Source organism: Pseudarthrobacter chlorophenolicus (genome assembly GCF_000962805.1).
GTDB lineage: Bacteria > Actinomycetota > Actinomycetes > Actinomycetales > Micrococcaceae > Arthrobacter > Arthrobacter chlorophenolicus_A.
In genome coordinates this window covers 56,528-155,907 of record NZ_JZTW01000010.1, presented here as the reverse complement: position 1 = coordinate 155,907, position 99,380 = coordinate 56,528, and the positions used below count along the sequence as shown (strand labels likewise).

Here is a 99,380-nt window from a genome sequence, read left to right as displayed (position 1 = left end):
ACAACAACCACCGGCCCCACAGCAGCCTCGGAGGCAAACCACCCACCAGCAGGTGCAAACAACCTACTGACTGAGTACACCTAGGTGGCGGCGTGGTCCGCTCCAAGGACCGCGTACACGCCGCGTTTCAATGTGACGATCAACGCGTTGATCGGGCGCCGCCGGGCGGCGGCCCTATGGTAATTTTGAAACGCACATGATCCTTTTTTAATTCCGTCCTGTGAGGCGGGGAAAGGGGAGACGAGCGTTGACATCTGTCACCAGCGCACCGGTTCCAGCCAGGGTAGTACTCAACCAGGCTGACATAGACCGTGCCCTCACTCGTATCGCCCACGAGATCCTCGAAGCCAACAAGGGATCCCGGGACCTGGTCCTGTTGGGCATTCCCCGCCGCGGTTATCCGCTGGCAGTCCGGCTGGCGGAGAAGATCGCCGCCGCAGACAACACCGTTGACGCCACCGCCATAGTGGGCCAACTGGACGTCACCATGTTCCGGGATGACCTCTCGCACCAGGGAACACGGCCGCCGCACCCCACCAAACTGCCCCGTACCGGCATCGACAACAAAGTCGTGGTCCTGATAGACGACGTCCTGTACTCCGGACGGACCATCCGCGCAGCACTGGACGCCCTCGTGGACCTCGGCCGCCCGCGCATTGTCCGCCTCGCCGTCCTGATCGACCGCGGCCACCGCGAGTTGCCCATCCGCGCCGACCACGTAGGCAAGAACCTGCCTACGTCCTCGGTCGAAAAGGTCCGGGTCCGGCTCGAAGAAACGGACACCCCCGCCGGCGGAGCCCCCGTCAATGAAGTCGTGATTGAAGGCGGACTGTGAAGCACCTGCTCTCCACCAAGGACCTCAGCCTGCACAACGCCATCCGCATCCTCGACACCGCCGAGGAGATGTCGGCAGTCGGCGACCGCGAAGTGAAGAAGCTTCCCGCCCTCCGCGGCCGCACAGTGGTGAACCTCTTCTTCGAAGACTCCACCCGCACCAGGATCTCCTTTGAAGCGGCGGCCAAGCGGTTGTCCGCGGACGTCATCAACTTCGCGGCCAAGGGATCATCGGTCTCCAAGGGTGAATCCCTCAAGGACACCGCCCAGACGCTGTCCGCGATGGGGGCGGACGCCGTCGTCATCCGCCACTGGGCCTCCGGTGCACCGCACCGGCTCGCCGCGACCGACTGGATCGACGCCGGCGTGATCAACGCCGGTGACGGCACCCATGAACACCCCACGCAGGCGCTGCTGGACGCCTTCACCATGCGGCGGCACTGGGCGAAACTGTCGGGTACCCCTTCCGAAGGCGCCGACCTGAAGGGAATGCGCGTGGCGATCGCCGGCGACGTCCTGCACTCCCGGGTGGCCCGCTCCAATGTCTGGCTCCTGCGCACGCTGGGTGCGGAGGTCACGCTGGTGGCGCCCCCCACGCTGCTGCCCATCGGCGTCGAAAAGTGGCCCTGCGCCGTCAGCTACGACCTCGACGAAACTCTCGCCCGGGGCGTGGACGCCGTCATGATGCTCCGCGTCCAGGGCGAACGCATGAACGCGTCGTTCTTCCCCAGCACCCGTGAGTACTCACGCCGCTGGGGCTTCGATGACAACCGCCTGCGGGCCCTCGACAGCCTGGGCATGAAGGACACCATCATCATGCACCCGGGCCCCATGAACCGGGGGCTTGAGATCAGCGCAGCTGCAGCAGATTCACCCCGATCCACCGTCCTCGCGCAGGTCCGCAACGGTGTTTCCGTGCGCATGGCTGCGCTCTATTTGCTGCTCTCCGGGGACACCCGGGAAACAGCCGCAACCCCGGTCCTGGCTACCGCCGGAACCGCCCATTCCACCAAGGAGAGCATCTGATGGCCGGCAACACCGGAACGTACTTGATCCAAGGCGCCTCCATCCTGGGCGGCGAGCCGGCCGACCTGCTGATCCGCGACGGCATCATCGCCGAAATCGGCACCGGCCTCTCGCCGGAGGGACAGGACGGTGACGTCACAGTCATCGACGCCGCTGGCCTGGTGGCGTTGCCCGGCATGGTGGATGTCCACACCCACCTCCGTGAGCCCGGCCGGGAGGACGCAGAAACCGTTGAGACCGGAACCCGTGCAGCTGCCCTCGGCGGTTATACGGCCGTCCACGCCATGGCCAACAGCACTCCGGTTGCCGATACCGCCGGTGTGGTTGAGCAGGTATACACCCTGGGACGCGCCGCAGGCTGGGTTGACGTCCGCCCGGTAGGCGCCGTCACGGTGGGCCTTGCGGGGGAGCAGCTTGCAGAACTGGGTGCCATGGCCGATTCCCGGGCACGGGTCAGGATGTTCTCCGACGACGGCATCTGCGTCCACGACCCCGTACTGATGCGCCGGGCGCTGGAGTACGTCAAAGCGTTCGACGGCGTGGTGGCCCAGCACGCGCAGGAACCGCGCCTCACCGCCGGGGCACAGATGAACGAGGGCGAGGTGTCCGCCGTCCTGGGCCTGACCGGGTGGCCTGCCGTTGCCGAGGAAAGCATCATCGCCCGGGACGTCCTGCTCGCCCAGCATGTTGGCTCCCGGCTGCACGTCTGCCATGTGTCCACCGCCGGTTCAGTGGAAATCATCCGCTGGGCCAAGGAACGCGGTATCAACGTCACGGCCGAGGTCACCCCACACCACCTGCTGCTGACCGACGACCTGGTCCGCAGCTACGACCCCGTCTTCAAGGTCAACCCGCCACTGCGCACCGATGCCGACGTCCAGGCATTGCGCGCAGGGCTGGCAGACGGCACCATCGACGTTGTGGGAACCGACCATGCGCCGCACCCCAGCGAGCACAAAGAATGCGAATGGGCGCAGGCGGCCATGGGCATGACCGGCCTGGAAACCGCGCTCTCAGTGGTCCAGCACACCATGATCGAAACCGGCCTGATGACCTGGGCCGACTTTGCCCGCGTAACCTCCGCGGCCGCCGCGCAGATCGGCCGGCTTGAAGACCAGGGCCGTCCACTCGAAGCCGGCGAACCGGCAAACATCCTCCTGGTGGACCCTGCCGCCCGCTGGACCGTGGACCCGTTCCGGATGGCCACCATGGGCCGGAACTCACCGTTCAAGGGCCGCGAACTGCCGGGCAAGGTGGTGGCCACGTTCTTCAAGGGCCACCCCACGGTCCTGGACGGCGAACTCAACACCCCCTACCCGCACGCCGCAGTCGAGGCAGGCGCCGCCTGATGGAAAAAATCCTTCCGGGACTGGCGATGCTGGCGATCATCGCCGTCGTCTTTGTCCTCCTCGGCATTGGCTGGCGCAACCGCCTGAAGCGCCAGTCCGACGTCGGGCCCCTGCCCCAGGCGCCCGCGGAACCGGGCGAGCCGTCCGCCGAAGCCGAGGGACAGTACGTCGCCACCACCACCGGCGGCGACTGGCTTGACCGGGTGGCCGTCCACAGCCTCGGCATCCGCACCAACGCAACCCTGGCCGTGTACCCGGGCGGCGTGCTGTTCGACCGAGCCGGTGCCCCCGCCCTCTACATCCCCGCCGCGTCGCTCACGGGCGTGCGGCAGGAAAGCGGGATGGCCGGCAAGTTCGTGGAGAAGGACGGCCTGCTCGTCCTGACCTGGCTGCACGGCCACCACGAACTGGACACCGGCTTCCGGACCCGCCGCGCGGCGGACAAGGACACCCTGTACACGGCACTCCAGGAATTGATCTCTTCAGCCCCGGCGGCTGACGCCACCAGTGGAAAGTAAGACAGTGAAAGCGAATACAGTGACTTCAACCACCGCCACCCCGGCAGCCCCCGCTGCGCTCGTCCTCGAAGACGGACGCATCTTCCGCGGCACCAGCTACGGCGCCACCGGAACCGCCCTGGGCGAAGCCGTCTTCGCCACGGGCATGACCGGTTACCAGGAGACCATCACGGATCCCTCCTACGCCCGGCAGCTGGTGGTCCAGACCGCACCGCACATCGGCAACACCGGCGTCAACAGCGAAGACGCAGAATCGCGCCGCATCTGGGTGGCCGGCTACATCGTCCGCGACGCCGCCCGCCGTCCCTCCAACTGGCGCTCCGAGCGCTCCCTGGACGAAGAGCTCGTCGATCAGGGCATCGTCGGGATCCAAGGCGTGGACACCCGTGCCATCACCCGCCATCTCCGCGAACACAAGACCATGCGCGCCGGCATCTTCTCCGGCGACGCCGCACGGGCATCGGACAAGGAACTGGTGGAGGCTGTCCTCGCCAGCGCCCCCATGGAAGGCGCCCGCCTCGCCGAGGAAGTCAGCGTTGACGAAGCCTACGTGGTGGAACCCAAGGACCACGGCTGGGACGCCGAACCCCGGTTCAGCATCGCCGCCATCGACCTCGGCATCAAGGCCATGACCCCCGTCCGGTTCGCCGAGCGTGGAGTGCGAGTCCATGTCCTGCCCGCCACCGCCACACTGGCGGACGTCAAGGCGGTCAACCCGGACGGCTTCTTCATGTCCAACGGACCCGGCGACCCCGCCACCGCCGACGCCCAGGTCAAGCTGCTCCGCTCCGTCCTGGACGAGAAGCTGCCGTACTTCGGCATCTGCTTCGGCAACCAGATCCTGGGCCGCGCCCTCGGGTTCGGCACCTACAAGCTCCGCTACGGCCACCGCGGCATCAACCAGCCCGTCATGGACCGCCGCACCGGCAAGGTGGAAATCACCTCCCAGAACCACGGATTTGCCGTGGACGCACCGCTCGACGGCGCCACCCAGGCTCCGGAGGAGCGCTACGGCCGGGTGGAGGTCAGCCACGTCAGCCTGAACGACGACGTGGTGGAAGGCCTCGCCTGCCTCGACATTCCGGCTTTCTCGGTCCAGTACCACCCTGAGGCCGCGGCCGGTCCGCACGACGCCGCGTACCTGTTCGACCGCTTCATCGACCTGATGGAAGGCACGCGGGACGGAAAGACCGCCAACGAGTCCAAGGATCCCGTGGACTCCGCCCATAACCCTGTTGAAGGCTCCGCCGCGCCGAAAAACTCCGACACCAAGACTGAGGACAAGAAGTAATGCCGAAACGTACAGATCTCAAGAGCGTCCTCGTCATTGGTTCCGGCCCGATCGTCATCGGCCAGGCCGCCGAATTCGACTACTCCGGAACCCAGGCACTGCGTGTCCTGAAGGAGGAGGGCCTCCGAGTCATCCTTGTGAATTCCAACCCGGCCACCATCATGACCGACCCCGAGTTCGCGGACGCCACCTACATCGAGCCCATTACCCCAGAGGTGGTGGAGAAGATCATCGCCAAGGAACGCCCGGACGCTGTGCTGCCCACCCTGGGCGGGCAGACGGCGCTCAACACGGCCATCGCGCTGGACAAGAACGGTGTGCTCGAGAAGTACAACGTGGAACTGATCGGTGCCAACATCGCCGCCATTGAGCTCGGCGAGGACCGCGAAAAGTTCAAGGGCGTGGTGGAACGCTGCGGTGCCGAATCCGCCCGCAGCCACATCATCCACACCATGGACGAAGCCCTGGAAGCCGCCAAGGACCTTGGCTACCCGATGGTGGTCCGCCCCTCCTTCACCATGGGCGGCCTGGGCTCAGGCCTGGCGTACAACGAGGACGACCTGCGCCGCATCGTTGGCCAGGGCCTCCAGTACAGCCCCACCAGCGAGGTCCTGCTCGAGGAGAGCATCCTTGGCTGGAAGGAATACGAGCTCGAGATGATGCGGGACAAGAACGACAACGTGGTTGTCGTCTGCTCCATCGAGAACTTCGACCCCGTGGGCGTGCACACCGGCGACTCCATCACCGTGGCTCCTGCACTGACCCTGACCGACCGCGAGTACCAGAAGCTCCGTGACGTTTCCATCGCCGTGATCCGTGAAGTCGGCGTGGACACGGGCGGCTGCAACATCCAGTTCGCCATCGACCCGGCCACCGGGCGCGTGGTGGTCATCGAAATGAACCCCCGGGTGTCCCGTTCCTCGGCCCTGGCGTCGAAGGCCACCGGGTTCGCGATCGCCAAGATTGCCACCAAGCTCTCCCTGGGCTACACGCTGGACGAAATCCCCAACGACATCACCCAGAAGACCCCGGCGTCCTTCGAACCGACGCTCGACTACGTTGTGGTCAAGGTTCCCCGCTTCGCGTTCGAGAAGTTCCCGGCCGCGGACAACACCCTCACCACCACCATGAAGTCGGTGGGCGAAGCCATGGCCATGGGCCGTAACTTCACCGAAGCCCTGCAGAAGGCCCTCCGCTCCCTGGAGCAGAAGGGCTCGCAGCTGGACTTCAGCTCCGTCCCGGAGTACGAGGTTGCCGAGCTGATCGAGAAGGCCAAGCGTCCCACCACGGACCGGCTGTACCAGGTGCAGCGCGCCCTGCTGGGCGGCGCCACCGTTGAGCAGCTTTTCGAGGCCACCAAGATCGATCCCTGGTTCCTGGACCAGCTCGAACTCCTCAACGAGGTTTCCCGGGAGATCCGCCAGGCCGGTGCCCTCACCACGGAGATGCTGCAGCGCGCCAAGCGCCACGGCTTCTCAGACGAGCAGATCGGTGCCCTCACGCACAACTCCGAGGCCGTGGTCCGCGGTGTCCGCCAGGCACTGGGCATCCGCCCCGTCTACAAGACCGTTGACACCTGCGCCGCCGAGTTCGCCGCGTACACGCCGTACCACTACTCGGCCTACGACGAGGAGGACGAGGTTGCGCTGCACTCCAAGCCGTCCATCCTGATCCTCGGCTCGGGCCCCAACCGCATCGGCCAGGGCATCGAGTTCGACTACTCCTGCGTCCACGCGTCCATGGCACTGCGCAAGGCCGGCTACGAGACCGTGATGGTCAACTGCAACCCGGAAACCGTCTCCACGGACTACGACGTGTCCACCCGCCTGTACTTCGAGCCGCTGACGCTTGAAGACGTGCTGGAGGTCATCGCGGCCGAGGAGCGCACCGGCGGCGTCATGGGCGTTTTCGTGCAGCTCGGCGGACAGACCCCGCTGAAGCTGGCCCAGCAGCTGGCCGACGCCGGCGTGCCCATCCTCGGCACCTCCCCGGAGGCCATCGACCTCGCCGAACACCGCGGCGCCTTCTCCCGCGTCCTGGACAAGGCCGGCCTGGTATCCCCGAAGAACGGCACCGCCGTATCCTTCGAGGACGCCAAAAAGATCGCCGACGAAATTGGCTACCCCGTGCTGGTCCGTCCGTCCTACGTCCTCGGTGGCCGGGGCATGGAGATCGTCTACGACGAGCCCAACCTGTCCCGCTACATCGCCAACGCCACCGAGATCACCCCGGACCACCCGGTCCTGATCGACCGGTTCCTCGAAGACGCCGTCGAAATTGACGTCGACGCCCTCTTCGACGGCACCGACATGTACCTGGGCGGCATCATGGAGCACATCGAGGAAGCCGGCATCCACTCCGGCGACTCCGCCTGCGTCCTGCCGCCGATCACCCTGGGGAGCAACGTCGTCGAACGCGTCCGTACCGCCACCCGCGCCATCGCCGAGGGCGTAGGCGTCCGCGGCCTGATCAACATCCAGTTCGCGCTGGCCTCCGACGTCCTGTACGTCCTCGAAGCCAACCCGCGGGCCTCCCGCACCGTGCCGTTCGTGTCCAAGGCAACGGGCGTGCAGATGGCGAAGGCGGCCGCCCTGATCGGGACCGGCGTCACCATCAACCAGCTCCGCACCGCCTACAAGATGCTGCCCGAAACCGGTGACGGCTCCACCCTGCCCCTGGACGCGCCCGTGGCCGTCAAGGAAGCGGTGCTGCCGTTCAGCCGGTTCCGCACCCTCGAGGGCAAGGTAGTGGACTCGCTGCTTGGCCCGGAAATGCGCTCCACCGGTGAGGTCATGGGCATCGACAAGCACTTCGACACCGCCTTCGCCAAGAGCCAGGCTGGGGCCAACAACGCCCTGCCCACCGAGGGCAAGGTCTTTGTTTCCGTTGCCAACCGGGACAAGCGCTCCGTGATCATGGGCGTCAAGCGGCTCTCCGACCTCGGCTTCGAGATCGTCTCCACCGGCGGCACCGCCGATGTGCTGCGCCGCAACGGCATCGCCGCCACTCCCGTACGCAAGGTCGCCGAGGGCAGCAGCGCCGAGGGCGAAGGCACCATCGCCGACCTCGTGGTCGCCGGCGAGATCGACATGGTCTTCAACACGCCCTCAGGCGGAGAAGCCCGCAGCGACGGCTATGAGCTCCGCGCGGCCGCAACGTCGATCGGCATTCCCTGCATCACCACCGTGGCTGAGTTCAACGCAGCCGTACAGGCGATCGAGGCCATGCGGACGTACGAATGGTCCGTCACCAGCCTCCAGGAGCACGCCGCAGCCCTGGGCGAATCCCAGAAGGCCGCAGCCGCGAAGGCAGACCTGCAGCATGCCTGAGCAGGTACCAGCGCAAGCTGAAGCGCAGGGCCGGGAGTCGTTCGGCTCCCGGCTCGGCGCCGCCATGGCCTCCCGAGGCCCGCTGTGCGTGGGCATTGACCCGCACCCGGCACTGCTGAAGAGTTGGGGATTGGCCGACGACGTCGCGGGCCTGCGCCGCTTCTCGCTCACCGTAGTGGAGGCGGTGGCGTCGCTCGCTGCCGCGGTCAAGCCGCAGGTGGCACTCTTCGAACGCCACGGCTCGGCAGGCATGGCGGTGCTGGAGGAAGTCCTGGCTGAGTCGCGGGACCAGTCCGTCCTGACCATCGCCGACGCCAAGCGCGGCGACATCGGATCCACCATGGCCGCCTACGCGGACGCCTGGCTCCGCGACGAATCCCCGCTGGCAGCAGACTCTGTCACCCTCAGCCCCTACCTCGGCTTCGAGTCCCTGCGCCCTGCGCTGGACCTCGCAGCCGAGACCGGCCGCGGCGTGTTTGTCCTGGCCCTGACCTCCAACCCTGAGGGCGCATCCGTGCAGCACGTCGGGGGAGCGGACTCGGTGGCACGCCGGATCACGTCCGCCGCGGCCCGCGAGAACGCACGCTACCAGGGCAGCCTGGGCTCTGTGGGCCTGGTAGTGGGGGCCACCGTGGGCAGTGCCCTGGCGGACCTTGACCTGGACCTCGCCGCCGTCCGGGGCCCCATCCTGGCCCCCGGGCTGGGTGCGCAGGGTGCAACGCCGGCGGACCTGCGGGCCACCTTCGGGGATGCCTACCCGATGGTCCTGGGTACCTCAAGCCGGGACATCCTGGCTGCGGGACCGGAACCCCGGGGATTGCGGGACGCGGCGCAGCGGACCTTGGCCGGCCTGCGCCTGGGCTGAACCGGGAATAGTTCCCGGTTTGCGCCCATCCATTGCTTCATCCAGCACCAGAGGGTATTTTCAGGACAGGTCCAAGGGCGGCCGCCCTTGGATAAATTCCGCCGATTCCGGGGGTATGCGTCATGGTACTGCGACCGTTATCCGCGTCGGAACGGGCCGAGGCCCTGGGCAAGGCGGCGGCCGCACGTGCTGCCAGGGCTGCCGCCAAGGAAAGCCTCAAGAACGGCAAGCGGTCCGCAGCCGACATCATCGACTCGGCCGCCGCCGACGACGCCCTGGCGAGGATGCGGGTTTCCGAACTCCTTGAGGCGCTGCCGGGCATTGGCAAGGTGCGGGCAGCCGCCATTATGGAACAACTGGGCATTGCCGCGTCACGCCGCGTCCGGGGCCTCGGCGTCCACCAGCGGCGGGCGCTGGTAGATTTTATAGACGAACATTAGGGGTGGCCGGCGCCGGCCCACCCCATAACCCCAAACCTCGGCAAAGGAATACGTGAGCAAGAAACCCGGACTGACAGTCCTCGCAGGTCCGACAGCTGTTGGCAAAGGCACCGTATCCACCTATATCCGCGACAACTACCCCGAGGTCTGGCTCTCCGTCTCAGCCACCACCCGCGCCCCCCGGCCGGGTGAAGTGGACGGCGTCCACTACTTCTTCAAGTCGACGGAAGAGTTTGAACGGCTCATCGCGGAGGGCGAACTGCTCGAGTGGGCAGTAGTGCACGGCCAAAACACTTACGGCACATTGAAGAGCACCGTCAACGAGGCCATTGAGGAAGGACGTTCCGTCCTCCTGGAAATCGACCTCCAGGGTGCGCGCCAGGTTAAGGAAGCCGTCCCGGACGCCAAATTCGTGTTCCTGGCCCCGCCCACCTGGGACGAAATGGTCCGCCGGCTCGTGGGCCGCGGAACAGAAACCCCCGAAGAACAGCAGCGCCGGCTGGAAACCGCTAAACTGGAACTTGCTGCTGAACCGGAGTTCGACCACACCGTCATCAATGACGACGTCCGCCGGGCAGCGGACGAGCTTGTTTCACTCATGGGGCTGACCCCTCATGCACACCTGCAGGAACCGTCAGCCCGCTAGAATTTTGGAGAATTCGTGTCCACGAACCTTGAAGGCATCATCAACCCGCCGATCGACTCGCTGCTCGAAGCGGCCGACTCCAAGTACGGCCTGGTGATCTTCGGTGCCAAGCGCGCTCGTCAGATCAACGCCTACTATGCCCAGCTTCACGAGGGACTCTTCGAGTACGTCGGCCCCCTGGTAGACACCAAGCTGAACGAGAAGTCCCTCTCGATCGCCCTGCGCGAGATCAACGAGGGCAAGCTGGTATCCACACCGATCGAAGCCGCAGAGTAACAACCTGCCGCATGACGTGCTGCTGACGGAGGTCACGTGCGCATAGTCCTCGGAGTCGGGGGAGGGATAGCCGCCTACAAGGTGGCATCGCTCCTCCGGCTTTTTACTGAAGCCGGCCACCATGTCACGGTCATACCCACGGAGGCGGCAACCCGCTTCGTCGGGACCGCCACCTGGGAGGCGCTCTCCGGCAACCCCGTGAGCAACAGCGTCTTCGACGACGTCCACCAGGTCAACCACGTCCGGCTGGGCCACGAGGCTGACCTCGTGGTCATCGCCCCGGCCACGGCCGATCTCCTGGCCAAAGCGGCCACGGGCCAGGCGGGGGACCTCCTCACCAACACGCTGCTGATGGCGCACGGCCCCGTCCTCTTCGCTCCCGCCATGCATACCGAGATGTGGCAGCATCCGGCAACCCGCGCCAACGTGGAAACACTCCGCGGCCGCGGTGCGGCGGTACTGGAACCGGCTTCCGGCAGGCTCACGGGCTCGGATTCCGGGCCGGGACGGCTGCCCGAACCTGACGCCATCTTCGACGCCGCCATGGCCCTGGTTCACGGACAAACCGATTTCCAGCTTCCGCTGGCAGGCAAGACCGTCACCATCAGTGCCGGCGGAACCCGCGAACCACTGGACCCCGTCCGTTTCCTGGGCAACCGGTCCTCCGGCAAACAGGGCGTAGCCCTGGCCGTCGCCGCGCGGAACGCCGGCGCGACCGTCCGGCTGCTCGCAGCGCACATGGAAGTTCCGCCGCCCCCGGGCGTCGAGGTGGTTAACGTCGAAACTGCCTTGCAGTTGCGAGAGGCCGCGCTGGCTGCCGCCGCAGATTCCGACGTCGTCATCATGTCCGCCGCCGTGGCAGACTTCCGCCCCGCGGAAATCTCGGACACAAAAATCAAGAAACGCGACGACACCGCAGATCCCGTCATCACCCTGGTCCGCAACCCGGACATCCTGCAGGAGCTCGTGGAGCGCCGCAACCAGGGCGCCACCGGTCCTGCAGCGGACAGCCAGCTCATTGTGGGCTTTGCTGCCGAAACGGGTGACAAGCACGGGGATGTCCGCGCTTACGCTGAGGCCAAACTCCAGCGCAAAGGCTGCGACCTGCTGGTAGTCAACCATGTCGGCTCGGACAAGGTTTTCGGCAAGGACACCAATTCGGTGGTCATCCTGGCCCGTTCCGGCTCCGAACCTCAAGAGGCGTCCGGCACCAAGGCAGACGTTTCTGCGGCCATCATCAGCCGCATCGGCTTCGAACTGAACCAGGTGTCGCCCCGGGCCTGACGTGTTTAGTACCACGTTTGCTTAGTACCGTGACATCCCGCGACGTTTCCCGACGGGCGCGCGTGATCCAACCAGTAAGGTAGTTGAGTGACTTTACCGCTGCACCTTCACCAGACCTCCGGGGCTACGCCCTCGTCCCTTCGGCTCTTCACCTCGGAGTCCGTTACCGAAGGCCACCCGGACAAGATCTGCGACCAGATCAGTGACGCCATCCTGGACGCCCTCCTTGCGGCCGATCCGGAGTCCCGCGTAGCTGTGGAAACCATGGCCACCACCGGGCTGGTGCACGTCGCCGGCGAAGTCACCACCGACGCCTACGTGGAAATCCCGCAGATTGTCCGGGAGACCATCCTCGGCATCGGCTACGATTCGTCCGCCAACGGCTTCGACGGCGCACGCTGCGGTGTGTCGGTATCCATCGGGCAGCAGTCCAATGACATCGCCGGGGGAGTGTTCAATTCCCTCGAGGCCCGTGAAGGACGCCAGGAGGACGACTACGACCTCCAGGGTGCCGGCGACCAGGGCATCATGTTCGGCTACGCCAGCGACGAAACCCCGTCCTACATGCCCACACCCATCTGGCTGGCGCACCGCCTGTCCGAACGCCTCACCGAAGTCCGCAAATCCGGTGAGCTTGCCTACCTCCGCCCCGACGGCAAGACCCAGGTCACCGTGGGCTACGACCGGGACCGCCCCGTCTCCGTTGAAACCGTCGTGATCTCCAGCCAGCACGCCGAGGGCGCCAGCCTCGAACAGCTTCGCACCGACCTTGCCTCGGTGGTCATCAAGCCCGTCCTCGCGGCGGCCAACCTTGATGTGTCGCGTGCGGCCAACATCCTTAACCCCGCCGGCGAATTCGTCATCGGCGGCCCCGTGGGTGATGCCGGGCTGACCGGCCGCAAGATCATCGTCGACACCTACGGCGGCATGGCACGCCACGGCGGCGGCGCCTTCTCCGGCAAGGACCCGTCAAAGGTTGACCGTTCCGCTGCGTACGCCATGCGGTGGGTAGCCAAGAACGTCGTTGCCGCCGGACTGGCCAAGCGTGCCGAGATCCAGATCGCGTACGCGATCGGCCAGGCCCGTCCCGTAGGCACCTACGTTGAAACATTCGGCACCGAGACTGTCGACCCTGCGCAGATCAGTGCCGCCATCGCCGAGATCTTCGATCTCCGCCCGCGGGCCATCATCGACGCCCTGGACCTGAAGCGCCCCATCTACGCCAAAACGGCAGCTCACGGACACTTCGGCCGGGACGATCCCGACTTCACCTGGGAACGCCTTGACCGCGTTGACGACCTGAAGGCGTACTTCAACGCCTAGCGTCCAGGCTGCGGGGGACCGCGCCGCCGTGCACGGGCAGCGCGGATGTCGGTGCCCCGTGCTTGGCTGGCCTTTTCCGCCCGGGAGCTGAACGGAGGTAGCCGCCATGGCCAAGGACTCCGCACAGCCGGCCCTGGATCTTTCCGTCCAGGGCGGCGGGCCGGTCCAGCCCACCCTCCTGCGAGGCTTCCCTGCCAGTACCCAGCCCGTCGGCGTACCCCTGGCAGAACACCTGCCGGTGGCCCGGGTCCTGGTGGAATCCTCCCTGCCGCACCTTGACCGTCCCTTCGATTACGCCGTCCCCGCGGCCCTGGACGCCGAAGCCCAGCCCGGTGTCCGGGTCAAAGTGCCCTTCAACGGTCAACAGCTCAATGGTTTCCTGATGGACAGGATTTCCGTTTCCGACGCCGGCCACACGCTTGTGCCGCTGGCGAAGGTGGTCTCCCCGGTGCCTGTCCTCACTCCGGCCGTGGCAAAGCTCGCCAACGCCGTTGCCGCCCGGTATGCCGGAACGGTCAGCGACGTTCTTCGGCTCGCAGTCCCGCCACGCATGGCCAGGCTGGAAAAGGAGTACCTTTCCGGTTTCGAAGAAGAGGCATCCGTTCCGGCCGGCCGTGACGACGGGAACACCGCGTCGGGCGGAGCGTGGGCCGGCTACCGCAATGGTATGGCCTACCTCCGTCATCTCTCTGCCGGCGGATCCCCCCGCGCCGTCATCAACCCGCTTCAAGGCTATGGCCCGTCCGGCTGGCCTCAACTGCTGGCCGGGGCAGTCGCCGCCACGTACGCCGCCGGACGCGGTGCCGTAGTGGTGGTACCGGACTACCGCGACCTTGACCGGCTGGAGCAGGCGCTCTCGGCACTGGTTCCCGCGGAGGCGGTGGCCAGGCTTACCGCCGACGACGGGCCCACACCGCGGTACCGCAACTTCCTGCGGCTCCTGGCCGGCACGGCCCGGGTGGCTATCGGCACCAGGTCGGCCGCGTTCGCGCCAGTGGCCAACCTGGGCCTCGTGGCCTGCTGGGATGACGGTGACGATCTCCACATCGACCAGCGAGCGCCGTACGCCCATACCCGCGAGGTTCTGCTCCTGCGCGCCGAACAGGAGGGCTCGGCCTGCCTCCTTGCCGGCCACGCCCGGAGTACCGAGGTGCAGCGGCTGGTTGACGCCGGATGGGCCCTGCCCGTCGAACCGGACCGGCAGGCCATCAGGCGCACGGTGCCGCGGGTCCTCAATACCGCAGACAGCTTCGAACAGGAACGCGACCCCCTCGCCCGCATCGCACGCCTGCCCGGTGCCGCGTGGCGGGCCGCCAAGGAAGGGCTCGAACGGGGGCCCGTCCTGATCCAGGTGGCACGGGCAGGCTATGCGCCGTCACTGGTCTGCGACTCGTGCCGGGAACCTGCCCGGTGCGGCAACTGCCAGGGGCCGCTGGCCCTGGGCGGAAGCTCAGCCATACCCCAGTGCCGCTGGTGTTCGACGCCGGCGCCGGACTGGCGGTGCGTGCACTGCACGGGACGGCGGCTTCGCAAGGGCGCCACGGGCGTGCTGAGGACGGCGGAGGAACTGGGCCGCGCTTTTCCCGGCACAACGGTGGTGACATCCTCGGGCGATCACGTGAAGGCCGCAGTAGGCCCAGGCAAGGCCCTGGTGGTGGCCACGGTTGGGGCTGAGCCGGTGGCCGAAGGAGGTTTCGCAGCAGCACTGCTGCTGGACGGCGATTCGTTGCTGCGCCGCGAAACCCTGCGGGCCGGCGAAGACACCGTCCGGCGCTGGTTCAACGCTGCAGCCCTGGTGCGCCCCGCTTCCGAGGGCGGACTCGCCGTCATCACGGCCACCGACACGGCTGCGGTGGGTGCGCTGCTGCGCTGGGATCCGGCTGGCTACGCCCAGCGGGAATTGTCGCTGCGGGCAGAACTCCAGCTTCCACCCTCCGTCCGGATTGCGTCCGTTACAGGCCCGCGTGCCGCCGTCGAACACTTCACCGGGGCAGTCTCGGCAGACCTGGCCGGCTCCGGCATCCAGCTGCGCCTGGCAGGTCCTGCGCCGGTGCTGCCGGCCGGACCTCTGGCGCCCGGCCGCTCCGGCGAGGATGTCCGGACCCTGCTGTTCTTCGCCTACGGCCAGGCCGCCGTCGTGGTCCGCGTCCTGCGTACTACCCGTTCCGCGGTAGCTGCCAAGCGGGCCTTCGATCCCTTTCAGCTCCGCCTGGACGGCGTCGACGTCCTCTAGGGGAGCCGGCTCCGGGGCGGGAGGTTGTTACCGGCGCCGTTTCGCCACGATTTCCCCGGCCGTGTCCATCAGCTGGCGCGCTGATTCATCCCACGTGAATTCGTTGGCGCGGGCAACGGACAGCCGGGAGATCTCCTGCCAGTGCTCGTCATCCTGCAACCGGGCCACTGCCGCCGAGAACTGGGATGGCGAAGCGGGATCGACATAGGTGGCAGCGTCCCCGCCCACTTCCCGGAAAATCGGAATGTCGCTGGCAATCACCGGTGTCCCCAGGGCCATGGCTTCCACGAGCGGAAGGCCGTAGCCTTCGGCGCGGGACAGGCTGACCAAGGCCGTGGCCGTACGCAGGTATGAGTCGTACTCCGCGTCCGTTACCCCGTTGTGGAAGACCACGGAGGCTCCGGCCGGGACCAGCAGTTCCAGCTCTGCGCGCCTCTCGGGCGTGATCCGGCTCAGCAGGTGCAGGGTGTAGCCGGGCAGGCCGGCCATACCGGCCAGCATCGTTTCCACGTTCTTGTAGGGCATGAATGAGCCCATGTAGACGATGGTCTTTTCGGCTCCGTCGCCGGGGCTGCGCGGTTCCTGCGCAGGCTGGGGCGCGTTGCTGATGATCCGCACCGGACGCCGGGTCAGGCGGTACTTGGCGATCAGGGCTTCGGTGGTCCGGCTGATGGTGGCCACGGTGTCGGCCCGGTTGAGGAGCACCCGCTGGGGCCAGTAGGCCTTGTGGTAGAGCCGCCACAGCAGCCGCACCGGCGCGGGGAGGAAACCGGGCGGGGCGGGGTGTTCGTAGTAGATCAGGTCGTGCAGCGTCAGCACCAGCCCGTACTTGCGTCCCCAGGTTCCCATGGTCTGCATGGGACAGACCACCACATCGGCGTTGAGCGGATTCACCTTGCGCGCGACGAACAGTTCCAGCGGTGAGACGGGACTGTTGATGAGGGTGTAGGGAACGTCCGGAAGCAGGGCCAGTTGCCGCGTGTCCGATATCAGCATGCTGACGTCCGCGATCTTGGCCGTGGCCGCTATCAGGCTGGCGCCGTAGCGGCTGATGCCGTCGTGGTGGTCGGTGCGGGTAAATCGGGCGTCGATGACGATCTTCACGCGGGGTGGTCCTTTAGGAAGGTGCGGATATGGCGGGCGGCCGGTTCCGGTGTCTCGTAGTGGATGAGGTGTCCGACGCCGGGGATCACCTTGAGTTCCCCGTCAGGCAGGAGCGCCAGGAGTTTGTGCTGGTCCGGCAGGGTGGCAATCTCGTCTTTCTCCCCGGCGATCAGCAGCACGGGAAGGCTGAGGCCGGCGGCCACTTCACTGACGTGGTGGCTGACCGAGGCCGTGAAGGATTCCAGCAGGCTGTCCCTGTCCGCGAAGGAACTGAAGTAGGCGTGGTGCTGGCCGTGGATGAAGGCGCGGAGCTCCCTGTCCCCGGTCTTGGCCATGGTTTCACTCATGATCCGGACAATCAGCCGGTTGCGGAGCAGCGCTTGGCCGGCCCTGTTCGGGAGGCGGGCGGCGAGGCGGTAGTACAGGACGGCCAGCCTGGTCATGATTCCCTTGGGACCCTCCAGGGCCGGGGCGGCGATGGGGTTGACCAGGATGAGCGGGTTCACGGCCCCCGGGTGGCGGGCGGCGAAGTGCGAGGCGACGATGGATCCGAACGAATGCCCCAGCAGAACTGTGTCCGGCCCGAGGGACAGGGCCTTCATGAAGGCTGTAATGAACCGGGCGTACTGTTCCACCGAGTGGGCCCCGGACGGGAAGGCCGCGGAACTGCCGAAGCCGGGCAGGTCCGGCATGATGATCCTCATGTCGGGGAGCTGGTCTGCTACCCGCAGGAGTCCGTGGTGGTCACCGCGGAATCCGTGGATGACCAGGATGGTCCGTGTTCCGGGCTGCACCTGCACCGGCTCGTAGGTCCAATAGGCAACTGACGTGCCGTCGAGGTCAATCGTCGAAGAAGTGGTGCGGGCCGCCAGGTCCGCGCTGAAGACGCCGGGCGTGCCGGTGCCGGGGTGTGTTGTGTTCATGCGCGGTCCTAGTTGACGTTGTCCGGGTGGGAGCCTGTGCGGTGCCCGCGGTCCAGGCCTGCGAGCGCCGTCATGTCCCGCGGCGACAGCTCGAACCCGAAGACGTCAAGGTTCTCCCGGATGCGTGCCTCTGAGCTGGCTTTCGGGATAGCGGCGTGGCCCAGCTGCATGTGCCATCGGAGGATGACCTGCGCAGGGGTCCGCCGGTGCTCGGCAGCGCACGCCTGGATGACGGGGTCGGCCAGGACCTGGCCGCGCCCCAGGGGGCTCCATGCCTCGGTCAGGATGCCGAGTTCCGTGTGCTTGTGGCGGAGATCCTCCTGCTGGAGCCAGGGGTGGAGTTCGACCTGGTTGACGGCTGGCACCACTTCGGCGGTCTGCAGCAGCCGGTCCAGGTGGGCCGGCTGGAAGTTGCTGACGCCAATGGCCCGCACCCTGCCCTCCCGATAGAGCGTTTCGAGGGCGCGGTAGGTTTCCGGGAACAGGCCTTTGCGCGGGCACGGCCAGTGGATGAGGTACAGGTCCACGTAGTCCAGCCCCAGGTTGACCATGGAGTCGTCGAAGGCGCGCAGCGCGGCGTCGTAGCCATGGTGGTCGTTCCAGAGTTTCGTGGTGACGAAAATGTCTTCCCTGGAGATGCCCGGATAAAGTTCCCCGGATCCTCCGCTAATTCCCGTAGCGGGGGAGCCGAGCTGGGCGCTGAGGCCCCGTGCCACGCCGGTTTCGTTGCCGTACATGGCAGCTGTGTCAAAGTGGCGGTAGCCGGCGGCGAGCGCGGTCTGCACCAGCCCTGCGGCGTCGGCGGGTGGCACCTTGTAGAGCCCGAACCCGAGCTGGTTGATCAGCACGCCGTTGTTAAGGCTCAGCCGCGGTGAGGTTTTCATGGTTCCGACTCTACCCATTGCGTGGGGCCAGGCTTTCGAAATCCACCAGGCGGCGCGCGGTGGCCTCGTCCAGGATCAGGTCGGTGGCCAGGTTGGCTGCCAGGGCGCCGCGCAGTCCGTTGATCTTGGACACTCCGGAGACCACACAGATCCTTCGGCGGACCTGCCTGAGCTGGGCAAGGCCCGGCCCCGTGGAGCGTTCGTTCAGGATGATGCCGTCCGAGGAGCCGTCACTGCGGAAGAACACCGTAGCCACATCGCCCACAACGTCGGATGTCGCCAGGATGTTGAGGTCCGTTTCATCGAGGTAGCCGCCGGCGTATACATGGCTCGGGTAATCGGCATTCACGGAGCCGACGCCGAAGATGGCGATGCTCATCTTGGCCTGCAGTTCGAGGATGCGCTGCACGCTGCGCTCATTCCACATCGCTGTCTTGGTGGCGGCGTGGTCGAAGAAGGCGGGCACCGGAAACTGCTCCACCCGGGCACCGTAGGCGCTGCCGAACCTGCGCATGATGTCACTCGCATAGGTAATGCCGGTGGTGTGCATGTTGCCCGCGCCGTTCAGCTGCACGATGACGCTGTCGTGGGTGATCTTCCTGGTCAGGTGCCGGCTCACCGCGCTCAGGGTGGAGCCCCAGGCCACCCCGATAATGGCGTTGGAATCCACCAGCGGTCCGATGGTGCGCGCAGCCTGGATCGCCACGCGGTCAAGGGTTTCCGCCTCGTTCAGGGTCTCCAGCACGGGGACCACATGAACATCGACGTTGAAACGCCTGCGGATCATGCCCTCGAGCTCGGGGCCGGTATCGAGCGGGTTGCGGATCTGCACCTGCACCAGGCCGGAGTCTCGGGCAGCTGAGAGCAGCCGCGACACCGTGGAGCGGGACGTTCGGAGTTCGCGGGCTATCGCATCCATGGTGAGGTCCTGCAGGTAATACATTTGTGCAGCGCGGAGCGCGTCTGCATGCCGGGAGGGGGCCATTTCCGGTCCGATCTGCACATTTGTGCATAGTGCTTGACTCCATTTTCCATTACTCCAAAGAATGGTGCATACAGCGCCGCATCCACGGCGCGGACGCACCATGCACGCAAAGCCCAAGGGAGTCGTTTTGGGACCCAAGGATCCAACTGTCCAACCATCCGCAGCACCCGCGCCAAAGCCGGCAGCGGAACGTAATTCCGTCCACAACCTCAGGCTCCGGCCGCACGCGAAAGTGCTGGTGGTCGGCGGTGGCATCAACGGCGTCGGAACCTTCCGGGACCTCGCACTGCAGGGCGTTGACGTCGCCCTTGTGGAGCGCGGCGACTACTGCCAGGGCGCCAGCGGAGCGTCGTCGCACATGATCCACGGTGGCATCCGCTACCTGGAAAACGGCGAGTTCCGGCTGGTCCGCGAATCAGTGGTTGAACGCAACAGGCTGCTGCGGATCGCACCCCACTACGTCAAGCCGCTGCAGACCACCATTCCCATCTTCAGCACGTTCTCCGGCATCCTTTCGGCGCCGTTGCGGTTCGTGACGCACAAACAGCAGGGCAAGCCGAAGGAGCGCGGGGCCTTCCTCATCAAGCTGGGGCTGAGCCTCTACGATTCCTTCTCCAGGGACGGCGGCAGTGTTCCGCGGCACCAGTTCCGTGGACACAAGCGGGCCCTCGCAGAACTGCCGGACCTTCGTCCCGACGTCAAATACGCGGCCACCTACTTCGACGCCTCGGTGCACAACCCCGAGCGCCTCACCCTGGATGTGCTGCAGGACGGCGAGAAGGCAGGCCAGTCGACTCCGGGGGCAGCTGCCGGCCAGGGAAGCACGGCACGAGCCAGCAACTACCTTTCCCTGCAGTCCATGTCCTCCCGCCCCAATCCCGGCACCGGCAAGGGCGGCACCGTCCGGTTGCGCGACGAGCTGACGGGGGAGGAGTTCGACTTCACCGCCGACGTCATCGTGAACACCACCGGCGCCTGGGTGGACCTGACCAACGAAGCGATGGGCACCGCGTCGCGGTTCATGGGCGGTACGAAGGGCTCCCACATTGTGCTCGACTCTCCGGAACTGCTCGCTGCCTGCCGGGGCCGGGAAATATTCTTCGAACACACTGACGGCCGGATCGTCCTCATCTACCCGATGGGGGACCGGGTACTCGTTGGCACCACCGATGTCGATGCCGACATGTCACAGGACTCCGTCTGCACGGACGAGGAAATCGACTACTTCTTCGACCTGGTGGGGCATGTGTTCCCCAACATCCCGGTCACGCGCAACCAGATTGTCTACACCTTCTCAGGGGTGCGGCCGCTGCCCAGGCATGATGCCACCCAGCCGGGCTTCGTCTCCCGTGACTACCGCATCGAATCCCGCCGCCCGGCACCCACGGGGACCGGCGCCGTCGTACTCAGCCTGGTGGGCGGCAAATGGACCACCTTCCGTGCCCTTGCCGAACACCTCACCAACGAGGTCCTGGCAGAGCTCGGCATGCACCGCAAAATCTCCACGGCGCAGCTGCCCATCGGCGGCGGTGCAGGGTTCCCGGCGGACGACGCCGGAGTGCAGCGGTGGATCAAGGCCCACATGGGCCACGGCCGGGACGCGGACCGCACTGCCGGGCTCCTGACCCGGTACGGCACCCGCGCCGAAGCGGTGATCGAATACCTCGACGCCGGTCCGGACCGGCTCCTGCACTCAACCCGCGGACTGAGCGTCCGCGAACTTGAGTTCATGGCAGCCCACGAACAGGTGGGCCACCTCGTGGATGTGCTGATCCGGCGCACCTCCCTGGCTTTCCGGGGACTCGTGACGGGCGAACTCCTGAACGAGGTGGCCGGCATCCTGTCCGTTCCGCTGCAGTGGGACGCTGCTGCCCGGAGCGCTGAGGTCAGCCACGCCCAGGAAGTCCTGCAACGGCTGCACCGGGTGGAAACGCACAGCCTGGTCGCTTAAGGCCGGGCTGCCAGCCGGGGCGGGAAAACCCTCCCCGGCCCATGGCCCTTCAACCCGCGAAGGGCCGACAACCAAATAAAAAGAGGAGTCAAAGATGTCTCTTGGAATTGTTTTCTTATCCGAGGTGTTCGGGACGGCGATGCTGACCCTGCTGGGCTGCGGCGTCGTCGCGAACGTTGCCCTGCGGGGAACGAAAGGCAACAGCGGCGGATTCCTGATGGTCACCTGGGGATGGGGTATCGCCGTTTTCGCCGGCGTTTTCGTCGCTGCCAAGTCGGGCGCGCACCTGAATCCCGCCGTGACCCTCGGACTGCTGATCAACGGTAAGGCGGAGTACGCGCCCGATGTCCCCGTGGATGTGGCCTCAACGCTGACCTACTTCGCCGGTGAGATGGTGGGCGCCTTCCTTGGCGCTGTGGTCTGCTGGCTCGCCTACAAGCAGCACTTCGATACGGAAGAAGCCGCCGCCAGCAAGCTCGGCGTCTTCTCCACCGGCCCCGCCATCCGCTCCACCCCGTGGAACCTGGTGACAGAAATCATCGGCACCTTTGTGCTGGTCTTCGTCATCCTCACCTTCGGCGGCACCCCCTCCGGCCTCGGCCCGCTCGCTGTTGCACTGCTTGTCGTCGGTATCGGCGTATCCCTGGGTGGCCCCACCGGGTACGCCATCAACCCGGCCCGTGACCTTGGCCCCCGCATCGCCCATGCCCTGCTCCCGATCAAGGGCAAAGGCTCCAGTGACTGGGGCTACTCCTGGATTCCCGTCGTGGGCCCCCTGGTGGGCGGTGCCCTCGGCGGCATCGTAGCCAAGATCGCCCCCATCATCATCACCGCAGCAGCCTGAACAGCTGATCCAACCCATCCACCAACCAGACAAGGACGTCACCATGAACCAGTACGTAATCGCCATCGACCAGGGCACCACCAGTACGCGCGCCATCATTTTCGACCACAGCGGCGCCATTGTCTCCTCAGGCCAGATGGAACACGAGCAGATTTTCCCCAAAGCAGGGTGGGTGGAACACGATGCTGCGGAAATCTGGAACAACACCCGCGAAGTCATCGCCTCCGCCCTGTCCAAGGCGAACCTCACCCGGCACGATATCGCCGCCGTCGGCATCACCAACCAGCGCGAAACCGCTGTGGTGTGGGACAAGACCACCGGCGAGCCCGTGTACAACGCCATCGTGTGGCAGGACACCCGGACGCAGGACATCGTTGACGAGCTGTCCAAGGACGGCGGCGGTGACCGGTTCAAGCAGAAGGTGGGCCTGCCGCTGGCCACCTACTTTTCCGGCACGAAGATCAAATGGATCCTGGACAACGTTGACGGCGCACGGGAGAAGGCGGAGGCCGGCAACCTGGTCTTTGGCAACACCGACTGCTGGGTGCTGTGGAACCTGACCGGCGGCGTTGACGGCGGGGTGCACGTCACCGATGTCACCAACGCCTCCAGGACACTGTTCATGGACCTGGAAACCCTGCAGTGGGATGAGGAGATTCTCGGCATCTTCGGCGTTCCGCGCAGCATGATGCCGGAGATCAAGTCGTCCTCGGAGGTATACGGAACTGTCCACACTTCCCAGCTGCTGCGTGAAACCCCGGTGGCGGGCATCCTCGGCGACCAGCAGGCGGCGACCTTCGGCCAGGCGGCCTTCGAAACCGGCGAAGCCAAGAACACCTACGGCACCGGCTGCTTCCTGATCTTCAATACAGGCGAGGAAATCGTCCACTCGAAGAACGGGCTGCTCACCACTGTGGGTTACAAGCTGGGCGACGCCAAGCCCCACTACGCCCTGGAAGGCTCCATCGCTGTCACCGGTTCGCTCATCCAGTGGCTGCGGGACAACCTGGGCATGATCAGCAGCGCCCCCGAGGTCGAGTCTCTGGCCGCATCCGTTAAGGACAACGGTGGCGTCTACATCGTCCCGGCGTTCTCCGGCCTGTTCGCCCCCTACTGGCGCCCGGATGCTCGTGGTGCGATCGTGGGCCTCACCAGGTTCGTCAACAAGAACCACATTGCCCGCGCGGCGCTGGAAGCAACGGCCTTCCAGACCCGCGAGGTGCTGGACGCGGTCAACGCGGACTCCGGTGTTCCGCTGACGGAGCTGAAGGTCGACGGCGGCATGGTTGCCAATGATGCTCTGATGCAGTTCCAGGCAGACATCCTTGGCGTTCCCGTGATCCGTCCGAAGGTCATCGAGACCACGGCACTGGGCGCAGCGTACGCGGCAGGGCTGGCCGTGGGGTTCTGGAAGGACCTCGGTGAGCTCTCGTCCAACTGGTCCGAGGACAAGCGCTGGGACCCCCAGATGGACCAGGCTGAGCAGGAGCGCCAGATGCGGCTCTGGCGCAAGGCGGTTACCAAGTCCATGGAGTGGGTCGACGAGGACGTGAAGTAGCCCGCAACTGGCCCTGAGAGGGGCCGGAGACTCCCGCCCGCCCGTCCCCTGCTGCTCCCTGACACTCGCAAGACTCGTGTCGGGGCCCTCGCAGCAGGGGGCCCATCGCGGTGCCCACCACACCATGGCGGGGAGTCTCCGGCCCCTCTCTTCCGGTTGCCGCTCCCTCAGCCGCTCGTTTGCGACATACGCTGAGGGGGTGTGCGGGTGCGCTAAAGTAGGTCTATGCGTGCGATCCTTCTGCTTAGTTAGCCGCCGGCTCCGACTATCGGACAGCTGAGCGGCAGCCCCTCCTTGGTCGAGGGGCTTTTGTATGTCCGGGCCAGACCGGGCCGGCAGCAGGGGGATCAGGCCGTTATGGCAGCACACGTGCCGTAACAGAACAGAAGAGGGCAGCAGTGGGCGTTCAGCCGGAGACAGACACCGGAACAGCAGCAGTGGCGGCAGATGGGCCCGAAGAGGGCACCTACAGTTTTGCCGCGATGGAGACCAGATGGCCGCAGGTGTGGGAGGACCTCAAGGTCTTCACCCCGCTCGACGACGGCTCCAAGGAACGCCGCTACGTGCTGGACATGTTCCCCTACCCCTCCGGCGACCTGCACATGGGCCACGCGGAAGCCTTCGCCATGGGCGACGTGGTGGCCCGCTACCTTCGCCAGCAGGGCTTCGACGTGCTGCACCCGATCGGCTGGGACTCCTTCGGACTCCCGGCCGAAAACGCTGCCATCAAGCGCAACGCCCACCCCAGTGAGTGGACCTACACCAACATCGACACCCAGGCGGCGTCCTTCAAGCGTTACGCCATCTCCGCCGACTGGTCCCGCCGGCTGCACACGTCCGATCCCGAGTACTACCGTTGGACCCAGTGGCTGTTCAAGCGCTTCTACGAGCGCGGCCTGGCGTACCGGAAAAACTCCCCGGTCAACTGGTGCCCCAAGGACCAGACCGTCCTGGCCAACGAACAGGTGGTCAACGGCGCCTGCGAACGCTGCGGCACCGTGGTCACCAAGAAGTCACTGAACCAGTGGTACTTCAAGATCACCGATTACGCTGACCGCCTGCTCGACGACATGGAACAGCTCCGCGGACACTGGCCCGAGCGGGTCCTGGCGATGCAGAAGAACTGGATCGGCCGCTCCGAAGGTGCGCACGTCAACTTCGTCATCGAGGCCGACGGCGGCAAGCCCGCCAAGGACGTCACGGTCTTCACCACGCGCCCGGACACCCTGTACGGCGCCACGTTCTTCGTCGTCGCAGCGGACGCTCCTCTCGCCGTCGAACTCGTTACTGACGAGCACGCCGCGGCCCTGGATGAATACCGGGAAAAGGTTAAAGCCCTCTCCGAGATTGAGCGGCAGTCCACCGAACGGGAAAAGACCGGCGTGTTCACCGGCCGGTACGCCGTCAATCCGCTGAACGGCGAGAAGCTGCCGGTGTGGGCTGCGGACTACGTCCTCGCGGACTACGGAACCGGCGCCATCATGGCCGTGCCTGCCCACGACCAGCGCGACCTGGATTTTGCCAAGACGTTCGACCTGCCCGTCCGTGCCGTCCTGGACACCGGCGAGGAGGACCCTGCCGCTACGGGCACCGCCACCGCCGGAGAGGGCACCCTGATCAATTCCGGCGAGCTGGACGGCCTGCCCAAGGCAGAAGCCATTCCGGCGGCCATTGCCATCCTGGAGCGCCAGGGCACCGGCGAGAAGTTCGTGAACTTCCGGCTTCGTGACTGGCTCCTCAGCCGCCAGCGGTTCTGGGGCACGCCCATCCCCATCATCCACTGCCCCTCCTGTGGCGAGGTTCCCGTGCCGGACGAGCAGCTGCCCGTCACCCTCCCGTCGGACCTGCGCGGCGAGGACCTGGCCCCGAAGGGCACCTCCCCGCTGGCCGCGGCCGAAGACTGGGTCAACGTGGAATGCCCCAACTGCCACGGTGCCGCCAAGCGCGACACGGACACCATGGATACCTTCGTGGATTCGTCCTGGTACTTCCTGCGCTTCGTCTCACCGGACTACACCGGGGGGCCGTTCGATCCGGCCAAGATCAACGACTGGATGCCGGTGGGACAGTACGTCGGCGGCGTCGAGCACGCCATCCTCCACCTGCTGTATGCCCGCTTCTTCACCAAGGTCATCAACGATCTTGGCCTCATTGAAGCCAATGAGCCCTTCAGCGCCCTGCTCAACCAGGGGCAGGTGCTCAATGGCGGCAAAGCCATGAGCAAGTCCCTGGGCAACGGGGTGGACCTCGGCGAGCAGCTGGACAAGTACGGCGTGGATGCCGTCCGCCTGACCATGGTCTTCGCGTCCCCGCCTGAGGACGATGTTGACTGGGCAGACGTCTCCCCGTCCGGTTCCGCGAAGTTCCTCGCCCGGGCATGGCGCCTGGCCCAGGATGTGACCAGCGCCCCCGGAACCGGGGCCGGCACCGGCGACCGCGGGCTGCGCTCCGTCACGCACCGCACCATTGCAGACGCCGCCGAACTGCTTGACTCCAACAAGTTCAACGTCGTGGTGGCCAAGCTGATGGAACTCGTCAACGCCACCCGCAAAGCCATCGACTCCGGAGCCGGCGGGGCTGACCCCGCAGTGCGCGAAGCGGCCGAAGCAGTGGCAGTGATCCTCAGCCTGTTTGCCCCGTACACGGCTGAGGACATGTGGAACGTGCTGGGCCACCCGGCCTCCGTGGCCAACGCAGGCTGGCCCGCGCACGATCCTTCCCTGCTGGTCCAGGACACCGTCACGGCCGTGGTCCAGGTCCAGGGCAAGGTCCGGGACCGGCTGGAAATCTCTCCGGACATTTCCGAGGACAGCCTGCGGGAACTGGCCCTGGCCTCGGAGAACGTGCAGCGCGCACTGGACGGCCGCGGCATCCGCACGGTCATCGTCCGGGCACCTAAACTGGTCAACATCGTTCCGGCCTAGCCGCTGCTGCAACCAAAGCCGGAACCGGCCGCCCGTGACAGGGTGGCCGGTTCCGGCTTTTCCGGACCCTGCATGAGGACACCAGGAGGCAATGTGCCCAACAGTAAAGCCGCCCCCTGGCCCTGGGTCCGGGCACGCCTTTCCGCGCTGCGTCCGGCAGCCAGGCCCGGCGTAGCCGCCTCGGGTGCGGGCGCGCCTGTGGCGCGTACCGCCGTCGTCACCGATTCCGCGGCGGCGCTGCCGGTTGGCTATCTCCGCAGCTTGCCGGTGCACAGCCTCCTCACCATCACCCCGATGCCCGTCATGGTGGGTTCGGAGATTTACGGTGAGGGCGAGGACGACATCCTGGAAAACATTGCCCTGGCGTTGGCTGCGGGCACCCAGGTCAAAACATCGCGCCCTTCGCCCGGGCAGTTTGAACAGGCTTACCGGTCGCTGCAGCAACAGGGATACGAGTCGGTGGTTTCCATCCACATCTCGGGGGATCTCTCCGGAACGGCTGACTCGGCCCGGCTGGCATCCCAACGCGTGGGCATCCCCGTGCAGGTCATCGACTCACGCACTGTGGGCATGGCGCAGGGCATGGCCGTGCAGGCCGCTGTGAAGGCTGCCGCCGGGGGAGCCGGGCAGGAGGAAGTTGCCGCGGAGGCCGAGGCCCAAGCGAAGCGCACCAAGGTGTACTTCTATGTTCCCAGCCTGGAACAACTGCGCCGTGGCGGACGCATCGGCGCCGCCGCTTCGTTGTGGGGAACCATGCTGGCCATCAAGCCCCTCCTCGCGGTGGACGACGGCAAGATCATCCCGCTGGAAAAGGTGCGGTCGGCGGCGAAGGCCGTGGCGCGGTTGGAGGAAATCGTGGCTGCCGATGCCCAGGCCCGTCCCGCCAACAGTGTCCGGTTGGCGGTCCACCACTTCGGGAATCCGGAGGAGGCTGAAAGCCTTGCCGTTCGGCTTTCGGCCGCGTTGCCGCAGTGCCCGCCGCCGCAGATCAGCTCGCTGCCCGCCGTCCTGGCTGCCCATGCCGGCCTGGGCGTCCTTGCGGTGATCGTAGGCCAGGCCGACACCGCGCCCGGGAGCCTTTCCACATAGGCCCGGGCGTGGCTGTTGCCGGACCGGCACGATCCTTAGCGTTGAGATATGTCACGCCGGGATGCTGCAGCAGCAGGCCAGCGGGCGCTCCATGCCCGGGCCAGGCTGCAGGCAACCCTGGGTGGTGGGTCCAACGGGATGCTGGCCGTTGACCAGGCACAGGACAACGACGGCGGGGGCTTCGAGTACCGCGACGCGGAGGCCGGTGATTTGGTCGCCGGAGCTTCTCCGCCGGCGGAGCGCGGCGGGAGCACGCAGGCCTCGGCTGGCACCGGACCTTCGGTGCGCTGGAGGTTGGGCCTGCGGCTCGCCGTAGCGGTTGGCCTGCTGGCCGTCGCCGCCGGTGTCCTGTTCTGGTGGCAGACCGCCGGTGGACGGCCGGAAATCATGCCGTTGAACACCGTCAGCCGCGAGAGCACCCCGGCAGCGGAGGCAGCAACGGAAAGTCAGGCCGCCCCGGGCGGACTTGGGGAAGGCGCGGCCGCGGACGAGCCTTCCAAGGCGTCAGCGGATGCCATGGTGGTCCACGTATCAGGAGCCGTACTGGCACCCGGCGTGGTAACGCTGCCGGCCGGTAGCCGGGTCCATCAGGCCATTGCGGCTGCCGGCGGTGCGGCTGCCGACGCCGACCTGGACGTCCTCAACCTCGCAGCCGTGGCGGAAGACGGACAGAAAATCCACATCCCCCGTAATGGGGAACAGCCGGCCGGAGGCGGCGCAGGCCCCCAAGGCCAGGGAAGTACCGCTGCGCCCGGGGCCGCCGGAGCGGGTAGCAGGGTCAACATCAACACTGCCGGCGTCGATGAGCTGGACGCCCTGCCCAAGGTTGGCCCCGTCCTGGCCCAGCGGATCGTCGACTGGCGAAAAGAGCACGGTCCCTTCAGCGCGGTCGAAGACCTGGACGCTGTGGACGGCGTTGGCCCCAAGATGCTCGAAACGCTGCTGCCCTTGGTGACGGTCTGACATGCCGGTTGCCGAAGACGGGAAAAGCCCGGCACAGAGTTTGGGGCAGCGGCCTCCGAGCCCCTGGAACCGGTTTGTCGAGTCCGCGGTCCGGGGTTCAAAGGAAGGGCCGTCTCCCGGGGACGCAGGCCGGACCGCGGTTGCAGGCCAACTCGATGCACGTGGCGGGAACAGCCCGGCACCGGCGGCCAGGAAGACGGCCACCGTGGCAGGCCGGAGAAAGGGCGCCCTCCGGGCTGCCCGGGAAAGGGCCATCGGTGATGCCCGGCGCCGGCTGGGAATTCCAGACCGGGGCGCCCCAGCGGGGGAGAGCGGACCGTCAAGCGGAGGCACCGGCCCCCGGAAGCGCACCGATGTCCGCCTCGCCTTACCGGCTGTCCTGGTCTGGGGCGCCGCCGCAAGCGGGCTCTGGCTGGCGCCGGCCGTATTGCTGGGACTGTGCATCACCCTGACCGTCCTGGCTGCTTCATTTCTAATGCTTTTACGGGGCAGCAGGACACGCAGGAACTGTCGTGCAGGCGGCAGCTCCTGGATGGGGCACCGTCCGGCGGGGAGGAGTTTCCTGGCGACGGCTGCGGTGGGCCTGCTGCTCGCGGTGGCAGCGGCGGCCCACTCTTCGGTGTCCTCCAGCCAGCGGTCCGAGGGGCCTCTGGCCGAGGCGGTGGCGGCGGGAAAGTCCGTGGTGGCGGTGCTGGAGGTCGCCGGGGCGCCGCGGCCGCTTCCCACGCCCGGCCAGTCCGGGGCTTCAGCCAGATGGTCCGTCGCCGTGTGGACGCGGGAGGTAAGCACCGGCGGTGTGGTGCTGCGGACCCGGGCGCTGCTCGTCGTGACCGGCGGGAAGGACTGGGAACGGCTGGTCCCGGGGCAGACGGTGCGTGTTGCCGGCAAGCTCCGGCCGCCGGATCCGGGCAGGCTGGAGGCGGGCAACATGTCTGCGGCCACCGCCCCTGGCCTGAGGGGCAGCGGTCGGGGGCTGGAAGCAGCCGCCAAGGACCTGCGTGCGCGGTTTGTGGGTGCTTCCGCATTCCTGCCGGCCGATGCTGCAGGGCTGTTGCCCGGCATGGTCACGGGAGACACCAGCGCTATGGATGAAGGCCTGGCCAATGCCATGAAAACCGTCGGCATGACGCACCTGACAGCTGTCAGCGGGGCCAATTGCAGCTTGGTCCTCGGTGCGTTGTTGGCGGGGTGCCGCAGGCTCCGTCTCCCACGGGTTCCGGCTGCCGGCACCGCCTTGGCCGGACTGGGGCTCTTCGTTGTGCTGGTGGGCCCTGACGCCAGCGTCCTGCGCGCGGCCCTGATGGGTGCTGTTGGAATTGCTGCCCTGGCCGGTGGCCGGACCGGCCGCGGGCTCAGTTTTCTCTGCCTGGCAGTCATCGGCCTGCTGCTCCTGGATCCGTCGCTGGGTGGCAGCTTCGGGTTCTTGCTTTCCGTCCTGGCTACCCTGGGCATCATCCTGCTGGGCAGGCGCATCATGGACTGGACTCCTGCGGCCGTGCCCCGCTGGGCAGCCGCGGCTGTTGCGGTGCCGTTGTCGGCCCAGATGCTGTGCGGCCCCGTCATCGTCCTCCTGCAGCCGCAATTCTCCACCTTCGCGCTGGTGGCCAATGTGGCCGCGGCCCCGCTGGTGGCTCCGGTGACCCTGCTGGGAACGGCCGCCGTTCCGCTGCTGGCCGCTGCCCCGTGGGTGGCTGTGCCGATGATCGCCGTGGCGGGCACTTTCAGCGCCGGTGTTGCTGCGACGGCCCGGTTCTTTGCCAGGCTTCCGGGTTCGTCGTTGCCGTGGCCCGAGGGGGTTCCGGGTCTGCTGACAATGGCGGTTCTGTCAGCCCTCACCCTTGCCGCCGTCTGGGCAGTCGCACGGCCCCGCAACATCATTGCCCTCGTTTTCCGGTGCCATCGCCGGGTGGTCAGGATTCTGTGGCTATTGGAAGGACGCCCCGGGGCCGCACGGCGCCGGCACTGCCCGGACTCGTCAGCCAGCGGCCCCTTCTACGGCGGCTTTGCGGTTTGGCGCAGACGTGGCAGGCTTGAATTTCCCACAGATCTTTCCGGAAGGAACCCACCATGGCTGCTGCGCAAAAGCGCGGAACCCGCCCGCCGGCGTCGAATCCGGCAGCCTGGCGGGACGTGACTCCCGCGGCCATTGTCCTGGTGAGCGGGCCGGAAGATTACCTGGGTATCAGGGCCATGGACAGCGTCCGTTCCCAGGTCCGCCAGGCGGCTCCGGACGTTGAGGTAAGCCGGATCAACGCTGCGGCCTACGAACCCGGGTCCCTCCTGATGCAGGTCAGCCCTTCGCTTTTCGGTGAGAGCAAGCTGATCGAAGTCGAAGCGCTGGAAGCCATGAATGAGGCCTTCCTCACCGACGCGCTGTCCTACGTCGGCCAGCCGGCGGATGATGCCGTCCTGGTCCTCCGTCATGGCGGGGGTGCGCGTGGCAAGAAGCTCCTGGACGCTGTTCGGAAGGGCGGCTGGCCTGTGGTGGACTGCCAGCCGCTGAAAAAGGACACGGACAAGATGGCCTTCGTGTCCGCCGAATTCAAGGAAGCCCAGCGCCGTATCGACCAGGAGGCTGTGCTGGCCCTCGTGAATGCGGTGGGAGCCAACCTGTCCGAGCTTGCGGCAGCGTGCAGCCAACTCATTGCGGACTCGACCGGGACTGTCACGCCGGACGTCGTGGACCGCTATTACGGCGGGCGCGTGGAAGCTACGGCGTTTAAGGTGGCTGATGCCGCCATGGCCGGAAACGGTCCGCTGGCCCTTTCCACTCTGCGCCATGCACTGGCCACCGGGGCAGACCCCGTACCGCTGGTTGCAGCGCTGGCTGCGAAGCTCAGGACCGTGGCCCGGGTTGCCGGCGCATCCGGATCCGCGGCCCAGATTGCGGCCGAGCTGGGAATGCAGCCCTGGCTGGTTGAACAGGCCCAGCGTGACGTACGCCGGTGGACCCCTGACGGACTGGTGCGGTCCATCCAGGCCACGGCTGAAGCTGATGCACAGGTGAAGGGGTTGTCCCGCGACCCCGTCTACGCCGTGGAACATGCGGTGACGGTGATTTCCATGTCCGTCCAGGGCAGGTAGCGGCAAGGGCAGGAGCAACGCACCGGTCAGACATCAGCGCGGTGCGTTGGGAATGGTCTATGGGGACCACCAATGACCACCAATGACCACCAATGAGGTATCCCGGAGCTTAAAGGCGTGTGGCCGGTACCCGAGGGGTACCGGCCACATCCATCAGTTCATGGAACTGGAAACCTTACAGTGCGTTGACCTTCTTGGAGATCGCCGACTTGCGGTTCGCTGCGTTGTTCTTGTGCAGAACACCCTTGCTGACAGCCTTGTCCAGCTTGCGGCTGGCAGAAACGAGCGCAGTAGCAGCAGCGTCCTTGTCGGCGGACTCAACGGCCGTGTTGACGGCGCGGATGGCCGTCCTCAGCTCGGACTTGACTGCGTTGTTGCGCAGGCGTGCCTTTTCGTTGGTCAGGATGCGCTTCTTCTGGGACTTGATATTCGCCACGTGTGAACTCTCTTTGTAATGCGGAAATGGTCTAGAGGGCTTTCAAGCTGGCCTTGACTGAGCGGCGTGGGGATACCTATGGCGGCCAACCATCAGTGACCGTCGACCTGCACGGACACACAGCTAAAAATATTAGCAGGTCAGCTGCGCCACTGGCCAGTTTTCGTGCTAGGTCCAGCCGTGTCGCTTCCGGAGCCCGGCGGCAACGGCATCGAACCGCCCCCGGTCCAGTACGGCACCCTCCCTGCGGATGCTGTCCGGGAGGATCTGCAGCACCCGGTCCAGTTTCGCTTCGCTGGGCCGGCCCTGGCGGTCCCATCCGCCGGCCCCCACATCTATATAGGCCCCGGAGGTGGACGCTTCCGGTACCCGGTCCATGCTGGTGAGCATCAGCCCCAGCAGGTACTTTCCGTTGCGCCCCACGATGAGGACGGGCCGGTCCTTGCCGCGGGAGTAGTCCTCTTCAAAGGGGACCCACGTCCACACGACTTCGCCCGGATCGGGCTCGCCGTCCGGCTGCGGCGCATAACGGATCTCAGCCCTGCCGTTGAAATCCCCGGGATAGCCTGCAGGAGGAACGCCGCGTTGGGTGCCTGTTGCTTCCGTGCGGGCAGGTCGCGGAGCGGGACGCTGATGCGCTGTTGGTTTGTCCGCGTTCCGAAGCAGCCTCAGGCCGGCCCGGACAGCGTCACCCAGCATGCGGAAGTTGATAGCCATGCGGCCACCCTATAGCCCGGGCGCTGCAGGCGGGGTGGCTCCCATGCAGGTAATGCGGTGCCAGTGGCCAGGACGTGGGACACTGGTGGCTGAAGAAGTGCGGCTAATCCGCGGGCAGCATGTGGTGTGCCTGCCGGGGGCCGCGGAAAAGCCAACAGTAAGGACCCTGCGTGTCTCCCATGGCCCGCACCGCACCGGTGCCCGCCGCGACAGATCCGGCTATTATTCGGAACTTTTGCATCATCGCGCATATTGACCACGGCAAGTCCACCCTCGCTGACCGGATGCTGCAGTCCACCGGCGTGGTCCAGGCGCGTGACATGAAGGCCCAGTACCTGGACCGGATGGACATTGAGCGCGAACGCGGCATCACCATCAAGTCGCAGGCCGTGCGCATGCCGTGGGAGGTTGAAGGCGTCAGTTACGCGCTGAACATGATCGACACCCCGGGCCACGTGGACTTTACCTATGAGGTATCACGGTCCCTTGCGGCCTGCGAGGGCGCCATCCTGCTGGTGGACGCGGCCCAGGGTATTGAGGCCCAGACGCTTGCCAACCTGTACCTGGCGATGGAGAACAACCTCACCATCATCCCGGTGCTGAACAAGATCGATCTTCCGGCAGCGCAGCCGGAAAAGTATGCAGCTGAGCTTGCCAGCCTCATCGGCGGCGATCCCGAGGACGTGCTGCGCGTGTCCGGCAAGACCGGAGTTGGCGTGGAAGCGCTCCTGGACAAGATCGTCCGCGACCTGCCGGCGCCGGAAGGCAATCCCGACGCCCCGGCCCGTGCCATGATCTTCGACTCGGTTTACGATACCTACCGCGGCGTGGTGACCTATGTCCGCGTGGTGGACGGCATGCTCCACCCACGTGAACGCATCCAGATGATGTCCACCAGGGCCTCCCACGAGCTCCTGGAAATCGGCGTCAGCTCCCCGGAACCCACCCCCTCCAAGGGACTGGGCGTTGGCGAAGTGGGCTACCTGATCACCGGCGTGAAGGACGTCCGCCAGTCCAAGGTGGGCGACACCGTCACCAACCTGGCCAAGCCGGCCGCCGAGTCGCTTCCCGGCTACGCCGATGCCAAACCCATGGTGTTCTCCGGCCTCTACCCGCTGGACGGCGCCGACTACCCGGTACTGCGCGATGCCCTTGAGAAACTCATGCTCAACGATGCTGCGCTGGTGTACGAACCCGAAACCTCTGCGGCGCTGGGCTTCGGCTTCCGCGTGGGCTTCCTGGGCCTCCTCCACCTCGAGATCACCCGCGAACGCCTGGAGCGCGAGTACAACCTCGACCTCATTTCCACCGCTCCGAACGTGGAGTACGAGGTGACCCTGGAAGACAAAAAGGTGGTCCGGGTGACCAACCCCAGCGAGTACCCCACCGGCAAGATCGCCGAGGTCCGCGAGCCCATGGTTTCCGCCACCATCCTGGCCCCCAACGAGTTCGTCGGCGCCATCATGGAACTGTGCCAGTCACGCCGCGGCGTCATGGGCGGCATGGACTACCTCTCCGAGGACCGGGTGGAAATCCGCTACCGCCTGCCCCTGGCGGAAATCGTGTTCGACTTCTTCGACATCCTCAAGTCCAAAACCCGAGGCTACGGCTCCCTGGACTGGAAGGCCGACGGCGAACAGGTCGCCGACCTCGTGAAGGTGGACATCATGCTCCAGGGCGAACAGGTGGATGCCTTCAGTGCCATCACGCACCGGGAGAAGGCGTACGCCTACGGCGTGATGATGACCGGAAAGCTCCGCGAACTGATCCCGCGGCAGCAGTTCGAGGTGCCCATCCAGGCGGCCATTGGTTCCAGGATCATCGCCCGCGAAAGCATCCGGGCCATCCGCAAGGACGTCCTGGCCAAGTGCTACGGCGGTGACATCTCGCGTAAGCGCAAGCTGCTGGAGAAGCAAAAAGAAGGCAAGAAGCGCATGAAGATGGTGGGCACCGTGGAGGTGCCGCAGGAAGCGTTCATCGCCGCGCTCACCACCGACGAATCGAAGGATAAGGCCAAAAAGAAGTGACCACCGCGCAGCGGGGTACCCGCTGATGCCCAGCGTACTTCCCCTCGGTGACCCGGCGCCGTCGGACGGCATCCTGCCTCCGCAGGCGGCCGTCGGTGCGGGGGACCGCGCGTTCGGGCTGTACGTCCACATCCCATTCTGCGCTGTGCGCTGCGGGTACTGCGACTTCAACACCTACACTGCCACCGAACTCGGCGGCGGTGCCTCACAGTATGCCTACGCCGGTACGGCAGCGTCCGAGGTAGCGTTTGCGGCCGATGTGCTCAAGGGCTCCGGCGTGCCGGACCGAAAGCTCAGCACCGTCTTCTTCGGCGGCGGCACGCCCACGCTGTTGCCGGCGGAAGATCTCGCCTTGATTCTTCGGACAGCTATCGACCAGTGGGGGATCGAGGAAGGCGCCGAGGTCACCACTGAGGCGAATCCCGACTCGGTGACACCGGAGTCCCTGGCTGTGCTCAGGGATGCCGGCTTTACGCGGGTCTCGTTCGGGATGCAGTCCGCCGTTCCGCACGTCCTGAAGGTCCTGGACCGCACCCACACCCCGAGCAGGGTTCCCCAGGTGGTGCAGTGGGCCCGCGACGCCGGCCTGGCGGTCAGCCTCGACCTGATCTACGGGACGCCTGGTGAGTCGCTGGCCGACTGGCAGTACTCCCTGGAGACTGCGTTGTCCTACGGGCCGGACCACATCAGCGCCTATGCGCTGATCGTTGAGGACGGCACCAAGCTGGCGGCACAGATCCGGCGCGGTGAGGTCCCGGGTATCGACGACGACGATCACGCCGACAAGTACGAGCTCGCCGACCGCCTGATCACCTCTGCAGGGCTGGAGTGGTACGAGGTCAGCAACTGGGCGCGCACTCCCGAGCAGGCCTGCCGCCACAACCTCGCCTACTGGCGCGGCGATGACTGGTGGGGGATTGGGCCGGGGGCGCACTCGCACGTGGGCGGTGTGCGCTGGTGGAACGTCAAACATCCCACCGCGTACGCGGGCCGGCTGGCGCAGGGCATTTCACCGGCGGCCGGACGCGAAACCCTCGACGCTGAAACCCGGAACGTGGAGCGGGTCATGCTTGAGGCCCGCCTTCAGTCCGGATTGGAAGTGGCGAGCCTGGATACAGTGGGGCGGCACCAGATCGCCGGGCTGATAGCCGAGGGGCTGGTGGATCCGGGCGCAGCATTCCGCGGGACGCTGGTCCTGACGTTGAAGGGAAGGCTCCTGGCCGACGCGGTGGTCCGCCGGATCCTGCCCGACTAGCGCGGGACTATTTGATCCAGCGCAGGTTGAACTGGTAACGGTGCGGCTGGCCGCGGTTGACGTGGATGCCCGCCGCTACTGAAAAGCAGGTCAGCGCAATCCAGATCAACGTGGCGATTACGGCAAAAATGTTCCCGACCACGGGAATGAATACCAGGATGTTCGCCACTACCGCTGCGATGGTTGGCGGCAGGCTGAAGTTCAGGGCTTCCTTCGACTCCTGGGCCGTGAAGGGCCCCCGGTCGCGGAAGATGAGGAAGATCAGCAGGGCGGGGACGCATCCCAGGATCCCGCCGAAGTGTGCCAGGGTGGCCCACTGCCGGTCTTCGCTGGCCGTAAGCGGGAGCGCATTCGCCGGGACGCCGTGGTATTCGGAACGGCCGGTGCTGCTTTGGCCGTCCCTGTGCTCGCGTGCGTTTTCTGCCACAGTCTGTTCCTTCGAAAAGTGCAATTGATGCCGGGGATGCAGTTGATGCTTCGGCGCCCGCTGCGGATCGCGGGCCACCGCAATATCAAGAATACTGGTGTTTGACGGTCCGGCGTCCGTCAGGGTGCCGTGAGGAAGTCGATGACTTCCTCGACGCGGCCCAGCAGGGAAGCCTCCAGGTCTGCGTAGGTATGGACGGCGCCGAGCAGTTTCTGCCATCCCAGCCCGATGTCCTCCTTTGTGGAATGCGGCCAGCCGAACGCCTTAAGGATCCCGGTTTTCCAGTCCTGGCCCCGCGGTACTGACGGCCATTGTGGAATGCCCAGCACGGAGGGCCGGATGGCCTGCCAGACATCCACGTAGGGATGGCCGACAATCAGGACGTTGCCTGCAGCTCCGGGGCCCGCCATGACAGCGGCAGCAATGCGGGATTCCTTGGAGTCCGGGACCAGATGGTCCACCAGCACGCCCAGCCGGCGCCCCGGGCCGGGCCTGAATTCCTTCACGGCCCCGGCGAGGTCGTCGATGCCATGCAGGGGTTCGACGACGATGCCCTCCACCCGAAGGTCGTCTCCCCATACCTTCTCGACGAGTTCGGCGTCGTGCTTGCCTTCCACCCAGATGCGGCTCGCCTTGGCCACCTGTGCGCGCTGGCCTGCGACGCGTACGGAGCCTGAAGCGGTGCGCCCGGCTGACGGGCCGCCCGCTGCGGGCCGGGGTGCCGGCGGCATCAATCTGATGGCACGGCCTTCAAGGAGGAACCCGAATCCCAGCCGGAAGGTGCGCGACTTTCCGCGCCGGTCCTCGAGGGCCACCACGTGCATGCCGCCGGACTTTTCCACCCGGGTAACGGCCCCCACCCATCCGGACTGTACGTCTTCGAGCACCATGCCCCGTTCGACGGGCACTTCCGGCAGCTGCGTACGCGCGGGAGCGGACATGTCCCGCGGGCCCCAATTCTGGTAATCCATGGTCATTCCGCCTTGCCGTAGGTCTTGTCCCGGAATTTCGCCCGGAGCGGTACCAATGCTAACAACGGGCCAAGGCATAATAGACTGTTAGCACTTAGGCATGTCGAGTGCTAACAGTTCTAGTGCACGTTTAAGTGCGTGCAGACTGGCAGGAAGGAACGGGTGGGTTTTCCACCCCGACTGGATGGAGGTGGAGTGTGAGTGAGCCGCGCAAGCTGGAAGTTCTGCGGGCCATCGTGGAGGACTACGTCCACTCCCGGGAGCCGGTAGGCTCCAAGGCCCTGGTGGAACGGCATCACCTGGGGGTCTCCAGCGCCACCATCCGGAACGACATGGCCGCGCTGGAGGACGAGGGCCTCATCACGGCGCCGCACACCAGTGCCGGCCGGATTCCAACGGATAAGGGTTACCGGCTGTTTGTGGACCAAATTTCGGCCGTGAAGCCGCTTTCGCAGGCGGAACGGCGGGCCATCCAGTCCCTCCTCGAGGGATCCGACGACCTTGACGACGTCCTCGACCGCACCGTGCGGCTGTTGTCCCAGTTGACCAACCAGGTGGCCGTGGTCCAGTACCCCCACCTCAGCCGGGCGCTGATCCGGCACATTGAGTTCGTCCTGCTGGCGCCGCGCAAGGTCCTGGTGGTCCTCATAGCGAACAGCGGAAATGTGGAGCAGCGCGTCATCGACGTTGGACAGGACCTCGCGGACGATGCTTTGTCCGCGCTGCGTACCCGTTTCCTGGGAACCCTGGCCGGAACACCGCTGGCGCGGCTGGGGCAGGCCCTTCCCGCCGTCGTCTCCTCAGTCAGTCCGGGGGAGCGGCCGGCGGCGCAGGCGCTGGCCCATACCCTGGAGATACTTGCGCACAGCAGCCGCGAGGACCGCATGGTCATGGCCGGCACGGCCAACCTGGCCCGGTCCAATGTCGATTTTCCGCTGAGCATCGGCCCCGTGCTGGAAGCCCTGGAAGAACAAGTGGTGATGCTGCGGCTGCTGAGCGACATGGCGCAGGACCACCGTGGCGTGGCCGTGAGCATTGGCCGCGAAAACCCCTACGACGGCCTTGCCGAAGCGTCCGTCGTGGCCACCGGCTACGGCCCGGACAGCGTGGCCAAGATCGGCATCCTGGGTCCCACCCGGATGGACTATCCCAACACCATGGCGGCCGTCAGGGCAGTTGCCCGTTACCTTTCCCGCATCCTGGGTCCCTGACCGGCCCGCCCCGGCACCACCGCCGGCGGGCCCGCACGGCAGCCCAACCGCAGGCAGTACAACAAGGAAGAGATACGAACTTTGAGCAGCCACTATGACGTCCTTGGAGTCTCACCGGAAGCCACCGGAGAAGAAATCAAGAAGGCCTACCGCAAGCTGGCCCGGACACTCCACCCCGACGTCAACCCGGGCGACGATGCGGCGGACCGCTTCAAGGCGGTGACCCACGCCTACGAAGTCCTCTCCGATCCTCAGAAACGCCGGGTCTATGACACCACCGGCAACGAGAACGGCACCGACAACGGGTTTGGCGGCGGAAGCTACGCCGGCCAGGGCTTTGCATTCCAGGACATCTTCGACACGTTCTTCGGCGCCGGCGGATCCTCCGGACCCGCCTCACGGGTCCGCCGCGGCCAGGATGCACTCATCAGCGTCCGCATCGAACTGCGCGACGCCGTCTTCGGCGTCAACAAAAAGCTCGAGGTGGACACCGCAGTCACCTGCCCCACGTGTGAGGGGTCATGCTGCCGTCCGGGGACCCACCCCGAACGCTGCGACATCTGCGGGGGCAGCGGCCAGGTCCAGCGCGCTGTCCGTTCGATCCTCGGCCAGGTCATGACCGCTGCACCGTGCGGCACCTGCGAGGGCTTCGGCACTGTCATCAAAGACCCCTGCAACGAATGCAGCGGCCAGGGCCGCATCCGGAGCCGCCGTTCGCTGACCATCAAGGTTCCCGCCGGCGTCGCAACCGGAACACGGATCCAGCTGACCGGGCAGGGCGAAGCCGGCCCCGCAGGAGGCCCCTCCGGCGACCTCTACGTGGAGGTCCGCGTCAACAACGACGCCACCTATGTGCGGGACGGCGACGACCTGCACGCAACCCTGAACATTCCCATGACCGCGGCGGCGCTGGGCACCGACGTCAGCCTGGAGACCTTCGACGGAACCCAGGACATCGACGTGAAGCCGGGTACCCAGTCCGGTGAAATCATCACCCTCCGCGGCCTCGGCGTCACCCACCTGCGCGGCTACGGCCGCGGTGACCTGAAGGTACACCTGCAGGTGGAAACGCCGGCCAAGCTCGATGCAGCCCAGGAGGAACTCCTCCGCCAGCTCGCCAAGCTCCGCGGAGAACAGATCACCGAAGGCAAGCTGGCCGCCAGCGGCGGGATGTTCGCGAAGCTGCGGGACCGGCTGGGTAACCTGTAGCGGTGAGCAACCCCGTCTTTTTTACCCCCGCCGGATCCCTCGACGGGCTGCAGGAGGGCATGGAGTTCGTCCTGGAGGGGCCGGAGGCCCGCCACGCGGTTGCCGTAAAGCGCCTCGCGGCGGGCGAAGCCGTGGACATCGTCGACGGCGCCGGTACCCGTTTGATCGGCACGGTCGCCGAGGCCGCCGGCACCCGCCTCACGGTGCGGTGCGGAGCACTGGCAGAGGAGACGCGCCCCAGCGTCCGACTGGTTCTGGTGCAGGCCCTCGCCAAGGGTGACCGCGATGAGCTCGCCATCGAGACCGCCACCGAACTGGGCATCGACGCCGTCATCCCTTGGCAGTCCGAGCGCTCGATCGTCCGGTGGAAGGGTGACCGGGCGGCCAAGGCGCACGCCAAGTGGCAGTCCGTGGTGGGCGCCGCGGCCAAGCAGGCGCGGCGGGCCTGGATCCCCGAGGTGCGTTCCGCCGTCGACACCGCCGCCCTTGCCGCCGCCGTGGAGGCCGCGGACCTGGCAGTCATCCTCCACGAAGACGCAGTGCGGCCCCTCCGCGCAGTCCTGGAAGGCTGGAACGGTGCCAGTGGCACCGGAACCCGTGAGGTGCTCCTCATCGTGGGCCCGGAGGGTGGAATCAGCCCCCGGGAGGTGACGCGGCTGTGCGACCGCGGAGCCGTCACGGCCCTCCTGGGCCACCACGTGCTGCGCTCATCCACGGCCGGTCCTGCCGCCGTCGTGCTTTCCAGCGACATCCTTGGGCGCTGGGACGCTACCTGACTTTAAAGGACCGGTTGTCCTCGAACTGGTCCGGCCCGCCGTCGGCACCGGCCTGGGCGACCCTCAGTTCGTAGTCTCCGGAGGGCAGGGTCAAGGCCAGCGTGAACACCCCTGCCTGCCCCTGTTCGGATGACGCCGTGGTTTCGCCGGTAAGGAAGGGCGCTTTGGCGCCGTTGTCAGCGGTCCGCAGGATCTGCCAGCGAAGCTTGCCGCCCGCCGACGTGCTGCGCCCGGTGATCTTGACGCTGCCGTCCGCCACCTCGGAGCCTTCCTGCGGGTCGATGATCCAGACGGGAGCCACCAGGCCCGCCGTCCGGGTCATGAGGGCGCCGAGCTGCACCTGCCCGAAAGCCATGTAGTCGGTGTGACCGTCCACCAGGATCCGCACCCGGATCTGCTGGCCGGAGTCGATCAACCCGGAACTGGCTGCAGCAGCAGTGGCCGTGTAGACGAGCTGCTGGACTGCGCGGGCGGCCATGTCCGCATCAAGGTTGCTGTTGAAAGCGTCTTCGGAGACGTCAACAGTGATGACGTCCTTGCCGGAAATCGAGGTGGCCAGCTTGCCGGGATTCTGCCACGGCGTGAAGAAGTCCGGGTCCAGGGGTTTGTCGGACATCATGGCACGAAGTGCGCGTGTTACCGGGTTCTCCTGTTCGGGTACGTCCCGGAACTCCCTGTACAGGAAGACGTTGCTGCTGCTGCGGCCAATCCAGTAGACGGGCGCCTTGTTGGAGGATTGCGTGGTTTCCAGCGGGGCGCTGGTGGAGGGCGGCTCCGGGCTTCCCGTGGTGGCAGGCCCGCTCATGAGGGTGCCGGTGGGCGAGGGGCCAGGTTCTGCTACGCAACCGGCAAGGATTGGCACGGCCGTCAGGACCCCTGCCAGCACGAACGCGCGGGCGCGGACCGCGTGTCGACCTGCCCGGCGGGGCGCAACGGTATCCGGCACTTGTGCCTTTCCTTTCCTGTCGTGAGGGCCGTTCCCCGGTCGGCCCGATGTCACAGCCGTGGCTGGATTTACAGCATTGCACAGCCCGGCGAGGCGATTTGCCCGGTTCCTGCCATGGAGCCCAACTGCAACGGGAACGATATGAGGACGATATGAAGTTGATACCTAATGACCGATCCTGGAGGGACGCCTGCCAGGTGCTCCTTGCCGTGGGTGGATGCCCAAGGCCCGTGGGTGTCCGGCTTTACCGGCAGGCAAGGTGCGCTGGCGTAAGATGAAGGGATCACGGAACGCAGGGACCAGGCACTGGTTTCCCGGACCGGAACGACAGCAGAAACTACCTCGAGGGGACCACAGGCCTGCGGGCCAGCACCATGACTGAATCAGCCAACGGAAAGCGCCGGCTCAACACGGGAGAGGGTACTGCGGGGGAATTTCCCCACACCCTTCCCGGCGTCCGGACCGAGGTAGTCCTTTTCGACAATTCCGATCAGATGGTCCAGTCACTCGGCAGCCATGATGAGGCGCTGCGGTACATCGAGGAGCAGTTCCCGGACGTTAATTTCCACGTCCGCGGCAATGAGCTCTCCCTCAGCGGGCCGGCGGGTGATGTTCCCCGGATCATGCGCCTCCTCCAGGAAGTCCGCGGCCTGGTGGCACGCGGCACCGTTATCACCCCCGCGGTGCTGCAGCAGCTGGTGGCACTGCTCCGGAGCCAGTCGCTCCAGAACCCCGTGGATGTGCTGACGCACGACATCCTCTCGAGCAGGGGCAGGACCATCCGGCCCAAGACGCTTAACCAGAAGAACTATGTTGACGCCATCGATGACAACACAGTTATTTTCGGCATCGGCCCCGCCGGAACCGGCAAGACGTACCTCGCCATGGCCAAGGCTGTGCAGGCCCTTCAGCAGAAGGAAGTCAGCCGGATCATCCTTACCCGCCCGGCCGTCGAAGCAGGCGAACGCCTCGGGTTCCTGCCCGGAACCCTGAGTGACAAGATCGACCCCTACCTGAGGCCGCTCTACGATGCCCTGCACGACATGATGGACCCCGAATCGATTCCACGGCTCATGGCAGCCGGAACCATCGAGGTGGCTCCGCTGGCCTATATGCGCGGCCGGACGCTCAACGATGCGTTCATCATCCTGGACGAGGCCCAGAACACTACTCCTGAACAGATGAAGATGTTCCTCACCCGGTTGGGTTTCGGGTCGAAGATGGTGGTCACCGGTGACGTCACCCAAGTGGACCTGCCCTTCGGGACACGGTCCGGGCTGCGGATTGTGGAGGAGATCCTGCACGGCATCGAAGGCGTGAACTTCTCCGTACTCGATGCGGCGGACGTGGTCCGGCACCGCCTCGTGGGAGACATCGTCAATGCCTACAGCATCTGGGACGACAGGCAGAGGAACCGTGCCCGGCAAACTGCCGGCAGGGAGAAGCGGGGGGAGCACGCATGAGTATCGAGGTAAACAACGAATCCGGCGTCCAGGTGGACGAGGCGGGCCTGGTAGCCCTCTCCCGGTACATTTTCGAACAGCTTTACATCCATCCCCAGGCCGAACTGTCCATTCTTTTGGTGGATGAGCCTGCCATGGAGAAGCTCCACATCGAACTGATGGACGAGCCCGGGGCGACCGATGTGTTGTCGGTGCCCATGGACGAGCTAACGCCGGGAACTCCGGACCGCCCCACCCCGCAGGGGATGCTCGGTGACATCGCCATCTGTCCCCAGGTGGCGCAGGTCCAGGCCAAAAACGCCGGCCACGCCCTCCAGGATGAGATGCTGCTGCTGACCACGCACGGCATCCTGCACCTTTTGGGCTATGACCATGCCGAGCCCGAAGAGAAGGAAGAGATGTTCGGGCTCCAGCGCGAACTCCTGACCGGCTTCACCGGCAAGGAAGCGCCCGCCGAGACCACCCAGTGACCACCCTGCTCCTGGTGGCCATGGCCTTGGTCTTCCTGGCCATCGCCGCCTTACTGACCGCGGCTGAGGCCGCCTTCAATTTCCTCCCGCGCCACGATGCGGAAGAGGCACTGCTTCGAAGCCGCGGAACTGCGATGCGCAGCATCCTCCGGGAGCCCGTTGCGCATATCCGGGCCCTGCGGTTCTGGCGTGTCTGGTTCGAAATGGCCTCCGCCGTCGCTGTTTCCGTACTGCTCTACAGTCTCCTGGACAACATTTGGCTGGCCGGCCTCGCAGCGACCGGCATCATGGCGCTGCTGGGGTTCGTGATCGTGGGTGTCTCACCCCGCCAGTTGGGCAGGCTCCACTCGGCCGCGGTAGTGCGTTTCACGGCGCCGATGATCCGCTTCCTGACGTGGGTCCTCGGACCCATCCCGGGATGGCTCGTCGCAGTGGGAAGCGCTGCCGCTCCGGGCGCGCCCGGCGGGGATGAGGCCTTCTTCAGCGAACAGGAATTCCGGGAACTGGTGGACCGCGCCAGCGAATCCGACATGATCGAGGACACCGAAGCTGAGATGATCCAGTCGGTGTTCGATTTCGGAGATACGCTGGTCCGTGCCGTTATGGTGCCCAGGACGGACATTGTCGGCATCGACTCCGGTTCGAGCCTGCATGAGGCGATGTCCCTGTTCCTCCGGTCCGGCTACTCCAGGGTCCCGGTCATCGGCGAGGACACCGACCACATCCTGGGGATCGTCTACCTCAAGGACGTGGCCGCCGTCGTGCATGAACTGGACGCAGGGGTTGAACCGCCCACGGTTGACTCCATGGCCCGTGAGGTCCGCTATGTGCCGGAATCGAAACCGGTGAGCGACCTGCTGCGGGAGCTGCAGAAGGAGTCGACGCATGTTGCCATCGTCATCGACGAGTACGGCGGCACTGCCGGCCTGGTCACGCTTGAGGACCTGATCGAGGAAATCGTTGGCGAAATTGTTGACGAATACGACACCGAAAGCGCCGAGGCCGTAGAGCTCGGCGACGGTTCCTACCGGGTCAGCTCCAGGATGAGCATCGATGACCTGGGAGAACTTTTTGACATCGAGCTTGACGACGACGAAGTGGACACCGTGGGCGGATTGCTCGCCAAAGCGCTGGGACGCGTTCCCATCGTGGGCAGCCGGGTTGAAGTCCAGGGCGTTTCGCTGCGGGCAGACCGGCTTGAGGGCCGCCGCAACCGCGTCAGCCATATCATTGCGGCACCCGTGCCAACAGTAGACACTGACCTTGAAGACCTCTTCCATGAGGCGGAAGCAACCCAGCAGGGAGTTCCACGTGAGCAAGAAAAGTAAGGCCCCGGCAGAAGACGATTTTGGCGGATTCAGGGCGGGGTTCTCGGTCCTCGTCGGGCGTCCCAACGCCGGCAAGTCCACCCTGACCAACGCCCTCGTGGGTAAGAAAGTAGCCATTACCTCTGCCAAGCCGCAGACCACCCGGCACACCATCCGGGGGATCGTCCACCGGGAGGACGCCCAGCTGATCCTGGTGGATACACCGGGCCTGCACCGGCCACGGACCCTGCTCGGCAAGCGCCTGAACGATCTGGTGGCCGATACCCTCGCAGAGGTGGATGCCATCGGCTTCTGCCTGCCGGCCAACGAAAAGATCGGTCCCGGCGACAAGTTCATCGCGGCCCAGCTTGCCGCCGTGGGCCGGAAGCCTGTCATCGCCATCGTGACGAAGGCGGACCTTGTGGACAAGCAGGCGCTGACCGAACATCTGCTGGCTGTCGATGCACTCGGACGTGAAGTGCTGGGCGGAGACGGGTGGCGGGACATCGTCCCCGTTTCCGCGAACGATGGATTCCAGGTGGACACTGTGGCCGATGTCCTGATCAGCCACATGCCGCCGTCGCCCCCTCTGTACCCGGACGGCGAACTGACTGACGAGCCCGAAGCCGTCATGGTGGCCGAACTGATCCGCGAGGCGGCGCTGGAAGGTGTCCGGGACGAGCTACCGCATTCACTCGCCGTAGTGGTGGAAGAGATCGTTCCCCGTGAGGACCGGCCGGAAGACAATCCGCTCCTTGACGTACGGGTAAACCTCTACGTGGAACGTCCGTCCCAGAAAGCCATCATCATCGGCAAAGGCGGAAGCAGGCTGCGCGAGGTGGGGACCAACGCGCGCAAGGGCATCGAGGCGTTGCTCGGCACACGCATCTACCTGGACCTCCATGTGAAGGTGGCAAAAGACTGGCAGCGGGATCCAAAGCAGCTGGTCAAGCTCGGTTTCTGACGTTCAGGGCGGGGTGTCGCAGGTCACCGCCCGGCGTTTTCCCAGACTCGGCCACTAAAATGGACCGGATTTTGTAATTAGAGGAAGGTTCAACACGTGGCGCGAGGCCGTGGCAAAAACGAGTTCGGCGCTGAGTCGCCATCCGGCTCTGGCCCCGTTTCCAGGCACGCCGACCAGGCCGGCCTGGGCGCTGCCCGGCATCTTGGACCCATCCGGGGGATGCCCGCCTGGCTGAAGATCATTACCGCCATTGTCGCCGTGGCGTTGGTTGGCGGCCTGGCCTTTGCCGGATTCTGGTTCGTCCGGCTCCAGAACAACATCTCCAAGGCGCCACTGAACGCCGGCGGAACGGGCACCGAGGGGCCTGTGAATGATGCCACCGGGCGGATGCAGATCCTGATCCTCGGGTCCGACACCCGCGACGGCAAGAACTCGGAATACGGCACCTCCGATGACTCGACGGGCTACGGCAAGTCCGACGTCATGATGCTGATGGACATCTCCGAGGACAACAAGCGCGTCAGCGTCATCAGCTTCCCGCGTGACCTGTTGGTGGACATCCCCGCATGCAAGGACTCCAAGACCGGCCGTGAATACCCTGCGCGCAGTGGCGTGATGATCAACGAGGCCATGGGCGAAGCTGGAATCGGTTGTGCCGTGGACACGGTCAACAAACTTACCGGACTGGAAGTGGACCATTTCATGATGGCCGACTTCAACGCCGTCAAGGAGTTGTCCAACGCCGTGGGCGGCGTGGACGTCTGCGTCAGCGATGCCATCTATGATCCGGATTCCCGGCTCCGGCTGCCGGCAGGAACGTCCGCCGTGCAGGGCGAGCAGGCACTGGCCTTCCTTCGCACCCGGCACGCCTTCGCCGACGGCGGAGACCTGGGGCGAATCCAGGCGCAGCAGGGCTTCCTTTCTTCGCTGACCCGGAAAATCAAGGATGAAGGAACGTTGTCGGATCCGGCCAGGATGCTGAAGATCGCCGACGTCGTCACCCAGAACCTCACCGTGGACGAAGGGCTGGCCTCTGTGCCAACCCTCCTGACCATCGGCAACCGGCTCAAGGACATCGACCTCGGGAAGGTCGCGTTTGTATCCGTGCCCACCACTCCTGCCGTGTCCGATCCCAACCGCCTCGAGATTGCCGAGCCTGCGGGATCCCAGCTCTTCACGGCGCTGCAGAAGGACGTCGACCTGACGGACCCCACTGCTCCCTCCACGCCGTCGCCCAGCGCAAGCCCGTCCCCGTCCCCGTCCCCGTCAGCGACTCCGACGGAAACGGAAGCACCGCTCCCGCCGTACAACAAGGCCCTCCAGCCGGTTTCCGTGGCAAACGGTTCGGGCGTTCCCGGACGTTCCCAGGAGATCGTCCAGGCGCTGGTCTCCGGCGGCTTTACCCAGACGGCCCAGTTCGAGGCGCAGGCCATAGCCAAGTCAGGTGTCTACTACGGTGCCGACTATGCTGACGTCGCCGCGGACGTGGCTGCGGTCCTTGGCATTCCCGCATCACAGGTCATCCCGGCACCGGGGGTAACCGGCGTGCAGGTCTACCTCGGCAGCGATTTCACATCCGGGGCCACTTACGGGAGCGGAACCGGCGCGGCCCTCCCGGACGACATTGTCAACCAGACGGCCGGGGATGCCCGCTGCCAGCAGGCCAACCCGGAACTGATCGTCCGGTAGCGCCCCAACCGCGCCGCGGTTCGGAGCCCCTGCAGCAAACGGCCGCGGTGCCGGCCCATCAGGCTGGCACCGCGGCCGTTGAGGTCCTGGCAGAAGGGACTACCAGATGCTGACCCGCTCGTCGGACGGCATCCACATCTCGTCCTGCTCGGTCACCTCGAAGGCTTCGTGGAAGGCGTCGAGGTTGCGGGCGATGGCGTTGGTCCTGAACTCGTTGGGGGAGTGCGGGTCAGTTGCAAGGCGGCGGATGGCCTCCTCCTGCCGGATAACCTGGCGCCAGCCGGCCGCCCACGAAGCGAAAAACCTTTGGTGGCCGGTCAGGCCGTCCAGGACCTCCGGTTCCCTTCCTTCCAGGCTGATCCGGTAGGCCTTGTGGGCAATGGCCAACCCTGCAAGGTCGCCGATGTTCTCGCCCAGGGTCAGCCGGCCGTTAACATGGTGTCCCGGGGCCGCCGCGGGGGAGAGGGCGTCATACTGCGCCACCAGGCGGGCAGTGAGCTTCTCGAACGCCTGCCGGTCCTCATCGGTCCACCAGTTGCGGAGGGCGCCGCCGCCGTCGAACTGGGATCCTTGGTCGTCAAAGCCGTGGCCGATTTCGTGACCGATGACAGCACCGATACCGCCGTAGTTTACGGCGTCATCGGCGTCGGCCGTGAAGAACGGCGGCTGCAGGATGGCGGCAGGGAAGACAATCTCGTTCATCATCGGGTGGTAGTAGGCGTTGACCGTCTGCGGCGTCATGAGCCACTTGTTGCGGTCCACGGGCTTGCCAACTTCATCGAGGTGCCGGTCGACGTCGGCGTTATGGGCGCGCTCCACGTTCCCGAGGAGGTCGCTGGGGTCGATCTCCACTGCCGAGTAGTCGATCCACTCATCGGGGAAGCCGATCTTGGCACGGAATCCGTCCAGTTTGCGCAGCGCTTCGGCTTTGGTGTCCGAACCCATCCAGCCCACTTCGTTGATGCTGTTCCGGTAGGCCTCGATGAGGTTGCCCACCAGGGTCTGCATCCTGGCCTTGTGGGACTCCGGGAAGTGCCGAGCCACGTAGATCTGCCCGACAGCCTCGCCGAGGGCCGCCTCCACTACGGCAACTCCGCGCTTCCAGCGGTCCTTGTTCCGCGGGGTGCCACTGATAGTGGTGCCGTAAAACGCAAAGTTTGCGTCGACGACGGCCCGCGACAGGTAGGGCGCCGCGGCGCTGATAACGCGCATCGCCAGCCAGTCCCGCCACGCATCCAGCGGTTCGGTATCAAGGAGAGCGGCCGCGCCCGAGAAGAAATCGGGGGTGCTCACCACGATCTCCTGCCGCTTGTCGCCGTCGATATCCGCGGCCTCGAACCAGGTTGCAAGAAGTGGGAACAGCTCCCCGGCCTGCTCTGCCGTCTTGAGGTTGTAGGTCTTTTGCGGATCCCGCAGGGTGACGTTGTCCCAGTGGTGCGAGGCCAATTTCGTTTCCAGGCCCACCACACGTTCCGCTGCTGCCTCTGCGTCCTCACGGCCCGCCAGTGCCAGCATCGTGGCTACGTGGGTCCGGTACGCGGCGACCGTAGGTGCAAACTTTTCGTCCCGGTAGTAGGACTCGTCAGGAAGGCCAAGGCCGCCCTGTCCGGTGTAGAGCAGGACACGGTCCGGGTTTCCGGCATCGGGGGCGGGATAGATGTAGAAGAGTCCGCCCACGTCTGAGCGGAACAGCCGTCCGGCCAATGCAATAAGGTCAGCGGCTGAGTCCGTGGCGTAGACATCCGCGAGCCGGTGACGGATCGGTTCGATGCCTTTCGCCTCGGCAGCGGCCTCGTCCATGAAGCTGTTGTACAGCCCGCCGATCTTGCGCTCTATGCCACTGGCCGCGTCACCCTTGGCGGCGGCTTCCTCGATGATGTCCCGGACGGCGAGTTCCGAGCCGTCCCGCAACGCGGTGAAGGTCCCTTCCAGCGGCCGGTCGTCCGGAATTTCGGTGGCCTTCAGCCAGGCACCGTTGACGTGCTGGTAAAGGTCGTCCTGTGGCCGGACCGTGTGATCAATGGTGGAAAGGTCGATCCCCGAAATGGGCACTGAAACTCCTTTTGCTGCGACGCCGCTGCCGGCACAAATACCCGGTGCGTCTGCATGATGGACTTTACGGACGGTAGTGCCCTTTCATCTTACGCACCCGTGTTACCCTCAAAAGGTGCGTGCAGAGTTCCTCCTCCTTAGCTGCCGCGGCGAGGCTACAGACGCTATCTAGCGCAAGGCCCACCCTCGCTGCGGAGTTTGTGTTGCCCGGCCACCCTTTCACTCAGATCCATAGAAAAGGCCCCAAGTAATGCGAAACGCACAGAAGTCCTCAGGAATGCCCTTCCACCGCTACACGCCGTTCCAGGACCAGATCACCGTCGAGATGCCGGACCGTACGTGGCCGGACAAGGTGATCACCAAGGCCCCCCGCTGGTGTGCAGTGGACCTGCGTGACGGCAACCAGGCGCTGATCGATCCCATGAGCCCGGCACGCAAAATGAAGATGTTCGACCTGCTGGTCCGCATGGGATACAAGGAGATCGAGGTCGGCTTTCCGTCCGCATCGCAGACTGACTTCGACTTCGTCCGCCAGCTGATCGAGGGCAACCACATCCCGGACGACGTCACCATCCAGGTCCTCACCCAGGCCCGTGAGCACCTGATCGAGCGGACCTACGAATCCCTCGTGGGCGCCAAGCAGGCCATCGTCCACCTGTACAACTCCACGTCCGTGCTGCAGCGTCGCGTCGTCTTCAACCAGGACGAGGACGGCATCCTGGACATCGCACTCCAGGGTGCGCGGCTGTGCCGGAAGTACGAGGAGACGCTGGCCGACACCCATATCACTTATGAATATTCACCGGAGTCCTTCACCGGAACGGAACTGGAATACGCCGTCCGCGTCTGCAACGCCGTCGCCGATGTCTTTGAAGCCTCGGCAGACCGGCAGGTCATCATTAACCTGCCGGCCACCGTGGAAATGGCCACCCCGAACGTGTACGCCGATTCGATTGAATGGATGAGCCGGCACCTGCACCCCCGCGAAGGCATCATCCTCTCGCTGCACCCGCACAACGACCGCGGGACCGGCGTGGCCGCCGCCGAACTGGGCTACATGGCCGGCGCAGACAGGATCGAAGGCTGCCTGTTCGGCAACGGCGAGCGTACCGGCAACGTAGACCTGGTCACCCTCGGACTGAACCTGTTCGTGCAGGGCATCGATCCGATGATCGACTTCTCCGACATCGACGACGTCCGCCGGACTGTTGAATACTGCAACCAGCTGCCCGTCCCTGAGCGTTCCCCGTACGGCGGCGACCTGGTGTTCACAGCCTTCTCCGGCTCACACCAGGACGCCATCAAGAAGGGCTTCGAGGCCCTGGAACGCGACGCCGCCGCCGCCGGCAAGGACGTTGCGGATGTTACCTGGCAGGTGCCCTACCTGCCGGTGGACCCCAAGGACCTGGGCCGCAGCTACGAGGCCGTCATCCGGGTCAACTCGCAGTCCGGCAAGGGTGGTGTGGCTTACCTGCTCAAGAACGAGCACAGCCTGGACCTGCCCCGCAGGGCCCAGATCGAGTTCTCCGGCGTCATCCAGCGGCGCACGGATACCGTGGGCGGCGAAGTCAGCGGCGCCCAGCTCTGGCAGATCTTCCAGGACGAATACCTGCCCTCGGGCAAGACTGACGGTCAGTGGGGCCGCTACTCCCTGGGTTCAGTCAAGACCGAGACCGACGACGACGGCGGCATGACGCTGCACGCGTCCCTCACCGTCGATGGTGCCCAGGTCAGCCGTACCGGTACCGGAAACGGTCCCATCGCCGCACTGCTGAACATCCTCACCCAGGACGGTGTGGACGTCCGCGTACTGGACTACAGCGAGCACGCCCTCTCCGAAGGCGGCAACGCGATGGCCGCAGCGTATGTCGAATGCGCAGTGGGCGAGCGCGTCCTGTGGGGCGTGGGCATTGATGCCAACACCAGCATGTCCTCGCTGAAGGCCGTCATCTCCGCCGTCAACCGGGCCATCCGCGACGCCCAGTCCTGACCTGCAGGCCGCCGCGTTGGCCCCTTTTCGGGTCCGCGCGGCGGCGCAGGGACCGCGGTGCTCCGCGGGGATGGGAAGATAGAGCGTGGCTCAACAATCCTTCGCCTCCCGGGCTTACCGCGACGACGCCGTGGTTCTGCGTACCCACAAGCTGGGCGAAGCCGACAGGATCATCACGCTCCTCACGAAGCGACACGGGCAGGTTCGGGCAGTCGCCAAAGGAGTACGCCGCACCAGCAGCCGTTTTGGAGCGCGGCTCGAGCCGTTCATGGTTGTTGACCTCCAGCTGATCTCAGGCCGGAGCCTGGACATCGTCACCCAGGCTGTGGCCAAGGGTGCCTACGGCGGCAGCATCGCCGCCGACTACGGCCGCTACACCGTCGCCGCTGCCATGACCGAAACAGCCGAGAAGCTCACCGACGTGGACGGTGAGGCGGCCACCGCCCAATACAACCTCCTCGTGGGGGCACTGGCTGCCCTGAGCCGGGACGAGCATGCCGCCGGCCTGATCCTCGACTCCTACCTCCTGCGGGCACTGGCCACCGGAGGCTGGGCGCCCAGCTTCACCGATTGCGCCCGGTGCGGAATGCCTGGCCCGCACACAGCATTCGCTACGGCCTTGGGCGGCATGGTGTGCCCGGACTGCAGGCCTCCGGGCTCGCCCGCTCCGGCTGCCGAAACTGTCCTTCTTCTGGCGGCCCTGCTCACCGGAGACTGGCCAACGGCTGACGCGTCCTTGCCGCTGCACCGCAAGGAAGCCGCCGGCCTCGTGGCCGCATACCTGCAATGGCACCTCGAACGGGTGCTGAAATCCCTCAAACATGTGGAGCGTAGCTGACAGTGGCCCTGGGAAAAAAGACGAACCCCGCGCGCCGGCGCACCGAACCGGTGGTGGCACCGTACCCGCACCCCTCGGGGGCAGTTCCGCCGTCCATCCCGGCTGAATTCATTCCCCGCCACGTGGCCATAGTCATGGACGGCAACGGCCGCTGGGCGAACCAGCGGGGACTTCCCCGGATTGAAGGACACAAGGCGGGCGAACCCGCACTGCTCGATGTCATGGCCGGAGCCATCCAACTCGGCATCGAATACGTCAGCGTCTACGCGTTCTCCACGGAAAACTGGCGCAGGTCCCCGGAAGAGGTCCGCTTCCTCATGGGATTTAACAAGGACGTGCTACGTCGTCAGCGGAACCAGCTGGACGAATGGGGCGTCCGGGTGCGCTGGTCCGGCCGGCGGCCCAAGCTCTGGGGCTCGGTAATCCGGGAGCTGGAGGAAGCGGAGGCCTACACCGCTGGGAACAGCACCTGCACATTGACCATGTGTGTTAATTACGGTGGACGGGCGGAAATCACCGATGCTGTATCTGCCATAGCTGCAGAGGTCGCTGCAGGAAGGCTGAAGCCCGGTGCCATCACGGAGCGCACCATCCAGAAGTACCTCGATGAACCGGACCTTCCTGACGTGGACCTTTTCCTTCGCAGCTCAGGGGAACAACGGTTGTCCAACTTCCTGCTCTGGCAATCGGCGTATGCCGAGTTTGTGTTCATGGACACGCTGTGGCCGGACGTGGACAGGCGGACGCTGTGGGCCGCGGTAGAGGAATACGCGCAGCGTGACCGGCGCTACGGCGGCGCAGTGGACGCGGCGGCGCAGCCCGGCGCCTAAGCCGCCAACACGGGGGCTGCGCGGCACTGGCTGGGACAGGGCCTAAACAGGGACGGCCATCAGCCAGGCAGCCAGGTCCCGGTAGGCTTCCGCTCTGACGCCCGGACGGGACAGGAAGATGTCGTGGAGGGCGCCGGGGTAGCGGAAGACGCTGACCCTCCGTCCGAGCCGCAGGGAGCGTCCCGCCGTCTCCTCCACATTGATCACAGCGTCAGCTTCCATCAGGTCCGCAGACCACTCGATCTGGATGCGCGTGTGTTCCGAGAGCATCACCAGCACCGGGGCCTGGATGTGCAGCCGGCGTTCCACCGCTGCGTGGCCGGCCAGTACCGCTTTTGCCCAGCCTGCGCGGATGGGGAACGAGGCCCTCGGCCGCCACACCGGATCAAGGTGCCACTCGCCATGGGACTCGGAACTCACGCTTTGCCAGTAACCGGGCATTTCCGGAAGCCAGAGTGGCCGCCGCGGGTCTGCCCTGGAAAGCGGGTCGACCAGGTGCATGGCGATGGTTCGGATAATGCTGCTGCCCTGGAGTTCCAACCAGGGAGAGTTAAGGACCAGCGTCCTGACCAGTCCGGGATTCCGGTCCGCCCAGAGGGCTGCCACCAGTCCGCCCAACGAGTGGGCCAGAAGGTGCACCGCGGGTGCGGCTTCTGCGCGGTGGGTTTGCGCCACGTCGTCCTGGATTGCCCGGATCGCGGCGGAGAGGTCCTCGTCGTAGACGTCCAGGTTGTCCGTGTAGCCCGGGGTCTGCCAAGGCCTGAGGCTGCGGCCGAACTTCCGCAGGTCTATTGCATAGAACGCAAAGCCGCTCCCGGCAAGGTACTCGGCAAGCTCCGTCTGCAGGAAGTAGTCAGCCCAGCCGTGGACGTAGAGGACCGCTTGCGGTGGTTCACCGGCATCACGCATACCCGGCGATACTGGCAGGACGCAGCGGACCAGCGTTGCCTCCACGGCACCTTCGTCATCCGGGGCCAGCGGCAACGCACGCTTTTCGAACCCATGCCCCAGGATGTCAGGCAGCCAGCGGTCCGCGGCGTTGCTGCTGCCGGGAGCTGTCCCTGTCATGCTGGGGGCCCCTCGGGTTTGGGTGGTTCGCCTGCGCCATAGGCGTTCAGCCATCGGGCCAGGCGCGCGTATGCGTCGGTACGGACATCCGCGGGGGAGAGGAAGACGTCATGGAGGGCTCCTTCGATCCGCTCCACCGTGACGCTCCGGCCCAAAGCCAGGGCCCTGGCACCGATGATGTTCACATCGAGCACCGCGTCCCTGCGGCGCATGTCCTCGGACCACAGAAGGCCCGTAGCACTCCCGGAAGACAAGAGCACAAGGACCGGCACTGGAATATCCAGGCCACGGGCAACCTGGGCGTGGCCGGCCAAGACCGCGCTTATCCAGCCTGCCCGAACGGGGAATGCCATCGGGGGCCGGTACCGGTCGTCGAGGGTCCATTCTCCCTCGGCCGCGCTGCTGATGGTCCGCCAATAGAATCCCCGTTCGGGCAGCCGCAGGACGGCCTCGGGCCTGAGCCTCGCCATGGGCGCCATGAGGCCTGACGCGGCGCGGCGGACCAGCGAGCTGCCGTGCATTTCCAGCCAGGGGCTGTTGAGCACCAGCCGCGCCACGAAACCCGGATTCCGTGCCGCCCACAGCGCCGCTACGAGCCCCCCGGTCGAATGTCCCATGAGGGTAATGGGCTGGGGCGGGTCCCCGGCCCCAATAAGGACGCAGGCCGCCTCAATCTCGGCGTCGTAGTCGGCCAGATTCGCCACATATCCACCCGGAGCATCCGGGCGCAGGCTCCTGCCGTGGTTGTGCATGTCCAGGGCGTAGAAGTCGTAGCCTGCCGCGTTCCAGAACCGGGCCAGGTCCACGTTAAAGAAGTAGTCACTCCAGCCGTGCAGGAAGAGGACCGCAGGCCGCTGTCGCCGCGGCGCGGCACCGCCGTCAGGCTCCGGCCTGAACCGCACCAGGGTGGCAGTCCGTTCCACGCCGTCAGCCCCCATGGCCCTGAACGCGAGCGACTGAAACTCCACGCCCAGGATGTCCTCTTCCCATGCCATGGACCCATGCTAATCCGGCAACCGGAGGGACCCGATCCGCCAATCGACGCCGGTTTGGCACGTCTCCGTTTTGGTCAAAGTGCCGCGAGGCGGAAAACTGGTTGCATGCGCGTTTACCCCACATTCTTCAAGCTGGCTTTTTCCTGGATGGACGCCGAGCGCGCCCATACCCTCGGATTTAAGGGAATCCGGCTGGCGCACGCAACAGGGGCGGGGAGGGTGCTCCGCAAGCTGACCGCGCCGGCGCCATCCCTGCAGACCACCGCGTTCGGCATTACTTTCCCCTCACCCTTCGGGCTGGCAGCGGGGTTTGACAAAGAGGGGCATGGCATCGAGGCCCTCACCGAGCTTGGCTTCGGCCACGTTGAAGTGGGCACCATCACCGGCCAGGCGCAGCCGGGCAACGAGCAGCCGCGGCTGTTCCGCCTGATCCAGGACCGCGCGGTCATCAACAGGATGGGTTTCAACAACGACGGCGCCGCAGCCGTGGCTCCCCGCCTCAAGTCGGCCCGGGCTGCCCTGCAGCGGACGTACCCCGCGGTGCGGCCGGTGATCGGTGTCAACATTGGCAAGACCAAAGTTGTTGAACTTGCCGATGCTGTGGATGACTACCGCATCAGCGCACGCACCCTTGCACCTGCCGCCGACTACCTTGTGGTCAATGTCAGTTCCCCCAACACGCCGGGACTGCGGCTGCTGCAGGACGTTGAAACGCTGCGTCCCCTTCTTACTGCGGTGGGCGAGGAAGCCGACCGTGCAGCGGGCAGGCACGTGCCGCTGCTGGTGAAGATCGCTCCCGACCTCAGCGACGAAGATATCGACGACGTTGCCCGGCTGGCCCTGGACCTGAAGCTGGACGGCATTATCGCCACCAACACCACCATCGCCAGGACGGGTCTGGCTTCCCCTGCCGAAACAGTCGAACAGTGCGGTGCGGGCGGGCTTTCCGGCGCGCCGCTGAAGCAGCGTTCGCTGGAGGTGCTCCGCAGGCTCAAGCAGGCAACCGGGGACGCTTTGACCCTCATCGCCGTCGGTGGCGTGGAAACGGCCCAGGACGTGCAGGACCGGCTCGACGCCGGGGCAACCCTGGTCCAGGGATACACGGCGTTCCTGTACGAAGGCCCCTTTTGGGCGGCCCGGATCAACCGGCAGCTGGCCCGCAGCCGGCGCTCCTGAGGGGCACCAGGTCCTGACCCGTTAAACAACAGTCCCCGGCAGCTCAGCTGCCGGGGACTGCCGTTTAGTGAACCTCTGACTCAGGAAGGGAACTGGCCGCGGCTGACCTGGGGCTTGGGCAGCCGCAGCTTGCGGAACTGGAGGGAGCGCATGGAGCCGTACCAAACGGTGCCGCGCTCAACCTCGCCGAACTTCTCCGCCAGCCGCTTGCGCAGTTTGCGGGACAGCAGGAACACGTCCACGAACACGGCCAGGAACATGACCCAGAAACCGCCCAGGACGTAAATCATGTAATCGCTGGATGCAGGCACCACCAGGGACACCAGAACGAAAACAAGTGCGCCGAACATGAGGAACTCGCCCAGGCTGAAGCGGGCGTCCACGAAGTCGCGGGCAAACCGCTTCTGCGGCCCCTTGTCCCGCAGGGGCAGGAACTTTTCGTCCCCAGTGTCAAGGGCCTGGCGCATTTTCTGCCGCTGGTCCTGGATTACCTGGCGCTCGGCGGCCTTGGAGGCCTTACGGTCCTCCGGCACCAGCGGACGCTTGCGGGCGGCTTCCTGGGCCCTCCGTGTTGGAGTGGGGGCACCCTTGCCGACGACACCCGCCTGGCGCGCCGCTGCTTCTGCAGCCTGCTGGTCTACTGTCTCCTGCGCCGAGGGCGCTTCTTTTTTACGTCCGAACACCTGAACAGAATACCTTGCGGGAGGTCCCGGGACTCCTTGGCTGCGGCTGTTGCCGAAGCAACAGATGTGACGGGAGTAATGTTTTGGCCATGACTCCCTCGCCAATGGCAACCCCGAACGATCCGCACGGCCCCTCATCCCCGGGCCCTGAGACAACCGGCCAGACGGACCAACTCCGGGCCGCCGTCGACCGTTCCTTCGACCAAACCCTGCGCCGCCTCAAGGACCTTGTGGCAATTCCCGGGATTGCTTGGCCCAGCTTTGACCGGGCACCGCTGGAACGCAGTGCCGAAGCGGTGGCGGAACTGCTTCGCGACGCCGGACTGGACGAAGTTCAGACCCTCACCTGCCCCAAGCCGGACGGCACTCCCGGCGGTCCCGCCGTCGTCGCCCGCCGCCCCGCGGCGCCCGGCAAGCCGACCATCCTGCTGTACGCCCACCATGATGTCCAGCCTCCCGGCGACGAGGCCCTGTGGGAAACACAACCGTTCACCGCAGTGGAAAAGGACGGCCGGCTTTATGGCAGGGGCGCCGCTGACGACAAGGCTGGCATCATGGCCCACATTGCCGCCTACGCCGCCGTCTCGGAGGTGGTCGGCGACCTGGGACTGGGCGTGACGTTCTTCTTTGAAGGCGAAGAGGAAGCCGGATCGCCCACGTTCAGGCCTTTCCTGGAGGCCAACCGTGAACTGCTGCGGGCCGACGTGATTGTCGTTGCCGATTCCAGCAACTGGAAAGTGGGTGTCCCTGCCCTGACCACCAGCCTGCGTGGCCTCGTCGACGGCACCATTGAAGTGCAGGTCCTCGACCACGCCGTCCACTCCGGTATGTACGGCGGCCCGGTTTTGGATGCCCCAACGCTTCTTTCGCGGCTGATCGCCACACTCCATGACGACGACGGCAACGTTGCGATCGACGGCCTCGTCGCCACGGACAATGCTGCTGTGGACCTCCCGGAAGCCGACTACCGCACCGACGCTTCAGTGCTCGACGGCGTCCGGCTCGCCGGCACGGGCAGCATTGCCTCCCGCCTGTGGACCAAGCCTGCCCTGTCCATCATCGGCTTTGACGCCCCTTCCGTGGACGTCGCCTCGAATACGCTGCTGCCGCGTGCCCGTGCCAAGTTCAGCCTGCGCCTGGCGCCGGGCCAGGATCCCGCCGCGGCCATGGAGGCTGTGGGCCGCCATGTGGAGGCCAACGCACCGTTCGGCGCGAAGGTCATCTTCACGCCGGGGGAGAGCGGCAACCCGTTCCAGACTGACACCGCATCACCTGCGGCCCGCCTGGCAATGTGGGCTCTGGGTGAGGCCTGGGGCGTACCGGCGGTCGAGACCGGGATAGGCGGTTCCATACCCTTCATTGCAGACCTGCTGGAGCTGTACCCGGAGGCGCAGATCCTTGTCACGGGCGTTGAGGACCCTGACTCGAGGGCGCACAGTGCCAATGAGTCACTGCACCTCGGCGACTTCCGGCATGCAATCCTGGCTGAGGCGCTCATGCTTGCCGGGCTCAACAGCAGGGGCCTGGACGCGCAGCACGGTTGATTTCGCTGACAGGCGGGCAGGGCTCCTGCCGCCCAGCCGCCCAGGGAACAACCGGGGGCCTTTCATGGTTACGTCAGGAGTTAGAGCTACAAGGCTGTCCGACGTAGCATGTAGCTATAGCCCATACCCAATCCGTAGGGGCAGGCGCCGCAGAAGCGGAGCCGCCAGGACCCGTCCCAAGAAGGTAGGCCAATGAGCACCGCAACCAATGAGAACAGCACCGCAACCACCAGCGAATCCGGCGAACTGCCGGTCCACGAGGTCAACCTGACCGATGTCGCCGCAGGCAAGGTACGCAGCCTTCTCGAACAGGAAGGCCGCACGGACCTGCGCCTTCGGGTTGCCGTGCAGCCCGGCGGCTGCTCCGGCCTGATCTACCAGCTGTACTTCGACGAGCGGATTCTCGACGGCGATGCCGTACGCGATTACGACGGTGTCGAGGTAGTGGTGGACAAGATGAGCGTTCCGTACCTCAGCGGCGCCAGCATCGACTTCGAAGACACCATTTCCAAGCAGGGATTCACCATCGACAACCCCAATGCCGGTGGCTCCTGTGCCTGTGGAGATTCCTTCCACTAAGCCGGTCATTTTGCCGTATGCCTGCGCCGCGTCTCCTGCCAACCAAATTGGCTGGGAGGCGCGGCGCCGACATGTGGGCGAAACGTCCGGGGGAGCGGTAAGCTCTACACCGAGTAGTAAAACTTTTAGTGTGCCCGGGGCCGCCGATGGCTGCCCGGACAACAGCAACAAGTAGGAAGGGCCGTCTGTGAGTTCGCAGAACCGAACCGGCAGCCGACGCAAAACGATCACAACGATCACTGGCTTGGCAATTGCCGGCGCGTTGGTTTTGACCGGATGTTCGCCAGAGGTAGAGAAGGGGTGGCTGCCGACTGAACGCGGCACCACCAGCAACACCGACCGCATCATGGACCTCTGGGTCAACTCATGGATTGCCGCGCTGGTGGTGGGCACCATTACCTGGGGACTCATCATCTGGTGCCTGGTGGCGTACCGCCGCCGCAAGGGGACCGTCGGGTTCCCGCGGCAGACCAGTTTCAACCTTCCGCTTGAGGTCTTCTACCTGACCATCCCGATCTTCATGGTCCTGGTGTTCTTCTACTTCACCGACCGCGACCAGCAGGCCATTGATGACCGCTCCCAGCCGGCCGATGTTGTGGTTGACGTCCGCGGCAAGCAGTGGGCCTGGGACTTCAACTACAAGTCCGGCGACGTCATCCAGGAAGACCTCCACGAGGCCGGTGTCCAGGCGCACCTGACCGGCAACACCATCGACAAGGAACAGCTCCCCACGCTGTACTTGCCGGTAAACAAGTCGGTTGACCTCGAGCTCAACGCCCGCGACGTCATCCACTCCTTCTGGGTTCCCGCCTTCCTGCAGAAGCGCGACATGATCCCCGGAAAGACCAACTACATCAGGTTCACCCCCACTAAAGAGGGCACCTACGACGGCAAGTGTGCCGAACTCTGCGGCGAGTACCACTCCGAAATGCTGTTCCGCGTCAAGGTGGTGTCGGAATCTGAATTCCAGGCCCACATGGACGGGCTGAAGGCCGCCGGCAACACCGGGCTGCTGGGCGTGGAGTACGACCGCAACCCTAACCTGAACGAAATTAAGTAAGGGGAGCGACGTGGCTACGTACACTCAATCCGCACCCACGGGAGCCCTGCAGGCTCCGGTGGTACCCAAATCCAAGGGACGCATCGTCGTCAACTGGATTACCTCCACTGACCACAAGACCATCGGGTACATGTACCTGATCGCCTCGTTCGTCTTCTTCTGCCTCGGCGGCGTCATGGCGCTGCTCATCCGCGCTGAACTCTTCGAGCCCGGCATGCAGATCCTGCAGACGAAGGAACAGTACAACCAGCTGTTCACGATGCATGGCACCGTCATGCTGCTGATGTTCGCCACCCCGCTGTTCGCGGGCTTCGCCAACGTCATCATGCCGCTCCAGATCGGCGCACCCGACGTTGCCTTCCCGCGACTGAACGCGCTGGCCTTCTGGTTCTTCCTCTTCGGTTCCACCATTGCGGTCTCCGGCTTCATCACCCCGCAGGGTGCAGCCTCGTTCGGCTGGTTCGCCTACGCGCCGCTGTCGAACACCACCTTCAGCCCCGGCATCGGCGGTGACCTGTGGGTCTTCGGCCTGGCGCTCTCCGGCTTCGGCACCATCCTCGGTGCGGTCAACTTCATCACCACCATCATCTGCATGCGCGCTCCGGGCATGACCATGTGGCGCATGCCGATCTTCACCTGGAACACCCTCATCACGGCCATCCTGGTCCTGATGGCATTCCCGCCGCTGGCCGCCGCACTGTTCGCGCTGGGCGCCGACCGCCGGTTTGGTGCACACATCTTCGATCCCGAGAACGGCGGTGCCGTCCTGTGGCAGCACCTGTTCTGGTTCTTCGGCCACCCCGAGGTGTACATCATCGCGCTGCCGTTCTTCGGTATCGTCTCTGAGATCTTCCCGGTGTTCAGCCGCAAACCGATCTTCGGCTACAAGGGCCTCGTTTACGCCACGATCGCCATCGCTGCACTGTCCGTGACCGTGTGGGCGCACCACATGTATGTCACCGGCTCGGTGCTGCTGCCGTTCTTCGCGTTCATGACGATGCTCATTGCCGTTCCGACCGGTGTGAAGTTCTTCAACTGGATCGGCACCATGTGGCGCGGGTCCATCACGTTCGAAACGCCCATGCTCTGGAGCATCGGGTTCCTCGTCACGTTCCTCTTCGGTGGTCTCACCGGCATCATCCTGGCTTCGCCTCCGCTCGACTTCCACGTCTCTGACTCCTACTTCGTGGTGGCGCACTTCCACTACGTGGTCTTCGGAACCGTGGTGTTCGCCATGTTCGCCGGCTTCTACTTCTGGTGGCCCAAGTGGACCGGAAAGATGCTCAACGAGCGCCTCGGCAAGATCCACTTCTGGCTCCTCTTCCTGGGCTTCCACGGCACGTTCCTCATCCAGCACTGGCTGGGTGTTGAAGGCATGCCCCGCCGCTACGCCGACTACCTGGTGGAAGACAACTTCACCTGGATGAACCAGTTCTCAACCGTGGCGTCCTTCGTCCTCGGCGCCTCGCTGATTCCGTTCTTCTGGAACGTCTACATCACCTGGCGGAAGGCCGAAAAGGTCCAGGTCGATGACCCCTGGGGCTTCGGTGCCTCCCTCGAGTGGGCCACGTCCTGCCCGCCGCCGCGCCACAACTTCACCTCGCTGCCCCGGATCCGTTCGGAGCGCCCCGCCCTGGACCTGCACCACCCCGAACTGCGCCAGGTCCACACCGTCGAGTCGCCGGCACCCGCGGCGAACGTTCTCGGCAACGCCGACCAGAAGGACACCGCACAGTGAAAATCGAATCTTGGATCTTTGGATCAGGAGTCTTCTTCTTCATCCCTGTCTCCATCGTGTACGGGTTCCTGACGCACTGGAACGAGTGGGTCGGCATCCTGGGTGTCCTGCTCGTGGGCGGACTGGCCGGCATGATCGGCGCGTACCTTGGCTTCACCGCCAAGCGCGTGGGCATGCGCCCGGAGGACCGCAGCGACGCTGAGATCCACGAAGGTGCCGGCGAGCAGGGGCACTTCAGCCCCTGGAGCTGGTGGCCCCTGGTCCTCGGCCTTGCCTGCGCCACAGGGTTCCTCGGCCTGGCAGTTGGGTTCTGGATCGTCTTCATTGCCGCCGGCCTTGCGGTCGTGGCACTTGTCGGCTGGGTTTACGAATACAGCCGCGGGGATCACGCCCACTAGGCAGCACACTTAATAACGACGCCGGCCCCCACCATTTGGTGGGGGCCGGCGTCGTTGTGTTTGGCTTTGCTTGTGCAGGCCTAGTTCCGGGCAGCGGGCTGGAGGGCTCCCTGCGCCGCGAGGAGCTTCCCGAGGGATTGGAGGACGCCCGCAGCATTTTCTGCGCTCCCAGGCCCGTTCAGGGCTGTGTCGTGGACGGAAAGCACCACTTCGCAGCCCTGCTGGAAGTCGGCAGCCATCACCTGAAGCAGCGACCGCGCATCCACGCCCGGGCTGCCGCTCTTGGCAATGACAACGGGAAGGCCAGTGTCCATGACGGCCCGGACAAAGTCGGCCGCGGGCCGGGCATGAAGGCCGACAGAGGCCGTGACCACGGCCTTGTGTGATGGCAAAGGGGACTCCTTCGTCGTGACGGACCCGTCCGTCTGTCGCGTAAATCTTCCTGCCCAAATATATATCCGGCTGCCGGTCGTTGAAGTCACGGAGTGTTCGGCCGGGACGCAGCTGGTCTAGACCTGACCTAACATTAGGAGCGGTACCAAGCAGGAAAAGGCGGACTCATGGCGGCTGCAGCCAAGACCATCAAGGGCGACATCGACCGCACCAGCGGTGTTGCCATCTACATTCAGTTGAGGGAGATCCTGCGCGCCTACATCGCGGAGGCATGCCCACCAGGCTCGGCGCTGCCTTCGGAACGTGACCTGGCCGAACGGTTCGGCCTCGCCCGGATGACGGTCCGTCAAGCCATCGACGCCCTCGTAGGTGAGGAGGTCATCGAACGCGTTGTAGGCCTTGGTACGTTTGTCCGCCGGCCAAAGCTTGACCTCCAGGTCAAGCTGACCTCCTATAGCGAGGAGATGCAGCGCCGTGGCATGGTCCCGGCGGCAAAGGTCCTCAGCTTCGAGCAGATCGGCGCCAGTGCGTTCCTCGCCCGAGAACTGCAGCTGGACGAAGGCACTCCGCTGGTGCGTTTTCGCAGGCTTCTGCTGGCAGATGGGGAGCCTATGAGCGTGGATGAGAATTTCATCCCCGCCCACCGTGTACCGGGCCTGCTCGACGGCGAGCCCCCCACGTCCCTGTACAACGTCCTGAGCGAACAGTTCGGCCTCGTCATGGAGTGGGGTGAGGACATGATCGAGGCAACTGCTGCGTCACCGTCCACGGCGCGCCTGCTTAACGTGGAAGTGGGGTCACCTCTATTGAAGATCCAACGCCATGCGTTTGTTGCCCGGGCCATGGTGGACTACTCCGTCTCCTACTACCGGGCTGACCGCTACAAGCTGTGGGTGCCCCTGCAGCGCCCTGGGGTACGCCGGGCGCGGAACCTCTAAGCGGGCCGCAGCGGGTGATTGGTTCCCACCTGGTCCTGGTGTTCCGGTTTCATGGAGGCCAGATGAAAACAGTGCAGGGCCCGGTCCTATTGGACCGGGCCCTGCACTGTTTGATATCCGAGGCCTAGTGGGACAGGCTCTTGGCTTCCTCAGAGGATTCCACTGCCGCGTGGCCGTGGCCATGGGCTGCTTCAAGCTCTGCGGGTGTAGCCGGAGCTACGCGGTCCTCGAAGAACCACTTGGAGAGGAAGGCGCGGCGCTTCTCGTTGCCGGTAACCACTCCATGCTCGTTCGGCACTGCGGGGAGAACCTCAGGCGACTCGAACCCGACCAGCTTGTAACGCTTGTACTCGTCGAGCGGAGCGTGAACCTCAATGAACTCGCCGTGGGGCAGGCGAACGATGCGTCCGGTTTCCCGGCCGTGCAGTGCAATCTCGCGGTCCTTGCGCTGGAGCGCCAGGGCAACGCGCTTGGCAACAATGAAGCCGATGATCGGTCCGATGAAGAACAAGGCACGGAGCCAGTACGTGACGTCGTTGAGGGACACGTGGAAGTGCGTGGCGATGAGGTCAGAGCCGGCAGCCGCCCACATAACGCAGTACCAGATGAAACCTGCAACACCAATGCCCGTGCGGGTAGGAGCGTTGCGGGGACGGTCCAGGACATGGTGTTCACGGTTGTCCTTGGTGATCCAGCGTTCGATCCACGGGTAGGTGAACATGACCGTGAACAGGATGCCGGCAGGCACCAGGGCCGGAAGCAGCACGTTGAACGTGAAGACGAAGCCCAGCCAGGTCTGTTCCACGTGCCAGTCACCAAAGGTGCCGGGCATCAGGCGGAGCGCACCATCCACGAATCCGATGTACCAGTCAGGCTGGGTACCAGCTGAAACGGGAGACGGATCGTAGGGACCGTAGTTCCAGATCGGGTTGATGGTGAAGAACGCTGCCATCAGTGCCAGTACGCCGAAGACGATGAAGAAGAAGCCGCCGGCCTTGGCTGCGTACACGGGGCCGAGCGGGTAGCCGACAACGTTGTTGTCATTGCGGCCCGGGCCGGGGTACTGGGTGTGCTTGTGAACCACAACCATGAACAGGTGGAGCACGATCATCAGGAGGATCAGCGCCGGCACCAGCAGGATGTGCAGCATGTAGAGGCGGCTGATGATTGCCGTTCCCGGGAACTCTCCACCAAACAGGAAGAAGGAGATGTAAGTACCAACCACCGGAATGGACTTGATGACGCCGTCGATGATGCGCAGGCCGTTACCGGAGAGCAGATCGTCAGGGAGTGAGTAACCGGTGAAGCCGGCAGCCATGGCCAGGATGAGCAGGACGCAGCCGACAACCCAGTTCATTTCACGCGGACGGCGGAACGCGCCGGTGAAGAACACGCGAAGCATGTGTACGGCAATGGACGCCACGAACAGCAGGGCTGCCCAGTGGTGGACCTGGCGCATGAACAGGCCGCCACGGATGTCGAAGGAGATGTTCAGCGATGAGCTGTACGCCACTGACATTTCGACGCCCTTGAGGGGCACATACGATCCGTCATAGTGGGTCTCCGCCATGGACGGATCGAAGAAGAACGTCAGGAACGTGCCCGACAGCAGCAGGATCACGAACGAGTAGAGGGCGACCTCGCCGAACATGAAGGACCAGTGGTCGGGGAACACTTTGCGGCCGAACTCCCGGAGGATTCCGGACCCGCCAACTCGGGAATCGACGAAGTCGGTTACCCGGCCTGCCTTGGTTTTGGCGACGAAAGCGGGCTCAGCTGTTGATGCTGCGCTCATGCATATCACGCTCCCAGTAACTCGGTCCTACAGGTTCATGAAAGTCGCTGGTGGCGACGAGGTAGCCTTCGTCATCAACTGCGATGGGCAGCTGGGGGAGAGGGCGGCTGGCCGGTCCGAAGATCACCTTGCACTCTTGAGTGAGGTCAAAGGTGGACTGGTGGCACGGGCACAGCAGGTGGTGCGTCTGCTGCTCGTAAAGAGCAACGGGGCAGCCAACGTGGGTGCAGATCTTGGAGTAAGCAACGATGCCGTTGTAACCCCAGTCCTCGCGGCCTTCTGAGGGATGCAGCGAAGCCGGGTCCAGGCGCATGAGCAGCACAACGGCCTTGGCCTTCTCGTTGAGCTTGCCCTCGTGGAGTTCGTTCAGGCCCTCGGGAATGACGTGGAACGCCGAACCGATGGTGACATCTGCGGCCTTGATCGGCGTACCGTCAGGGTCGCGGGCGAGGCGCTTGAGCTTGCCGTCCTGCGGCGCCCACATGGTGTGCGCCAGCTTGTTGTCAGGCCGGGGACCCAGGTCGCCGAAAATTGCCACTGCGGGCAGGGGAGCGAGGGCCACGGCGCCGAGGAGCGTATTGCGGATGAGGGGACGGCGCTTGATGCCGGTCTCTTCCACAATGTCGTCAACGATGCGGACTGCAGCCTGGCGGTCCTCTTCGTAGCGGATGGCGTGACGCTCTTCCGATACTTCGTGGTCCGGCATCAGGGCCTTGGCCCAGTGGACAATGCCGGTACCGATACCGAGCATGGCGAATGCCGTGCCGACACCCAGGAGGGCATTCTGCAACCGGATGGTTGCGATGCTGGAATCTTCTCCCAGGTCGATGGCGAAGTACGCCACCAGGAAGATCAGGGTTCCAACGACAGAGATGGCAAATAGTAGGGCTACCTGCCGTTCTGCGCGCTTTGCGGCCTTCGGATCCGTGTCAGCCAGGCGCAAACGATGCGGGGGAATTCCAGGATCCTGGAACTTCTCCACCTCATTCTGACCAGCCGTAGCTACGGTGCCCGAGTGGTTCGGACTGCCGTCACTATGGTTGCCCATAATTCGCCTCATCCTTCTCTCGTCCCGGCGGCTGCCGGGTTAGTTTCTAATATCGACCTGCTGGCTTTGCAGCAGAAAGTTTGGTGCGGGGACCGCGTCAGGATGTGCGGGACGTCAGCCAGATGGTGAAGGCAATGATGACTCCCAGGCCGGCAACCCATACGAAGAGGCCTTCAGCAACCGGACCCAGCGAGCCGAGGTCGGCGCCACCCGGGGATCCGGTGCTCTCGATCTGCTTCAGGAACGTGATGATGTCCTTCTTGCCCTCGGGGGTGATGTTCGAGTCGCTGAAGACCGGCATGTTCTGCGGACCGGTCGCCATTGCCTCGTAGATGTGCTTGCCCGAAACATCGGCGAGGGCCGGTGCGAACTTGCCGCGGGTCAGGGCACCACCGGCAGCGGCGGCGTTGTGGCACATGGCGCAGTTGGTGCGGAACAGCTCACCGCCGGCAGCAGCGTCACCGCCGCCGTTCACCAGGTCTTCTTCAGGGATTGCCGGGCCGGCTCCCAGCGAAGCGACATAGGCTGAAAGCTGGTGGGTCTGCTCGTCGTTGAACTGGGCGGGCTTCTTAAGGGCCTGCGGTCCGTTCATCTGCATCGGCATGCGGCCGGTGCCCACCTGGAAGTCAACAGCAGCGGCGCCGACGCCCACCAGTGACGGGCCATCAGCGGTACCGCTGGCACCCATGCCGTGGCACGTGGCGCAGTTCGCCGCGAAGAGCTTGCCGCCTTCTTCAGTGTCGTTGGCACTGTAGGTAGTGGTGGAAGCCTTGGCCTCGTTGACGGTGGTGGCCACAGCGTACAGCCCACCCGTAAGGAGTAGCCCCATCAGGAGCAGCGCTATTGCTGCCAGTGGGTGACGCCGCTTTTGTGAGAGTGCCTTCACGTGGTGGTTCCTTTATTCGTTCCTGCGACGGCTTGTGGGGCCGCGACCTGAAATTCTGCCTCGTGTAGAAAAAGTTTCAAAACTGGTTACTTGAGTACGTAGATGACCAGGAAGAGGCCGATCCACACGACGTCAACGAAGTGCCAGTAGTAAGACGTGACAATCGCCGAGGTAGCTTCGAAGTGACCGAACTTCTTCGCGGCGAACGACCGGCCCATGATGAGCAGGAAGGCAACGAGGCCGCCGATGACGTGCAGGCCGTGGAAGCCGGTGGTCATGTAGAAAGCGGAGCCGTAGGCGTTGGACGACAGTGAGACGTGCTCGGAAACCAGCATTGCGTACTCAGTGGTCTGGCCAGCGACGAAGAACGCACCCATGATGAACGTCAGGGTGAACCATTCGTTCATGCCCCAACGGGAGAACTTGAACACCCCTCCGGTGCGGCGCGGCTGGAGCCGTTCGGCGGCGAAGACGCCCATCTGGCAAGTGAAGGAACTTGCCACGAGGACGATGGTGTTAACGAGCGCAAAGGGGAAGTTGAGCTTGGCTGTCTCGTCCGCCCACATCTGAGCACTCGTGGAGCGCAGTGTGAAGTACATGGCGAAGAGACCGGCGAAGAACATCAACTCGCTGGACAGCCACACAACGGTTCCGACGGAAACCATATTGGGGCGGTTCAGCGTGGGGTGCGCCGGGGTACTGGGGGCATGGGTCGCAGATGTCACATAGACATTATGTCTGTAAAAGTCCGTGCTGCCCAACGCAAACCGCCTTTTGGGAGGACTTTTTCTACAAAGACGCGAAATCGCGCGGAAAAGTTCCCGCACCGGTTCATATTGGTCAGCCGCCGCCATCCCTCGATAGCATCAGCAGGTGACTTCACAGGCTTCCCCAGCGTCCGGCAACACCTGGCCCCGACTGATCTCAGCACTGATCAGCGGGCGTGACCTCACTGCGGACAACACGTCGTGGGCCATGGACACCATCATGTCCGGGGAAGCCACTCCTGCGCAGATCGCCGGCTTCCTCGTCGCACTCAGTGGCAAGGGGGAGACGGTCGAGGAACTGTCGGGACTGGTTGACGCCATGCTCGCACACGCCAATCCCATCACCATCTCGGGTGAGAAACTCGACATCGTCGGTACAGGCGGTGATCAGCTGAACACGGTCAACATTTCCACTATGGCGGCCCTGGTCGCTGCAGGCGCCGGCGCGCGGGTGGTAAAGCACGGCAACCGGGCCGCATCGTCGTCGTCCGGTTCTGCTGACGTGCTGGAGGCCCTCGGCGTGCGGCTGGACCTGTCAATCGACCGCGTGGCCCGGAACGCAGAAGAGGCAGGAATCACCTTCTGCTTCGCACAGGTGTTCCATCCCTCGTTCCGCCATACTGCCGTGCCGAGGAAGGAGCTGGCGATTCCCACTGCCTTCAACTTCCTGGGTCCGCTGACCAATCCGGCCAAAGTGCAGGCATCTGCCGTCGGTGTTGCAAACGCCAGGATGGCACCGCTGGTGGCTGGAGTACTGGCACGGCGGGGGAGCAGGGGCCTGGTGTTCCGCGGTAACGACGGCCTTGATGAGCTCACCACCACCGGCCCCTCCACGGTATGGGAGATCCGCAACGGCAGCGTCGACGCTTTGGAGTTCTCGCCCCGCGACCTGGGCATCAGGCCAGCCACCGTGGAAGAGCTCCGGGGCGGCGATGCGAGGGCGAACGCGATGGTTGTCCGTGAGGTCCTGGCAGGCAGGGAAGGCCCTGCCCGGGACGCTGTCCTGCTTAACGCCGCTGCCGGCCTGGTGGCCTTCGATCTTGCAGCCGAGGGAACATTCCTGGACAGGATGCACGGTGCCTACACCCGCGCGGCCGAATCCATCGAAAGCGGAGCTGCGGCCGCAGTGCTCGATAAGTGGGTCTCGCTCACAGCCCCATAGGGACAGTTGCCCTGCCTACTGTTCGAAGCCCAGAGAGAAAGCTGCGTCAAGATCGTGCTGGGAGTATGCACGGAAGGCTATGTGGGTAGTGGTGTGGACCACGGCTGGAACTTTCGAGAGCCGGTCGGCAATGACATCCGCCAGGTCTTCGTGCCGGGAGACCCTGGCGACGGCGATCAGGTCCCACTCGCCGGTGACGGAGTACACCTCGCTGATGCCTTCGATCGCTGAGATCTCCTCGGCCGTCTCGGGAATGCGGGAAGCGTCCGTTTTGATCAGGACGAATGCGGTGATCACGTTGAAACCCTCCGGATCTGTTGCGCCGCGGCGTTGACCGGCGCGTTTCTTGGTGCTGCCAGCCTATTACATCAGTGCCCGCCGCGGCCGGACCCGGAACGTAGGGGGCCGGGGGAGCGCCGCCGCTCAGCTGCGGCGACGGCGGAAGGTGCGGTACAGCGCCCGGTACCCCATGAGCAGCACGCCCAGGCTGAGGAGGGCGACGATGACGAAAGGCACCACGACGGTCTGCCCCGTGAGGGCCCTGAGCAGCATGCCGCCAATGAGGCTCCCCAACCAGGCTCCGGCGCCGGCCCGGCGCAGTGACATGGGGTCGCGCCATGCTCGGGTTGCAAGCCAGCCTGCGGCCGCACCGGCAAGGAAGGGCCAGGCCGTGAGGAAGACGCCGGTGATGATCCCGTCCCGGGCGTGTGCGTCGCGGCCGATCGCTGCGAACACCAGGATCAGGACAAAGTCCGCCACAGCAGCGGCGACGACCAGGCCACGGGGGCCAGCGGCAGGACCGGATTTCGAAAGACTCATGGTTTCGAGCCTAGCTGGCGGCCGCGAAGCTACCCGCATCGGCACCTGCCGCGGAAGCAGGCTCAGAGGCGGTGGACCAGCCAGCCAGGTTCCCACCGGACGGAGTACGGACCGTTGACGTCCATTTCAACCAGGATGTGCGTGACCGTATACGCGATGGCTGAACCAAACGCGGCGCGCACTTTGACCGGAGCCGGCCGAAGCATCATCACAGGCCTTCCCGGCGCCTGCGTCAGCGCCTCTTCCCGCAATGCCGTCCGCGTCCGGCGGCCGGGGGACTGGGGGAGCACAAACCGGGGTTCGCTTTGGTCTTCTAGATACGGGGACTGCGGCATGGGACGTCCTGGCGCTAAGGAGTTGCGCCGGCACCATTTTCATAGGCGCGGGCGGCTTATACAGGCGACGTCGACAACCGGCTTTACCTGGCGGCTGGCCCGGATCGATGTCGCCTTAGGGCAACGACGATATTCGTTCCGGACGCCGTTTGGCACCGTAGGCTGTACCCGATTTGGCGGCCGCGGGCTACCTGTCCAGAGCCGGTAGCGGGAGCGGTTTGGCCGGATGAAGTAGATTCTCTCCTACACCTGCCCGCTGCGTGACTGACTGCGTTGGAGGAACCGTGAACAAGCCGCTCTGGATCTGCTGCCTGCTCGGCGCGGCATTGGGTATCGCCATCGGGTTGGCCTTCTTTGACAGTCCCTTCCTGGGTTTCGCACTTGGACTTGGCGTGGGGGCTGTGGTCGGGGCCGGCATGGGCGTCCGGCGCTAGACTGGAACGGTCATGAACGGCACCCGCCCCCGTCACACCGTTTGGCTGGCAGTAGTGGCCAGCCTGCTGGTGGCATGCACGCCGGTCAACAGCGCTGAAACAGTTGCCGGCGGCGCTTCGCCCGCTGCGACCGTTCAACCGGCTGCCGAGCCGGCGCCCCAGCCCACGACTACCGCCACAGCGCCGGCGCCCCTTCCCGCTGTCACTCCGCCGCCGGCGCCCGGACCTTATGCCATCAACCTGTTCCGTGAAGGTGACTTCGTCCCGCAGTACACCTTCGACTGGTGCGTTGCGGCGAGCATCCAGATGGCCCACAACCTGGTCGATGACACGGGTGGCGGAACATGGGCGGACAGCACGCAGCAGGGGGAGTTGTGGGAACTGGCCCGCGCGCAGTCATCCGACTCCTTCAACGGAGCCAACCCTTACGGCTGGGCGCACGTTCTCACAACCTCCGGGATGGGCCCGTACCGCGTTGTCAGCGTCGCGGATTACGGAACAGCCCTGCAGACTGCGGCGCGTGCCATCGCCGAGACGGGCCGGCCAGTGGGCCTGGTGATGTGGAGCGGCCGTCATGCATGGGTGATGAGCGGCTTTGAGTCGATGGGTGATCCGGCGAAGTTTCAGGATTTCCGTGTCACCGGCGTCAACGTCCTGGACCCGCTCTATCCCTACGGCAGTCAACAATGGGGGCCGTCGCCCGCACCCAACAGCCTGCTGACGCCCGAGGAACTTGCCACCCAGTTTGTTGTCAGGGAACCCCGGCGATGGAGTTCGCAACTGCCGGCCGGGTACCTGCTGGTGCTTCCGCAGGCCGCTGCCTAAACGGGACGCCCAAAGGCCTGGAAGCGCTCAGGCAGGGGGAGCGTCCGCTGGAGCCGGATTCTGCTTACTGGCACCCCTGCGTATCGAGTGTGTGCGTGTTATTGGTGAAAAGACCAAAACGGATCGTTGCAGGTTGATCTCGGGCGGGCACCTGAGGTGAAGTACGGGTTAGTCTCCCAATATGAAGCTTCGCGGCATACTCCTGGTGGCCACGGGCATGTTTGCTGGGGTGTTGGCTGTCACTCTTTTTAGCAACTCGCCTCGGGCATGTCCGGCAATCGGTTACGCGTATGTGGGAGACGTTCAGCTGTTCTTTTCCGCGGCACCGGAGACGGTGGAGGCCTGCTTCGGGGAGGGATGCACCCCTGAGTTGGTTGCGCGGAACTCGGAGGGAAAGTGGTTGGTTCCGCAGTCCGTGCCCTACCTGAATGAGCCCGTTAGCGTCTCCATGATTCATGTGGAAGCTGTGACAGCTTCCGGTGGCCGGGTGGCGAATGATTTTCCGATAGAAACTGAGTCAACAGGGGAATACCCGTATGGCTTTGGGTGCGGTGGCCCCTACGTGTTCAAGCCAGTGCAAGTGGCCCTTAGTTGAAGGTCCGGCGGTCGACGTAGCGGGACCAGGGTTCCCCTGCGGCGTCGGCGTGGAGGAACGCGACCTGATAGCTGTAGCCGAGTGCGTCGGCGACCAATGGTGGCGGCGTGAGTGCGAGGTGGTCGTTCAGGGCCGTGTTTCGTGCGCCGAGCAGTTCAATTCCGAGGGCCCGGAGTCGGAGCATGATGGTGTTGGGATGAAGGTGGTGGCCTGCGCGGGTTCCGGGGAAGAGCCACGGGCTGTCGGCGCCAGATGCTGTTCGGAGGTTGGGCCGGTTCCGGACGTGCTGTCTAAGGAGCTCCGCGAAAGGCTGTGGGACGGGCACCGCATGCGTGCCAAGGGCGATGGTGATCGCGCCGGTGTCGTTAATGTTGATCGCGTCGGTGCGGAGCGCGGCCACCCGGACCAGCGGTTGGGCATAGAGGAGGAGCAGTGTTCCGGCGACTCTATAGGGCAGGGACTCGCTGGTGCCGGTGAGTAGTTCCTTGAGCCAGGCAAAGCGTTGTTCCTGCGGGATGGCAGGCCGGCCCTTAGCGGAGTAGTGCCCGATTTCGACGCGCATGTTCGTGCCGGTCTTCTTCGCGAAGATGAAGAAGGTCCGGATGGCTTTTCTGGTGGTCGGCCCGGTTGTGAGCCAGCTGTCCACGTCCTGCTGGGAGCAGGTGGCGGCTGTGCGGTGATGGGTCTGCCAGAGCCAGTCGAGGAACTTGATGGTCTCAGTGATCTCCTGTTTAGCGGCGTGCACCGGGCCTTGGGCCGATTTGGCAGGTGTTGCCATGGCGCGGATGCGTCTGAGGTGGTGCCATTTGGCGAAATGCTCCACGGGTTTGGCAACCTCGGAGGGCAGGGGGCGGAGCTTGTCGTCGATCCAGGCTTCGAAGCGGTTCAGATAAGGGTCCTGATAGGGGAGGAGCCCATGATGGACGAGCAGGGCCCGGAGATGGTCAGCTGCCCGTCCCGCCGTTTCCCGGTGACTGTCGAGGCCGTCGTGGGTCAGAGGAGTCTGTCCGCTCGCGACGGCCGTCAGGAGCCCCTGGACCTTGCCAGAGCGTTTCCAGGTGATGATGCTTTCAGGTCGATCAGCTTGACAGAGTACGTCGACCAGGCGGTTTGCAGTTGTCGGATCGTCCGGACTGGTGAGTAGCAGGGCGGTGAGGTCGTCCCGGAGTGCGCATCGGGCGCAGGTGCCGCGGCGGTAGAACTCGCCTTCGTGGCTGCAGCGGGAGCAACGGAAGTTGTGGAGGATACCGGCGCAGGGTGCGCACCGTGGTCCTCCCTCCTCTGCGCGTGGGCCGGGGAGCAGTCTGTTCTCGCCGCAGCCGGGGCAGGTGCCGTGGGTGCGGGTCGCCACGGTGAAGCAGGGACCGCAGATCCTGCCTTCCGGCCAGCTCGCCCTGGTCTTGCCGGTGTTGCGGCCGCAGCGGGCGCACTGGATGGCTCCGGTTGTGCGGGGCCGGCCGCGGACGGTGTTGCGCGGGGTGAGTCCTTCCGGGTGTTCAGTGGTCATCGTCGATGATGCGGGCGCGGCGCGGGCGGACGGTGCGGTTGAGGTCCACAACGTTGGGGGAGTTGGCGGTTCCGGTCTTGCGTGCCCGGACGTCGGCGGCGGTGACGGTGATGAGGTCTTCGGGGCCGCAGGAGAAGATGTCGCAGATCGCCGCTATGACCTGCAGGGCGACCCGTTCGGGCTTCTGGTTGACGATGCGGTAGACCTGGGGCCGGGACAAGATGATGCCGCGCTCGGCGAGCAGGGGGATGAGGTCGGTGGTGTTGTGAAGGCCCCGGGCTGCCATCAGTTCGGAGAGGCGCCACGTGTATTCGACCTGGCGCTTCATCGCCGGCCTCCCGATTGTTTGCCGAGTGCCTGGTCCATCGTGCGGTCCAGGGACGCCCGCAGAGTGGTGCTGCGGAAGTCGTCGCTGACGAATTGGTAGATGCCGGTGGTTGACGCGTACTCGTGGCCCATTTGATATTGCACGAATCTAGGATCCCATCCGGCCTCCAACAGGTGCGTGGCGTAAGAGCGCCGCAGGGAATGCAGGTCAAGCCCGTCCGACGGCATTCCCAGTTCGTCGAGATACCGCCGGAGCCGCCGCAGGAGCGTGGACTCCACGATCAGTCCGCCCCGTTCGCTGGGGAAGAGGTCGAGGGTGTGAAGAGTTCCGCGGCCATTGGCGAGCCAATCCTCAAGGACGCCCGTGGTCCAGTCGAAGACCGTGAGGACGCTACGGGGCTTGGGTGGTGATGCCTTGCGGGACTTGCCGAAGCGGACCTTGCAGACACCGAATTTCCCGAATCTGCGCGCGTGCGGGTTGGTTGCAAAGTCGACGGTCTGCAGATGCCGCAGCTCATTGAACCGAAGCCCGTAGGAGTAGGCAATTTTGAGCATCACAGCGTCGCGGTATGCCGCCTGCCAGCCTTTTTTGCCGGAGGCCTCAATGAGTTCGACCTCGTCGTCGGCGTGGTCGAAGAGCTTCTGGAGCTCCTCTCTGGTGAAAGGACGTTTGGATGGCCGGCCTTCGAATTCCTGCACATGAGCCGCGGTGTTCCACTCGTAGAAGACCTGGGCCGGATGGGTGCCAAAGCGCTGTTCGCAGACCCGGTCCCAGCCATAATCGGGGTTGGCGACATAGGACGTGAAGTGGCGCAACGCGGACTGGTGGGCCCGCAGCGTCGAGTGGCTCAAGTGCCGGATCGAGCGAAGATCTCCGAAATACTCTTCGACATGGGCCGGCGTCCAGCACCACGGAAACTCGTTCACATGGTCCACGAACCTGCGAACATACCGGATGCGCTGGTCAATCGTGTCGAATTTCAGGTGGCGTGAGAGCTGCTGGTTGCGCCAGCCATCGAGCATCTGATCGAAGGTCTGCTGTTCGGGATGGAGCAGTTGAACGGAGCCCAGAAGGTGCACCCGCCCAGATCCATCGACTGCCATTCCGCCTCCAAACCCTGCTCCAAAATCTGAATCAATGTTTCATTAAATGCATCATCCCAGCAAATCCGCAGGTCAGAGGCCTAACTTCTGTCGTTCGACGCACAAGCCCAGCCCGCTTAGCATGGCTGGGAAAATCGATTGGAGTCGGATAAAACCCCTGAATGGCTCGGCGGAAGCCGCCTTGAACGCGTGGTTCGGAATTCCGCGGAAGAGGGCGACGATGATTCATCTGATGAGATACGCAGAGTACTACTTTACATAATGTAGATTATCGGCGTTAGAGGAACATGTGCGGAAAGTGGCAGAAGCGGCAATTCCGCAGGTCAAACCTGTGAGCCATTGTCTTTGTGCATGGGCTCGTTAAGAATGGGTCAATGACGGTCTACGTGCGTTCACTTGAAACTGCAGTTCCGGCAACAAAGCTGATCCAGGCAGAGGCTCGTGACGTTTTCGCCGCGCAGCCCGGACTCAGCAGGCTCGGATCCCGGCTGGTGAGCACGTGCTTCGATTCAGCTGCCATCGAGACCAGGTTCACGGCCGTCGATGAGCTCACCAACGCATTCCGCTCCGAGGATCCACAGTTCTATGACCCGGATTCGGGACTTCTCCTGAATCCCAGTACCAAGGTCCGCAATGACATCTTTGCCCGGGAAGCCACCAAACTCTTTGTCGAGGCCTCCGCTGCCGCCGTCAAAGCCTGCCCGGACCTTGATTTACTTGACATAACTCACCTCGTGACAGTCTCCTGTACCGGCTTTTTCAACCCCGGACCTGACTACAAGATCGTTCGCGAGCTCGGCCTTGACCCCTCGGTACAGCGCTACCACCTTGGCTTCATGGGCTGCTACGCGGCCTTCCCGGCCCTCCGCGCGGCCAAGCTCTTCTGCGAAGCCGATCCGAACGCCGTCGTCCTCGTTGTCTGTGCTGAACTTTGCTCACTGCATGTCCGGACGTCCAATGACCCGGACACCATCATGGGTTCGGCGCTCTTCGCCGACGGCGCCGCGGCCGCCGTCGTGACGGCCAACCCTGCAGCGGAGGAAACTGCCCTGCTGCAGCTCGACCACTTCGAAACGGTGCTGACGCCGGTTGGCGAGGACTCCATGGCGTGGAACATCGGCGACCACGGCTTCGAGATGGTGTTGGGCAACTACGTCCCGCACATTATTGACGATCACATTGTCGGCGCGCTGGAGCCGCTGCTTGCCCGCGAGCCCCACCTCGAAGCACTCCCCTACAGCGGCATCAGGCACTGGGCCATCCACCCGGGCGGCCGCAGCATCCTGGATAAGGTCCAGGCCCGGTTGGGCCTCACCGGCGAACAGCTGGTCCCTGCCCGTGAAGTCCTGCGCAATTACGGGAACATGAGCAGCGCCACAGTGCTCTTCGTCCTTCGGCACATCCTTGAACAGGACAGTGAACCGGGAGACGAACGAATCTGTTCAATGGCGTTTGGCCCCGGCCTGACGGTGGAAACAGCGCTCCTGACCAAGCTGCGGCAGGCGCCGGCGGCGGCCGACGATGTGATCGCCACGCGGCATGACGGACTCCTGCAGGAAACCCCGGTGGCCTGAACCGGTGCGCATCTGGCACGGGCGTGCGGCAGGCGAGCTCGAACAGATGGACCTGCCGGACTGCGATGCGCGAAAGCTGGAGAACACCTACCGCCAGTTCGGCCTGGTCAACAGGATCGTGGCCGGGTGGAGGCGGCTGTACGTCACCGAACTGCGTCCCGTCCTGTCGGCCGGACCGGCCAGCATCCTTGATATCGGATCCGGCGGCGGTGACCTCGCCGTCATGCTCGCCCGCTGGGCTGCCAGGGACGGGCTGGCTGTCCGGATCACCGGTATCGATCCGGACCCGCGCGCTGCTGCCTTTGCCCTCAACCGGCCGCCGGCCCGCGGCGTGGACTTCCGGCAGGCGCACACTGCCGAACTGGTCGGCGAAGGTGCCGCGTTCGACGTCGTTATCTCCAACCACGTGCTGCACCATCTCGGAACGGAGGAGTTCAACGGGCTGCTGGCCCACTCGGAGGTACTCGCCCGCAGGAAGGCCCTGCACAACGACCTGCGCCGGAGCCCCATGGCCTTCGCCCTTTTTGGCGTAGCCACCCTCCCCCTGCGGAACTCTTTCATTCGGGAGGACGGACTGACCTCGATCCGGCGCAGTTACACGGCCGCGGAGCTGTCCGCACTCGCTCCCCCTGGCTGGACAGTGGAACCCGGTGCAGCGTTCCACCAGGTGCTGGCACTGCGCAGGCGGCCATGAACGCGGATGTGGTCATCGTCGGGGGCGGCCCGGTGGGCCTGTACCTCGCAGCCATCCTCCTCCGTCAGGGCGTTACGGTCCGCGTACTGGAACAGCGAGCCGCCAGGAACCATCATTCCCGGGCCATTGGCATCCATCCGCCGGCCCTCGCTGCCCTGGACCGGCTGGGCATCGCCCGCCGGATGGTGTCCGAAGGCGTCACCATCCGTTCGGGACTGGCAGTCAGCCGTGGCAGGACCGTGGGCCGCATGCCGTTCTCCGGAGTGTCGGAGGCCTTTCCGTTCGTCCTTACGCTGCCGCAGTACCGGACCGAGGAGCTGCTGGAAGAACAGGTAAAGGCCCTCGACAGCCACGCGCTGGTCAGGGGGATGGAGGTACACGATGTAGCGCACGACGGCGGCGGCGCAAGTGTGTCGGCAACGCCCGCCGGTGGTGCCGCGCACGGGAGCAGTACGTCCGGGGCGTCGATTGTGGTCGGCGCGGATGGTCCACGCTCCAGGATCAGGGACCTGATCGGTGTCCCCGTCCGGCGGAAAACCTACCCGGACCACTATGTGATGGGTGACTTCGCGGACCACCCGGAATTTGATGACCGGGCCGTGCTGTTCCTGGAGAGCGGCGGCATTGTCGAGTCGTTTCCACTGCCGGGTAACGTCCGCCGCTGGGTGGTCCGGCTGGGAAGACCCGCCGGGGGCGCAAGCCCGGAGGAACTGGCCCGGCTCGTAGCGGACCGGACCGGAGTCCGCCCGGACCCCGCCACCAACACCATGCTCAGCGCCTTCAGCGTCAGGTCATCGGTGGCCCGCAGGACCGTGGCGGGCCGCGTGATCCTGGTGGGCGACGCCGCCCACGAAATCAGCCCCATCGGCGGGCAGGGAATGAACCTGGGCTGGCTGGACGCCGAGGCCCTGGCACCACTGATCGTGCAGGCAGTCACCGGCAGGCATGACCCGGAGGCCTTCCTCAGTTACGAGCGGGACCGCCGCCAGGCGGCACTCCGGGCGCGGCGGCAGGCCGAAATCAATATGCGGCTGGGCCGGCCCTTGCCTGCCCGGGTCCTTGCATTGCGGAATTCAGTGATCGGCGCGGCCGCGGCGTCCCCTGCCATCAACCAATGGGTTGCCGGGCGGTTCACCATGCAGCAGGAGTTCGGCGCACCCCGGGGTCAGCGGAAGTAGCAGTCGTAGCTGTCCTGGCTGATGATCAGCCCGTCACGGACTTCGAAGACCGACGAGGTACGCGCCCGGATAGTCTCACCGCGGTCCCAGTAGCGGATGTCCATCAGGACGGTTGCCGACCAGTCAGCTTCGACAGCCACGCGTCCGCCTTCGCAGGTTGTCCTCCTGATGGTGAACTCCTGGTTGGCCACCACCTGCGAACTTTGGTCGGCGCCGGCCAGGACATCCTCGAGGGTGCGGGTGGAACCCTCGGGTGCCAGCAGGTGGGGCGCCTCAACGAGCGTGAACGTATCAGCAAGGTATGGCCTGATCTCCGCCGCTCCCCCGCCGGCTTCCAGGATCCGGATGAACGCGAGGACGCAGTCCACCGGTCCTGCCGGCGCCGCGGTTTCATCCGGTGTGGTGGGTTCAACAGGCCCAGGGGGTGCAACTGGCACAATGGTTTCGTCAGCCATGGAATAGACCTTAGCGGAGGCGCGGTGACCCCGGGACCGGCCGTTAGGCTTTCACCATGACCCTCTCGGCACCACCCACGGCCCTCACCGCAGAGCAGATCCGCGAGACCGTGGAGCGCATCCTGTCTTCCGGAACCCTTCCGCCAATCGTGCAGGCAGGCCATCCGGCGCTGCGGCAGAAGGCGGCTCCGTTCGACGGCCAAATCAGCCCGGACCAGCTGGCCCGGCTCATTGAACTCATGCGGCAGGTGATGCACGAGGCTCCAGGGGTGGGGCTCGCAGCGCCACAGCTCGGCATTCCCCTGCAGCTGGCCGTGCTGGAGGACCAGTACGACGTGGACCACGAGGCCGCCGCCGTCCGGCAACGTGCTCCCTTGGAATTCCTGGCCATCCTGAACCCCGCCTACACCCCCGCGGGTCCGGACCGCGCTGCCTTCTATGAAGGCTGCCTTTCCCTTAATGGCCTGCAGGCGGTGGTTTCACGCCCGCAGTCCGTAGTGCTGGACTTTGTCAGGCCCGACGGCGGCGCGGAGCGGCGTGAGTTCTCCGGCTGGCAGGCACGCATCGTCCAGCATGAGACGGATCACTTGAACGGGATCCTTTACGTGGACCGGGCGCAGCTCCGATCGCTGAGCAGCAACGCGGAGTACGCCGCCAACTGGGCTGAGCCAGGGATCGCCAAGGCAAGGGAAGGCCTGGGCTTCAACGACGGCCCAGCCGGAATCAGCGTGCCCTAGCCGCTTAAGATAGAAGCCATGCCCCTTCCCACTGACCTGCCGTTGTTGTGCCCCCTTTGTTTGACGCCGTTGGCGGAGGCAGCTACCCCGCCCTCCGGACCTGCCCGAATGGCCTGCGGTTCCGGGCACAGCTTTGACGCGGCACGGCAGGGCTACTTCAACATGCTGGTGGGTAAGGGTACTTCGTTTGAAGCGGACACGGCCGAGATGGCCGACGCCCGTTCCACCTTCCTTGGAGCGGGACACTACGCACCGCTGGCACGCGAGGTGGCAGCCGCCGTCGTGCCCTGCCTTTCCCGCGACCATGCAGCCGTCCTGGATTCCGGGACCGGTACCGGCCACTATTTGAGGGCCGTGCTGGACGCTGCCGCGGAGCAGGGCCGGGCGGTGAACGCTGTGGGGCTCGATATCTCGAAGTTTGCCCTGCGGCGGGCGGCGCGGCTCAATCCGGAGGCGGTCAACCTCGTCTGGGACGTGTGGAAGCGCATTCCCCTGGCCGATGGGTCGGTGGATGCGGTGACGGTGATTTTCGCCCCCAGGAACCCCCCGGAGTTCGCCCGCGTCCTGCGGCCGCACGGCCGCCTTGTCGTAGTCACGCCACGGGCGGGTCACCTGTCCACCCTTGCCGCGCTGACCGGAATGCTGGGGATCGAGGAAGGGAAGGACTCCCGCCTGGCCGCGGCAATGGCCGAGCACTTTGACGCAGAGTCGGCTACCGACGTCGATATCCCGCTGTCCTTCACCCGCCGGCAGGCGGCCGACCTGGCGTTCATGGGACCCGCCGGGCACCACCAGGGCCGGGACGCCATCGCAGATCGCCTGGCCAGCAGCCCCGAGCCCCTGGCGGCGGACGCGAAGTTCAGGGTTCTGGTGTACCGCCCAAAGAGCGGCCTGTAACGACTTGGCCACTATCCCCGGTCTTGTCCTCCGGGCCCGCACCCCGCCTGCGCTGCCCGACTAGGATGGAAGTCACAGTTACTCAAAGGTCTGCGTCAGGACCTTGTAACGAAGGGGGAACACAGTGTTCGAGTGGTTGGGTGAAAACTGGTGGGCCGTCTGGCTGACCGCATTCCTGGCGTTCGCGGTGGTTGAGATGATCACCCTCGACCTGTTCTTCATCATGCTGGGCGGCGGCGCACTCGCTGCGCTCGTGTCCGATTTCGCCGGAGCGGACCCGTGGCTGCAAATCGTCATCTTCTGCATTGTCTCCCTGCTCATGGTCGCCTTTGTCCGGCCCGTGGCCCTGGCCCACCTGAAGAAAGGACCCGCCGAGCAGCGGACAAATGTTGACCGGCTCATCGGTGAGCAGGCCGTGGTCATGGAGGCAGTGACCTCGGACGGCGGCCTGGTGAAAATCGGCGGCGACATTTGGAGCGCACGCTCCGCGGCCGGCATCCTCACTGCCGGACAGATGGTGGTCGTCGCAGCCATCGATGGCGCCACCGCCGTGGTTTCGGCGACGCCTCCGGCCGAAGAACGAACCTGACACAGCTTTATCAATTGGGGAAGAAGGAAATGTATGGATAACGCAGGCAGCACCGCCTTGGCCGTCGTGCTGGTAGTACTGATCATCTTTGTGATCATCGTCCTGGTGCGGTCGGTCCGCATCGTTCCGCAGGCCCGGGCGGGGGTCGTGGAGCGCCTGGGCAAGTACCAGCGGACGCTCAACCCGGGGCTCACCATCCTGATTCCGTTCGTGGACCGCCTCCTCCCCCTGTTGGACCTCCGCGAACAGGTTGTCTCGTTCCCTCCCCAGCCGGTCATCACCGAGGACAACCTCGTGGTCAGCATCGACACCGTGGTCTACTTCCAGGTCACCGACGCGCGCGCTGCCACGTATGAGATCGCCAACTACATCCAGGCCGTGGAGCAGCTCACCACCACCACCCTGCGTAACGTGGTGGGTGGACTCAACCTGGAGGAGGCGCTGACTTCCCGCGACCAGATCAACGGACAGCTCCGCGGCGTACTGGACGAAGCAACCGGCCGTTGGGGCATCAGGGTCTCCCGGGTAGAGCTCAAGGCTATTGACCCGCCGCACTCCATCCAGGACTCCATGGAAAAGCAGATGCGCGCCGAGCGTGACCGCCGGGCCGCCATCCTCACGGCCGAAGGCACCAAGCAGTCGGCAATCCTGACCGCTGAAGGGCAGCGCCAGGCCGCCATCCTGAAGGCGGAAGGTGAGGCCAAAGCAGCCATCCTGAAGGCCGATGGCGAGTCCCAGGCCATCCAGAAAGTCTTCGACGCAATCCACAAGGGCAACCCCGACCAGAAGCTCCTGGCCTACCAGTACCTTCAGACCCTGCCGAAGCTGGCGGAAGGTACGTCCAACAAGCTGTGGATCATCCCCAGTGAAGTTGGCGAGGCGCTGAAGGGGATCGGCAGCGCCCTGGGCGGGACCAACCCAGACCCCGCAGCAGTGGGCGGCCTGTTCGACGAAACGGCGGCCAGGACACCTGAGCCCTGATCAAACCTGGGACGTTACGGTCCTGGCAACGAGGGGAGGAACCTGCATGGGTTCCTCCCCTCTTTTGGCCCTACGTGTCTGAACCCCGTACAATAGGGTATTTGTCCGGCAGGTATTGTTCCGCTGGAACAACAAAGCTTCGGAATGCGTTGAATCTTATGATGCAGCACAGAGCACACAGTAGTCCGGCGGCGCTTAGACGCTGCCGGCTAGCGCGGGTTTCCATTCCGCGAACCGACCAGAGGGAGAAATCATGAGCGATCGCAGCCTGCGGGGTATGCGCCTTGGCGCGCAGAGCATGGAGACAGAGTCAGGCGTAGAGCCGGCTCCGCGCCAGCGTGTCGAATACCGTTGCGAGGACGGCGAGCAGGTCTTCGTCACTTTCTCCTCCGAAGCAGAGATCCCGCCGGTGTGGGTTTCCAAGACCGGCAAGGAAGCACTGCTGGTCGACGGCGAACGCCCCGATACCAGCAACGACAAGGCCGTGCGCACGCACTGGGACATGCTCCTGGAGCGCCGTTCCCTGCCGGAGCTGGAACAGATCCTGGAAGACCGGCTGACCATCCTGCGCGAACGCCGCGGAGAGCGCCGCTCGGCATAGTCTGAGCCAGACACGACGAAAAGGAACTGCCCCGGCACATGGTGCCGGGGCAGTTCCTTTCTGCTGTGGTGGGCCGCTGGCTACCGCTTCGCCGCGGCCTTGCGGGCCAGGGTGTTCCAGCGGGCAGCCAGACCCCATTTGGTGACGTTGATCATGGCCTCGACAACGATGTTGCCACTCATCTTCGAAGCGCCCAGCTCACGCTCCACGAACGTGATGGGACGTTCCTCGATGCGCAGGCCCATCCGGGCCACGCGCCACGCCAGGTCAACCTGGAAGCCGTAGCCCACGGAATCAACCTGGTCCAGGTTGAGCTTCTCGAGGGTGGACCTGCGGAACGCGCGGTAGCCGCCGGTGACGTCCTTGATCTTCAGGCCCAGCATCAGGCGGGCATACGTGCTGCCCACCCGGGAAATGGCCTGGCGGTACAGCGGCCAGTTGACCACACTTCCGCCGGGAACCCAGCGCGAACCCATGGCCAGGTCTGCGCCCTGCTCCACGGCTTCAAGCAATTGGGGAAGCTGTTCGGGCTGGTGGGAGCCATCGGCGTCCATTTCCACGAGCACGTCGTAGCCGGCGTCGAGTCCCCACTTGAACCCGGCGATGTAGGCGGCGCCGAGTCCTTCCTTGCCCTGGCGGTGCAGGACGTGGACCTGGGAATCTTCGGCCGCCTTGGCGTCGGCCAGCTGGCCGGTGCCGTCGGGGCTGTTGTCATCCACTACCAGCACATCCGAGGCCGGCACTGCGGTCCGAAGGCGCTGGAGCGTCTTGGGCAGCGATTCCAGTTCGTTGTAGGTGGGGATGATCGTAAGGACGCGCACAGAGGGCCTTTCCTGGTGGGAGCGGTCGGTGCACCGGCCGGCAAGCAAGCTGCCTGTTGGCGCAACTACCCATTATAGGACGGGTGGCTGGGTCAGGATCGCAGGGCAGGGCTCGCGAACAGTTCGACGCCGTTCCGCACCGTCTGCAGGCAGGCGGGGTCGGACCCGGTGTCCAGGGCGGGCAGCAGCGGTGTGCGCGCCCGGGGATCGGTGCTCCAGGACTGGACGCGGCCATCGGCCACCTGGACCATCAGCTCTTCGACCTCCCACACAGCAAAGCTTGCCGGTGCTCCCGGTACCAGCTGTCCGGCCATGGGGTCGGAGTACTTGGCGGCCCGCCAGCCGGCTCGGGTGTGTCCCAGGAACGCGGCGCGGGCGGAGATGCGCTGGCCGTCGTTGTGGTGTTCCAGGCAGGCACGCACACTCGACCAGGGGCGAAGCGGAGTCACCGGGCTGTCGCTGCCGAAGCACACGGGCACACCGGCGGAGTACAGGGCAGCGAACTGGTTCATGGACCGGCTCCGCTCCCCCAGGCGCTGCCCATACAGGCCGCCGGGTCCGCCCCACGCGGCATCGAACGCCGGCTGGGCGCTGACGGTCACTGAATATTTTGCCAGCCGGGCTACAGCCTCGGCGTCCGTCATTTCCACATGTTCGAAGCGGTGGCCTGCCGCGCGGACGCGCTGCTCTCCCACCTGTTCGGCCGCCAGGTCCAGCGCCGCCAGTGCTGTGTCCAGGCCTGCGTCCCCGATCACATGGAACCCGCCCTGGATGCCGGCCAGTGAACAGGCTGCGAGGTGCGCCGCAGCTTCGTCGATGCCCAGATACAGGCTGCCACGCTCTTCGGGCGCGTCGCTGTAGCCGGAGCGCAGGGCTGCCGTGCGTGAGCCGATGGAACCGTCAATGTTCAGGTCACCCGCCAAACCGCGGATATCGAAGCCGAACTGCGATATGAGGTTGCGTGCCTGTTCCTCGGTTGCTGCCAGCTCGCCCCAGTAGGGCAGGACTTCCGGTTGTGCCGGCATTCCGGGACCCGCGGTATTCCATGCCGCCGCAAGTCGCAGGTCATCCGCGCCGCCAATGTGCGGGGCACCCATTTCGGCGAGGGCAACGTAGCCATTCGCTGCCGCCTCGGCCAGGGCCTTGGCCTGGTATCCGCGAAGGACGTCGGCGGGCAGGCGTCGCGCGGACCGCCTGGCAGCCGCGTGGGCCGCGCGCGAAACTCGCGCACCGCCGTCGTACCCTTCTGCGTCCTGCAGGCCAGGCTCCCGTGCCAGGGCACCCGAGACCAGTGCAGAATGGACGTCCACGCGGGACAGATAGACGGACCGGCCGCCGGCCGCCCGGTCGAGTTCGTCAGCAGTGGGCAACGTGGCGTCGGTCCACTGTGTCTCGTCCCAGCCGTGGCCCAACACCGGTCCGCTGCCGCCGGCTGAGGCAACGGCGTCCAGCAGTTCCCGGGCGGAGTTCACGGATGCAAGCTTCAGGGAATCGAGGGCAATGCCCGTTTCCGTCAGGTGCGCGTGCGAATCCACAAACCCCGGCGTGACAAGGGCACCCCGCAGGTCGATGATGTCCATCTTCGAATCAGCAATGGAGGACGCCGCCTGTTCGGACCCCACCCAGGCCACGGTATCGCCGTCCACCAACATGGCCGTGGCGAACGGATCCGCAGCAGTGTAGACGGATCCGTTGCGGTAGAGCACTGCCTTGGAACGGTGATTGGACTCTGGACCGGACGTGGTCATGGGCGAAAGGCTCCTCGCATAGGGGCGTGCCGGAACAGCCCCGGCACGATGGGGCAGACAGTGCGTTTACTGGACGGATGAATAGGCCACGACGCCGCGGCGGATCAGGTTGATTGCCTCTCCGCACAGCCGGGCAAGCCGTGGTTCGAGGCCCGGAATCTTGGCGATCTGGTCCAGCAGGTCCACTACCTGCTTGACCCAGCGGACGAAGTCTCCGGCGGCGAGGTCGGTACCGCTCAGCACATCCTGCAGGTGGCGCCCGCGCGCCCATTTGTAGATGGGCCACACCAGGCCGAGTTCGGGCTCACCGGTCAGCGGCAGCTTGTTCGCTTCTTCGATGTCTTCGAGCGCTGACCATTCCCGGACCACGATGTCCACCGACGTTTCCAGGGAGACGCTCGGCATCCGGGGACGCAGTCCGCGGTCCTCGCGCTTTGCCTGGTAGACGAGCACACTGGCCAGGGCGGCGACCTCGACGGCGTCGAGGTCGCCGAAGGCGCCCAGGCGGAGCGACTGGGAAATCAGGAGGTCCTTCTCGCCGTAGATCCGCCGGAGCCGCTGTCCGTCCGGGCTGATGGTCAACCGGCCGTCAGTTGAGGCGTCCAGGTAGCCGTAGGCGGACAGGACGTCGCAGACGCGGTCAAAAGTTTTCGCAATGGTGTTGGTGCGCCCCTGGATCTGGCGCACCAGGTTGTCAGTTTCACGCCGCAGCTTCCACCAGCGCTCAGACCAGCGGGCGTGGTCTTCCCGTTCGCTGCAGCCATGGCACGGGTGGGCGCGGAGGGCCCGCCGCAGTTCGGCAATGCGCTTCTCCTGGTCCGGAAGCGCAGTGGCAAGGCCAAAATCGTTGTTGCGGTTGTGCCCCCGCGCGGGAGGCCGGTTCTCGCGCAGGGCATTCCTTGCCGAGGACGCAAGATCGCGCCGCGACTTGGGGACCTTGGCGTTGAAAGACTTGGGGATACGGATCCGGGTTACGGGCGCGATGGGGCCCTCCAGGTCGTCCGTGCCGATCCTCCGCAGCTGGTTGTCGAGGGTCAGGACAGCCGGCCTTGGTTCCCTGCTGCTGTGGTCCGAGCTGAGCACGATGGCCGGGCCGGGTGCCCTGCCGCCGGGAACGTCCACCACGTCGCCGGGCATGAGCCTGGCGAGGGAGTCGTCGCTCATCGACTTGCGGGCCCGGGTTGTGCTGCGGGACGCGGCGTTTTCCACGTCCGAGAGCTCGCGGCGCAGCCGTGCGTATTCGGTGAAGTCACCCAGATGGCAGGTCATGGATTTGGCGAAACCGGCAAGGGATTCCTCACGGCTGCGTACCTGCCGGGCCAGGCCCACCACGGACCGGTCGGCCTGGAACTGGGCGAAGGAGGACTCAAGGATCTCACGGGCCCTGGCACGGCCGAACTGGGCCAGCAGGTTGATGCTCATGTTGTAGGTGGGGCGAAAACTGGAATTGAGCGGGTAGGTGCGCCTGGACGCCAAGCCGGCCACCGCCGTCGGGTCCCCTCCCGGCTGCCACAGGACCACCGCGTGCCCCTCGACGTCGATGCCGCGCCGGCCGGCGCGTCCGGTGAGCTGCGTGTACTCGCCGGCGGTGATGTCCACGTGGGCTTCACCGTTGAACTTGTCGAGCTTTTCCAGCACCACCGACCGTGCCGGCATGTTCACGCCCAGGGCAAGTGTCTCCGTGGCGAAGACGGCCTTGACCAGCCCGTCGGCGAAGAGCTTCTCCACCACTTCCTTAAAGGTGGGCAGCATCCCGGCGTGGTGGGCGGCGAAACCGCGGAGCAGTCCGTCGCGCCAGCTCCAGAAGCCCAGGACGTCGAGGTCATCCGGCGGAATGTCATGGCCGGCCTCATCGACGCGTTCGGCGATGATCCGCTGTTCCTTTTCCGTGGTCAGCCACAGACCCGAAGCAACACACTGGGCCACTGCGGCGTCGCAGCCGGCCCTGGAGAAGATGAAGGTGATGGCGGGCAGCAGGTCCATCCGGTCCAGGCTGGCGATGACCTGGGGGCGGCTGGCCCGCCGCACGCCCATCTGTTCGGCAGGACGTACCGGCCGGTCGTTGCCCCGCCGGCCGCGCTGCACCCGGCCGGGCCTGCTCCGGAAGCCCTGTTGGCCTTCGTTGCGGGCAACGGTCAGGAGCTCCGGGTTGACGTCGAAGCCGCGGTTTGTGTCTTTTTTGCGGTTCTTGCCGCTAACGGTTGCTGGCTGTTCGTCGTCGGCAGCATCTACCGCAGGCGCAATTTCATCGAAAGTGGTTTCGCCGGCGAACAGGTCCATGATCCGGCGGCCTACCATGACGTGTTGCCACAGGGGTACCGGCCGGTGTTCGGAGACGATGATGTCCGTGTCGCCGCGGACGGTGTCCAGCCACGCACCGAACTCCTCTGCGTTGGACACCGTGGCGCTGAGGGATACCACCTGCACCTCGCTTGGCAGGTGGATGATGACTTCTTCCCACACGGCTCCGCGGAACCTGTCGGCCAGGTAGTGCACTTCGTCCATCACGACGTACCCGAGGTCGTCCAGGGTGGCCGAATCGGCGTAAAGCATGTTGCGGAGGACTTCGGTGGTCATGACCACCACCGGGGCCTCGCCGTTGATGCTGGTGTCGCCTGTCAGCAGGCCAACATTCTCAGCGCCGTACTTCTCGCCGAGTTCAGTGAATTTCTGGTTGCTGAGCGCCTTAATGGGGGTGGTGTAAAAGGCTTTGAGGCCGCGCTTGAGGGCCAGGTAGATGGCGAATTCCCCGACGATGGTCTTTCCTGCACCTGTCGGCGCGGCCACCAGGACGCCCTTGCCCCCTTCCAAGGACCTGCAGGCCTGCCGCTGGAAGTCATCGAGCTCGAAGTCGAGGGTCTGGATGAAGGCACCGAGGTCCGTGGCGGCCTCCGCGCGCCGCTCCGCGCTGGCCCGGTACCTTTCGGCGGGTGAGAGCTCTTCGGCATCGTCACCCGGCCCCGGCGAGAACGGTCCGCTGGTGATTGGGCCTGTGGAGAACGGCCCGGTATTGGAGGACATACACCAAGCCTAATGGGAGCTTAGAGGTTCCCCAGTTCACTGCTGGGGGTTGCGACGTCTGCGGTGGCCTCGGTTTCGGCAGCCACCTTCGACTCGCGGCGCGCACGGCGTTTGTCATTCATCAGGCAAACACCGATCGCCGCGAAGAACAGCACCAGGAGGGGCCCTGCAAGCATGAACATGGAGATGGCATCGGCGCCGGGTGCGGCGATGGCCGCCAGCACGAACACCAGGAAGACCGTAATACGCCAGGCTTTGAGGATGGTGCGTCCGGACAGGATGCCCGCCATGTTGACGCCCACCAGTACCACCGGCACCAGGAAGGCTATACCCAGGACCAGCACCATGCGCGTGACGAACTCGATGTAGGTTCGCGCATCAATGACGCTGGATGAGCCTTCGGGCGTGAACTGCGTCAGCGCGTGGACCACCTGGGGTACCACCAGCCAGCCGGCCCAGATCCCGGCAAGGAACAGCGGAACCGCCGCAGCCATATAGCCCAGCGTGTAGCGGCGCTCCTTCGACGTCAGGCCCGGGGTGATGAAGGCCCACAGCTGGTAGATCCAGATGGGGCTGGAGATGACCACGCCGATGAGGAGCGACATCTGGAGCTTAAAGTCGAACGGGGACGCGATGCTGCCGAAGTTGATGGCGGCGAGGCCACCGGTCTGGTCTGAAATACGGTTGACGGGCTCTGCCAGGGCCTTCAGCAGCGGATCGTAAAGTATCCAGCCGCCGATGCCGCCGATGACGACTCCGATGGCCGACTTGATCAGCCGGTTCTTCAGCTCCTTGAGGTGGTCCCAGAGGGACATCCGCCCCTCTGGGTTGGCTTTACGGGCCCGCTTCAGTGCCACTGGGGTTTAGGCGCGGTTCGACGGCGGAACGTCAGTGCCGTCGGTCGGCTCTCCCGGCTTCGCCTTGGGGTGGTTCACGATGGTGCCCTCCACCGGCCCGGAGGCGTCGGTGGACTCGGTTTTGCCGTCGTTCTTCATTTCCTTGACCTCGGATTTGATGATCCGCATGGACTGGCCAAGGCTGCGCGCCATGGCGGGGAGCTTGGGAGCGGCAAAGAGAAGCAGTGCGACAACGATGATAATGACGATGGGCCAGGGGCCATCAAACAGTCTTCCCATGGGAAATCCTTTCCTCTAAAAACATCCTACTTCTATGTGAAGTCGAGATCTGTGAGAGCCTGCGGCTGGCCCCGGTCCTTCTTGCGCTGCACTCGCCGAAGGCGGCGTTCTTCCCGGCGGGAGGACTTGGATGCCTCGTAATCATGTCGCATGTCGGCGGGCGAGGCAAAAACGGCAGAGCCGGCGGCCGGACGCGTCGTGCCGGGCTGTTGATCCTGGTGATCAGACCCGGGCAGCGGGCCAACGCGGCCCAGCTTGTCGCCGGCGGCGCCAAGGTCCTTGACTGTGGCCATGAACTTGCGGAACAGGCGAACGCCCAGCACGAAATAGAAGAGGAGTGACACGGCAACCAGTGCCACCCATAACAGGATCCAGAACCACCAAGGCATGCTGAGAAGTCTAGCCGCCGTACCGTGCCAGGGCGGCTTCCAGCCAGTCCCGGGCCGTGTCAGCCAGCCCGGCAGGTTCGAGGATCCGGACCGCTCCCCCGTGCTGGGCCACGAACATGGGCAGCCAGCCGGTGTTTCCGAACCGTATCTCCGCCACGAGACCGCCGTCGGGAAGGTCTGCGGTGCGGTCGGCGTAGTAGTCCTCCGCCAGGCCCCGGCCCTGCCTGGTGAGCTGCAGGGTAACCGTCGTGTCGTCGTCGTTCGGGGTGAAGAGCTTGGCCGGAACACCCTCCGCGGGCGTCCTGTCCCCCGCTGTGGGATTCCCGTTCGGGCGGACATCCTGCACCCGGTCCAGGCGGAAGTTCCGCAGCCCGTTGACCCGGTGGCAAAACGCCTCAAAATACCAGGTGTTATCCAGCGAATAGAGCCTGAGCGGGTCCACGTCGCGCTCGGACACGGCGTCCCGCTGCGGCGACAAGTACGTGAGGTGGAGTTGAGCACCGGAGACGATGGAGTCCCGCACCGTCGCGTGCGTTGTTGCGTCGCCGGGTGCAACTTCCGGACCGGACAGGGAAGCGGCGCGCAGGCCCTCCTCCCCTGCCGCTGCCAGCAGCTTCAGCGTCACCGACTCCAAGGCACCGCCCTCGGCGACGTCCGGCAGCCCGTTCAGCGTTTCGAGGCCGGTGAGCAGCGCGCAGGCTTCCTCCACGGTGAAGCGAACCGGTTTCTTCAGGTCCAGGTCCTGGGTGATGAAAACGTGGTCGTCTTCCCACTGGATATCCAGCAGGTCATCCGGGTAGCCCTCGGGCAGTCCTGAGCAGATGAGGATCCGCAGGTCATCCTCAAGTTCTGCGCGGCTCACCCCGAAGTGCTCCGCGACATCGTGGATGTGCAGTCCCTGGTTGTGGACCAGGAACGGGACCAGCTGGAGCATGCGTTTGAGCTGCTCCTCCGACGTCCCCTTGCGGACCTTACGTGCGGGGGCGGCCGGGAAGGAATATTCAGGAACAGGTGCTGCACTGAAGGCGGCTGCGGCGCGAAGCCTGCGCTCCACCGCCCGGACCAGTTCGGCCGGGGCTACCGGCAGAGCGTCGGGACCGTAGGACGCGAGCTCCTCGGCCAGGACTTCGGGGTCACGGAAGTCCAGGCCCAGGCGTTCGTAGCCCACGGCAGGCTCTTGGACCACGGTGTCCCGTTCGGCTCCGGCGTCCTTTGCCCGGCCCCTCAGCGCCAGCAGTCGTCCTTCCCGGACATCCACTACGGCGGTGCGGAGCGGCAGTTCCGGGAGTCGGGCAAGTTCAAGCCGGATGTTGAAGTCGGCCGGTGGCTGGAAAGACTCTTTCGGCAGCGTCGTGACGGGACCCGTGAAGCGCGACAGGCGGAAGTGCCGGGGCTCCCGCCGTGCCCTGTCAAAACCCATCAGGTACCACTGCCCGAAGCGGCTGCCCAGGCCCCATGGTTCAACTGTGCGGACTTCTTCCTTGCCGGTGGTGCCGGCCAGGTAGGGGAAGGTCACGGCGTGCCTGGAGTGCATGGCCGCCACGAGGTCGTCGAATGCCTGGCCTGCCGGCCTGATGCGGGGCTGGACGCCTGAGGGAAGCTCGACGTCGGCCATCCGCCCGGACGCCTGGAGCTTGCGGAGCGCGCTCTGGGCAGCGGTGCCGAGGGCTGCGCGTTCCCACAGCTGGGATGCCAGCAGCAGGACTGTCCACTCTTCCGGGCCGAGTTCGACGTCGGGAAGCCGGTTGGATTCCTTGCCGATCCGGTAGCGGGTAGTGGCGGGGTCATCCTCACTCCAGCCAAGGTCCGTCAGGGTTTCAACGTCGAAGCCGAACTGGCGCAAATCATTCTTGTCCCGTTCGAACATCCGGCCAAAGGCGACGTCGTTACCGGACTCGTCGTGGTAGACCTTCTGCCGCAGTTCGCTGCGGCGAAGCCCGTAACGGGTGTTCAGCAGCGCGATCAGGAGGTTCAGGAGGCGCTCAGTTCGGGAGAGGGACACCCTGTGTACGTTACTAAAGTCCTCGCCTGAACGCAGAAAGCGCGGCAGCCCGCGGGACCGATGTCCTGCGGGCTGCCGCGCTTCCGACGGCGGAACTGCGCCGTGCGTCTGCGGCGGGTTCTAGCGGACTCCGACCAGGTCCACGACGAAGATCAGGGCCTCGTTGGGGGCAATCGCCCCGCCGGCGCCACGGGAACCGTAGGCCAGCTCCGAGGGAATTTCGAGGCGGCGGCGGCCGCCCACCTTCATGCCCAGCAGGCCCTGGTCCCATCCCTGGATGACCTGGCCAACGCCCACGCGGAAGTCCAGCGGTGCGCCGCGGCCCCAGGAGGCGTCAAACTCTTCGCCGGTGGACCAGGCAACGCCCACGTAGTGGGTGGAGACGGTGTCGCCGGCCTTGGCTTCGCGGCCGTCGCCCTCGATGAGGTCGGTGATCACGAGTTCGGTGGGGACGTCACCCTCGGGGAAGTCGATTTCAGGCTTGGTACGGTCGAAATCCCGCTGTCCAAATGACATGCTTGCTCCTTTGATCTGTGCTGTGGGGATACTGGTTCTGATTCCGCGGACTGGCCGCGGCACGTCTGTAAGTGTGGCTACTTGGCGCCGAGGATGTCCACTACGAAGACAAGATCGCCCTTGGCTTCGCCCTGGCCGGCGTCACCGTAGGCCAGGTCCTTTGGGATCACCAGGAGGACCCGGGAACCCACCGTCTTGCCGGCGAGGCCCTGGGTCCAGCCCTTGATGACCTGGTTCAGCCCAAAGCTCGCCGGTTCGCCGCGATCGAAGCTGGAGTCGAACTTGGTGCCGCCCACCAGGTTGACGCCCACGTAGTTCACCGTCAGGGTGTCAGTTTCCTTGACGGTCGCCCCGGTGCCTTTGATGAGGTCCTGGGAGACCAGCGCGGTGGGGGCTGCTGCACCTTCAACGTTGATTTCCGGTTTGCCGTCCTTTTCCGTCACGGTGGGCAGGCCGGCCGGCGGGGTTACGGTTTCGCCCTGGGGCTTGTCCAGTACGGGAGTCGGGTCACCGGCGGAGAGCACCTTGATGATCAGGAGCTGGGTGGGGCTGGCCGGGGCGCTCGGCGTCGGGGTGGCTCCGGCTGACGGGCTGGCTGCGGGGGCACTCTTCTGTCCCGGCACTGCCAGTGCAATGCTGGAGCCGACCTTCGCGCCCACGAATGCGTTGTAGATGACGGCGCTGTTGGTCTTGAGGTCGTCGTTAAGCTCGAGGGGTTCGGGCTCGCTGGGGAAGGTGTCTTCCAGCGTGGAGCCGTCTGCACCGTTGAGGGCGAGGACCGAGATGTTGGCGATCTGGTTTGCCTTGACGGTGTCGCCAGTGCCCTCGGCGACAACCTTGACGGTGGGCTCAGCCACTTCGAACGGCTTGGGGAAGTCCACGCCAGGGGCTTTTTTGTCCCCGTTGTCGGTCAGCTTGAGGGTGTCGAACTTGGCAGTGTCGCCAGCGGACTGGCTGGTGGGTTCCGGCTCTGCGGTCGAGCCTCCGCAGGCGGTGAGCAGCAGCAGGCCGGGCAGGAGGATTGCTAGTAGTCGGCGCACGTAAAGAACTTTCGTCGGGGCAGGGTGGACGCGATGTTCCGCATGGCAGCGGACAGCATCGCTGCGGGCACCTTAAAAGGGCCTTATCCAGAATAGCCCGTGAAGCTGGGTGTCAGCCCATAGAGTCAAGGAGGGCATCAACCCGGTCGTCAACACTCCTGAACGGGTCCTTGCAGAGGATGGTCTGGTGGGCGCGGTCGTTGAGCTTCAAGTGGACCCAGTCCACCGTGTAGTCACGTCCCAGCTCCTGCGCCCGGCGGACAAAGTCGCCGCGGAGCTTGGCCCGGGTGGTCTGCGGCGGTGCGTCCACGGCGTCCTTGATCACGGTGTCGTCCACCAGGCGGCGGACCGCTCCACGGGACTGCAGCAGGTAGTACAGGCCCCGGCTCCGCGAGATGTCGTGGTAGGTCAGGTCCAGTTGGGCAATCCGTGGCGCGTCCAAAGCCAGGCCATGGCGTTCGCGGTAGCTGTCCATGAGCTTCTTCTTGATAGCCCAGTCAATTTCGGTGTCGATGCTGCGTGTATCTCCGCTGTCGATGGCCTTGAGCGTGCGCTCCCACAGGTCGAGGATCAGCGGTACGTGGGGGTTGTGGGCACCATGTTCGCGCACGAAGGCAGTGACTTTCGTCAGATACTCCTGCTGGATTTCCAGCGCGGTCAGTTGGCGGCCGTTGGCCAGCCTGACCAGCGCGCGGCCGCTGAGGTCGTGGGAGATCTCGCGGATGCTGCGGATGGGATTTTCCATCCGCATGTCCCGCATGATGACGCCGGCCTCGATCATCCGCAGGACCAGGTCGACGGTGCCCACCTTCATCAGGGCGGTGGTTTCCGACATGTTGGAGTCACCAACAATGACATGCAGCCGGCGGTAGAACTCGGCGTCGGCGTGTGGCTCGTCCCTGGTGTTGATGATGGGGCGGGACCTGGTGGTGGCGGAGGATACGCCTTCCCAGATGTGGTCCGCCCGCTGGGAAAAGGCGTAGGTTGCCCCGTGCGGTGTCTTGAGGATTTTGCCGGCTCCGGCGATGAGCTGGCGGGTGACGAGGAACGGGATCAGGATCTCGGCGAGCCGGGAGAACTCTCCCCGCCTCGGGATCAGGTAGTTCTCGTGGCTGCCGTAGGAGTTTCCGGCGGAGTCGGTGTTGTTCTTGAACAGGTAGACAGTGCCGTTGAAGCCCTCGGCGGCAAGGCGGGCCTGGGCTTCGTCCACGAGGTCGTCCAGGATGAGTTCGCCGGCACGGTCATGTGCAATGAGCTGGGCAAGATCGTCGCATTCTGCGGTCGCGTACTCGGGGTGTGATCCGACGTCCAGGTACAGCCGGGAACCGTTCGTGAGGAATACGTTGGACGAACGGCCCCAGCTGACAACCTTGCGGAACAGGTAGCGGGCTACCTCCTCCGGGGCAAGAGGCCTCGAATCGGGGCTTGAATACGAGATTCCGAATTCTGTTTCGATGCCGAAGATTCTCTTGTCCATCTCTCCTCCTACGCCAGCAATGCAGTGATGTCTGCGTCGTTGAGCCTGCGGAAGGCGCGGCGGGCGCCGCGTACTTCCTCTGAGTGCCGGTCAAGGACCGCCACTTCAATCGCACGTGCCGGGACCGGCTTGGCCGTATCTTCCGCCTCGGGTGCCGGAGCGAGGCCGTTGAGGGCGAGGCGGACGGCGTCCGGGAAACCCAGTGACGCCCGCCAGCCCTGGTCAATGGCTGAGGCGACACGCTCTGCCTGGCCACCCATCACCACGAAGCTGTGTTCGTCAGCGATGGAGCCGTCGAATGTGAGGCGGTACAAATGGTCCTCAGCCTGAGTGGCACCTACCTCGGCCACTGCGAGTTCCACTTCGAACGGCTTCTGTTCGGCGGTGAACACTGCGCCAAGGCTTTGGGCGTATACGCTGGCAAGCCCGCGGGCGGTGACATCCTCGCGGTCGTATGAGTAGCCGCGGACATCGGCATAACGCACGCCGGCCTGGCGCAGGCTTTCGAACTCGTTGTACTTGCCGACGGCGGCAAACGCGATCTTGTCGTAAATCTCACCGATCTTGTGAAGCGAGGGAGAGGGGTTTTCGGCCACGAGGGCGATCCCGTCTTCGCAGCTGATCACCACAACTGACTTTCCGCGTGCGATGCCCTTCCGGGCGAAGTCCGCTCGGTCCTTCATCAGCTGTTCGGGAGAGACGTAAAACTGCTGTGTCATATCAGGCCTCCCGTCCGGCGATGGTGCGGGCCTCGATGACGCTCAGCGAGGCAGCGGCGAGTTGTTCTTCCGCCACGCGGCGGGTGCCGGTGCTGTCCACCGTGTACACCACGGGCCAGAGCCTGCGCACGGTATCCGGGCCTCCTGTGGCGGAGTCGTCATCTGCGGCGTCGAACAGGGCCTCGATGGCCACAGCGACGGCTTCCTCAGCGGAGAGGTTGGGGCGCCAAAGTTTCTTGAGGGCTCCACGGGCGAAGACCGACCCGGAACCCACCGTGTGGTGTTCATGTTCTTCGTACCGGCCGCCGGTGACGTCGTACGAGAACAGCCTGCCGACACCGGCGCTGGTGTCGAAGCCGGCGAACAGGGGTACTACGGCCAAACCCTGAAGCGCCAGGGGAAGGTTTCCGCGGATCATCGCGCCCAGCCTGTTCGCCTTGCCTTCAAGACTGAGGAGGGTTCCCTCAATCTTTTCGTAGTGTTCCAGTTCCACCTGGAACAGCCGAGTGAGGTCAATGGCGATGCCGGCGGTGCCCGCGATGCCCAGCACGGAGTAACGGTCGGCCGGGAACACTTTCTCGATGTGCCTGCTGGCGATGACGTTGCCCATGGTGGCCCGCCGGTCCCCCGCCATCAGCACACCGCCGTTGTAGCCCATGGCCACGATGGTGGTGGCATGGGGCACCTGGAGCGGGGCGGCAGCTGTTGCGCCGCCCTGCCCTGAGCGGTTGAACGGCAGGAGCTCCGGCCGGTCGCGCTGAAGGTGTTCGGTGAATGACGAGGTGGCGTTCGCGGCTACCTTGTTGGCGGTTGATTCCTGCACTCATGCACTCCTAAAACGTGGTGTTCAACGTCGGTACAGATTCCGGCCGTCCGCGGCTTCCGCCACCATCCGGGGTCCGGGTTACTGGCCGCCCTTTTGGACGAAGGCCCGGACAAATTCCTCGGCGTTCGATTCGAGAACGCCGTCGATTTCGTCGAGCAAATCGTCCACGCCTTCGGTCGATGCCGAGGCCTGCGCCTCCGGCGGTGCGGGCGGTGCCTCGGGAATGTCTTCGTCGACCTGGCTGTCGCGTGATTGCGGCTGCTGCTGCTCCTGGCCTGCCATTGCTATCCCTTCCCTTTTGTTGCCGGCGGATCCGGCAGATCCACCAATATATGCCCATCCTGCCACGCCCCGGGGCGTCCCGTGCGGTTTACGCCGCAGGCGGAGCGGTGTTGTGTCCCAGCAGTTCACCGAGGAACGGACCGGCCTCGCGATAGCGCTCAAAAAGGGCCCCCGTCAGGGCTTTTGTGCCGCGAAGGGGCTCACGGGTAGGCACCCGCTGCAGCCGCCCGTAGCCTGGAACATCGAAGATGACGGAGTCCCAACTGGCCCCCACTACATCCTTGCCGAAGCTGCTGATGCACTTGCCGCGGAAGAACGCCCGGGTGTCCGCGGGAGGTTTCCCCACAGCTGCCGAGATTGCAGCGTCCTCCACCACGCGCTGCATCCGGTTCCGTGCCAGGAGCCGGTAGTAGAGGCCCTTTTCCGGACGGATGTCGGCCCACTGAAGATCCACCAGTCCCAGCCTTGCGTCATCCCATTCCAGCCCATCACGCTGACGGTAACCGTCCAGGAGTGAAAGCTTGGCAAGCCATTCCACAGAGGCCGCCGCGGCGGCCCGGTTGCTGTCCAACTGCGTGAGGACTTCAGCCCAGCGTTTAAGGACCTCGTGGGTATGGCCGTCACCATCCACGGCGTCGCCCACACCGGTGTCCTGGGCCAGCTTTGCCGCCGCTTCGTGGTACATCCACTGCAGATCGAGGGCGGTGACCCGCCGGCCGTCCACCAGGCGCACGGTGGCGGTCAGGGAGGTGTCATGGCTGACTGCCTGCAGCGCCCGCACGGGCTCGTGCACTTCGATCTTCGGTGCCAGACCGGCTTCAATCAGGCTTAGAACCATGGCAGTGGTTCCGAATTTGAGGTAGTTGGAGACCTGGCTGAGGTTGGCGTCGCCAATGATCACGTGGAGCCGGCGGTACTTGTCCGCCGTGGCATGCGGTTCATCCCGGGTGTTGATGATCGGCCTGCGGATGGTTGTCTCCAGCCCCACCTCGGCTTCGAAGAAGTCCGCGCGCTGGCTGATCTGGTACCCCGCCGTCGAACTGTCCTGGCCAATGCCCAGGCGTCCGGCGCCGCATACGGCCTGCCGGCTCACGAAGAAGGGCGTCAGCCCGCGGACAATGTCGGCGAAGGGAACCGACCGTGGCATGAGGTAGTTCTCGTGGGAGCCGTAGGACACCGATTTGTTGTCCGTGTTGTTCTTGTAAAGATTAACGGGCGGCAGGTCCGGGTCTGCGGCGAGCCGGCGGACCGCTGCCAGTGCCACGAGGTCCCCTGCAGCATCCCAGGCCACGGCGTCCCTGGGGTTGGTGACCTCGGGGCTGGAGTACTCGGGATGCGCATGGTCCACGTAGAGCCGTGCCCCGTTGCCCAGGACCATGTTCATCAGGAGGGATCCGGACTCGTCCTGGCCATCGAGGTCCAGGTCCTCACGTCCGTATGCCAGCGCCACCGCTTCGGCATCAAGGACTGGCGGCTGGTCAGTGAGCTGGCTGGGATGGGCCGATTCCCTGTCCACAGTCCAGCCGCGGGCGTCATGCAGCGGTTCTTCATCCGTGTAATCCCAGCGGGTTTCCGCTCCGCCAGCTGCGCGCTGCCGGGTGACCTGGGCGTACGCCTGGACCACCCGGGCACTCATCATGGTGGCGTTGGCCGTGGGGGCAGTGGGAGCGTGGATCCCGTACTCGGTTTCCGCGCCCATGACCCGCATGGCGCCGCCGGCGGGCAGGCCTCCCCCGCCCGCCGGTTCCGGTGCAGCCGTCACAGATACTGTCCGGTGGTGGGCGTGGTTTCGATGGACTTGCCGGGTTCCTGCCCGGCCTTGCCCTGGACAATCGTCCGGATGTAGGTGATCCGTTCGCCCTTCTTGCCGGAGATCCTTGCCCAGTCATCAGGGTTGGTGGTGTTGGGCATGTCCTCGTGCTCGCGGAACTCATCAACCACGGCCCGCAGCAGGTGGTCGATCCGAAGCCCCCTTTGTTGGCTGGTGAGCAAATCCTTGATGGCGTACTTCTTGGCACGGTCCACCACGTTCTGGACGACTGCGCCGGAGTTGAAGTCCTTGAAGTACAGCATCTCGGTGTCCCCGTTGGCGTAGGTCACCTCAAGGAACTCGTTGGACTTGTCGGTGGAGTACATGGCCTCCACGGTCCGCTGCACCATGGCGTCCACCGTGGCCTGTACGTCGCCGTTGTGCTCGGCAAGGTCAGACTCGTGGAAGGG

92 protein-coding genes (1 of these 92 cut by a window edge) are annotated in these 99,380 nt (G+C 65.3%); 52 read left to right on the top strand and 40 right to left on the bottom strand.

All coding sequences use genetic code 11. The features are described from left to right. Positions 1–247: 247 nt before the first annotated feature. The 13 genes from pyrR (at position 248) to UC32_RS11970 (ending at position 15,414) form a co-directional block, all read left to right on the top strand. A complete protein-coding gene (gene pyrR, locus UC32_RS12030) occupies positions 248–835 on the top strand; it encodes a bifunctional pyr operon transcriptional regulator/uracil phosphoribosyltransferase PyrR (RefSeq protein WP_045731441.1) in 588 nt (195 codons plus the stop codon). After that, positions 832–1,860, top strand: coding sequence for an aspartate carbamoyltransferase catalytic subunit (locus UC32_RS12025; protein WP_045731440.1), 1,029 nt, complete (start codon positions 832–834; stop codon positions 1,858–1,860). The genes pyrR and UC32_RS12025 overlap by 4 nt, the downstream gene beginning before the upstream one ends. Then, positions 1,860–3,209, top strand: a complete 1,350-nt coding sequence (locus tag UC32_RS12020) for a dihydroorotase (RefSeq protein WP_045731439.1) — start codon at positions 1,860–1,862, stop codon at positions 3,207–3,209. Before UC32_RS12025 ends, UC32_RS12020 begins: the two co-directional genes overlap by 1 nt. Then, positions 3,209–3,727 carry a PH-like domain-containing protein gene (locus tag UC32_RS12015; RefSeq protein ID WP_045731438.1) on the top strand — a complete coding sequence of 173 codons (519 nt, stop codon included), beginning with the start codon at positions 3,209–3,211 and terminating at the stop codon, positions 3,725–3,727. Before UC32_RS12020 ends, UC32_RS12015 begins: the two co-directional genes overlap by 1 nt. Before the next feature lie 19 nt (positions 3,728–3,746). After that, positions 3,747–5,018 carry a glutamine-hydrolyzing carbamoyl-phosphate synthase small subunit gene (gene carA, locus UC32_RS12010; protein WP_200896378.1) on the top strand — a complete coding sequence of 424 codons (1,272 nt, stop codon included), beginning with the start codon at positions 3,747–3,749 and terminating at the stop codon, positions 5,016–5,018. Beyond that, positions 5,018–8,347 (top strand): carbamoyl-phosphate synthase large subunit, encoded by a 3,330-nt coding sequence (gene carB / locus UC32_RS12005; protein WP_045731436.1) that lies wholly within the window; start codon positions 5,018–5,020, stop codon positions 8,345–8,347. The genes carA and carB overlap by 1 nt, the downstream gene beginning before the upstream one ends. Then, positions 8,340–9,212: an orotidine-5'-phosphate decarboxylase gene (gene pyrF, locus UC32_RS12000; RefSeq protein ID WP_045731435.1), complete on the top strand. Its 873-nt coding sequence runs from the start codon at positions 8,340–8,342 to the stop codon at positions 9,210–9,212. The genes carB and pyrF overlap by 8 nt, the downstream gene beginning before the upstream one ends. Before the next feature lie 122 nt (positions 9,213–9,334). After that, a complete protein-coding gene (mihF, locus tag UC32_RS11995) occupies positions 9,335–9,652 on the top strand; it encodes an integration host factor, actinobacterial type (protein ID WP_015937189.1) in 318 nt (105 codons plus the stop codon). A 52-nt stretch (positions 9,653–9,704) separates the two neighbouring features. Further along, positions 9,705–10,298, top strand: a complete 594-nt coding sequence (gene gmk, locus UC32_RS11990) for a guanylate kinase (RefSeq protein ID WP_045731434.1) — start codon at positions 9,705–9,707, stop codon at positions 10,296–10,298. A 15-nt stretch (positions 10,299–10,313) separates the two neighbouring features. Then, complete coding sequence (gene rpoZ / locus UC32_RS11985; protein WP_003800778.1) at positions 10,314–10,574, top strand: DNA-directed RNA polymerase subunit omega; 261 nt, start codon at positions 10,314–10,316, stop codon at positions 10,572–10,574. 36 nt (positions 10,575–10,610) lie between these two features. After that, positions 10,611–11,858, top strand: a complete 1,248-nt coding sequence (coaBC, locus tag UC32_RS11980; RefSeq protein WP_045731433.1) for a bifunctional phosphopantothenoylcysteine decarboxylase/phosphopantothenate--cysteine ligase CoaBC — start codon at positions 10,611–10,613, stop codon at positions 11,856–11,858. Positions 11,859–11,945: 87 nt separating this feature from the next. Then, entirely contained in the window at positions 11,946–13,181 is a 1,236-nt protein-coding gene (metK, locus tag UC32_RS11975) for a methionine adenosyltransferase (protein WP_045731432.1), read from the top strand. 106 nt (positions 13,182–13,287) lie between these two features. Next, on the top strand, positions 13,288–15,414 hold the full coding sequence (locus UC32_RS11970; protein WP_045731431.1) for a primosomal protein N': 2,127 nt from the start codon (positions 13,288–13,290) through the stop codon (positions 15,412–15,414). Between the two features lie 27 nt (positions 15,415–15,441). Here UC32_RS11970 and UC32_RS11965 read toward each other — a convergent pair whose 3' ends face one another. The 4 genes from UC32_RS11965 to UC32_RS11950 are packed head-to-tail and all read right to left on the bottom strand — an operon-like array spanning position 15,442 to position 19,310. After that, positions 15,442–16,518 carry a glycosyltransferase family 4 protein gene (locus tag UC32_RS11965; RefSeq protein ID WP_045731430.1) on the bottom strand — a complete coding sequence of 359 codons (1,077 nt, stop codon included), beginning with the start codon at positions 16,516–16,518 and terminating at the stop codon, positions 15,442–15,444. Further along, positions 16,515–17,441, bottom strand: a complete 927-nt coding sequence (locus UC32_RS11960; RefSeq protein ID WP_045731429.1) for an alpha/beta fold hydrolase — start codon at positions 17,439–17,441, stop codon at positions 16,515–16,517. Before UC32_RS11960 ends, UC32_RS11965 begins: the two co-directional genes overlap by 4 nt. Before the next feature lie 8 nt (positions 17,442–17,449). Then, positions 17,450–18,325 carry an aldo/keto reductase gene (locus UC32_RS11955; protein WP_045731428.1) on the bottom strand — a complete coding sequence of 292 codons (876 nt, stop codon included), beginning with the start codon at positions 18,323–18,325 and terminating at the stop codon, positions 17,450–17,452. Positions 18,326–18,335: 10 nt separating this feature from the next. Beyond that, entirely contained in the window at positions 18,336–19,310 is a 975-nt protein-coding gene (locus tag UC32_RS11950) for a sugar-binding transcriptional regulator (protein WP_045731454.1), read from the bottom strand. Between the two features lie 100 nt (positions 19,311–19,410). Between UC32_RS11950 and UC32_RS11945 the strand changes: the two genes are divergently transcribed. From UC32_RS11945 to holA, 8 genes are all read left to right on the top strand, one after another. Beyond that, the gene (locus tag UC32_RS11945; RefSeq protein WP_235423655.1) at positions 19,411–21,261 is read left to right on the top strand and encodes a glycerol-3-phosphate dehydrogenase/oxidase; all 1,851 of its coding nucleotides are present in this window, start codon (positions 19,411–19,413) and stop codon (positions 21,259–21,261) included. 94 nt (positions 21,262–21,355) lie between these two features. After that, positions 21,356–22,105, top strand: coding sequence for an MIP/aquaporin family protein (locus UC32_RS11940; protein WP_045731427.1), 750 nt, complete (start codon positions 21,356–21,358; stop codon positions 22,103–22,105). A gap of 43 nt (positions 22,106–22,148) precedes the next feature. Beyond that, entirely contained in the window at positions 22,149–23,663 is a 1,515-nt protein-coding gene (gene glpK / locus UC32_RS11935; protein ID WP_045731426.1) for a glycerol kinase GlpK, read from the top strand. A gap of 398 nt (positions 23,664–24,061) precedes the next feature. Next, positions 24,062–26,587 carry a leucine--tRNA ligase gene (gene leuS / locus UC32_RS11930; protein WP_045731425.1) on the top strand — a complete coding sequence of 842 codons (2,526 nt, stop codon included), beginning with the start codon at positions 24,062–24,064 and terminating at the stop codon, positions 26,585–26,587. A gap of 93 nt (positions 26,588–26,680) precedes the next feature. After that, a complete protein-coding gene (locus UC32_RS11925; RefSeq protein ID WP_152642607.1) occupies positions 26,681–27,676 on the top strand; it encodes a DegV family protein in 996 nt (331 codons plus the stop codon). A 48-nt stretch (positions 27,677–27,724) separates the two neighbouring features. Then, positions 27,725–28,639, top strand: coding sequence for a helix-hairpin-helix domain-containing protein (locus tag UC32_RS11920; protein WP_045731424.1), 915 nt, complete (start codon positions 27,725–27,727; stop codon positions 28,637–28,639). A gap of 205 nt (positions 28,640–28,844) precedes the next feature. Beyond that, a complete protein-coding gene (locus UC32_RS11915) occupies positions 28,845–30,773 on the top strand; it encodes a ComEC/Rec2 family competence protein (protein ID WP_235423654.1) in 1,929 nt (642 codons plus the stop codon). Next, positions 30,707–31,723 (top strand): DNA polymerase III subunit delta, encoded by a 1,017-nt coding sequence (gene holA / locus UC32_RS11910; RefSeq protein ID WP_045731422.1) that lies wholly within the window; start codon positions 30,707–30,709, stop codon positions 31,721–31,723. The genes UC32_RS11915 and holA overlap by 67 nt, the downstream gene beginning before the upstream one ends. 175 nt (positions 31,724–31,898) lie before the next feature. On the opposite strand, the gene rpsT is transcribed toward holA, so the two are convergent. Together rpsT and UC32_RS11900 are read right to left on the bottom strand one after the other, a co-directional pair. Continuing rightward, a complete protein-coding gene (gene rpsT, locus UC32_RS11905) occupies positions 31,899–32,159 on the bottom strand; it encodes a 30S ribosomal protein S20 (protein WP_015937172.1) in 261 nt (86 codons plus the stop codon). A gap of 168 nt (positions 32,160–32,327) precedes the next feature. Continuing rightward, the gene (locus UC32_RS11900) at positions 32,328–32,876 is read right to left on the bottom strand and encodes a type II toxin-antitoxin system PemK/MazF family toxin (protein ID WP_045731421.1); all 549 of its coding nucleotides are present in this window, start codon (positions 32,874–32,876) and stop codon (positions 32,328–32,330) included. Positions 32,877–33,046: 170 nt separating this feature from the next. Between UC32_RS11900 and lepA the strand changes: the two genes are divergently transcribed. Both lepA and hemW read left to right on the top strand, forming a co-directional pair. After that, positions 33,047–34,903, top strand: a complete 1,857-nt coding sequence (gene lepA, locus UC32_RS11895) for a translation elongation factor 4 (protein WP_082072088.1) — start codon at positions 33,047–33,049, stop codon at positions 34,901–34,903. Between the two features lie 25 nt (positions 34,904–34,928). Next, complete coding sequence (gene hemW / locus UC32_RS11890) at positions 34,929–36,158, top strand: radical SAM family heme chaperone HemW (RefSeq protein WP_045731419.1); 1,230 nt, start codon at positions 34,929–34,931, stop codon at positions 36,156–36,158. 7 nt (positions 36,159–36,165) lie between these two features. Here the strand turns inward: hemW and UC32_RS11885 are convergent, their stop codons facing one another. Both UC32_RS11885 and UC32_RS11880 read right to left on the bottom strand, forming a co-directional pair. Continuing rightward, a complete protein-coding gene (locus UC32_RS11885; RefSeq protein WP_045731418.1) occupies positions 36,166–36,585 on the bottom strand; it encodes a DUF4870 domain-containing protein in 420 nt (139 codons plus the stop codon). 119 nt (positions 36,586–36,704) lie between these two features. Then, positions 36,705–37,556, bottom strand: coding sequence for a DUF3097 domain-containing protein (locus UC32_RS11880; protein ID WP_045731451.1), 852 nt, complete (start codon positions 37,554–37,556; stop codon positions 36,705–36,707). Positions 37,557–37,753: 197 nt separating this feature from the next. Between UC32_RS11880 and hrcA the strand changes: the two genes are divergently transcribed. The 3 genes from hrcA to UC32_RS11865 all read left to right on the top strand — a co-directional run bounded on the left by hrcA (position 37,754) and on the right by UC32_RS11865 (position 40,752). Then, positions 37,754–38,767: a heat-inducible transcriptional repressor HrcA gene (gene hrcA / locus UC32_RS11875; RefSeq protein WP_045731417.1), complete on the top strand. Its 1,014-nt coding sequence runs from the start codon at positions 37,754–37,756 to the stop codon at positions 38,765–38,767. Positions 38,768–38,848: 81 nt separating this feature from the next. Continuing rightward, entirely contained in the window at positions 38,849–39,976 is a 1,128-nt protein-coding gene (gene dnaJ, locus UC32_RS11870; RefSeq protein ID WP_045731416.1) for a molecular chaperone DnaJ, read from the top strand. Positions 39,977–39,978: 2 nt separating this feature from the next. Beyond that, a complete protein-coding gene (locus UC32_RS11865) occupies positions 39,979–40,752 on the top strand; it encodes a 16S rRNA (uracil(1498)-N(3))-methyltransferase (protein ID WP_045731415.1) in 774 nt (257 codons plus the stop codon). Here the strand turns inward: UC32_RS11865 and UC32_RS11860 are convergent. Beyond that, complete coding sequence (locus UC32_RS11860; protein ID WP_045731414.1) at positions 40,745–41,698, bottom strand: GerMN domain-containing protein; 954 nt, start codon at positions 41,696–41,698, stop codon at positions 40,745–40,747. The two genes, UC32_RS11865 and UC32_RS11860, sit on opposite strands and share 8 nt — an antisense overlap. Before the next feature lie 374 nt (positions 41,699–42,072). Between UC32_RS11860 and UC32_RS11855 the strand changes: the two genes are divergently transcribed. From UC32_RS11855 to UC32_RS11835, 5 genes are all read left to right on the top strand, one after another. Then, positions 42,073–43,161: a PhoH family protein gene (locus tag UC32_RS11855; RefSeq protein ID WP_015937162.1), complete on the top strand. Its 1,089-nt coding sequence runs from the start codon at positions 42,073–42,075 to the stop codon at positions 43,159–43,161. Next, the gene (ybeY, locus tag UC32_RS11850; protein ID WP_045731413.1) at positions 43,158–43,631 is read left to right on the top strand and encodes an rRNA maturation RNase YbeY; all 474 of its coding nucleotides are present in this window, start codon (positions 43,158–43,160) and stop codon (positions 43,629–43,631) included. The genes UC32_RS11855 and ybeY overlap by 4 nt, the downstream gene beginning before the upstream one ends. Continuing rightward, the gene (locus UC32_RS11845) at positions 43,628–44,959 is read left to right on the top strand and encodes a hemolysin family protein (RefSeq protein ID WP_045731412.1); all 1,332 of its coding nucleotides are present in this window, start codon (positions 43,628–43,630) and stop codon (positions 44,957–44,959) included. The genes ybeY and UC32_RS11845 overlap by 4 nt, the downstream gene beginning before the upstream one ends. Further along, positions 44,943–45,902, top strand: a complete 960-nt coding sequence (gene era, locus UC32_RS11840; protein ID WP_045731411.1) for a GTPase Era — start codon at positions 44,943–44,945, stop codon at positions 45,900–45,902. The genes UC32_RS11845 and era overlap by 17 nt, the downstream gene beginning before the upstream one ends. Before the next feature lie 219 nt (positions 45,903–46,121). Next, positions 46,122–47,591: an LCP family protein gene (locus tag UC32_RS11835; protein ID WP_152642610.1), complete on the top strand. Its 1,470-nt coding sequence runs from the start codon at positions 46,122–46,124 to the stop codon at positions 47,589–47,591. Positions 47,592–47,690: 99 nt separating this feature from the next. On the opposite strand, the gene UC32_RS11830 is transcribed toward UC32_RS11835, so the two are convergent. Next, on the bottom strand, positions 47,691–49,643 hold the full coding sequence (locus UC32_RS11830) for a M13 family metallopeptidase (RefSeq protein WP_045731409.1): 1,953 nt from the start codon (positions 49,641–49,643) through the stop codon (positions 47,691–47,693). A 250-nt stretch (positions 49,644–49,893) separates the two neighbouring features. On the opposite strand from UC32_RS11830, the gene leuA reads away from it, so the two are divergent. The 3 genes from leuA to UC32_RS11815 all read left to right on the top strand — a co-directional run bounded on the left by leuA (position 49,894) and on the right by UC32_RS11815 (position 53,301). After that, complete coding sequence (gene leuA / locus UC32_RS11825) at positions 49,894–51,633, top strand: 2-isopropylmalate synthase (RefSeq protein ID WP_045731408.1); 1,740 nt, start codon at positions 49,894–49,896, stop codon at positions 51,631–51,633. 85 nt (positions 51,634–51,718) lie between these two features. Next, complete coding sequence (recO, locus tag UC32_RS11820; RefSeq protein ID WP_045731407.1) at positions 51,719–52,471, top strand: DNA repair protein RecO; 753 nt, start codon at positions 51,719–51,721, stop codon at positions 52,469–52,471. 2 nt (positions 52,472–52,473) lie between these two features. Continuing rightward, positions 52,474–53,301, top strand: coding sequence for an isoprenyl transferase (locus UC32_RS11815; RefSeq protein WP_045731406.1), 828 nt, complete (start codon positions 52,474–52,476; stop codon positions 53,299–53,301). Between the two features lie 42 nt (positions 53,302–53,343). Here UC32_RS11815 and UC32_RS11810 read toward each other — a convergent pair whose 3' ends face one another. Further along, entirely contained in the window at positions 53,344–54,369 is a 1,026-nt protein-coding gene (locus UC32_RS11810) for an alpha/beta hydrolase (RefSeq protein ID WP_045731405.1), read from the bottom strand. After that, positions 54,366–55,364, bottom strand: a complete 999-nt coding sequence (locus tag UC32_RS11805) for an alpha/beta hydrolase (RefSeq protein ID WP_045731404.1) — start codon at positions 55,362–55,364, stop codon at positions 54,366–54,368. The genes UC32_RS11810 and UC32_RS11805 overlap by 4 nt, the downstream gene beginning before the upstream one ends. 105 nt (positions 55,365–55,469) lie before the next feature. Between UC32_RS11805 and UC32_RS11800 the strand changes: the two genes are divergently transcribed. Beyond that, the gene (locus UC32_RS11800; protein ID WP_045731403.1) at positions 55,470–56,540 is read left to right on the top strand and encodes a quinone-dependent dihydroorotate dehydrogenase; all 1,071 of its coding nucleotides are present in this window, start codon (positions 55,470–55,472) and stop codon (positions 56,538–56,540) included. An 80-nt stretch (positions 56,541–56,620) separates the two neighbouring features. On the opposite strand, the gene UC32_RS11795 is transcribed toward UC32_RS11800, so the two are convergent. Next, positions 56,621–57,223 (bottom strand): DUF3043 domain-containing protein, encoded by a 603-nt coding sequence (locus tag UC32_RS11795; protein WP_015937150.1) that lies wholly within the window; start codon positions 57,221–57,223, stop codon positions 56,621–56,623. 89 nt (positions 57,224–57,312) lie between these two features. Between UC32_RS11795 and UC32_RS11790 the strand changes: the two genes are divergently transcribed. The 5 genes from UC32_RS11790 (at position 57,313) to UC32_RS11770 (ending at position 62,542) form a co-directional block, all read left to right on the top strand. Then, positions 57,313–58,767 carry a dipeptidase gene (locus UC32_RS11790; protein WP_045731402.1) on the top strand — a complete coding sequence of 485 codons (1,455 nt, stop codon included), beginning with the start codon at positions 57,313–57,315 and terminating at the stop codon, positions 58,765–58,767. Positions 58,768–58,959: 192 nt separating this feature from the next. Then, on the top strand, positions 58,960–59,346 hold the full coding sequence (locus tag UC32_RS11785; RefSeq protein ID WP_015937148.1) for a HesB/IscA family protein: 387 nt from the start codon (positions 58,960–58,962) through the stop codon (positions 59,344–59,346). A gap of 187 nt (positions 59,347–59,533) precedes the next feature. Beyond that, complete coding sequence (gene ctaC / locus UC32_RS11780) at positions 59,534–60,406, top strand: aa3-type cytochrome oxidase subunit II (RefSeq protein WP_015937147.1); 873 nt, start codon at positions 59,534–59,536, stop codon at positions 60,404–60,406. Positions 60,407–60,416: 10 nt separating this feature from the next. Then, entirely contained in the window at positions 60,417–62,144 is a 1,728-nt protein-coding gene (gene ctaD, locus UC32_RS11775; RefSeq protein WP_045731401.1) for an aa3-type cytochrome oxidase subunit I, read from the top strand. Further along, a complete protein-coding gene (locus tag UC32_RS11770; protein WP_045731400.1) occupies positions 62,141–62,542 on the top strand; it encodes a cytochrome c oxidase subunit 4 in 402 nt (133 codons plus the stop codon). Before ctaD ends, UC32_RS11770 begins: the two co-directional genes overlap by 4 nt. Positions 62,543–62,622: 80 nt before the next feature. Here UC32_RS11770 and UC32_RS11765 read toward each other — a convergent pair whose 3' ends face one another. Continuing rightward, on the bottom strand, positions 62,623–62,934 hold the full coding sequence (locus UC32_RS11765) for an HPr family phosphocarrier protein (protein WP_045731399.1): 312 nt from the start codon (positions 62,932–62,934) through the stop codon (positions 62,623–62,625). A 168-nt stretch (positions 62,935–63,102) separates the two neighbouring features. On the opposite strand from UC32_RS11765, the gene UC32_RS11760 reads away from it, so the two are divergent. Further along, a complete protein-coding gene (locus UC32_RS11760) occupies positions 63,103–63,873 on the top strand; it encodes a GntR family transcriptional regulator (protein ID WP_045731398.1) in 771 nt (256 codons plus the stop codon). Positions 63,874–63,997: 124 nt separating this feature from the next. Here the strand turns inward: UC32_RS11760 and qcrB are convergent, their stop codons facing one another. From qcrB to ctaE, 4 genes are all read right to left on the bottom strand, one after another. Then, positions 63,998–65,668 carry a cytochrome bc1 complex cytochrome b subunit gene (gene qcrB, locus UC32_RS11755; protein WP_045731397.1) on the bottom strand — a complete coding sequence of 557 codons (1,671 nt, stop codon included), beginning with the start codon at positions 65,666–65,668 and terminating at the stop codon, positions 63,998–64,000. Continuing rightward, the gene (gene qcrA / locus UC32_RS11750) at positions 65,646–66,716 is read right to left on the bottom strand and encodes a cytochrome bc1 complex Rieske iron-sulfur subunit (RefSeq protein ID WP_045731396.1); all 1,071 of its coding nucleotides are present in this window, start codon (positions 66,714–66,716) and stop codon (positions 65,646–65,648) included. Before qcrA ends, qcrB begins: the two co-directional genes overlap by 23 nt. A 97-nt stretch (positions 66,717–66,813) precedes the next feature. Beyond that, complete coding sequence (gene qcrC / locus UC32_RS11745) at positions 66,814–67,602, bottom strand: cytochrome bc1 complex diheme cytochrome c subunit (RefSeq protein ID WP_015937140.1); 789 nt, start codon at positions 67,600–67,602, stop codon at positions 66,814–66,816. An 86-nt stretch (positions 67,603–67,688) separates the two neighbouring features. After that, positions 67,689–68,327 carry an aa3-type cytochrome oxidase subunit III gene (gene ctaE / locus UC32_RS11740; protein ID WP_171908913.1) on the bottom strand — a complete coding sequence of 213 codons (639 nt, stop codon included), beginning with the start codon at positions 68,325–68,327 and terminating at the stop codon, positions 67,689–67,691. 148 nt (positions 68,328–68,475) lie between these two features. Here ctaE and trpD point away from each other — a divergent pair, with 148 nt between their 5' ends. Then, positions 68,476–69,531: an anthranilate phosphoribosyltransferase gene (trpD, locus tag UC32_RS11735; RefSeq protein ID WP_045731395.1), complete on the top strand. Its 1,056-nt coding sequence runs from the start codon at positions 68,476–68,478 to the stop codon at positions 69,529–69,531. Positions 69,532–69,546: 15 nt separating this feature from the next. Here the strand turns inward: trpD and UC32_RS11730 are convergent, their stop codons facing one another. From UC32_RS11730 to UC32_RS20570, 3 genes are all read right to left on the bottom strand, one after another. Beyond that, positions 69,547–69,828 carry an Lrp/AsnC family transcriptional regulator gene (locus UC32_RS11730; RefSeq protein WP_045731394.1) on the bottom strand — a complete coding sequence of 94 codons (282 nt, stop codon included), beginning with the start codon at positions 69,826–69,828 and terminating at the stop codon, positions 69,547–69,549. Positions 69,829–69,954: 126 nt separating this feature from the next. Further along, positions 69,955–70,350: a DUF3054 domain-containing protein gene (locus UC32_RS11725; protein WP_045731393.1), complete on the bottom strand. Its 396-nt coding sequence runs from the start codon at positions 70,348–70,350 to the stop codon at positions 69,955–69,957. Positions 70,351–70,412: 62 nt separating this feature from the next. Continuing rightward, complete coding sequence (locus UC32_RS20570; protein ID WP_152642606.1) at positions 70,413–70,640, bottom strand: hypothetical protein; 228 nt, start codon at positions 70,638–70,640, stop codon at positions 70,413–70,415. 329 nt (positions 70,641–70,969) lie between these two features. Between UC32_RS20570 and UC32_RS20795 the strand changes: the two genes are divergently transcribed. Together UC32_RS20795 and UC32_RS11720 are read left to right on the top strand one after the other, a co-directional pair. Then, positions 70,970–71,119, top strand: a complete 150-nt coding sequence (locus tag UC32_RS20795; RefSeq protein ID WP_200896377.1) for a hypothetical protein — start codon at positions 70,970–70,972, stop codon at positions 71,117–71,119. 12 nt (positions 71,120–71,131) lie between these two features. Further along, positions 71,132–71,944 carry a hypothetical protein gene (locus UC32_RS11720; RefSeq protein WP_045731392.1) on the top strand — a complete coding sequence of 271 codons (813 nt, stop codon included), beginning with the start codon at positions 71,132–71,134 and terminating at the stop codon, positions 71,942–71,944. A 587-nt stretch (positions 71,945–72,531) separates the two neighbouring features. On the opposite strand, the gene UC32_RS11710 is transcribed toward UC32_RS11720, so the two are convergent. From UC32_RS11710 to UC32_RS11700, 3 genes are read right to left on the bottom strand one after another with little or no spacing between them, the layout of a single operon-like run. Further along, positions 72,532–74,046, bottom strand: a complete 1,515-nt coding sequence (locus UC32_RS11710; RefSeq protein ID WP_200896376.1) for a recombinase XerD — start codon at positions 74,044–74,046, stop codon at positions 72,532–72,534. Continuing rightward, positions 74,036–74,374, bottom strand: a complete 339-nt coding sequence (locus UC32_RS11705; RefSeq protein ID WP_045731390.1) for a helix-turn-helix domain-containing protein — start codon at positions 74,372–74,374, stop codon at positions 74,036–74,038. Before UC32_RS11705 ends, UC32_RS11710 begins: the two co-directional genes overlap by 11 nt. Then, on the bottom strand, positions 74,371–75,477 hold the full coding sequence (locus tag UC32_RS11700) for a tyrosine-type recombinase/integrase (protein WP_045731389.1): 1,107 nt from the start codon (positions 75,475–75,477) through the stop codon (positions 74,371–74,373). The genes UC32_RS11705 and UC32_RS11700 overlap by 4 nt, the downstream gene beginning before the upstream one ends. Before the next feature lie 374 nt (positions 75,478–75,851). Here UC32_RS11700 and UC32_RS11695 point away from each other — a divergent pair, with 374 nt between their 5' ends. Genes UC32_RS11695 through UC32_RS11685 form a run of 3 tightly spaced genes read left to right on the top strand, consistent with a single transcriptional unit; the run spans position 75,852 to position 78,923 of the window. Next, positions 75,852–77,051 carry a type III polyketide synthase gene (locus UC32_RS11695; RefSeq protein WP_045731388.1) on the top strand — a complete coding sequence of 400 codons (1,200 nt, stop codon included), beginning with the start codon at positions 75,852–75,854 and terminating at the stop codon, positions 77,049–77,051. Between the two features lie 46 nt (positions 77,052–77,097). Next, on the top strand, positions 77,098–77,745 hold the full coding sequence (locus UC32_RS11690; protein WP_045731449.1) for a class I SAM-dependent methyltransferase: 648 nt from the start codon (positions 77,098–77,100) through the stop codon (positions 77,743–77,745). Next, a complete protein-coding gene (locus tag UC32_RS11685) occupies positions 77,742–78,923 on the top strand; it encodes an FAD-dependent oxidoreductase (protein WP_045731387.1) in 1,182 nt (393 codons plus the stop codon). The genes UC32_RS11690 and UC32_RS11685 overlap by 4 nt, the downstream gene beginning before the upstream one ends. Here UC32_RS11685 and UC32_RS11680 read toward each other — a convergent pair. Further along, complete coding sequence (locus UC32_RS11680) at positions 78,911–79,378, bottom strand: nuclear transport factor 2 family protein (protein WP_235423653.1); 468 nt, start codon at positions 79,376–79,378, stop codon at positions 78,911–78,913. The two genes, UC32_RS11685 and UC32_RS11680, sit on opposite strands and share 13 nt — an antisense overlap. A 56-nt stretch (positions 79,379–79,434) precedes the next feature. Between UC32_RS11680 and UC32_RS11675 the strand changes: the two genes are divergently transcribed. From UC32_RS11675 to UC32_RS11655, 5 genes are all read left to right on the top strand, one after another. Continuing rightward, complete coding sequence (locus UC32_RS11675) at positions 79,435–80,115, top strand: peptide deformylase (protein ID WP_045731386.1); 681 nt, start codon at positions 79,435–79,437, stop codon at positions 80,113–80,115. Positions 80,116–80,133: 18 nt separating this feature from the next. After that, positions 80,134–81,012 carry a methyltransferase domain-containing protein gene (locus tag UC32_RS11670; RefSeq protein ID WP_045731385.1) on the top strand — a complete coding sequence of 293 codons (879 nt, stop codon included), beginning with the start codon at positions 80,134–80,136 and terminating at the stop codon, positions 81,010–81,012. A 124-nt stretch (positions 81,013–81,136) separates the two neighbouring features. Beyond that, a complete protein-coding gene (locus tag UC32_RS11665; protein WP_045731384.1) occupies positions 81,137–81,601 on the top strand; it encodes an NfeD family protein in 465 nt (154 codons plus the stop codon). Between the two features lie 33 nt (positions 81,602–81,634). Next, entirely contained in the window at positions 81,635–82,582 is a 948-nt protein-coding gene (locus UC32_RS11660; RefSeq protein ID WP_045731383.1) for an SPFH domain-containing protein, read from the top strand. Positions 82,583–82,835: 253 nt separating this feature from the next. Beyond that, complete coding sequence (locus tag UC32_RS11655; RefSeq protein WP_013600997.1) at positions 82,836–83,183, top strand: RNA polymerase-binding protein RbpA; 348 nt, start codon at positions 82,836–82,838, stop codon at positions 83,181–83,183. Positions 83,184–83,263: 80 nt separating this feature from the next. Here UC32_RS11655 and UC32_RS11650 read toward each other — a convergent pair whose 3' ends face one another. From UC32_RS11650 to arc, 15 genes are all read right to left on the bottom strand, one after another. Then, on the bottom strand, positions 83,264–84,004 hold the full coding sequence (locus UC32_RS11650) for a polyprenol monophosphomannose synthase (RefSeq protein WP_045731382.1): 741 nt from the start codon (positions 84,002–84,004) through the stop codon (positions 83,264–83,266). Between the two features lie 92 nt (positions 84,005–84,096). Then, complete coding sequence (locus UC32_RS11645) at positions 84,097–85,752, bottom strand: amidohydrolase (RefSeq protein WP_045731381.1); 1,656 nt, start codon at positions 85,750–85,752, stop codon at positions 84,097–84,099. A 66-nt stretch (positions 85,753–85,818) separates the two neighbouring features. Next, positions 85,819–88,773 (bottom strand): DEAD/DEAH box helicase, encoded by a 2,955-nt coding sequence (locus UC32_RS11640; protein ID WP_045731380.1) that lies wholly within the window; start codon positions 88,771–88,773, stop codon positions 85,819–85,821. Between the two features lie 20 nt (positions 88,774–88,793). Continuing rightward, complete coding sequence (gene tatC, locus UC32_RS11635; protein ID WP_045731379.1) at positions 88,794–89,588, bottom strand: twin-arginine translocase subunit TatC; 795 nt, start codon at positions 89,586–89,588, stop codon at positions 88,794–88,796. A gap of 48 nt (positions 89,589–89,636) precedes the next feature. Continuing rightward, positions 89,637–89,909 carry a Sec-independent protein translocase subunit TatA gene (gene tatA, locus UC32_RS11630; protein WP_045731378.1) on the bottom strand — a complete coding sequence of 91 codons (273 nt, stop codon included), beginning with the start codon at positions 89,907–89,909 and terminating at the stop codon, positions 89,637–89,639. Positions 89,910–89,941: 32 nt separating this feature from the next. Continuing rightward, positions 89,942–90,298, bottom strand: coding sequence for a hypothetical protein (locus UC32_RS11625; RefSeq protein ID WP_045731377.1), 357 nt, complete (start codon positions 90,296–90,298; stop codon positions 89,942–89,944). A 10-nt stretch (positions 90,299–90,308) separates the two neighbouring features. Continuing rightward, the gene (locus tag UC32_RS11620; protein WP_045731376.1) at positions 90,309–92,300 is read right to left on the bottom strand and encodes a helix-turn-helix transcriptional regulator; all 1,992 of its coding nucleotides are present in this window, start codon (positions 92,298–92,300) and stop codon (positions 90,309–90,311) included. Between the two features lie 120 nt (positions 92,301–92,420). Then, positions 92,421–92,816, bottom strand: coding sequence for an FKBP-type peptidyl-prolyl cis-trans isomerase (locus UC32_RS11615; protein ID WP_015937118.1), 396 nt, complete (start codon positions 92,814–92,816; stop codon positions 92,421–92,423). Between the two features lie 77 nt (positions 92,817–92,893). Continuing rightward, positions 92,894–93,856 carry an FKBP-type peptidyl-prolyl cis-trans isomerase gene (locus tag UC32_RS11610; protein WP_045731375.1) on the bottom strand — a complete coding sequence of 321 codons (963 nt, stop codon included), beginning with the start codon at positions 93,854–93,856 and terminating at the stop codon, positions 92,894–92,896. Between the two features lie 112 nt (positions 93,857–93,968). Further along, a complete protein-coding gene (gene pafA / locus UC32_RS11605) occupies positions 93,969–95,333 on the bottom strand; it encodes a Pup--protein ligase (RefSeq protein WP_045731374.1) in 1,365 nt (454 codons plus the stop codon). Positions 95,334–95,341: 8 nt separating this feature from the next. Then, a complete protein-coding gene (gene prcA / locus UC32_RS11600; RefSeq protein ID WP_045731373.1) occupies positions 95,342–96,052 on the bottom strand; it encodes a proteasome subunit alpha in 711 nt (236 codons plus the stop codon). 1 nt (position 96,053) lies between these two features. Continuing rightward, positions 96,054–96,875, bottom strand: a complete 822-nt coding sequence (prcB, locus tag UC32_RS11595) for a proteasome subunit beta (RefSeq protein WP_045731372.1) — start codon at positions 96,873–96,875, stop codon at positions 96,054–96,056. An 81-nt stretch (positions 96,876–96,956) separates the two neighbouring features. Next, positions 96,957–97,160 carry a ubiquitin-like protein Pup gene (locus UC32_RS11590; protein ID WP_015937113.1) on the bottom strand — a complete coding sequence of 68 codons (204 nt, stop codon included), beginning with the start codon at positions 97,158–97,160 and terminating at the stop codon, positions 96,957–96,959. Positions 97,161–97,248: 88 nt separating this feature from the next. Continuing rightward, a complete protein-coding gene (gene dop / locus UC32_RS11585) occupies positions 97,249–98,922 on the bottom strand; it encodes a depupylase/deamidase Dop (protein WP_045731371.1) in 1,674 nt (557 codons plus the stop codon). Further along, a protein-coding gene (gene arc / locus UC32_RS11580) for a proteasome ATPase (protein ID WP_045731370.1) crosses the window boundary here: on the bottom strand, positions 98,919–99,380 show its final stretch. Its footprint extends 1,290 nt past the window's final position; the window shows 462 of its 1,752 coding nt (coding positions 1,291–1,752); the start codon falls outside the window, past its right edge; it ends in the stop codon at positions 98,919–98,921. Before arc ends, dop begins: the two co-directional genes overlap by 4 nt.

Bases quoted from the DNA above. Each gene is read 5' to 3' on its own strand.
- UC32_RS12020 (WP_045731439.1), top strand. From the start codon at position 1,860: ATGGCCGGCAACACCGGAACGTACTTGATCCAAGGCGCCTCCATCCTG.
- UC32_RS12015 (WP_045731438.1), top strand. From the start codon at position 3,209: ATGGAAAAAATCCTTCCGGGACTGGCGATGCTGGCGATCATCGCCGTC.
- carB (WP_045731436.1), top strand. From the start codon at position 5,018: ATGCCGAAACGTACAGATCTCAAGAGCGTCCTCGTCATTGGTTCCGGC.
- pyrF (WP_045731435.1), top strand. From the start codon at position 8,340: ATGCCTGAGCAGGTACCAGCGCAAGCTGAAGCGCAGGGCCGGGAGTCG.
- mihF (WP_015937189.1), top strand. From the start codon at position 9,335: ATGGTACTGCGACCGTTATCCGCGTCGGAACGGGCCGAGGCCCTGGGC.
- UC32_RS11970 (WP_045731431.1), top strand. From the start codon at position 13,288: ATGGCCAAGGACTCCGCACAGCCGGCCCTGGATCTTTCCGTCCAGGGC.
- UC32_RS11960 (WP_045731429.1), bottom strand. From the start codon at position 17,441: ATGAACACAACACACCCCGGCACCGGCACGCCCGGCGTCTTCAGCGCG.
- UC32_RS11955 (WP_045731428.1), bottom strand. From the start codon at position 18,325: ATGAAAACCTCACCGCGGCTGAGCCTTAACAACGGCGTGCTGATCAAC.
- UC32_RS11950 (WP_045731454.1), bottom strand. From the start codon at position 19,310: ATGGCCCCCTCCCGGCATGCAGACGCGCTCCGCGCTGCACAAATGTAT.
- UC32_RS11945 (WP_235423655.1), top strand. From the start codon at position 19,411: ATGCACGCAAAGCCCAAGGGAGTCGTTTTGGGACCCAAGGATCCAACT.
- UC32_RS11940 (WP_045731427.1), top strand. From the start codon at position 21,356: ATGTCTCTTGGAATTGTTTTCTTATCCGAGGTGTTCGGGACGGCGATG.
- glpK (WP_045731426.1), top strand. From the start codon at position 22,149: ATGAACCAGTACGTAATCGCCATCGACCAGGGCACCACCAGTACGCGC.
- UC32_RS11920 (WP_045731424.1), top strand. From the start codon at position 27,725: ATGTCACGCCGGGATGCTGCAGCAGCAGGCCAGCGGGCGCTCCATGCC.
- holA (WP_045731422.1), top strand. From the start codon at position 30,707: ATGGCTGCTGCGCAAAAGCGCGGAACCCGCCCGCCGGCGTCGAATCCG.
- UC32_RS11900 (WP_045731421.1), bottom strand. From the start codon at position 32,876: ATGGCTATCAACTTCCGCATGCTGGGTGACGCTGTCCGGGCCGGCCTG.
- hemW (WP_045731419.1), top strand. From the start codon at position 34,929: ATGCCCAGCGTACTTCCCCTCGGTGACCCGGCGCCGTCGGACGGCATC.
- UC32_RS11880 (WP_045731451.1), bottom strand. From the start codon at position 37,556: ATGGATTACCAGAATTGGGGCCCGCGGGACATGTCCGCTCCCGCGCGT.
- UC32_RS11855 (WP_015937162.1), top strand. From the start codon at position 42,073: ATGACTGAATCAGCCAACGGAAAGCGCCGGCTCAACACGGGAGAGGGT.
- ybeY (WP_045731413.1), top strand. From the start codon at position 43,158: ATGAGTATCGAGGTAAACAACGAATCCGGCGTCCAGGTGGACGAGGCG.
- UC32_RS11835 (WP_152642610.1), top strand. From the start codon at position 46,122: ATGCCCGCCTGGCTGAAGATCATTACCGCCATTGTCGCCGTGGCGTTG.
- leuA (WP_045731408.1), top strand. From the start codon at position 49,894: ATGCGAAACGCACAGAAGTCCTCAGGAATGCCCTTCCACCGCTACACG.
- UC32_RS11810 (WP_045731405.1), bottom strand. From the start codon at position 54,369: ATGACAGGGACAGCTCCCGGCAGCAGCAACGCCGCGGACCGCTGGCTG.
- UC32_RS11805 (WP_045731404.1), bottom strand. From the start codon at position 55,364: ATGGCATGGGAAGAGGACATCCTGGGCGTGGAGTTTCAGTCGCTCGCG.
- UC32_RS11800 (WP_045731403.1), top strand. From the start codon at position 55,470: ATGCGCGTTTACCCCACATTCTTCAAGCTGGCTTTTTCCTGGATGGAC.
- UC32_RS11790 (WP_045731402.1), top strand. From the start codon at position 57,313: ATGACTCCCTCGCCAATGGCAACCCCGAACGATCCGCACGGCCCCTCA.
- UC32_RS11785 (WP_015937148.1), top strand. From the start codon at position 58,960: ATGAGCACCGCAACCAATGAGAACAGCACCGCAACCACCAGCGAATCC.
- UC32_RS11760 (WP_045731398.1), top strand. From the start codon at position 63,103: ATGGCGGCTGCAGCCAAGACCATCAAGGGCGACATCGACCGCACCAGC.
- qcrB (WP_045731397.1), bottom strand. From the start codon at position 65,668: ATGAGCGCAGCATCAACAGCTGAGCCCGCTTTCGTCGCCAAAACCAAG.
- qcrA (WP_045731396.1), bottom strand. From the start codon at position 66,716: ATGGGCAACCATAGTGACGGCAGTCCGAACCACTCGGGCACCGTAGCT.
- UC32_RS11725 (WP_045731393.1), bottom strand. From the start codon at position 70,350: ATGAGTCTTTCGAAATCCGGTCCTGCCGCTGGCCCCCGTGGCCTGGTC.
- UC32_RS11720 (WP_045731392.1), top strand. From the start codon at position 71,132: ATGAACGGCACCCGCCCCCGTCACACCGTTTGGCTGGCAGTAGTGGCC.
- UC32_RS11710 (WP_200896376.1), bottom strand. From the start codon at position 74,046: ATGACCACTGAACACCCGGAAGGACTCACCCCGCGCAACACCGTCCGC.
- UC32_RS11705 (WP_045731390.1), bottom strand. From the start codon at position 74,374: ATGAAGCGCCAGGTCGAATACACGTGGCGCCTCTCCGAACTGATGGCA.
- UC32_RS11700 (WP_045731389.1), bottom strand. From the start codon at position 75,477: ATGGCAGTCGATGGATCTGGGCGGGTGCACCTTCTGGGCTCCGTTCAA.
- UC32_RS11695 (WP_045731388.1), top strand. From the start codon at position 75,852: ATGACGGTCTACGTGCGTTCACTTGAAACTGCAGTTCCGGCAACAAAG.
- UC32_RS11690 (WP_045731449.1), top strand. From the start codon at position 77,098: ATGGACCTGCCGGACTGCGATGCGCGAAAGCTGGAGAACACCTACCGC.
- UC32_RS11685 (WP_045731387.1), top strand. From the start codon at position 77,742: ATGAACGCGGATGTGGTCATCGTCGGGGGCGGCCCGGTGGGCCTGTAC.
- UC32_RS11680 (WP_235423653.1), bottom strand. From the start codon at position 79,378: ATGGCTGACGAAACCATTGTGCCAGTTGCACCCCCTGGGCCTGTTGAA.
- UC32_RS11675 (WP_045731386.1), top strand. From the start codon at position 79,435: ATGACCCTCTCGGCACCACCCACGGCCCTCACCGCAGAGCAGATCCGC.
- UC32_RS11670 (WP_045731385.1), top strand. From the start codon at position 80,134: ATGCCCCTTCCCACTGACCTGCCGTTGTTGTGCCCCCTTTGTTTGACG.
- UC32_RS11660 (WP_045731383.1), top strand. From the start codon at position 81,635: ATGGATAACGCAGGCAGCACCGCCTTGGCCGTCGTGCTGGTAGTACTG.
- UC32_RS11655 (WP_013600997.1), top strand. From the start codon at position 82,836: ATGAGCGATCGCAGCCTGCGGGGTATGCGCCTTGGCGCGCAGAGCATG.
- UC32_RS11645 (WP_045731381.1), bottom strand. From the start codon at position 85,752: ATGACCACGTCCGGTCCAGAGTCCAATCACCGTTCCAAGGCAGTGCTC.
- UC32_RS11640 (WP_045731380.1), bottom strand. From the start codon at position 88,773: ATGTCCTCCAATACCGGGCCGTTCTCCACAGGCCCAATCACCAGCGGA.
- tatC (WP_045731379.1), bottom strand. From the start codon at position 89,588: ATGTCCCTCTGGGACCACCTCAAGGAGCTGAAGAACCGGCTGATCAAG.
- tatA (WP_045731378.1), bottom strand. From the start codon at position 89,909: ATGGGAAGACTGTTTGATGGCCCCTGGCCCATCGTCATTATCATCGTT.
- UC32_RS11625 (WP_045731377.1), bottom strand. From the start codon at position 90,298: ATGCCTTGGTGGTTCTGGATCCTGTTATGGGTGGCACTGGTTGCCGTG.
- UC32_RS11615 (WP_015937118.1), bottom strand. From the start codon at position 92,816: ATGTCATTTGGACAGCGGGATTTCGACCGTACCAAGCCTGAAATCGAC.
- pafA (WP_045731374.1), bottom strand. From the start codon at position 95,333: ATGGACAAGAGAATCTTCGGCATCGAAACAGAATTCGGAATCTCGTAT.
- prcA (WP_045731373.1), bottom strand. From the start codon at position 96,052: ATGACACAGCAGTTTTACGTCTCTCCCGAACAGCTGATGAAGGACCGA.
- UC32_RS11590 (WP_015937113.1), bottom strand. From the start codon at position 97,160: ATGGCAGGCCAGGAGCAGCAGCAGCCGCAATCACGCGACAGCCAGGTC.